This is a genomic window from Actibacterium sp. 188UL27-1, assembly GCF_016901225.1.
In the GTDB taxonomy this organism is placed as follows: domain Bacteria; phylum Pseudomonadota; class Alphaproteobacteria; order Rhodobacterales; family Rhodobacteraceae; genus 188UL27-1.
On the sequence record NZ_JAFEUL010000010.1, the window covers coordinates 1 to 115,074 of the forward strand.

A 115,074-nucleotide genomic window follows, 5' to 3' on the forward strand; every position below is an offset into this window, starting at 1 on the left:
ATCAAGGTGACGCTCGAAGCGATCGCAAATGGTCATCCAAACTCCCACCTCGACGAACTACTGCCCTGGAACTTCAAACCAGCGTAAACCTGAAACGCGCGTGACCCATACGCACCGCTTACTCTGGTGGGCGCGAAACGCGCGGTGAACCCGGGGGCGCATGTCGGTCAAGGCCGGTGGCCGGGTGAAATCGGTTAAATCTTGATCCTCAGCGTTCACGCCCGCGATGAAGGGCACCCGCAGGCTAGCGGCAAGGATGGCCGAAAGGGTCAGGTACAATAACTCGGTGGTCATCTAATTATCCCTCCAGCTTAATGGGTTGGCCAGTTTCCAGCCATGATTTGAGCGACGCGACATGGCGCGCCCAACCTTCCTTTACGCCGCTATGGGCGTTGGGGATGTCGTAGTGCTCGCAAGTCAGTTTGCAGTGGTCGCCTTCGACGTCGATCAGGAACACGACGCGGCTGGGCGTGTTGTCGCCATCGCCAAAATTGGGTTCAAATGTCATCTCGATCCGGGTCTTCGGCTCCAGCGACAGCGTGGTTTGCGTGAGCATCGTCGAGCCGTCCTTGCGGAGCATTTTCATGGGCTTGCCGACCTCGGCATCGCCTTCGGCCGCGTCACACGAGAAGTGATATTGGGCCACTTGATCGGCTTGGGTCAGGGCATCCCACAGGGTGTCTTGGGTCGTGCGAATAACGGTTTGGTGGATGAAATCGGGTTTGGATGTCACGTCGAGCATGTCGGTTCCTTCAAGATGGTGTTTCAGGTCAAGCAGCCCCCGGGCGGTGGGCTTGGCGATTAGGGGCTCGATCCAGCGGTCGATAACCTCCTGTAGGGGCACCGCGTTCAGGTAGTGATACTTGAACCGCCCCTTCTTGGTGGAGACGACGAGGCCGGATTCCTCCAGCACTTTCAAATGCTTCATGACGCCGAACCGGGTCATCTCTAACCGCTCTTCGAGCTGGGTCAGGGATTGGCCGTCCTCGTTGCGCAGGTGATCGAGGATCGCGCGGCGGGTCGGGTCATTCAGGGCTTTGAAGATCGTATCCATGGAAATAACAATAGGTGATTCTTTAGTCACGTGTCAATAAGGTTACGTGACGGAGGGGCCACAAATAAAACCGCCCCCACAATTGTGAGGGCGGCATTTATCACAAAGCGACTTGTTTTCAGATGGATAGGCTATCCGAGTTCAGCGAGGCGCGCGACAGCGTCCTTCATCTTTGCGATCTCTTCGGTCAGTTCAGCCTGGCGAGTGCGGTTTTCCGCGACGACGTCTTCGGGGGCGCTCGAGATGAACTTTGGATTATTCAGGCGGCCGGTGAGGCCGTTCAGTTCCTTTTCCAGTTTGCCCAGGGATTTGGTGAGGCGGGCGGTTTCTTCGCCGGCGTCGATGATGCCTTCGAGGGGCAGGCCGAACGTCGCACCCGCGGATGCGACGGCGGCGCAGCCCTTGGGCATGGTGTCGACCATGGAGAGGCTTTCGATACGGGCGAGGCGTTTGATGAGGGTCTCGTTATTGCCCCACGCCGCTTGCGCTGCGTTGTCCATCTGGGTGGCCACGAGCGGAATATGTGTCCCCGCGGGGACATGCATTTGCTGGCGGGCGGAGCGGATCCCCTCAATCAGGTTGATCACCCAATTCATTTCGCGATCAGAATTTTCATCAAGTAAATCAATGGCTTGGTAGGTAGGCCAGTCGCTGATGGCCAGCATCTTGTCGGCCTTGGCCAGGGTCCCCCACAGCTCTTCGGTGATGAAGGGCATCATGGGATGCAGCAGGATCATGCACTGTTCCAGGACCCAGCGCATGGTCTGTCTGGTCTCCTCCTGGGCGGGGTGATCTTCGAGCAGGATGGGCTTGGAGAATTCGACGTACCAGTCGCAGACCTTGCCCCAAACAAAGGCGTAAAGGGCGTTTGCGGCATCGTTGAAGCGGTAGGTTTCGAGGGCCGCATCGACGGTTTCGCGGACCCGCGCGACCTCCCCAATAATCCATTTGTTCAGGGTGTTTTGGGCATGCACATCCGATGCACAATCTATGCACAAACCATGCGCATCGAAGACACCGTTCATCTCCGCAAAGCGGCAGGCATTCCACAGCTTGGTGGTGAAGTTGCGGTAGCCCTTGATCCGGTCGGTGGAGAGTTTCAGCACCCCACCGATGGAGGCCATGGCGGCATTATTGAACCGCAGCGCGTCGGCGCCGAACTCATCGATGATTTCCAGCGGGTCGACGACGTTGCCCAGGACCTTGGACATCTTCACGCCCTTGGCGTCGCGGACAAGCTGGTGGAGGTAGACGTCGTGGAAGGGTTTTTCACCCACGACGGCGAGTTGCATCATCATCATCCGGGCGACCCAGAAGAACAGAATGTCAGAGCCGGTGATCAGGACGGAGGTCGGGTGGTAGCGGCGTATGTCCTCCCACTCCTTCCCCGGCCAGCCAAGGGTGCCGATGGGCCAGAGGCCGGAGGAGAACCACGTGTCGAGGACGTCGGGGTCGCGTGTAAGCTGTACCCACTTATCAGTGGCGTAAAACTTGTTCTTATCGGGATCGTATAATGGATGGCCGCCTTTTCCGAACCGATAGACTGATTGGCCATCAATCAATTGTTGATCGGGATCGATACCATCAAAGTAAAATCCAACCGCGGTCTCATCGTCATAATACGCTTTCGCCTTCTCCAGCGCCTCGTGCTCGTTAGCTGCGACGAAGTACATTGGGTTTCGGGAAGTGTGAACTGTCCGGCTTTCATTATCGCCAAGGCTGGCAAGCTCTTCTTTCCGGGGACCAGACCAAGCCGGTATGCGGTGACCCCACCAGAGTTGGCGGGAGATGCACCAGGGCTCGATATTGTCGAGCCAGTGGTAGTAGGTTTTCTCGCCTGACTCCGGGATGATCTTGGTCTCGCCATTGCGGACGGCGTCGAGGGCGGGGCCCACGATCTTTTCGGCATCGACGAACCATTGGTCGGTGAGCATGGGTTCGATCACGACCTTGGAGCGATCGCCGAAGGGCTGCATGATTTTCTTATTCTCGACTAGGGGGACCCGGACCTGCGCCTCGCCCCCCTCATCATCTGTGATGGTCTTTTCGACCGTGACGGCGAGGCCTTCGGCGTTGATGTCAGCCACGATCTTGTCGCGGGCGTCGTAGCGGTCGAGGCCGCGATAGTCCTCCGGCACCAGATTGATCTCGGTCGCGTCTTTTGGAGCCTCGATTTCGCCGCGGGTGATTTTGCCCGCTTTGGCGGCGGCCTCGGCATAGGGCAGGCCGTCGGTGCGCATCTGGGCCTTCGTGTCCATGAGCGCGTAGAGCGGGATGCCATTGCGCTGGGCGACGCCGTAATCGTTGAAATCATGGGCTCCTGTGATCTTGACCGCGCCGGAGCCAAAGTCTGGGTCCGGGTAGTCATCGGTGATGATCGGGATCAAGCGGCGGTGTTCCTTGGGCCCGACCGGGATTTCGCAGAGCTTGCCCACGATCGGGGCGTAGCGCTCGTCGGAGGGGTGGACGGCGACCGCGCCGTCGCCCAGCATGGTTTCGGGCCGGGTCGTGGCGATGGAAATGTAGTCGCGCGTTTCGCGCAGGGTGACAGTGCCGTCTTCGTCTTTCTCCACATATTCATAGGTTTCGCCGCCGGCGAGCGGGTATTTGAAGTGCCACATATGACCGTCGACTTCGGTGTTTTCGACTTCGAGGTCGCTGATGGCGGTTTCGAAATGGGGGTCCCAGTTGACCAGGCGCTTGCCGCGGTAGATCAACCCGTCTTCGTACATCTTGCAGAAGACCTTGATGACGGCGTCGTGGAAGTTGGGGCCTGCGCGGTCGGCCTCGGGCTGACCTTCGGCACCGTTCATGGTGAAGGCGAGGCGGGACCAGTCCATGGAGGCGCCCAGGCGCTTGTCCTGTTCTACGATGGTGCCGCCGGACATGGCTTTCCATTCCCAGACCTTGGACAGGAATTTGTCGCGGCCCATTTCACGACGGGATTCGTTGCCTTGCTCAGCCAGTTGGCGTTCGACGACAAGCTGCGTGGCGATGCCCGCATGGTCGAGCCCCGGTTGCCAGAGCGTGTCATAACCCTGCATCCGTTTCCAGCGCGTCAGGATGTCCATCAGCGTGTGGTTGAAGGCGTGGCCCGCATGGAGAAACCCGGTGACATTGGGCGGCGGGAGCATGATCGAGAACGTCTCGTCCCGGCGTTTGTTGGCACCTGCCTTGAAGCAGCCCGCCTGTTCCCAGGCTGCGGTCAGGCGGGGTTCAGCCTCGGCGGCGTTGAAGGTCTTTTCCATGGGCATGGGATGCGCTCCTGTCGATTGGGCGACGGGATAGCGGCTTCGCGCGGGGAGGGGAAGGGTTGGGGGTGTTTGCGTCACGCCATTAGGGGCCAGCCGCCGCGGCGTCTGGCTGCTGCCTTGGGATATCTGGACGCGCTGATCCTGGGGATTTCTGGGTTTGAATGGACCGTGGCGGCGACGGATTTTCTGGCCAATACCTCGGCCACCCATATCAGCCGCGAACTGCCCGGGTTGGAGGAGGGTGATCAGGTCTGGATCGACGGTGATGACCCCAACCGGTTGTGGGTCAATTGAGCCGGATCATCGCCGGGTGACTACATTCGTGTCTTCACCGCGCGCTGTGCTGCGGCAATGATGTAGGATGCGCGATCAGTTGGGCCGCGCGGGGCCTGACGCTGCGGATGTCCGTGGGGCATATCACGTTCGGGCCTTTTCATTTCGGATCGCAAGACTAGTGTCCGCTCGTAACACTTCAGATCCGGGAGCGGCGCGATGCAGAAATTTGGGGAAAGTCAGACGATCAAGCGGGTCGAAGACAGCCGGTTTCTGACCGGGACGGGCGCCTATGTGGATGACCTTGCTCCGGCGCATGCCTTGCATGCTGTCTTCTTTCGCTCTCCGGTCGCCCATGCCGAGATAACGGGGTTGGATGTCTCTGCTGCACGGGACGTGCCGGGTGTCGCCCTGGTCTTGACGGCGGAGGACCTGGAGGCGGCCGGTGTCGTGTCGGACATTCCGGCGGCGATCATGCGCAATTTGGATGGGTCGCGCGGCGTGGCGACCAAACGGCCCTTTTTGGCCAGCGGGCGCGTGCGGTTCGTAGGGCAGCCCATCGCGATGGTCGTGGCCGAGACGGCGAATGCGGCCAAGGAAGCGGCCGAGCTGATCGAGTTCGACTATGAGGAGTTAGACGCGTCTTTGAATGTTGCACCGGGGGGGCCGGCCATCTACGAGGCCGCACCGGATAATGTGGCCTTTGACTGGGGTCTTGGCGATGCGGACGCAACCGATGCCGCGCTGGCGGCGTCAGCCCACCGGGTCAAGCTGGACGTGGCGGATAACAGGATCATCGTGAATTCGATGGAGCCGCGGGGCGCCTTTGCCGAATGGACCGAAGATGGCCGCGTACACCTATGTTACGGCGGGCAGGGCGTTTGGGGCATGAAGGATCGGCTGTCCAAGGCGCTAAAGATCAAGCCAGATCAGGTGCGGGTCACCACGCCTGACGTCGGCGGTGGTTTCGGGATGAAGGGCTTTACCTATCCCGAATACTACATGGTCGCGATTGCGGCGCGGGAGGTTGGCAAACCCGTGCGTTGGTTCGCCGAACGGACCGAGGCGATGCTGAGCGACAATGCCGGGCGTGATCTGACGTCGTTGGCGGAGATTGGTTTCGATGAAAATCTGAAAATCACCGCCTACCGCGTTGATAGCATGTGCAATTTGGGAGCGTATAATTCCGAATTTGCCCAGGCGATCCAGACGGATCTGTTCGCCAAGGTTTATGCGGGCACCTACGATATTCAGACGGCGTATCTGTCTGTTAAAGGCATTTTCACGAACACCACGCAAGTTGATGCCTATCGCGGGGCCGGTCGTCCCGAGGCGATCTATGTGCTGGAGCGGGTGATGGATTATGCGGCGCGGGAGTTGGGGGTGGACCCCTGGGAGTTGCGGCGCCGCAACTTCATCAAACCCGACGCATTCCCATACGAGACTGTCGTGGGCGAGGTGTATGACGTGGGTGAGTTCGACCGCGTGATGACCCGTGCTGCTGATGCCGCCGATGTCGACGGGTTCGCTGCCCGCAAGGCCGACAGTGCGGTGGCAGGCAAATTGCGCGGGCTGGGCGTGTGCTACTACATCGAATCGATCCTGGGTGACCCGACCGAGGGCGCGGCGATTGAGTTCAACGATGATGGCACGGTTAACCTTTATGTCGGCACCCAATCCAACGGGCAGGGGCATGAAACGGTCTATGCCCAGTTCCTGGCCGACCAGAGCGGTCTGCCGATGGACGCCATTCGAATCGTTCAGGGCGACAGTGATCGGATCAAATCTGGTGGGGGGACGGGTGGGTCCCGGTCCGTGACCGTCCAGTCGACGGCAACACTTGCCACGATTGATACGATGATCACCACATTGACGCCATATGTCGCCGCCAAACTGGATGTTCCGGAGGATACGGTGACATTTGACGACGGACATTTTCGCTCGGAACACAGCAATCAGACGCCAGACCTGATGGAGGTCGCGGCTATGGCGCGCAATGACGCACGGCCAGAACTGCTGCGCCATGACGGCAAGGCGACGCTGCCTGGCAGATCCTATCCCAATGGCTGCCACATCGCCGAGATGGAGATTGACCCTGATACCGGCACTGTCGAAGTGGCCAAATACACGGTTACTGACGATTTCGGCAACTTGATTCACCCCATGCTCGCAGAGGGCCAGGTCCATGGCGGGGTCGCCCAGGGGATCGGTCAAGCCTTGACCGAACACGTTGTGTTTGACGAAAGCGGTCAACTTCTCACCGCAACGTTTATGGACTACGGCATGCCGCGTGCGGACAATGTTCCCATGATTGCATTTTACACGGAAACCATTCCTTCGAAGAACAACCCCATGGGCATGAAAGGATGCGGCGAGGCGGGCACCGTTGGTGCGCTCGCAGCTGTTGCGAATGGTGTTCTGGATGCGGTTTGGGAGACCGGGTTGCGCCAGGTCGACATGCCTTTCACCCCTCACAGGATGTGGCAGATGCTGCACCAGACACCCCTTGCGGCCGAGTAGGCGCATAGCCGCCTGGCAGCGGTTGCGGCAACGTAATCGCATGCGGGTCTCTGGCCGTTTGACGGCGCGGCCACAGCGACGTCCTCGCGATTTGATCGTGATTTTGGACGGGACCATGTCAACGCTTGTTCCGGGGCGCGAGACCAATGCGGGCATGACCTATCAACTGCTGACGGAACAGGGGCCGCGGGCAGACCGCGCCGTGTTCTATGAGGCGGGTGTGCAGTGGGAAGATTGGCGCGGCATGGGTGATGTCATGTATGGTCGCGGGATCAATCGCCAGATCGAACGTGCCTATGGCTTTCTCTCTTCCACTTATAAACCAGGCGACCGCATCTATCTGTTCGGCTTCTCGCGCGGCGCCTTTGCGGTGCGATCACTGGCGGGTGTGATCGACAAGGTGGGTTTGATTACCGGCCCCTGCGCCACCCATCGCAAGGTCGCGGAGGCTTATCGCCATTATCGCTGTTCTCCCGATAGCGACGCAGCCCAGGCGTTTCGCCGAAATTACTGCATGACGGATGTCACGATCAAGATGATCGGGGTCTGGGATACGGTGAAATCGCTTGGTATCCGCGCGCCCGTGCTCTGGCGATTCTCCCAGCCTGCCCATGAATTTCACAACCATCACCTGAGCAGCGTGGTCGAACACGGTTACCACGCCCTTGCCCTTGACGAGACCCGCATGGCCTTCAAGCCTGAACTTTGGGATGCGCCCGAAGGGTGGGAAGGCAAGGTGGAGCAGATGTGGTTCGCCGGGACCCATGGCGATGTCGGCGGACAGATCCAAGGGTATCAGCCCGCCCGCAATCTGGCCAATATCCCGTTGGTCTGGATGCTGGACAAAGCGCATGGCTGCGGTCTGACATTGCCTGAAGGCTGGAAAGATCGTTATCCAACCGATCCGCTGGCGCCGTCGGTCGGCCTGAGCCAGGGCTGGGCCAAGCTGTTTCTGGCGCGTGCCCGCCGTATTGTGGGCCGGTACCCTTCGGAGCAGATCCACCCCATGGCCATGTTACGGGACCGTTTGCGTGCCAGGATCCCCGACACCGTTTTGTTGCCATCGGTGACATCCGAGGATGATCTGGATCCCAACGCGGTATCGCCATCCTGACCCGTGATAGATCGGGTCGTTTTCCTTGCGAAATCAAATCGATAAGGCGCGCCATTCTCGCTTGCAGATCTCAGGTGCCCACCCGTATCCTGTCTGAAATATCTTCGTGACGGACCTTAGCCATGAGCACCACGGAACATCTGCGCACGCAATTCTTGACGGATTGGACGGCGGCGACCACCCATGATTTTTGCCGGGATCTGGCCGATGGCACCCTTTCAACCGATGTCATGGCCGCTTATCTGATCCAGGATTACAAATTTCTGGATCAGTTCGTGCGCTTGCTGGCCAGCGCCATCGCCCATGTCCCGACCTTGAAAGATGGTATACCAGCGGCGCAGTTTCTGGCGGTCGTGACGGGTCCGGAAAACACTTACTTCCAGCGGTCATTCGAGGCTTTGGGTGTGCCCAATGATGGCCAAGATGTGCCGGCGCGGCCGGCCACAATTGCCTTTCAGGATCTCATGCAGACGGCGCGTCTGTCGCAAAGCTATCCTCGCATGCTGGCTGTTCTGGTGGTGGCGGAATGGTCTTATCTGTCCTGGGCGGAGCAATTTACCGACTATGATCCCAATTTGCCGTTCTGGTTCGCCGAATGGATCGATCTGCACACGGGGACAGGGTTCGAGCAGGTCGTTGGATATCTTCGCGACCAGCTTGATACGATCTGGACGTGCTTGGATGACGCCGAAAAAGCGGAGGTCACGGAGATATTTGGCAAAGCGGTGCGATGCGAGCGTGACTTCTTTGATGAGGCTTATTCCACAACGGCGATTTGATCGGCCTTGAGACGAAAGTCAGCCCGCCATGATCATGCAGGTTGTTGATCCGGTGGCATAAAGCTTGCCATCATCCGCGCCGCGCAACTCGCCCGTTGCGACGCCGGTGGATCGACCGGCATGGGAGACGACCCCTTCGCACAGGATTTCCGTCCCGATGGGCAAGCCGCGGGTGATGTTCACCTTGTATTCGAGTGTGGTGTAGACCGAGCCCTTGGGCACCGTCGTCATCACGGCACAGGCCATGGCGGAGTCGAGTAACGTGCCATACCAGCCGCCATGGACCGTCCCCATCGGATTGGTATGGTCAAAGCTGGGCGTGCCGCGAAAGATCACGCGACCCGGCTCAACCTGATCCACCCGGTATTCAAGGACCCGACCGATCGGAGGCGCTGGCAAGGTGCCGTCACGAATACCTTCCATGAAGGCGAGGCCGGACATTGACAGTAGCGTGTCGCGGTCGACGAGTTCGGTTGGCGCGGTGGCGTAAAGCGGCTTTGACATGTCGCCGTTTTAGCAGCCCCGCGCGCGGCGTCCATGGGTTAGGCGACGGCGGCCAGAGGTGTATCCGCCCGCAGACCCAGCGCCTGGCAAATATCGCGTGTCAGACTGGGCCGGTTGAGTGTGTAGAAATGAAGGTGTTCAACACCCTCGCTGAGCAGATCCGAGCAAAGTTCCGTCGCCTGGGCTACGGAAAGCAGTTCAACCCGATCATCGCGGATTGCGGTTTGGAAGGCCTGGTCGAGGCTGACTGGGATCTTTGCGCCGCAGCGCTTGGCAAAGGCGCGCGCGCGGGTCCAATTCTCAATCGGCAGGATACCCGGCAAGATCGGTGCGGTGATCCCCGCCTTGACCGCCGCATCGCGAAACCGAAAGAACGTGTCGGCCTCAAAGAAGAATTGAGTGATGGCCTCATGGGCGCCCGCATCGATCTTGGCCTTAAGCCAGTCCAGATCGGCGGTATCGCTGGCTGCTTCGGGGTGGATATCGGGGTAGGCTCCGACCCGAATAGTGAAATCACCCACGTCCCGCAGACCGCGGATCAAATCGCAGCTGTCGGTGAACCCGTCCGGATGGGCTGTGAATGTGTCTTGTCCAGCCGGGGGATCACCGCGTAGGGCCACGATTTGTGTGATGCCTGCTTTTGCATAGTCCGTTGCAACTGCCAGAGTTTCCTCCCGGCTGGCATCGACGCAGGTCAAATGCGCCGCAACGGCCAAGCCCGACGTGCTGTGAATGGCGTGGGCCGCTTCCTGCGTGAGCGTTCGGGTTGTGCCGCCCGCCCCATAGGTGACCGACACAAATTCAGGACCCAGGGGCGCCAAGGTTTGCACTGCATCATGGAGCCGAAAGCTGGCCTCGACCGATTTTGGAGGAAAAAATTCGAACGAGACGCTGGGAGCGGGCATGGCAGAGTCCTTTTTCGGGGTCGATTACATGTATGCCACAGGGTAGGATGTGAAGCAATTTCATAATTCTCAAGATGGTTATGAGGACCACATGCATATCGAGTTTCGACATCTGAAAAGCATCCGCGCGATCCACGAGGCTGGCGGTCTGGCGCGGGCTGCCGATATCTTGAACATTACCCAATCCGCCTTGTCCCACCAGATCAAGGGGCTGGAAGCGCAGACCGGGATCGAACTGTTTGTGCGCCGGTCAAAGCCCCTGAAATTGTCCGAAGCGGGGCTGCGGTTGCTGAAGGCGGCAAATCGGATCCTGCCGGAAGTACAGGCGCTGGAAGAAGAATTCAGCGGACTGCGGCAAGGTAAGTCAGGGCGGTTGCATATCGCGATTGAGTGTCATGCCTGTTTCGAATGGCTTTTTCCTGTGCTGGAGCAGTTTCGCAAAGCCTGGCCCGATGTCGATGTGGATATTCGCCCGGGCCTTGCCTTTGATGCCCTGCCTGCGTTGATGAAAGAAGAGGTCGATCTGGTCGTGTCCTCCGATCCGGAGAATTTGCCCGGTGTCACATTCACACCGCTTTTCGATTATGAGCCCGTCTTCGTGGCGTCCAGCCGCCATCCCTTGGCTGAGAAAGACCACGTGATGGCGGAGGATTTCCGTGGTGAGACCCTGATCACCTATCCGGTCGAGCGCAGCAGGTTGGATGTGTTCAGTCAGCTTCTGATGCCTGCGGGGGTTGAGCCGCGCAGCATTCGTCAGGTTGAACTGACCGCGGTGATCCTGCTGTTGGTCGCGTCGAATCGTGGCGTTTCGGTCCTGCCGGACTGGGTCGTGCGGGAGGTTCGCTACAGTTCGGACTATGTCACGCGGTCCCTGACTGCGGATGGGATTACCCGGCGGCTTTACGCGGCCACCCGGCAGGAGGACGTGGAAAAGCCCTACATGGCCCATGTTCTGGGATTGGCCCGGACCGAACCGGTCAAGCTGCAACGCGGCATGGTCGACGACCTGACGAAATGACCTCCTGTGAGGGTTTTGGGATCGGTTGGCGTGGTCCGTCCGGGCCGCAGGCGGTTGCGCCTGTGAAGTGCGCGGGGTACGCCCCCGCGTGACAAGAGGAGCCCCACCATGGTTGGAAGTGCCAATCTGAATTTGATGATCAAGGCGGCGCGGCGTGCCGGACGCAATTTGGCCAAGGATTTTCGGGAGGTCGAAAACCTGCAGGTCGGTCGCAAGGGGCCGGGCGATTTCGTGAGCCGCGCCGATCTGGCCTCGGAAAAGATCCTGAAGGAAGATTTGCGGGGCACGCGCCCCACCTATGGCTGGCTGGCTGAAGAAGGCGGCGCGGAGGAGGGCGAAGATCCGACCAGACGCTGGATCGTCGATCCGTTGGATGGCACAACCAATTACCTGCACGGAATGCCCCATTGGGCGGTCTCAATCGCCTTGGAGCACAAGAGCGAGGTTGTGGCCGGAGTGATCTTTGACCCCGCCAAGGATGAGTTGTTTTTCGCAGAGAAAGGCCAGGGTGCCTGGGTCAATGAAAGTCGTCTGCGGGTGTCGGGCCGGGTCGATATGATGGAGACGGTCTATGCCACCGGCATGCCGTTTGCGGGGCGGCCTGGCCTGCCACAGAGTCTTCAGGAGCATGCACGCCTTTTGCCCCAATGCGCAGGCGTCCGGCGCTGGGGGGCTGCGGCGCTTGACTTGGCCTATGTGGCGGCCGGTCGGTATGACGGGTTCTGGGAACGCGGGCTGAATGCCTGGGACCTGGCGGCGGGACTGGTGATCATCCGCGAAGCCGGTGGTTTGGTCGAACCGATTTCCCAGGATGGAAACATTCTGGAGGATGGCGCGGTGATTGCTGCATCGGGTGCCATGTTTGCGCCATTTTCTCGGGTCATTCGCACCGGTTGACGCCATTTTCCCGCCGCAATGTGATGGCACGCCACCTTTATGGATCTTGCGAAACACCATAAAGCGGCCTGCCAATTCTTTGAAGATGAGAGCGGCGCCGTGACCGTCGATTGGGTGATGCTGACGGCGGTTGCTATTGCATTGACGATTGCCGTGATGAGCGTGGTCACCGACGGTATCGTGCTGTTTTCGGACAAGCTGGGCGCGGCCCTGTCTGCCCTTGAGGTTGCCACTTACTGATCCCTGCGCTGTGCTGCTACCGACGTCGTCCGGCGCGCGGAATGCGGGTTCGCCGCCGGGGTACGCTGGGAATGCTGGATCGGGCATACTGAGCTTCGGGATGGGGCGGATGGCCTTCCGTGCGGCTCCAGAATGTCGGGCCACCAAGGCGGATCCAGGTGGGCAAAGCAAAGACCATACCAATCGCAAACCCACCGGCATGGGCCCAATAAGCAACGCCTGCGCCACCATCGCTGGACGCGCCGTTGAACAGTTGCAGCCCGAACCAGACGCCCAGCATGACCCATGCCGGCAAGGGGATGATGCGAAAGAAGATGATAAAGATGAACAGGACGTCCACACGCGCCTTTGGAAAAAGCAACAAGTAGCCCCCCATGACCCCGGCAATGGCACCGGATGCCCCGACCGTCGGCACCGTCGATGCGGGATCCGACAGGGTATGGGCGAATCCTGCGGCCACGCCGCTTGCCAGATAGAACAGCAGGAACCCGCCATGGCCCATCTCATCCTCAAGGTTGTCCCCGAAAATCCACAAAAACAGCATGTTGCCGATCAAGTGCATCCAACCGCCATGGAGAAACATGGAACTGACATAGCCGTGCAATTCAAACCGGGCCGGGATCAGCGCCCAGCTGTCATAGAACTGGTAGAGCGCCTGGGCGTTACTGAAGAGCGGCACGTAGCTGAGAAAGATACCCACATTTGCCGCGATCAGCATGTATGTGACATAGGCGGTACGGGTTGACGGGTTGTGATCACGCAACGGGAACATGCCGCAACGCTGCCTCACCGGTTTAGGGTGGTCAAGGCGCGTTGCCTCACCCGTGACTTGACCGGGCCTGCGAATGACGCATGCTGCCGCGATGTTGCGCGTTGTCGTTTTATTGTTGCTTTTGGTGATCAGCCCGGGTGTTGCGCTGGCCCAAGCCTGCCCGCCGGTCGTCGTGGATCAAGATCGCAAGGCCGATCTGATGGCACAATTGCGCATGGCGCCGGATGAGATGACGGCCCGGGCGATCAATGATCAGCTGTGGGAGATCTGGGCCGCGGCCCCCACGCCCCACGCCCAGGATTTGCTGGATGAGGGGCTGCAGCGGCGCAGCACGTTTGATCTGGATGCGGCGATGATCGCGTTCGAGGCGCTTATCGTCGAATGCCCGGGCTATGCCGAAGGATACAACCAGCGCGCTTTCATCTTTTTCATTCGGCAGGATTATGGGCCAGCCCTTGTCGATCTGGAAAAAGCCCTGGATCTGGTGCCGGATCACATCGGCGCCTTATCCGGACGGGCATTGACGCTGATGGGGCTTGGCCGCAATGACGAGGCGCAACAGGTTTTGCGTGATGCACTGGCCCTGAACCCTTGGCTGCCCGAACGCCGGTTCCTGGTCGAACCGGACGGGGACGACATTTAGGGGGACTGGGCCACCGAAATAGCCTATGCCGCAGATGGCAGGGGGCATCTTGGCGCTAGAACCAGTTCTCAGTCAGGCCCTCGTACAGACCAGCGAGCGCACCCGAGAAGCCCGCATTGTAATCCGTCGCAACCTCGTTGGAGATGTAATCGGTTCGGTCGTCGTTATACGTCCCGTTCACATCAAGGGGGCCACCCACCAAGGCACCGTTCAGGATATATTCGTTGGGTGCCGGGTCATTGATATCGGTCGTGCCGGAAGCCGCGCGGTGATGCGGATTTTGCGGGAAAAGGTCGCCAAACCCCACGGCAAAGCTTTGCCCATCCGGGTTGTCACCCATCATGTAATCCAGCTGATCGCTTGCAAAATCTCGCAACTCATCGATCCGCCCTGCATTTCCCTGGGGGTCATCTTCGGCCAGATCCTTGGCATGGACCATCGAAAGGAAGGCGGTATTGGCGGCCAACCGGTTTGAACCCCACTGCATCAGCCAGCCCAGCCCATCATTGGTGTCGGTGCCCGCGGTGCGGTCGATATCGTCAATCCAATGGTCGAAATGAGCCTGGACCTGCTCCACATATTTGGCGTCACCCGTTTCCTGAGCCAGCAAAAGCGTGGTGCCGTTTGTCTTGTTATCCCAGGATTGTGCGCCGGTGGCCCAGGGGTAATCCCAGTAGGTTTCGGCCATATCCAGGTAATCCCGATCGCCCGTCGCTTTGTGCAGCCAGATCGCGGCCCAGGATAACTCGTCCTCAAAGGTTCCGTTGAAGGATTTGTAGAACTGTGCCGCGTCCGGGACCGACGTATTGTAGGTGCCTTGATACGTTTCAGCGAAGTCGAAGAGTTTCTCTGCCTTGGTCAGCAAGGTATCGGCATAGGCCGTTTCGCCGCCCACACGAAAGAACAGGGAGGACGCCGCCAGCGCGGCCGCCGTTTCTGCCGCGACCTCGGTCCCGGGATTTTCGGCATCAATGGAATAGACCGGACGGTCAACATCCATATCCTCGGGCGATCCCCAATAGGCATGATCCGTGTTGCCGTCTCCAACCTGGGCGTGAAAGACATCGTCGGCGATACTTGCTGTGCCTTTGTCATCGTAAGCCTGCAAGAAATAATCCGTGACATGGCGCAGGTGGGTGTCCAGATCAGCGTAAGCGCCAGCCTCCTTATAACCCGTGCCAAATTCCAGACCGCCCCAAGCCAGGGTCGTTGCCGTCGCGGCCATGGGCAGGCCAAACTTCACATGGTCACCCGCATCGAACCATCCGCCGGAGAGATCGCGACCCACGGACGCACCGTCATCCAGTGTTGAATCGCCCCGCCATGGGATCGGATGATCATCCGGCAGGTCGCCCGCATATTGGGCATAATAGAACTGCATGGATTTGTTTAGAACCTCGGCATAATCCGACGTCGCGAACGGCGACCCATCCGATGGGGCCGGATCCGGGTCTGGGCGATCTCCACCAGTACCGTCCGGGGGTGTGATGCCACTACCGGTATCAACCGGTGGCGTCGTACCGTCATCTGCATCCGGCATGTCTGTCGGGTCGCTCCCGGTGCCGGTATTCACCGCGGCACCGTCGAATGTCAGGTCCGCCAGTTGTGTGGGCGGTGTTCCATCCGCGACGAAGCCGAAGGAAACCGTGTCCCCCGGCGCGATATCTGCTGTCCAGCCAGCGCCTTGGATCGTGACCGTCTGGCCATCTGCTGTCATGTCCCCGCCCCAAAGGTCACGGATGATAAACCCAACGGTTTCAAACGCCATGGACCAGTCAGAGATCGCTTGACCGGTCGAATTCGTGATCGACACCTCTCCCTTAAAGCCATTGCCCCAGCGACCGGTCACGTCAAAATCGATCTTGGCAACGGTGCTGGGTGGCGTTGGTGCGGGATCTGTCTTCGGCTGTTCGACATCAACCGGTAGGATCGGAGCCATGGGCGGGCCCGGATCTGTTGGCGTATCAGCACTTCCCGTCGCCGCCATCGCCATCAACCCGGCGCCGTCCCCTTCGGCCTTGATCCGGATCCGGGCTGTCTCACCCGCCTCCAGATCGGCGTTGTAGGACACACCTTTCAGCGTATAGATATCGCCGTTCTGCGCTACGATTTGCGCATTCCAGATGTTTTCGATTTGGCCCGCGCTGCGGATCTGTATGGTCCAGTCCGATGCAGTTGCGGTCGGGGTAAAGGCGACATTTGCCGTGAACCCGCCGGACCATTGCTTATCCACCGCAATGGCAACCGCACCCGCGTCGGGGGCTGGTGCCGGGTCCACGGGCTCAGGATCAACCGGGCCGGGGTCTATCGGATCAGGGCCCACCGGGCGCACCGTCCCACCATCAACGAATGCCACCAATGACCCATGGCCCTCTGCTTTGATGCGGATATTCGAAGTCTCGCCAGCATCCAGGTTTGGCTTCGTTGTGCCACGCAACGTGTAGATGCCATCGTCGTAGCTGACGATTTCTGCGTTCCAGATATCTTCAATTGGCCCCGGTGTGCGGATCTGAATGGTCCAGTTCGACACGGCGGTCTTGGGCGTAAAGAACAGTGTTGCGGTGAACCCGTCCCCCCATTGCTTGTCGTGATAGACCGAACCATCACCATTCGGCAGCTCCTGTTCGGTCGTGCGCGGTTCAAACGCCTTGATCCCGCGCACAACGCCATTGCCGACGGAGCGCTGATCCGGATTTTCATCTGGCGCGCGGATCTGGCCGGCATCCAGACCGACATCCGCGGCATCCGTGCTAATGATGATGTCATCGAAGTAAGCTGACGTGTCTTCGGGGGGCAGCCATCCCGTGCTGCCGCCGCCATAGAAGGTGCTCAGGTAAAAGACGTCGATCAACTGGCCATTATCCGACAGTCGGACGCCATCGATATCCACGACCTGCGCCCCGTCCAGCCAGACATCGATCTCTCCATCCGCCTCGGCCCGGGTATTGGTCTTCACCCGCTGGACGATGTTGTGCCACGACCCTTCTTCAAAAAAGGCGTAATCCCCGTTGTCATACTGGAATTTGACGCTGTCGCCGAAGGTGCCTGCCTTGTCCATGTGGTACAGGTACAATTCGGCCTGACCGTCATAGCGCCACATGTAGCGGGCGGAGAATCCGTTGTCACCGGTGACATCATCACCGCCCGTCGGCACCTCATCGGAGCCCAGGCCGGGTAATTTGCCCCCACTTTTCTCAACACCATTGAAGGAAAACGCGTCAGGGAAGTAGACCCAGTAAGAGGAAAAGTATTCCTGCTCCCCCGGAAGATCGAACCGTGACGCCGTCTTCACCCGTTCTTCGCTGCTGTAATTCACCTTCAGGGATTGGCCGCCCGAGACAGAGTGTTCATCCGATATCTCTGCAATGCGCGCGGTGTTGGAGGCGCCGTTTTGATAATCCCAGTCCTGTTCCTGCTTGCCCCGATCATAGCTTTCACCCACGGCATGATTGTCAAATCCGCGGCGGATAGGCCCGGTCGTCGTGGCACCGGAGGAGCTTGTGTAATCCTGCGTCATGTCTGTCCCTGTCAACGACTGGTATGGTAGGCTGATGCATACGCTATCCGGAATGCGTCACCGCACAAGTAGTTGAGGTATTTTGCGATGATTGAGGCCATGGACGATCTGGTTTTGCGCAATTGTTTGCACAAAGCTGCATGCACGTTCCCCTTTGGGAAACAATCTGTTTTCAAACTGACAGCAATCTCGCCGCTTGGTTGAGGTGCCCGTGAATGGTGCCCAGCTCGCAGGCAATTTCGCGATTTGTGACCCGTGTCAGAACGATGCGGGCTTCGCGGGGAGCCCGACTGGGCCCGACCGTTAGATGCGCTGCTCGGTCATGGCGTCGAACAGGTGGATGCGGTCGGTGTTGATGCGCACATCGACCGACTGACCTGTCGGGGCTGGAACAGCGCGATCCGCCACCACGATCAAATGCTGCTCCCCGGCCTTCAGGTGGAGGTTCTGTTCCGCTCCGGTCTTTTCAGCTAGCATCACCGTGGCCGAAATATCTCCCGTCACCGCGATCTCCAGGTCGGAGGGACGCAAACCACAGATAACGGCCTGCCCCGGTTGCGCCGCGCAGTCCGGCGCAAGGGGGTAGCGGATATCTACCGAGGCAAAGACCGGCGTGCCATTCTCGGCCTCAATCGTCCCATGGATGAAATTGATTGCGGGGGAGCCGATGAAATCCGCCACGTATTTGGTGGCCGGACGGTCATAAAGGTCATCAGGGCTGCCTGATTGTTCGATCTTGCCGTCTTTCATCAGCACGATCTTGTCGGCCATCGTCATCGCCTCGATCTGGTCATGGGTGACGTAAAGCGTGGTGGTCTTGAGCCGGTCATGCAGTTGGCGGATCTCCAGCCGCATATGGGCCCGCAACTTCGCGTCGAGGTTCGACAGTGGCTCATCGAACAAAAAGACCGAAGCCTCCCGGACCATGGCCCGCCCCATGGCGACGCGCTGACGCTGCCCGCCCGATAGCTCCCGCGGATAGCGATCCAGAAAATCGGTAAGGTTCAGAACCGCCGCCGCCTCATTCACCTTCTTTGCGGTCTCTCCCTTGGACATCTTCGCGACTTCCAGGGAAAAGCCGATATTTTCCCGCACGCTCATGGTCGGGTAAAGCGCGTAGTTCTGGAACACCATGGCGATGTCGCGGTCGCGGGGATGGACCTCGTTCATGCGCTGGTTGCCGATGGTCAGCTCGCCGCCAGTGATCGTCTCCAATCCAGCCGTCATGCGCAAAAGCGTGGTCTTGCCGCAACCGGACGTCCCCAAAAGCACAGTGAAATGGCCGTCTTCGACTGCCAGATCCAGGTCGCGGATGACGTTTACCGCACCGTAATCCTTGGTGATCTTGTTGAACTCGATATGGGGCATGGGCGCTTTGCAGACCTTAATACGTTTGGCGGGTGGGCGTGAGGCAGATCTCTTGCACCAGGGCATTTTGGGGCAGGTTATAGGCGTTCAGGATTAGGTCGCCGACAATGTCCGCACCGATCCCACCGCCCATCTTGACCTTGTTCGCCTTGTAGGCAGCAAGGGTTTCGGCATCGGTGACCGCGCTCAACACCTCCGTTTCGATCACACCGGGAGAGACGACAAGCACGCGCACATCGTAAGCCGACAGGTATTCCCGCAGGCTTTCAGAGATCGCATGGACAAAGAATTTGGTGCCGCAATAAACGGTATGGTCGGGGTAGACCTTTCGCCCTGCGATGGAGCTCATCATCACCAGTGTGCCGCGCCGCCGCTCCATCATGCCCGCCATCACGGCATGGGCCGTGTTCATGACGCCTTTGGCATTGATGTCGATCATCTCGTCCCATTCGGCGGGATCCTGGCGGCCGATATCGGCCAGTCGCGCGATCCCGGCATTGGCAAACATCATGTCGGTGGGGCCATACTCGTTTTCCGCATCCGTCACCGCCGCTGCGATAGCGTCGCGGTCGCGCACATCGACCTCCCGGATCATGGTATCTGGCAGGTCCATCGCCACCATCCGGTCGACGCGCCGCGCCATCATCAGCACGGGATGGCCAGCGGCGGAAAAGGCGCGGGCGGTTGCCTCTCCGATGCCGGAACTGGCGCCGGTCACGGCCACCAGGGGTTTATCGGTCATGTCACATCTCTCCTCCGTGGCCGAGGGCGGAAGGCCGCCCCCGACACATCCTTAGCCCTGAACGATCGCGTCCGTGGCTTGGGCGATGTCATCCATCGCTTCTTTGGTCGAGCCATATTCATCGGCAAAGTACCGGCCCAACCGCACCGGGATCGTGTCATTCGCCAGTTCCGCCCATTGCGGCAGATCTGGCTCTGACCCCATGTCGTTGGCAATCGTGTCGCGCACGACCTGCAAATGGCGCGTCGTACCCGCACCCACCCGGTTATTGGCGATGACGCGCGGATCGTCATAGACCGAAAAGCGCGTGGGCCCGGTGCCGCCGCCCAGGGTGGTGATCAGGGTCTGGGTGTCCTTTGACGTGGCCCATTGCATAAAGATCCAGGCCGCATCCGGATTCTTGGCGTTCTTCGACACGGCCAGGGACGATCCGCCCTGGTGGCCGACGCCTGGGATCTCGCCAAAGCCGGTCTCCTCGACCGTGCGAAGGGCCCGGGTGGGGGCAGGGCAGGGCGCGGCTTCGATCAGGCCCGAAACCTTGGTGGCGTCTGGATCGTCGAAATAGGGGAAGAATTCGCCCCAACTCATCATCGTCGCGGCCACGCCCTGGGCCACCGATTGGCCCTGGCCGTCCCAGGTCCAGCCGGTTACACCGGGGGGCATGGTCTCATACAGCTTGCGCCAATAGGCCATCGCTTCCAGGCCCCGCTCGTCATTGCCGGTGAATTTGCCATCGGCGTTGAAGATTGACCCGCCATGGCCCCACAGCCACGCCGTCCAGTCGCATTCCAGTGAATAGTGGCCGGACTTCATCTGACCGGTCGCGCCATACATCTCTGGGCCCTTGGCGTCGGTAATCGCCTTGGCCTGTTCGTAATATTCTTCCAGCGTGGTGGGCGCGGTAAAGCCCATCTCCTCATAAATGTCCTTGCGGTACATCATGATAAAGATCGGGATGTCATAGGGCACACCCACCAGCCGGTCACCATAGCGGGCGATGCCGTCAACCAGCGGCTCCAAGAAGTCGTCCATGTCGTAGCCCGGCATGGCCAGATCTGCATTCTCCATCTGCTCGCGCGGGTCATGGACGTCTTCCGACACGAACGCGGCCCAGGATTGGTCGATGTAATACAGGTCATAGGTGCCCAACTGCGACGCGATATCGAGCGTCATCTTCTGGAGCACCTGCTCCAGCGGCAGGATCTCGATCTCGACCTTGATGCCGGAGGCTTCCTCGAAATACTTCTTCAGCGTGTTGTTCAGCGCATTCGACGGCGGTGTCGCCTCGGTCGCCAACCGGATCGTCTGACCGGCAAAAGGTTTTGAGACTTCCTTGACCCAGGCCAGCATTTCAGCATCCGGCTCCAGCCCCTGCGCCAAGGCCCGGTTGCCGCCGATCAGGCCGCGCGGCCCCATATTCATGCCAGCGCCAAATGCACCCAGGGCCAGGCCAAGCTGCCCGGTGGAGCGCAGGAAGTTGCGCCGCGATATCTTCCCCTTAACGTATTTGTCCACGATGTTGGCGGCGTGGAATTTCTTGTCTGAACTTCGCATTACGTATCCTCCCAGGTTGCGAATTGTCCCTCGTCCGCCCCTTATTGTTTGAGCGATCCAAGCGTGAGGCCGCGGACCAGTTGTTTCTGGACCAGCAGAATAAAGATGAAGGCAGGCACCATAGCGGCTGTCCCAAGGGCGGCCATATTGCCCCAGGCCGTGCCGACCGATGTGACGAATGTGGATGACACGACCGGCACGGTTTTCAGGCTTGTCTGGGTCAGCGTCAGGGCAAACAGGAACTCCGTCCAGCTGAAGACGAAACACAACACCGCCGTCGCCGCGACGCCGCCCTTGGCCATGGGAAAGATGATCCGGCGGAAGATCTTCCAGCGCGAGGCTCCGTCGATCAGGGCGCTTTCATCAATCTCTGTTGGGATATCGTCGAAGAAACTCTTTAGCATCAAAACTGCCAGCGGCAGGTTCATCAGCGCATGGATCAGGATCATGCCCAGATAGGTGTCCAGCAGGCTGAGGTCTTTGTAGATAAAGAACATCGGGATCGCGATCGCCACCGGCGGCATCATCCGTGTGGACAGCACCCAGTTCACGAAATGGTGGCGTCCGCGGAAATAGATCCGGCTCAACGCATAGGAGGCCAGCGTCGCAATCGCCACGGCCAGGATCGTGGAAAACACGGCGATGACAACGCTTGACCACAGGTGCGGCGCCATGAAGAAATCGCCACCGCCCGCCAGAACCTCGTTCCGTGGCAGGCCGAAAGAGACACCAAAGACTTCCTGGAAATTGGCGACCGTCGGACTGAAGTTAAAGACCTTCGGCGGCTGGTTAAAAATGTCTCGCCCGTTTTTGAAGGCCACCGTGATCCAGTAGTATAGCGGAAAGACGAACAGCGCGACCGTGACCCAGGCGATGATCGCCCGGCGCAAGCGGGCCGCTTTGGATTGCACCATCATGCTACCACCTCACCTTCGCCAAATAGATGAAAAGGTTCGCGATGAAGATGATCACCAACAGCGTCACCAGCGAGATCGTGGCACCGTAGCCCCATTTGATGAAGGAGAATGTTTGCTGCCAGGCATAAAGCGACACGGTATAGGTCGCCGTGCCCGGCCCGCCCGATGTCATGACAAAGACGTAGTCGAACATCCGAAACAGGTCGATCCCGCGGATCAGGACAGCGACCGCGATCACTTTTGACAGCAGCGGCAGGGTGATCCGGCGAAAGATCTGCCAGCCCGAAGCGCCGTCGAGCATCGCGGCCTCATAAGGCTCCTGCGGCAGCGACCGCAGCCCGGCGATAAAGATCAAAACCATGAAAGGCGTCCACTGCCAGATATCGGCCAGCATCACCCCCATCAGCGCAGTGGAAGGCGAGGCCAGGATCGGCTGCGTCGATGACAAGATCCCCAACGTTTCCAGCACGTACGTGATGACCCCAAATTCCGGGTCCTCCATCAGCAGGAACATCATGCCGGTGATCGCAGGCGGCACGACAAGCGTCATTGTCAGTAGCCCGCGCAGGAAGCCAAACCCGAAATCCTCGCTATCCAGCAACAGTGCCAGCGCCAGTCCCAGGATCAGCTCGATGGTCAGAACCACGGCAAAATACAGCAGCGTCACACCCATGGAGGCCCAGAACCGGTCATCCCCAATCAGGGTCGACCAGTTGTCCCAGCCCACAAATTCCAACCGGCGTTTGAACGGCGCGTATTCATGGAAGCTCAGCCAGATGTTGTAGATCAGGGGATAGATCGTGAACGTCACCAACATGGCCAGCAGCGGCGCCAGCCAGGGCAGCGGATGGTCTGACGACACAAATCGGCTGAATTTTTTCTCCGTTACGTGCACGCGTTCTCCCCGACGTGGCTTAGTCGTCCTGTAGGCCGTAGCCCTCAAAACTCTTGGCGGTTTCGGCGATTTCCGCGTCGCTCAGCAGCACCGGGCCGCCGATCAGCAGGCTGTGGTAGTATTGTTTGGCGATGGTCTCTAGCTCGACCGCCCGCCACATGGCTTTGTCCAGACTTTCCCCCACCGCGCACATGCCGTGATTGGCCATCAGGCAGGCCTGCCGCCCCTCCATGGCCTTCAGCACGTGTTTGTTCAGGGCCTCGCTGCCGAACAGGGCGTAGTCGGCCAGTTCCACCGTATTGCCGCCAAAGGCCGCGATCATGTAATGGGCCGCCGGAATGGTCTTTCGCGCCATGGCCAGCGTCGTGCAATAGGTCGGGTGGGCGTGAACCACCGCGTTGACGTCATCGCGGGAGGCATGCAGCGCCAGGTGAAACCGCCATTCGGTCGATGGTTTCCGCGGTCCGTCATAAGCGCCCGTGCTGTCCAGCGGCAAGGAGGCCACCATATCCGGCGTGCAGGAATGGTACGGTGTGGCAGAGGGCGAGATCAGCATCGCGCCCTCATACTTGACCGATATGTTACCCGACGTGCCCTGGTTGATTCCCAGCGCATTCATGTCCCTGCAGGCCTCGATCAGTTCCTTGCGGAGGTTTAGTTCGCTCATCTCGGTTCCTCTGAATTAGGTCTCATCGTTCCCCCGCTGCAAAATCATCCAGAATCCCGCTATCGCAAGCCAGATCGGCAAAGGAGTATCGGTTGCGCATCTCATGGCCATGGCGCACCGCCTCCCGGTAAAAGGCGGGGTCCAGCCCTGTTTCCTCGGCCGTGACGGGGCAGCCAGACGCCTTGAGCACCCGCTCCAACTCCTCCACCGGCACCGTGAATGCCGCGCATTCGGTACGCAGATCATCCCAGATTTTGGCCAGCTTGCCATTCATCGCGTCAGCCCCGGCTGCATCCAGCGCCTTTTTCCGGTATTCGGCGGCGCATTCCGCTCCAATCACGGGGCCCATCCGGCGGGCCATGTCAGCTTCATCCATCGGCGTGGGCTTCAACTTGGGGGGCGTATCACTGGCCAGCATCTGGTGCTGCAATCGTGCCATTGTCATGGTGGCATAGCCAACCTGCTCGCCGTGGAACGTGCCGGGATGCCGGTCACCCGCAAAGCAATCGATGTAATGGCTGATCTGATGCTCCCCCATCGAGCCGTGGTTCGACACACCGGTTGCCGCCACGCCCAGCCCCGACAGCAGCAGCGCACGGTGCAGATACCCGATCGCGTCATGCGTGCCCGCGCCGATCTCTGCCGCTTGCTCCATGATGCGGCGCTCATCTTGGGCGGCGATCGTGTAGGGGGTTTCCATGTAAAAACTGCCCAACAACCGGTGCGACATCCACCAATCGATCTGGCAGACGGACCGGCAGACTGAATCGCCGAATCCGGCCCCCCGCAGACGCGCCGGGGCCTTTGCACTGACATCGATGTCGATGAAGATGCCCGACGCCGCATGGGCCGGGACCGACGTTTTCAGCCCCGATGGCAAGGTCATCGATGCGGTGGTCGAGGCATAGCCATCCATCGACGGGGCGGTGGCAAACACGCAATAGCGCCGCTTGTCCGCAGCGGTAACGTATTTGCACAGATCATTTACCGTGCCGCTGCCCACGGCGATCAGGTGATCATATCCGCTGACCTGCCGGGCCAGATCGTCCGCATCTTTCAGGTCGGCATGGGGCGCGTTCAAGACGATCTCATCCACGTTGCCCAGGGATTTAGCCACGCGCGCGCCCATCGCATCATGGGTATTTGTGTCTGAAACGATGACGAGCTTGCCGGAAAAGCCCAAATTCGCAACCAGATCGGCCTCAGCCCCGTCTAGGCTGTTGTCCAGGCGCACATTCTCGAACGGGACATTCGAAAGCCCGACACCCGTCTGGGGATCGGTCCACGCGCCGCTCAGCACATCCTCGATAAATGACATCCAGCCGCCTTTCGGTGGCCGCGCTGCGTGTGTCACGACAGTCCTCCCCAAAGCTCAGGTCGTCATCCGCATCCCGAAGCTTACGCAACGGAAGCTAGAGCCGCGCTCACTTTTTGTCAAAAGGAAATGACAATTGTAAATTTGCTGACCCCAAGCTAGGTTTCGAGCGGGAGCACGGCGATGAAAAAGAGCAAATCCGGGGCGCAGGCCATGCCGCCGCAATTTAGTGGAGACCTCGTCGCCTGGGCGATGTGGCTTTACTACGTCGAGGGCGAGACCCAGGAAGGGACCGCGCGCAAATTGGGCATGTCGCGCGCCTCGGTCGTCAACTATCTGCAAGAGGCGCGCGAGCGTGGTCTGGTCAAGATCAGCGTCGATCCCGAAATCCTGGCCCAGGGACAATTGAGCGCCCGGCTCAAGGCTCGGTTTGGGATCAAGGATGCCTTCATCCTGCCCAAGGTGGAGCATGGGGATGAGACGCCAGAGCAGCTTCGAAAGCGCGCGGGGATCGCGGGCGCCCGGCTGTTGCGCAATTTGCTGGAACCCGGCGATACGTTGGGCGTTGCCTGGGGTCGCACCATGTACGACTTGGCACAGGCCATGGAACGGGCAGCAGTGCCAGACACGACCGTATTGCAGGTATCGGGCTCCATGCTGGATGAACGCCTGTCGTCGCCGGAATTCATCACATCGTTGATTGCCAACCGGATCAGCGGACGGTCCCTGAATTTTCATGCGCCCGCTGTGCTTAGCTCCAAGGCCTTGCGCGATAGCCTGATGAAGGAGCCACCCATTGCGCGCTTTGTGGAAAAACTGCGCCATTGCAAGATCACGGTCTTTGGCATCGGCGCCATGGATGAGGCGCCATATCTTGGTGATGTGAACCTCGCCGATACCGAGACGATTGCCGCCTACCGGGCCCGCGGTGCCGTCGGGATCATCGTCGGCCGCTTTATCGATGCGACCGGGCTTGAGATCCAAGGCCCCCTCACGGATCGCCAGATCGCAATCAGTCTCGATGACTTGAAAGCAGCACCCAAGCGGCTGATGGTGGCCACGGGCCCAAGCAAGACCGAGGCTGTCAAAGCCGCGTTGACAGGGGGGTTGGCGACCCATCTGGTGCTCGATCACACCATGGCCTTGAGCCTTGTGGGCGATGGAGCGGGGGAAGGGGTATGACAAAGGATATCGTCATCGGGATCGACAGTTCGACCCAGTCCACAAAGGCCATCGCCTGGGACATGACCGGGTGCGATCTGGCAGAGGGGCGCGCGCCGATCCCGTTGTCCCAACCGGGGCCTGGCCGGTTTGAGCAAGACCCACAAGACTGGTGGACCTCCTGTTGCACGGCGCTGAATGCCTTGATGACACAGATCGATCCTAACCGCGTCGCCGGACTTGCTATCGCGAACCAGCGCGAGACGCTCGGGCTTTTCGACACCCGGGGCGACGCATCCCATCCGGCGGTTCTGTGGCTCGATGAACGCTGCGTGGAGGAGGTCACAACCTTTGCTGCCGAAATCGGGGCCGACCTCATGCACCAGATTACCGGCCGCCCGCCCGATCTGACACCCGCGGTCTACACCATGGCCTGGTTTCGCAATGCTCTGCCCCAGACCTGGGCGGAGACGGCGCAGTTTCTGGATGTCCACGGCTTTCTGACGCAGCAATTGACGGGCAAGGCCATTGCCAGCACCACCAGCATTGATGCCTACGGGGTGTTCGACATCGCGCGGTTGGAGTTGTCGGATCCGATCCTGGGCGCCCTCGGCCTGACGCCGGACAACTTTGCCCCGATCCAAAAGCCCGGCACCTATGTGGGCGACACCACGCGCCATGCAGCTGATCAAACGAGTGTCCCCGCGGGGACACCGATTTTTGTGGGCGGTGGCGATGGCCAATGCGCGGGGCTTGGTGTGAATGCCACAGCACCCGGCGCGGTCTATCTGAACCTTGGTACGGCGGTGATCACCGGGGCCTCTGCCTCGCAAAAGCTGATCCGTCCGGCCTGGCGCACCATCACCTCCCAGACGGGGGAGGGGTTTTTCATGGAAAGCTGCCTGCGTGCCGGAACCTTCCTGATCGACTGGCTGGTACGCAATATTGGTGGCAAGGAAACGACGCCCCAGACCTTTGCCACTTTGCAATCTGTCGCCCAAGCGATCCCGGTCGGATCAAGTGGCGTGACCGTGTCCCCCTACCTGTCCGGTTGCATGGATCCGTATTGGAACCCTTCGGCCCGCGCCTCGTTCCACGGGTTTGGTGCTGAACATTCCTTTGCCCATCTCTACCGTGCGACGCTGGAAGCCGTGACGCTGCAATCGGCGCGCTTTGTTCACGCGGTCGCGGCCGATGGCCTGGCGCCGGACAGATTGATCGCCGTCGGGGGCGGTTCCAGCAACGCGCTTTGGACGCAGATGTTGACGGATGCGACAGGGTTGCCGTTGGTTCAGTGCCTGTCGCGGGAGGCATCATCCCTGGGGGCCGGTATTTCGGCCGCGGTTGGGGCCGGTTTGTTTGACAGCTTTGATGCCGCGACAAGGGCGATGGTGCAATTCGGCGACCGGATCGACCCTGATCCGACAACCGCTGCGGCATGGTCGGACCTGTCTGCGCGCCAAGAGCGGACGTACCGCCCGGATCAAGCCTAGGTGGTCGGGCAAATGAAGTCAGGCCGGATGCCGGATTCATCGATATAGGCACCGGTATCTGATCCGGCGAAGAGCCCGAAATCGGTGATCAGCACCGTTTTGAACCCCGCCGCGGCCCCACCCAAGACATCGGTATGTAATGTGTCGCCGACCATGGCGATCCGGTGGGGTGGGATGCCGGGCAACTGCTGTTTCACGTCATCATAGGCATTGCCGAACGGTTTACCGAAAAAGATCGGCTCCACCTTGGTATCATCGGCCAGGCGGTGGGCAAAAAAACCGGGCTCCTGGGATAGGCCATCTTCGCGCGGTGCGACGATATCGGGGTTTGCCACCAGGACGGGGCGCGGTGCGGCGCGGATCGCATCGCGCAAGGCCCTGTAGGTCGCTTCATCCAGATGCGCACTGGAGAGCAGCAAGAAGCCATCGACATCGGGTTGGTCCGATACGGTCCAGCGCCTGACTGTGGCGGCCAGATCGTGGAAATCGTCCGTGTCGGTGCTGATCGCGCCCCAGCGACCCTGCGGTAGATGCGCGGCGAGCCGGGCGGCACAGACATCTCGGCTCGCCACCACTTCATGGCTGGCAAAGTCGAAACCCAGCTTGTGGTATTTTTGCAAGGCCGCCTGCCGCGTGTCGCTTGCCGCATTTGTCAAGACGACCAGTTTCTTGCCCGCCGCGCGCAACTGCGCCATCCGCTCCACAGCCCCCGGGATCGGGGTTTGGCCAACGTTCAAAACGCCAAAGGCATCAAGGACGAAGGCATCGACCTCGTCGGCCACGTCCGCCAAGGATGACCGCATGGCCGAGGCGGATGGAAACCGTGCCTTGGGCAGGCGGGTGCGCACCTCCTCGTATCGCTCAAAGGCGGCCTTGGTCGTCATCTTGGCTTTGTAACTGGACACTGGTGGAGGACCTTTGGCAGAGGGAACAGTTGGCGACAAAGCGATGGAATTAACCCCTAAAGTCAAGGGATGCGAGATTGTTGCATGAGATGGATTTGCGGGCAGACTGCCGGGCGATGGGTGCGCGTGGGAATATTTAACCAGCGACATTCGGCATTGGTGCAAACCATTTAGTACTACTTTCCGAATTTCATTTTCGTTCGTTAAGGTCTTAGATTAATGGATCTATCATCTTGTCCTAAATGGAAAAATGAATCTGATATTTTTTATCGGATAAATTATACTTCTTGCATTGCTGCATTGCAGCAAAGTTTTATCGGGCAGATATACCCCCAATACATTCTGACACATTTTCGCCGCACCGTTACTCTAGCGCATGGAATTAACCCGACATTTGGCGTGTGACGCCATACTACCGGGGAGCAGCTTCGCATTTGATGGCGGGTTGTGCCGTAATGAATGAAGAAGAACAGACACGCCGCCATGCAATTGACCGACCTTCAGACCCGCATCCCCGATGCGTTGAATTCAGCACCATCTGCCTATTTTGGACCGTCCAATTTCCATTGGCTGATCCGAGGGCGCCTTGGAGGGATGTCGCAGCCGGGGCTGCTGCGCAGTCTGGAAAATGACCTGATTGGGCTCAAAAACCTGAATGTTACCCATGTCATCACATTGACGTCAGAGTGGGAGGCGCCAGTGGCGGAGTTCCACGAAAGGGGTATTTCGGCGATCCGCGTGCCCATTGATGACATGGATGCCCCGGATCCGCGGGTTGCTTGTGACGTTTGCGCACAGGTCGACGCGCTTTTACAGGATGGCGGTTGCGTCACGTTCCATTGCCGGGCGGGGCGGGGTCGCACGGGAACGATGCTGGCTGCACAACTGATCTATTATAAGTACCGGGATATCAGTGCGATTGAAACGGTGCGCAAGACGTACCGGCATTGGATCGAGTCAGATGTTCAGATCTCATTTTTAGCCGATTTCGCCGCAATGCTCCAAAGGTCGTAGGCCTAAATGAAATTCAATAAAAAACACTGCTTACTTTCGCCATAGTTGTCGCATAGTGTGAACTTGTGCAACGTCAAGTTAACGAAATGTTTTTACGTAAAGCGGGTGCTCTCCAAACACGGAGTAGTCCGCAATGTGGTACCGAAAGGCAAAGGTAAAATGTCACTAGAAAAAGCGCTGCAAACGTCGATGGGAAATATCCCGGAATGTCTGGCATCCGGATATGTCGACATGGATACGGGCATGCTGTTGGGTGTTCACACGGTGGATTCGCACCCCCAGGAGGTGCTGGATACCCTTGCGGCAGCAACCGCTGATATGTTCCAGGGATCCAGCGTCGTTCAAATCGAAAACATGTTCAAAAAGTTTCGCGGCACCGAAGATACCTCGGATCATTATTTCCAGGAAATCTTTGTTTTCAGCGACAACCTGTTGCACGTCTTCATGCGGACCAAGCAGTATCCCAGTCACGTCGTTTGCTTTGTCTGCCGCAAAAGTGCCAATCCAGGCATGGTGTTGACCAAGGCGCGCATGGCCATCGACACTGTCGCCGGGGCGCTCTGATCTCGCGGCCCCCGGACGGCGTATTGTTTGGGGGCACCTTGACACTTGGGTAAGTCGGCCATGGCCGACAGGGCGTGTTATGCCGCTTAGCGAAGCTTTCCTGGATCTCTTTCGACGGCTATATGGGGAGGTGAAGCATCGCGCTTTGCCCGAACGCGACCTGCCTTCCGCAGATCGCAGCACCCGGCACCAGGCCATCGTCGACGAGATCGATACAACCACTCTGCCGCGCACCCTGACCTTTAAAATCGGCGATGAAGCGGCGTTGGCGCTGGACGTGGGCAACCAATGTCTACACCGGGTGCTGAATGTTGATCATCTGGTTTTGAGCGATCAGACATCCGCAATTGTCGGGCCCTCCCTTGATGGTGCTGACAGGGATCTGACATCAGCAGTTGGGGCATTGCTGGCTCAGTTCTGCGATAAGGATGGACCGCTCAGCGTTCTTTCGACCAGCGCATTGGCGGACCACGATCCATCCTGCGCCGGTATCGTGCCGGGTCATCTGGTTATGGATGCACCACCCAAAGCGCTGCCCGCATCGCCGCCCGTCAAAGACCCCGCTGCAAGAGCCGCGGCGCCGAAAACCAAGGCCAAGCCAAAACCAAAACCCAAATCGGCCCCCAAGGCCGCCAAACCAAAAACGGCGCGTGGATCCAAAAAAACGGAGCCACCGGCAGCGATCGTGACTTTATTCGATGCGCTTTCCGAGTTTTGCGTGACCGTACAACTAATTGATGCCAAACTTGCCGTGAATGCGACCGGTGGGACGGACCCGAAAGCCGAAGGATTGTGGCAGATCGATGGACTGTCATTCGACATTCAGACCTGGATTGCCGCCACCCGGCCAGCGCTCGGCGATGGCCAGATGCTGATCGCGCGCAGCAATGACCTGCAAGGGACGGGTTTGTGTGTTGCTGTGGAATGTGACTGGTTGATTGTCGCCTCATTCCCGAACAAGCACCTCGCCCGGCTCTTTTCGGTCGGGAGGGCGCGGTCATGACGCCCCAAGCCGTGTTGCGCATAGATGGCCTGAATTTGAGCGTCGGCGGCAAGTCGTTATTCGAAGGGTTGAGCTTTGCGATCCGACCCACCGGTATGACAGCGGTGATGGGGCCGGTGGGCACTGGAAAATCCTCGTTATTGAAATGGTGCGCCGCACCTATCGATGGCGGCCCCTATGATGCGGCCGTCATGGCGGCGGAATACGCGGGTGCGCCACTCGCGGTCGCGAACGCGCCCGGATTTGTGCCGCAAAACGCGATCAGGACACTGACCGACGGGGTCCATCACTTGGCCAAGATGGAGGAGGCCGATCCTGCGCTGATCTGCGTGGATGAGCCCACTGCCCATCTTGCCCCCGACGAGGCTGCGCACATTTTGCGGCGCCTGGCCGATATGGCCCGGGAGCGTAGTATTGTCCTGGTGTCGCATAATCAGTCGCATGTCGCGTCGTTCGCCGACCGGGTGTTGCTCCTTGCCGGCGGAACCTTGCAGGAAGACAGCCCCGCGCAGCGCTTTTTCGTTTCCCCCAGCAGCGATGCCGGACGACAGTTCATCCAGACGGGCGGTGCGACCTTGGCGCCAGTGGGTGCGCCACGAAACGCGCTGCGTTCGGATTTGCGGCGCACACCTGACGGGCTGCGCATCAATGCTGGCGCGGATGACCAAAGCGGTGGCGTGCGGTGGGCGATTGATGACACCCTTGGCCTGTACCGGGTCGATGACGGCGAATGCCTGAGCAAAGGCGAATTGCAGGATCTGGCAGCGACTGGCGTGTCCGGAGTGATCATGATCGACGCAGAGACGCCCCCGAACCTGGAACACTGCGCAGAGATAGGCATTCTGGGCATCTGGATCCCGATGCAAAAAACCGCCACGCCCTCCACGAACGACAGTACGCTGATTTGCGCAGAATGCCGCCGCCTTCTGGACGCCAAGCAGCGCATCGTTGTGATCGGTGACAGGTCAACGCAACGTGCGGAATGTTTGATCGCGGCACAGATGGTGCATTTCGGTGTGCCGGCGGATCGGGCTGCGGGTTTTGCGCAGACACTTGTGGGGGATGCGCCGCTTCGGATGGAGACTGAGCAGCTGCTTTGGGATCTGGAGCTTGCGCAGGACCTCGCCGAGGAGGGGATCAGTCGGAAACAGCGGCGCGGCAAGCGTCCGACCCGACGACAGGGGACGGCCAAGGGGGCAATCGCGACGTTTTAACCGTTTGGCTGTATAGTGTTAGTATTGGTGTAGATTGATGAAAACGGACACGCGTGACAGCGTGCTGAACCATGGGATCGGCGCGCAGGTAGACGAGATCCACAAAGCGTTGCGAGAGACCGCGCAAACGCTCGATACCCTATCGGATGGTGAGTTTTCGGCTCGGATTACAAAAATCCTCGAGGAGTTGGCCCGGTTCAGCGTGCGCATCGCTGTGGTCGGCCAGATCAAGGCTGGGAAATCGACCTTGGTCAACGCCTTGACCCGGCGGTCGGGGTTGTTGCCATCCGATGTCATTCCCTGGACCTCGGTCGTGACTCAACTGCATTTCGGTGGCCGTGGCGATCAGAAGGCGGGCGCTGTCTTTCGCTTTTTCGACCATGCGCAATGGGATGCGCTGGTCGAGCGCGGGGGACGGCTGGCAGAACTGACCGAGGGGTTCGTCGACCAGCGCGACCGCGATGTTCTAGAGACCGAGATTGCGGAGATGAAATCACGCGCCCAGATGCGGTTGAGCCGAAATTTCGAAAGCCTGCTGGGCAAGGAACACGTCTTTGACACCGTCACGTCGGAAGTGATGGCCAGATATGTCAGCGCAGGCGATGCACCGGATGAACCGTTGCGCAATCCCGCCGCCGGTCGGTTTGCCGATATCACCCGGTCTGCGGATATCTATTTTGACCAGGCGCCATTCGGTTGCCCGGTTTCGATCATCGACACGCCGGGCATCAATGATCCCCTTCTGATCCGGGATGAACTGACCCACCGGGCGCTGGAAGAGGCGGATTATTTCGTCGTTGTACTGTCGGCGCATCAACCGCTGAGCAAGGATGATCTGCGGCTGATCCGGTTGTTGCGGGCGCTGGATCGCGAACGCTTTGTCATCTTTATCAATCGTATCGACGAAGTGCGCGACGCGGCCAGCAAGATCGCGGCGCTTAGGGAGACGATCGGTGGTCAGCTGTCCGAATATCTCAACGGGCAAACCTCTGACATCGTGGTGGGAAGCGCCCATTGGGCGACCTACGCCGTCACGGGCGAGGAAAAGGGTCTGGATCTGGACACCATAACCGAATTTGCGGACCAGCAGGGCCTGGTGGGCGCGGCGCAGATGCTGGATCCCAATGGTGAGATCGGCGATGACCGTGCCCTGGCCTATGTTTCCAGCGGGTTGGACCGTCTGGAACAGGCCGTGTCGCATATGATTGCGCAGGGGGCCACGTGTTATGCCATGGCAGCGGCCACCGATGATCTGGTGTCCCTGACGGGGCAGGCGATGGACCGTCTGACCATCCGGATTGATCTTTTGACCGAGGAAACCGGCAGGCGCCGCGTTCTTTTGACGGATGAGGAGCAGCAGCAGCTCTATGACGATGTGGCAAACACCATCGAAACGGAGATGACCGGGCTGGAGGCATGGATCCTGACGGCTTGCGGAGACCTGGCCGACAGTCTGTGTGAAACCGCCATGAGCTATGCCGACAAGCAGCGCGATTACCTCAAAACCGCCATCGCGACGGATGTACAAGACGATGACGCAGCCATCGTGCTGGATCCCCTGCGCAAATCGCTGACCAAGATCTACAAAGCCCGGTTCGATCAAATCCAGGGCCAGCTTTGGGATGATCTGCGCCGCATCAATGATGATTTTCGCGATGTCGTGCCGGAGGGATTTCGCGAACCGCTGACATCTGTCCGGCTCGCCACGTTGTCTATCATTGGTCTTTTGCCGCGATCCACGCCCTTTAACCAGACCGTCACCTTTGATCTGTCACAAACATGGCTGCGCAGTCTTTTCAAAAGCACCGATGCCCGGATCGAACAGGTGATTGACACGATCCGTGACCAATTTGGGGACATTTCTCGGCAAACCGCAGAGCAGGAGCAGGAATTGTTCATCAAGACCCTGCGCGACACCAAGGTGACGTTTCTGTCTGATCTTCAGGCGCAGTTGGCTGTGATGGCCGGTGCCGTGGATATGGCCGCGATGGCCAAGACCCGGTCCCGTGCGGATCAGCGCGCCAAGCTGCAGGTCGACTTGAAGACTGCAACGACCTTGCTGAAAGCCCTGACTAAACTGCAGCAGGGCCTGTCTCGTGATACAGTCGCGGCGTGACACATATGGGCGACATCTCCCATGATCGGTTGGTTCTTGAGGCATTTCTATCGGCCCAGACCCGCGCGAAACTGCCAGCGACCGAAATCGCGCGTTTTGATCAAGCCGCCGCATTGCAGGCCCGCCTGACCCGGCCGCCCCAGGTTCTGGTGGCGGGGGAGTTCAGCTCTGGCAAGTCAACGCTGGCCAACATCCTAGTCGGGGCGGATTTGATGCCCACGGGCGTCCTGGCCACCCATTTGCCGGTCGTTGAATTTGGCCATGGGACGCAAGATCACATTCAGGCGGCCTGGTGGGACAGCACATCTGATTTGAGCTTTTTGGGCAAGGATATGGAGGTGCTTCTGGCGACCGCGCCCGATTTCGTTCGGATCCAGGCTCCGGCCTCCCTGTTGCGTCAGGTTCGGATCATCGACACGCCTGGAACCGGCGATCCCGCGATCCTCAAGGATGCGGTCCATAACGTGGCAAAGCGGGCGGATGTGCTGGTCTGGTGCACCAACGCCGTTCAATCCTGGAAAGAGAGTGAGCGGCAATCCTGGTCGCAACTGCCCGACCGGATCAGGGCGCGGTCGATCCTGCTGGTTACTCATATGGATCTGATGGCCGTCAAGCAGAACAAAGACCGGATCTTCAACCGGTTGGAAAAACTGGTGGGGGATGGGTTTTTAGCCATTCTCCCCTTCGCCGCCCCCCTCGCGGAGACGGCGATAACTGCCGGAGAGGTGACGGACAAGGTCGCCTGGCGGGAGAGCGGCGGGGAAGCTTTGATTGAGCATATGCTCCGCTTTGCCGATGCGGCCCGTGATGAGGCCGCCCACGAGGCGCGCGTGTTTGTGGCCGATGCCTTGGGCGATCTGGCCCCCGAACCTTTGGATGGTGCAGATGCGGCAGCGGACCCCCCGCTTCTGACGGTCTGGCGGGCGCAAGCCACGTCACTGCTGCATCACCTTGAGGCAGGAACCCTTGAGGCGGAGGATCGGTTGCGGGCCGCCACGTCGGGTGCGATTGCCCTGTTGCGCGCTGCCGTCGGCGATCGATCAGAGGTTGGTGAGGTGCTCGATCAGGTTGAGGCGCATATTGGTGCCTCCTCGTCCGCTGATCTGCCCGACCGTGTGTTGCGCGCGCTGCTGCAGGTCGGACGCGAATTGGCCCATGCACCCCCGGGGGCGACATGATGCCCAGGATGTCACTTCAGGATATAGGCCTTGCGCACGGCCCTATGGTGCAAGCTTTGCAAGGCGCGGGTGGCGACATGGTCGGGATCGCCGGCTGTACCCTTGGCCAGGGCCGCTTCGAAGATCTGCATGATGCGCGGCTCCGCGCGCCAACCATGGGCTGCAAGCGCATCGGTGGCCTCGCGCGCCAGGGACAGGATTTCCAACGGATCCTCCGTCTGCGCCAGCGCGGTGTCGAAGCGCACGGTGATCTCGGCCAGTTGCGCCCGAAAGGCATTTTCCCGGGCTTTGCCCTGCGCCATGTCTTCGGCCCGGGCGTATCCGCCAAACCCATGGGCAATGGCGCGATCCGTCAGGCTTTCATATCCCTCAAAGGCGGGTTCACTTGCCGACATCGTTCCGGCCAGCAGGGGGGCGAGCCCGACCGACCGTTCGAAGGCGCGGTGCCCCAGAACGCGGGCCAGATCGATATCGAGCCCGCCCACGGTTTCCATAAGACGGGCGCGTGTCATCCGGGTGGCTGCCTCCAGGGGCACCTCCCAGGGCTGCGCCGCACCGTCGATCAGATCCGGCGCGCCCGGCACGCTATTGTTATTGGCCCGCAGGCGCAGGCAGGCCCCGTCCTGCAAAACCGACAGGCGATTGCTTTCCCGGTCATGACCTATGATGTGGCTCACGATATCCACCACCCCCAGCCGCGGCGACAGATGAGAGATTGCCGGGCCCAATTCAAGGCAGGCTGGAGCCTCCACCAGGGTCAGATGCGGCGCATCGCTCGGAGCGGCGATGATCGATCCGCACAGCGACGGGACGGTCATCACAAAGTCATGGGCCTCATCGATGGATCGGGCCATCAATTCAAAATGGCGCGCGTCCGACGGGACAGCTGCGATCCGCGCGCCCTCTGTCAGGCAAAGCGGCCCCTGAATGGCCCGCTGCGCCCCGATGATCAGTGGCAATGTCATGTCGAGCGGGGCGCGCAACAGCAACACCTCGATAACCTTGTCAGCATCCGTCATGCCCGTGGGGTGAAAGGCCGTGTGAAGGTGTCGTTCCAGAATAACCTGCTCCTTCAATCGGCGACCCCGCCTATTGCAACGGGCCGCATGCAAACATTCACGCTCCACAAATGGGAGATTTGCCGGTGACGACAAGTCCGCCCGATGCCGTAAACTGGATACGTTTTGAAGGGTCGACCTACATTGTGCAAGCGGGGGAGCGGGCATTGGATGCCATGTTGCGCCGGGGGGCGGATGTGCCATTTTCTTGCCGGAAAGGCACGTGCCGGTCATGCCTGTTACAGGCCGTATCGGGGGATCCGGGCGACGCGGCCTTTGCCGACCTTTCGGCAGAGGAGCGGGGGCAGGGCTTCTTTCTGCCCTGCTGTGCCACATCCGTACACGCGGTGGACGCGACGCGCCCGGATCTGACCCAGTGCCGGCAGGAGGCGATGGTGGCTGACAAAGTTGCGCTGTCGCCCACCATCCTGCGCCTACAGTTGGAACCTGCCCGCCAGATCACGTGGCATCCGGGTCAGACGATCACGCTCTTTCGGTCCGACGGTCTGGGGCGGTCCTATTCCATCGTCAGCGCACCGGATGATTATTACCTGAGCATCGATATTCGGATCTACGCCGACGGCGTGCTCAGCCGGTGGGTCGCTGACACGCTGAAGCCGGGCGATACGGTTTCGTTTTCGGGGCCGTCCGGCAATTTCATCTATGATACCGACCTGCAAAAGACGCCGCTTGTGCTGATCGGTACGGGCAGTGGTGGCGGGGTTTTGGCCGGTCTGGCCTGGGATGCGCGCCGCCATGGTCACGCGGCAGATATCACGCTGTATCACGGCGCGCGCGATGCCGCGGATCTTTACCTGGACCAAAACCGCGAGGATCTCACGGGGCAGGGCATTACCTTGCATAGCGCGGCATCGGGCCCGGCCGGTCAGCGGATGACTGATCGCGCCTTTGCCGATCATCCTGATCTGTCGGCCTCTGCCATTTATCTGTGCGGTCGGCCCGACATGGTCGAAGGCGCCCGGATCACGGCGGTGCGCCAAGGCGTCGCCCTCGGGCGACTGTTCAGTGATCCGTTTGACGTGCCCGGCACATATCAGCCCCAGGATGCGCCCAAGATGGCTGCGATCACGCCGGATCCGGAGTTGTGGGAGGCGCTCGGGCAGGGTGCGCTGCTGACGGATATCCTGACAGACTTCTACAAGGCGGTTTACGCCGACCCTCGCCTTGCCCCGTTTTTTCACCGCGTGACCCAGGCCCGGGCCATCGAAAAGCAATACAGCTTTCTGCGGGATCTGCTCACCGGCGCGCGACAGTATTTTGGGGAAAAGCCGTTCAACGCCCATCATTGGATGGTCATATCGAACGAACTTTTCGATTATCGGGAAGCGATGTTGATGGGTATTGCGCGGCGGCACGGGCTGCCCAAGCGCCTTCTATGGCGTTGGGCTGCGCTGCACGAAATGTTCCGGCGCGAGATCGTCAAGACGATCGCACGGGGGGTGATCCGCGGCCAGGTCGAAGTCGATCTGGAAGGGTTCACCGAAGAGTTGTTGGATGTCGCCACCGTCTGTGATGGCTGCATCGGGGAAATCGCGGCGGGAGACACCGCCAAAATGCACCGGCGGACCGGTGAACTGTTTTGCCTGAACTGCGAAGGTCAGGCGGCCTTGAATGGAGCGACACATGACTGAACAGACTGCAGGAAAATGCCCGTTCGGCTTTTCAAATGATGGCGGTGCCCCCGGTGACGGCGCCGCCTATTCGCACAGCGCCGTGGCCCCCGCCTTGTCCCGGGACAAGCTGCCGACGCTGGTCAATACCTCGATCGCCGAAGGCGCGGATGGTCTGCCGACCGGGCGGTGCCTGTGCGGCGAGGCCAGCTATAAGATCCTTAAACCCGTCAGCCGGATCTTTGCCAATCACGACCCGGCATCGCGTCGCTGGACGGGTGGGATCTCTTTGACCATCATGGTGCGTGCGACCAGTCTGGAATTTCACGGCTGGGGGCGCATGGTGCAGCACGCGGCGTCGGACGAGGCGCTGCACTGCTTTTGCCGGATCTGTGGGACCAGCATGTTCATCCGCCATGTCCAGCCGGAGGCGATGGATGGCATGCTCAGCCTGTCGGCCGGGACGCTCGACAATCTTGACGGGTTCGAACTGGCCGCTGAAACCTGGATTGATGAGAAGCCTGATTTGTACAATTTCGAGGGCGACCGTCGCCGCCTGACCGGGGCCGAGATCGCAGCGACCTATGGCGCGCGCTGATCGGGGCAGACCTGCCGGGGACAGAAATTATTTCTGACGGTTAATTAGGTCTTCGGCGGTCTTTGCGTCCAGTAGTCCAACCACCATCGGATGCAGGTTCAGGTCGCCACCACCGATTTCCTGGCGCAGACCATCCACGACAGAGGTGGCGGTGTTCCGGTCGACGGCGATCACGTCCAGCAACCAGCGCGTGGTGCCGCTGGTCCAATCCTGCGGGCGCAGTTGCACCGGGAAAGCCTTTAAGGCGATCTGGTCGCGAATGGCCGTGTGCACCTCATCCGATACGCTGGCCCAAACGGCAAATCCCACAATCTTGTCGTCCTTGCGCGCGACGGCCACCCGGTTGCGGATCATAGGCTCCAGAAACAGTTTCTGAAGGTCGGCGATGGATTGGAACCGGTAACGCGGCGTCTGGATCACCGCCATGGTCAATTCGCCAAAGCTCTGCGTCAGGCGCACTGTGTTGACCAGGTCCGGGGCCGGAGCCTCCTGTATATCGGTCATCTCATCTTCCCCTTCGTCTGCCTGAAGACCTGCCCAAGCAATCGCCGCCACCCTCTTTATCCTTAGGGCACCAATCAACCCCGGCCAAGCCCAAGCGTTGCGCTGCAGCTTGTTCGGAGATGCGATATCTGCGCGCTGCGCCGTTCTGGCACAGACACGGTCCTGCCCAATGCGCATAGGTCTGTTCGCAAGTCTTCTGCCGAGGTTTCCCAATGTCACCCAATGTTACCTTAAGCCCGCTTCCGCAAAACAGCGCCTTGCACCAGCGCAAAGCGCCTACGGATTTTCTGGATTGCTATGCCGTCCGGTCCGATCTGCCACCGCGGCGCGCAGCCCAGATCATCACGACCTTCCCGGGCTGGGCCAAGGGCCTATTGCAGATCCGTCGCCTGGTCACCGCGCCGTTCGGCCTGTCCAATGATGGACCGGACGCCGCCGACAAGCTGGGCCCGTTCCCGGTGGAAAGCGAGACGGATCATGAGCTGATCGCTGGTTTCAATGACCGTCACCTGAATTTCCGCGTATCGGTCATGTCGCAAGAGGGGCAGGTGTTCCTGGCCACGTGGGTCCATCCCCATAATATCGGTGGTCGCCTTTACCTAAGCGCCATCATGCCCTTCCACATCCTGATCGCCCGCAACGCGCTGTCCCGCGTCGCCGAAGCCTGAAGGCAAAAGAAAAGGGCCGCTCCCAAAGGAACGGCCCAAATCGTGTCAAGCGGGGTGGCTTACATCATGCCGCCCATGCCGCCCATGTCGGGCATTCCGCCACCGGCGGGTGCAGCACCCTTCGGCTCGGGCTTGTCGGCGACCATGGCTTCGGTTGTGATCAGCAGCGACGCGACCGAGGCTGCATCTTCCAGCGCGGTCCGCACAACCTTGGCCGGGTCAATGACGCCGAAGGAGAACAGATCGCCATACTCTTCGGTCTGTGCATTGAAGCCGAACGAAGTGTCGTCGCTTTCGCGGATCTTGCCCGCCACGACGGCACCGTCGACACCGGCATTCTCGGCGATCTGACGCAAGGGTGCTTCCAGTGCCTTGCGCACGATGGCGATACCGGCTGTCTGGTCAGAGTTCTCGCCGGTCAGGTCGGCCAGTGATTTGGCACCCTGCACCAGGGCAACACCGCCACCCACGACAACACCTTCCTGCACAGCAGCACGGGTCGCGTTCAGGGCGTCATCGACGCGGTCCTTGCGCTCTTTCACTTCCACTTCGGTCATGCCACCGACGCGGATCACGGCAACACCACCAGCCAGCTTGGCCACGCGCTCTTGCAATTTTTCGCGGTCATAGTCGCTGGTGGTTTCTTCGATCTGCTGACGGATCTGGCTGACGCGCGCCTGGATCTCGGACTTCTCACCGGCACCATCCACAATAGTGGTTTCGTCCTTGGTGATCGCGACCTTCTTGGACGTACCCAGCATGTCGATGGTCACGTTTTCCAGCTTCATGCCCAGATCTTCGGAAATGACCTGACCACCGGTCAGGATCGCGATGTCCTGCAGCATGGCCTTGCGGCGATCACCGAAACCAGGTGCCTTGACGGCTGCGATCTTCAGACCACCGCGCAGCTTGTTGACGACCAGCGTGGCCAGGGCCTCACCTTCGACGTCTTCGGCGATGATCAGCAGGGGCTTGCCGGACTGGATGACAGTTTCCAGCAGGGGCACCATGGGCTGCAGCGACGACAGCTTCTTTTCGTGCAGCAGGATCAGGCAGTCTTCCAGATCCGCAATCATCTTGTCAGGGTTGGTGACAAAGTAGGGGCTCAGGTAGCCGCGGTCGAACTGCATGCCTTCGACGACCTCGGTCTCGGTCTCCAGTCCCTTGTTCTCTTCGACGGTGATGACACCTTCGTTGCCAACTTTTTGCATCGCGTCGGCGATCTGACGGCCAATCTCGGCTTCGCCATTGGCAGAGATCGTGCCAACCTGCGCAACTTCGTCGCTGTCATTCACGTCGCGAGCCGCACTTTTGATGCCTTCGACAACCTTGGCCACGGCCAGATCGATGCCGCGCTTCAGATCCATCGGGTTCATGCCGGCAGCAACCGACTTCAGGCCTTCGCGAATGATCGCCTGGGCCAGCACAGTGGCGGTCGTGGTGCCGTCGCCGGCCTCGTCATTGGTGCGGCTGGCGACTTCTTTCACCATTTGCGCGCCCATGTTCTCGAACTTGCCTTCCAGTTCGATCTCCTTGGCGACCGTCACACCATCTTTGGTGATGCGCGGCGCGCCAAAGGATTTGTCGATGACAACGTTGCGGCCTTTGGGGCCCAGTGTCACTTTGACGGCATTTGCCAGAACATCGACGCCGTTCAGCATCAGGTTCCGGGCGTCGGTATCAAACTTGACGTCTTTAGCAGCCATTTTCATGTGCTCCTTGAATTCTCGTAATGGGGTAAGGCGGGGGTCTCCCCGCCGCGCGATACAAGGTCGGGCTTAGCCCATGACCCCAAGGATATCGCTTTCCTTCATGATCAGCAGGTCTTCGCCGTCCAGTGACACTTCGGTGCCGGACCATTTGCCGAACAGGATCTTGTCGCCTTCCTTGACGGACATCGCGACCAGCTCGCCGCTGTCCTTGCGGGCGCCTTCGCCTGCTGCGATCACTTCGCCTTCGGCAGGCTTTTCCTTGGCGCTATCGGGGATGATCAGGCCGCCAGCTGTCTTTTCTTCGGATTCGACGCGGCGAACCAGAACGCGGTCATGCAACGGTTTGAAAGCCATCGGAAACGCTCCTTCGTTGGTGTTTCGTGTGATTAGCACTCACCTCCCATGAGTGCTAGTGAGCGCGAGATAGGCGATGGACCCGTGCCTGTCAACAGCATCCCGGCTCAAAACAAGGCATGGAAAATGGCCCGGCATTTCCGCGCGCATCCATGCTGTTCACTAGACGCGTCAGGTGTGTCTGGGCTCGATCCCGGCCCATTCTGCCGTCACCCAGAGACCGGTAAAAAGAATCGATCCGATTGCCACATACCAGCCCAGCACCGATTGCACCTCGCCATGGGGCATCTCCCCCACGTCCGAGGCAGAGAGGTATGCGATGAACAGCGTACCAGGGCGATCTGCATCCCGAACGCCACCAGCAAGATCACCGGCAGCCCGAACCACAGCCGCAATTGCAGCGCCACAAACGACCCCGCGACCCCGGTCACCATCATCACCGCCGACCCCCAGCAGTACAGCCCCCGCAACTCCGAACGCGGCCGACGCGATCAACGTCATCCGGCGCCCCAACCGGTCAGACATGTAGCCCGACGGCACCTCCAACACGGTCGTCGCGACATCATAGATGGCAATAACAGGATCGCTTCTGCCGCCGACAGTTCGGCCTGCAGGTATAAGAACCAGACGGTCAGCCAAAAGATCAGCTCCTGAAGGAACCGAAACCAAGGATAAAGCGCGATGTTTATGCTGGCGGCCGATCCCGGTGCGGCTGTCATCATGAACAGAACTCTCAACAAACCCCCTAGAAGCGCCCGGCAAGGTACCGGTGTCACCCTCACTGCCCGCGGGGGAACCGCTGCGCCTCTTCCAGGATATTCAGGTCCATATGGTTGCGCATATACCGCTCGCTGGCTTTTTGCAGGGGCTGATAATCCCAGGGGTAATAGCCGCCCTGCCGCAGCGCCTCATACACGATCAGCCGCCGCGCCTGGCTTTCGCGCACCGCCGCATCGAACGCTGCCAGATCCCAGCGCGCAGCGACCTCCGCCCCCAGCCGGGCCATCACATCAGCACAATCCGGATCGTCTGCCCGATTCACCAATTCATGGGGATCGTTGTCCAGATTGAACAGCTGATCCGGATCCAGCACACACCGGTTCAACTTCCATGCCCCCGACCGGAGCGAGACCATGGGCGCATAGGACGCCTCTGCCGCGTATTCCATCGCCACCGGTGCCTGTCGCAAGGCACCCTGTCCCAGCGGCACCAGGCTCTCCCCGGTGGTCCAGGGGGCGATTTCCTCCATCGAAACGCCTGCCAAATCGCATAAGGTCGGGCAGACATCGATGTTTGACACCGGCGCGCTCACCAAACCCGGCGCCATATCCGGGGCAGCAATCATCATCGGCACCCGGGCCGAACCCTCAAGGAATGACATCTTAAACCACAGCCCTCGCGCGCCCAACATGTCACCATGGTCCGACACGAACAGGATCACCGTGTTTTCGGTCTGGCGCACACCGTCCAGCGCCGCCAGAACCTCGCCGATCTTGCTGTCCAGGTACGAGATGTTGGCAAAATACGCGCGCCGCGATCGCTGCACGTCGCGGTCGGTCAGATCAAAACTTCGCCAATCATTCGCATCGAAAATCCGCTGCGAATGGGGGTCTTGATCCTCGTAACAGATCGGCCCGACCTCGGGCATCAGGTGATCGCAATCGGCGTACAGATCCCAGAATTGCCGCCGCGCCACGTAAGGATCATGGGGGTGGGTGAAACTGACCGTCAGGCACCAGGGCCGCGCATCCTGTCCGCGCCCTAGATCATAGATCTTGCGTACCGCGTGATAGGCCACCTCATCATCATATTCCAACTGGTTGGTGATCTCCGCCACACCCGCCCCGGTGACCGAACCCATATTGTGGTACCACCAATCGATCCGCTCTCCCGGTTTGCGATAATCCGGCGTCCAGCCGAAATCGGGCGGGTAGACATCAGTCGTCAAGCGTTCCTCAAACCCGTGCAACTGATCCGGCCCAACGAAATGCATCTTGCCCGACAGGCAAGTCTGATACCCCGCCCGCCGCAGATGATGCGCATAGGTTGGTAGGCTGGAGGCAAACTCTGCCGCATTGTCATACACACCCGTCGCACTCGGCAATTGCCCCGTCATGAATGCTGCCCGCCCCGGCGCGCATAACGGCGAGGCGGTGTAGCACTGCGCAAACCGCGTTGACCGCGCGGCCAGGGCCCGCAGATGCGGCACATGCAGCCACGGCGCCGGCCCATCGGGAAACAACGTCCCGTTCAATTGGTCCACCATGAAAATCAGAATGTTCGGTTTGGTCATCCGCGCGGTCCCCCATTGCCCTACGGGTAGCGTGAATGGCTGCTCCACGCCAATCCGTTACCGACACAATCCGGGGCGGCACCGATAACTGACAGGCTGTCGTCAGTTGGCCTCCCTTATGTCCATCCCACATTCAACATCGGAGATCACACCATGTCCCCCCATGTCATTGAAACCGTCCTGTTCAAATTGAAGGACGGCATCACCAAGGACGCCTTCGTCGAAACGCTGGATGCGGCAAACCGGTTCATCACCTCCTGCCCCGGTTTCATCGCCCGCCGCCTGTCCTGCACTGCAGACGGCACCTGGATCGAACATATCGAGTGGGAGAGTATGGACCACGCCAAAGCCGCCGCCGCCCAAATTGGCAGCAACAGCGACGCCAGCGCCATGGTTCAGGCAATCTCTGGCGAAAGTGTCACGCTGATGCATTCGGACCTTGCCGTCTCAATCGGCTAGCCTGCGGCCTAACCTTGGGCGGGCCGATATCGCGCCCACCCAAGGTCCCTCCAAACGATAGGTGGCGCCCAGTCCCCATAGGGCCAACAGCAAGTCAGCCACCGAACCGGTCCTTTGGGGCGCAGAGGTTTCAAGGTCTGGTTTTTCCGCACGACACGCTTAATTGATGATGGCAGAAACATTAACGCGGCCCTGCATCACCGTGCGGAGCGTATGTATGGTTTGTGCATCGTTTCTGTATCTGATGTGCAGGCCGGTTTCGGCTAGGCGCGTTCATCCTTTGGCGAGCCCATGACGACATAGGATGTGATCGCGCTCACCTGCGGCAGGGTCCCCAGAATGTCGGTATGAAACAGCTTGTAAGCGGCCAGATCCGCGACCTCGACCCGCAAAAGATACTCCACCGCGCCGGTGATATTGTGACATTCCCGCACCTGCGGCGCGCGGGAGATTGCGCGTTCAAACGCTTCCTGGCTCGCCTTGGTGTGGCTGGATAAACCCACTGTAATATAAGCTAAAAATCCTGATCCAAGTGCTGTCCGATCCAACGTGGCGCGGTAACCTGTGATGATCCCCCGCCGCTCCAGATCTTGGACCCGCCGCAAACAGGCCGACGCTGACAACCCCACCCGCTCTGCAAGCGCCGTATTGCTCAGCCGTCCGTCTCGGGACAGTTCTTGCAATATTCGATCATTGATCTGGTCAATTTCGGTCATTTCTTGCGAATTTTCCGTATCTGCGCTGAAGAACGCAAGCTAATTGTGCGAAAGATGCGCTCTTCTTGCAGTATGACCTACGAACTCCTTTTGGCCCTGGCCAGCTTCGCCTTCGTCTCCTCCATCACGCCGGGGCCCAACAACCTGATGCTGATGGCGTCAGGTGCCAATTTCGGCTTCCGCCGCACGATCCCCCACATGTTGGGCGTCGGCTTGGGCTTTGTCCTTATGGTGGTTCTGGTGGGCTTGGGCCTCGCTCAAGTCTTTGAAGTATATCCGTTTTCCCATACGGTTCTGATGGTACTGTCCATCACATATTTGCTTTATCTGGCTTGGAAAATTGCGACAGCCGCACCGCCAGCCGACACCGCCGAAACTGCTGAAAAACGTCCCATCACCTTCCTCCAGGCCGCCGCATTCCAGTGGGTCAACCCCAAGGCCTGGACCATGGCTCTGACGGCCGTCACCGTCTACGCGCCGGACAAGACAATGCTCACTATCCTCATGGTCGCGGTGGTCTTCGGTCTGATTAACCTGCCCGCTGTCAGCAGTTGGACGGTGCTGGGGCAAAAGATGCGCCTTGTGCTGACAAATCCCAAAAGGCTGCGCCTTTTCAACTGGTTGATGGCGGGCCTGCTGATCGCGTCCCTGTATTATCCTCTGACGATGGGGTAGGGCGAGCGCCAAAACGCCCCATGACAAGGGTCGTGGCGGCTCCTATAAGGGCGACGATTTCGTATTGCTTTAAGGACTGCCGCGATGACCACTCTCGTTTTTGGCCACAAATCCCCTGATACTGATTCCACCGGATCGCCCCTGATCTGGGCCTGGTATCTATCGCATGTCAAAGACACACCTGCCGAGGCCCGTCTTTTGGGGGAACCCAATACCGAGGCGGCCTTCATGCTGGACCGTTGGAAGCTGGAAAAGCCTGAAATCATTGAAGATGTCGCTGAAGGTCAGGCGGTGGTGATCGTCGATACCAACAACCCGGCAGAGCTGCCTGCCGCCATAAATGCCGCCGATATCCAGGGTATCATCGACCACCATAAGCTGGTCGGTGGTCTGGAAACCAAGGGCCCTATCGACATCACCGTCCGCCCGCTCGCCTGCACCGCGACGATCATGTACGAATTGATCGGCAAACACATGGCCGAAATGCCTGGCAACCTGAAGGGCGCGATGCTGTCCTGCATCTTGTCCGATACGTTGGAATTCCGCTCCCCCACCACGACACAGACCGACAAGGCCGTGGCCCATGCTTTGGCTGAGGAATTGAGCGTTGATCTTGGCACCTATGCGGCCGAGATGTTTGCCGCGAAATCGGATGTTTCCGCGTTTTCGGATGTTGAATTGCTGCGGATGGACAGCAAGGCCTACGAAGTCGCAGGTACCAAATTTCGCGTGAGCGTTCTGGAAACGACGGCTCCCGGCATCCCCTTGGATCGCAAGGATAGCCTGATGGAGGCGATGACCGAGGTAGCCTCCGAAGATGGGGTTGATCAGGTGCTTTTGTTTGTGGTCGATATCCTGAAGGAAGAGGCCACGCTGCTGGTGCCGAACGAACTGGTAAAAACGATCGCCGAGAAAAGCTTTGGTGCGACCGTTTCTGGCAGTACCGTGGTATTGCCAGGGGTGATGAGCCGCAAAAAGCAGATCATTCCAAACCTCGCCATCTGAATCCTGGCCCGGTGGAGGGGCGCCTCACCACCCTTTCAGGGCTGTTCGTTGCCCCTGCGCCTTTCGGCACGCGCGATGGTGCAGGCCTAGGCACTGCTGGTGACGTGGCTATTGCGCGACAAACATGACACAAGGAACGCGACCAGCGTTCCTTTCCTCTTGGTAGGTCTTCCGTGACTGACATTATCCCGAATTTCGCCACGATATCCCGTCGCTACGATGCCGTTTTCGTTGATCTGTGGGGATGCGTTCATAATGGCATCATGGCCTTTCCGGAGGCCATTGCCGCGTTGAGGGCTTTTCGCGCCGAGGGGGGGCGGGTCGTTTTGGTGACCAATGCACCGCGTCCCCGACATTCCGTTGCCGCGCAAATCGCCCGGATGGATGTCCCTGACGATGCATGGGACACGATCGCAACCTCCGGTGACAGTGCGCGCCTCGCCATGTTCCAAGGGGCCGTGGGCGAAAAGGTGTACCATATCGGCGAAGGCCATGACGCGCCCTTTTTTGAGCCGCTCAAGATGTTGAGCGACCCGGTTTCCATCAGCCAAGTGCCATTGGATCAGGCTGAGGGCATCGTCTGCACTGGGCCATTCGATCCCCATGCGGATCCAGAGATCAACCGCCCCGACTTTTTATATGCCAAGGCAAAGGGTCTGAAGTTTCTTTGCGCCAATCCCGACATCGTCGTGGATCGGGGCGAGAGCCGGGAATGGTGCGCCGGGGCCCTCGCGAAATTGTATACCGAGATGGGGGGCGACAGCCTTTATTTTGGAAAGCCCCACCCGCCGATCTATGACCTTGCGCGTCGGCGTCTGATTGAGGTAGGCGGCGCGGATGATGACCGTATCGTCTGCATCGGAGATGGCCCGCTCACGGATGTCGCAGGCGGCATGGGCGAGGGCCTGGATGTGATCTTTATCACGGGCGGGCTCGCTGCGGCAGAAACCCGGACAGAGACCCAGCCTGATCCGCAAGCGCTGCGGGATTATTTGACAGCTGAGCAGATGTCCCCCACCTATGCTTTAGGATTTCTGCGATAACAACACAGTAACAAAGTTACCAGATCATGCGACTTTATGGCATAAAATTGCTTTTTAAATTGCTGCATGGCAGAAAATTCGCTAGGTGGTGCGGTATGTTGTTCGGAGGTTCACATGCTTGATTCTGGTCACACTGATAATTTGCCCCGCGGTACGATTTGCATTGAAGATCTGGAAATTGGCATGGTCCGCGACCTGTCCAAGACGGTGACAGATGCGGATATCGAGATGTTCGCCGCCGTCTCAACTGACCACAACCCCGTGCATCTGGATGACGATTATGCACGCGATACAATTTTTGAAGGTCGGATTGCCCATGGCATGCTGACCGCTGGCTTGATCTCTGCCGTCATCGGGGAGCAGTTGCCTGGCCACGGAACTGTTTACCTCGGTCAATCGCTGAAATTCATGGCACCTGTTCGGCCTGGTGATCGGGTCCGTGCCGTGGTTGAGGTGTTGGATATCGATTACGCCAAGCGGCGCGTGCAACTCGCCACCCATTGCGAGGTAGACGATAAGATCGTGCTGAAGGGGGAGGCCACGGTGCTGGCACCCAGCCGCAAGTTCGACTGACCCACAACCCCGCTTGCGCTTGCCCCGCCGCCCGGCTACCTGAGCGGCCATGCGGATCATCCGACATTTATCAGAGGTAACTGACCAGGATCGCGGCACTGCCGCGGCCATCGGTAACTTTGACGGCGTCCATCTGGGGCATCAAGCTGTCATCGAACGGGCGCGTCGGCCCGAACGCGCCCTGGGTGTTTTGACATTCGAGCCCCATCCCCGCGAGGCTTTTGCGCCCGATGCGCCTCCTTTTCGACTGATGGATGCCCGCGCCCGGGCGCACCGATTGGAAAAGTTGGGCGTTGATCTGTTGTTTGAACTGCCTTTTGACGGGGTGCGCTATCTGAACGATCAGGATTTTTGCGCAGAGGTGCTGGTCCGGGGTCTTGGCGTGTCGAATGTGACCGTCGGCGCGGATTTCAGATTTGGTGCCGGGCGAACCGGATCAGTCGATACATTGATCGCGGCTGGTGCGACACTTGGCTTTGGCGTCACCATTTCCGATCTGGTTCTGGAAGCGGATCATGAAGTGTCGTCGACTGCCATTCGTGCGGCCTTGACCAAGGGTGATCCCGGCGGCGCAGCGGCGATGTTGGGCCATTGGCATCGGATCGAAGGGCCCGTTCAGCACGGTGAAAAGCGTGGGCGCGAACTAGGCTATCCCACGGCCAACATGTCGATGGCGGGGCGACATCTGCCCAAGTTGGGGGTCTATGCGGTCCGTGTTGATGTCCTGTCGGGGCCGCATCAGGGCAGCTATGGGGGAGCGGCCTCCCTTGGAGTCAGGCCGATGTTCGGGGAAAACCAGCCTAATCTTGAGACATTCATCTTTGATTTCAGCGGTGATCTTTACGGTGCCGAACTTTCAGTCGCGCTTGTCGATTTCTTGCGCCCGGAGATAAAGTTCGACGGGCTCGACCCGCTGATCGCGCAAATGGCCAAGGATTGCGAAGAGGCTCGCCAGCGGCTCGCCGCCCTCTAACCATCGGGCGTCATAGGCCCATTTGGCGATGCCTTGGCATACCGCCTGCACGGCAAACCTGCCCACGATCATCGCGCAACAGGGGGTGCCATGGGGGCGACCATGTCGAAAAGGCATGCAATATCGCGGTCAAGTGCTGAGCATCAGCCCGCGAGAACAGCCGCAACAACGGCCTCGGGCGCATCCTCCTGCATCAGGTGTCCTGCCCGGTCGATGACGGTCAATGCGCCGTCTGTCAGCCGGTCGGCAAGGGCATGCCCCCGCGCGACTGGCAGCCAGTTATCATCAGCCCCCCATAACAGTTGGACATCACAGTCCATGGGGCCGTATCGGGGCTCCACCTCATCGGTAAACCGCTAATCCATCTGAGCAATCTGTGCATAGAAAGCAGGCTGCCCGACAGGCCCCTGCCAAGGGGGCATATAGGTGTCAAAGGCCTCTTGCCGCAGCGGTGCGTGGGCCGCGGTCTGCAAATAGGCGCGCAACAGGGCATCATGGGCATAGGCAGGCATCCCGGCAAAGGCCGCTTCATACTGCCGGACATGCTGGACAAAGGGTGATCCCCACGGTGCCATCGCGACCACGTCGAACAGAACCAACCGCCCATAGCGCACCTCGTCAAGGTGATAGGCCCGCAGGGCCGTGGCACCGCCAAAATCATGGGCCAGCACAGTCGGACGGTCCAATGCCCAATGCTGAAAGAGAGCCGCCACAAGACTGTTTTGAACCCCCAAGGAAACGTCGACCCCGGGCCCCATTTCGGATTGGCCATAGCCGATCAGATCGAAAAAATAACACTGGTAGGATCCCGCCAGTGCCGGAACGATCCGTCGCCAGACCTGGGCGGAAAACGGTGTCCCGTGAACCAGAACAAGTGGCGGGCCAGCCCCGGCCGTGCCCCAGGCCACGGATCGGCCCCCATGGTCAAACCGGTTCGGCAGGTCCAGCATCATCTACTCCAATCCCCCCGCGCGCGGATCGCCGAGGAGGAGATATCCACCATCGGAACATTGACAAAGCACCAGGCGGGCGCACGGGACCGCGCCAGGAGCGGTGCGCTTTGGGCTGGCAGTCGGAAGGCGGCATAGCGCTCTGCCGCCTTTGACATCCGGGCCGACAACCGCTGGTCGGGCCGGGCAATCACGCCCAGGGGCACGGTTTGGATGATGCTCTGCCAGCGGTCCCACCGATGGAACTGCGCAAGATTATCAGCCCCCATCAGCCAGACGAAGTGCACACCTGGATAAAGCCGCGTCATTACTTCTAGCGTCTGAGCAGTGTATCTTGTGCCCAACCGCGCCTCCAAATCCGTCACCGTCACGCGCGGATGCTGCATGGCCGAACGTGCCGCCGCCATGCGTTTGCCCAACGGGGCCGGGCCGTGGGGCTTGAGCGGGTTGCCAGGGGAGACCAGCCACCACACCTGATCCAATCCAAAGCGTTTCAAGGCTTCGCGTGTGATATGCGCATGCCCCCTATGGGCCGGATCGAAGGAGCCGCCCAACAGGCCGATGGCCTGGCCACGGGGAGCATGGGGCAAAAGGTATCGCTGCATGTGGCCAAGGCTTAGCGCAACAATTCAGGGGGTGAAACGGTAATTCGGTGGCGTCGATGTCATTGGACGACGACGCTGGTGAAAGCTAGCATTCACCCATGCGCCTGATCCTCTTGCTCATTGCTGCCCTTGCCGCACCTGTCGCCCTGGCGGAGACCATGGAGGATCGTGATACACCGGCCCGCAATGCCGTCGTGAGTGTCGGGCGGTGCACTGGTACGTTAGTGGCGTCTGACATCGTGTTGACTGCAGCCCATTGCCTGTCGCGCAATCTGCGGGCGACCAAGCCCAATTTCCTGAAACCCGCCGCATGCGAAGGCCTGTCGCAGCAAGCCAGCCTGCAAAAGGGCGGATGGGAAGATCCGTTTCACTGGTATCAAATCCGGAACAAGAAACGCCCGCCCATACGTATCGGCCCATCCAGCACCGAACCCCTGGCCGTGCATAGGCCCGGGGCCTACAGCATGGCCCCTTGTGCTGACATGGCATTGCTCCGCCTGACCCGCCCTGTCTTGGCAGCGCATGCCGTGCCGCTTGATGTGGTGACCGGGCTGCCGCAGGATCAGGTCGACGGGTTGCTGACAAAGGCGCAGCTGCGCCATGCTGGTTGGGGCATGCCAACATTCCCACAGGCCCCCAGCGCGAAACGCCAGACCGGTCCGGTTGGCTTTTGGGGGGCCAATGATTGTCATGTCTTTGGGTTGCCACCGCTGCGATATAGCGGCCCCCATCGGATCCTTGCAGGCGATAGTGGTAGCCCCCTGCTCATGCGCACATCAAGCGGAGAGGTCGTGATTGGCGTCCTTTATGGTCGAGGTCTGCTGGACCGGCAGGTCTGCAACGGCATCTCGCCCCCTTTGCCAGAGCATCACGGCAGCTACACCCAGACCTTTCGAACGTTGGGGCCTATTCCCTTGAAAGACTGGTTTGACCGGATGCTCCATAACAATTGATCCCCTAGGTTGTTTGGAGGGTCCGCACTTGTCATTGCAGATGCCCATTCTCTGCCGCGATTTATCCACCTTTTTGCGATTGGCCTCGCCCTTGGCGCATTCAACGATCGGATCATAGTGTGGTTCGGATCCGATCATTCGCCGTATCGTTTACCGCTTACCGATATTGTCTTTATTTTTGCTGCGGTCGGCCTGCTTGGGTCTTTCCCTGGCATGGCTCACAGCCAGGGGTGGGTGCCGATATCACCTTATGAAAGCCTATCTGTTCCGTCGTTCTGTATCACCCTGCCAATCTTTGCTCCGCAGTCGCGGTGTGCCAGCGCATTTCTGACAACACCGCCTATCCGCCACCTGGGCAATATTTCTTACGGGATCTACCTGTTACATGCCGGTTATCTGGACGTTGCTGCCGTCCTTGCAGCCGTTGGGGTAGGCCGTTTCTCTCGTCCGGGTTTTGGTTGTCGTCGTCGCAATTTCGAGCCTTTCGTTCCACCTTTTTGAATAGATGGCACGGCAATCGATCCGAAGGCAGCTTTCTGGGCAGCGTGGCTAATCCTGAAGCTTCAGGATCCGGCTATGCTTTTGCATCTCGGCCCGCACCTGGCCGAATGTGCCGATTCCCCGGGCCTCCAGTACCGGCAAAAGCGCGACCAATGCTTCGGCTGTGGCGGTCGCATCGCCCAAGGCGGTGTGGCGCAGATTGCCGGGCAAGACAATCGAGAGCCTGTCACAAAGCGCATCTAGTGTATGATTGGCAGAGCCGCCGAAGATGACGGCGGATAAATGTACGGTATCGAGGATCGGATTGTCGAATGTCACCCCGCCCTTGCCGGCCTCCCGGTGAAGGAAGGCCATGTCGAAAGGCGCGTTATGGGCCACGATTACGGCGTCGCGTGCAAAATGGTGAAACCTTTGGCATACATCGGTAAAGTCGGGCGCGGTGGCGACCATATCATCCGTGATGCCGTGCACCTTGGTTGAGGTTGCCGGGATGGGCCGACCGGGATTGACCAAGGTATCAAAGACCTCCCCCGGCACCATCCTGCCATTGACGATGCGAACGGCCCCCAACTGCACGACATCGTCCTTGGCCGGGTTCAGTCCCGTCGTTTCCCCGTCAAAGACGACGAATGTCAGGTCTCGCAACGCAGTATCGTCGGGATCGGTGGGCCGTGGTTGATCGAACAGATCGAAATCATAGACGAGGGGGCGTGCAGCGTCGGGTTCCAGCGGATGCAGCATGAGCGTATAGCCGGTCTGACCGTCAAACAGTCGGATATGACCCGAATAGACTGCGCCGGATCGACCGTTTACTGCAATCTCCTGCCGTGGGGTGCCTGCGCCGTGCATTTTCGACAGCACGTCGCGGATGGCACTTTCCTCCAGATAGTCAAAGAGGGAGCCGTTCAGCCGTGCGGGAGCCTCGCGTTCCATCAGATCGGCGGCCTGCCCGTCATAGAGAACGATCTGGTGGTCCTGAGTGGCAACAATTACAGCGACCGGAACGTCAGACAATATCGTCAAAAGCTGACTGCGATGCTGTTCCAGTCGTGCGGTTCGTTGTGCAACGGTTTCGGTGGAGGCTTGGGTGACCTGGCCCAGCTTTCGGTTGACCGCAAATGCAGCCGGGGCCAGATCGCCCAGATATTTTGCCGTCCGTGGGTCGATCTGAACGGGGCTGACGTCGCTGGCGCAGAGACGGAACTGGGCAGCCAAACGCTCAATCGGTTTGCTGACATTTTCGTCGAAGAGGCGCCAGACAAAGGTGGCCAACGCCAGCAAGCCAAACGTCGATCCGATGGCAACGGTGGCGAAGGCTGAAAAGGCCTCGGGATCATCCAACTGGCGAAAACCTAGTTGCACGGCGATAAGGATGATCGCGACGCCGCCCAGACCGATCAGACAAAAGAACAAAAACACCCTGAGCCGCAGGCTGAGATCGGTCATGTCACACCTCCTTGCAGGCCGCCTGCTGGATCGGATCATCGTCCGGCATTGTGACCCAGTCGGCATTCAGCACGGTGCCGTTGTCGCCGAACTCGATCCCGTCAACGATGTCGGCGCGTCTACCGCCCGTGCAATCGAACAGGATGGGCACTTTTGCCGTTTTGGCCCAGCGTCCGAAAAAGAACAGATCGACGATGCGCTGTCCGGGCTGTTCCGGGTGGGTCCGTTTTGCGGCCAGATCAACCGCCGCAAAGCGCGAGATATAGGGTTTGGCATAGGTCCAGGGCCGGTAAAATGCCTGTTCTTCGACCGTGTAGGCCACGGAGCTGCCTGGCGGCAGTGTGGCCACGGTCCGGTTGTACCAACTGTATTCGCTGGAAATCGTCGCGGCCAACATGGCGGTCCCTGCCGCGACAGGCGCCAGCCATTTGGGAAGGCGCTTGCCTATCGTGCGGTTAATGGCCCAGACGATCAGTCCGGCCGCCACGCCCGCAATGATCGTGCCGATTAATTCAAAGAACATGGGCCTCCCCTCCCTGTTGCGTTACCCTATCCCAACACGCCGCGGCCCTGCATCAAAGCAGATTGCATCGTCTTGATGACGACGAATGCATCACGCAGATGGCTCCGTTCAAACGGCGACAGCTGTGCGGGCGCCAGGAAATTGTCCGGCGATTTGCCCAGCTTGATCTGGGTGGCCTGGTGCTCCAACCGGGTTTGCGCGACCAGGTCATAGACGTCCATAAGGTCGCGTCCGCCACTTCGGCTGATGATCTTTTGGCCCATTGCAGCCTCCAGCCGCGCACGCGTGTTGACGACGTCCAACTCGCCTTGCAGCGCGTATATCCGCCCCAGATCGACGACGGGCACCACGCCGTTCAGCTTCATGTCGATGGTATTGCGATGCTCGCCCGAGCGGATCGTGGCCAATCCCTTCAGCAGCCCTAGCGGTGGCGCATGGGCCAGAGCATTCGTCGCCATATGGGCGGTAAAGATCGAATTGGCAGCGGCGGCCTTCAACGTTTCGACTTGGAGCCCGGTAAACAGGGACACATCCCCCCCGATGGCCCGCAGATCGAACATGACCGAGGCCAGCATCTGCGCCTCTTTGCTGGGATTGGCGATCCAGTACTTGAAATAATCCTGCCAGACCGCGACGGGCTGGCGCCAACGCGGGTTGGTCGCCATCATATCGCCGGGGCAGTAGACATAGCCGCACGCATTCAGGCCATCACTCACGAATTGCGCGAAGGGCTCGAAATAGGCCAGTTGTGCTTCGGTCAGGTCATCTTCGAACATCAGGCAATTGTCTTGGTCCGAAACGCCAGTCTGCTCCTGTCGCCCCTGGCTTCCGCAGGCCAGCCAGACATAGCGGGCTGGGGGCGGGCCAAATTGCTGCTCCGCCAACGCCAATAGGCGGCGTGTCACGACGTCGGCAATATCGGTGATCATGCGTGTGACCACGTCATGCCGATGCCCCGCCGCAACAAGTTGCACCAGAAGGTTCGGGATACGGGCGGTGACGTCTGCCAACCCCTGGGCCGTTTCGGCACGGGCCGCATCCGATACGAAACCCGCCGCGTTCGAGGCCTGGAAATGGGTCAGATCGGTCTGAGTGACGATCCCCACAAGGTGCCCGCCCGAGACAATCGGCAAATGGCCCAGGCGATGTTCCATCATCAGATGCAGCACATCTGATCCGATCGCCGTTGGTGGCAAAACGCGGGGGCCCTTGGTCATGATCTGTCCCACTGGCGTGCTGGGAGCGAGACCTTCGGCCAAGGCTTTGCCCGACAGATCGCGCAGGGTCACGATGCCGGCCAGCCTGTCCGCCTCAAGCACGCAGAGGCAAGATATTCGCCTGTCGCGCATGATCCGTGCGGCATCCTGTATGGGCAGGGTCGGCGCACAGGTGACCGGGTCCGCCACCATCAAGGTGTCGACCCGCACATTGGTCAGATCGAAATCCGGTTGGGATTTGACCACCGCCCCGGACCGGTTGCGGTCAAAGAACCGGCGAAACGGTTCATGCTCGGCCCGCAGCTTGTGAAACAGATCGGCAGGGATACAGATCAGGTCACTGTCTGTTACGGCCCGGGCAGAGGTGACGGCCAGACCGTCGCGCAGCAGGCCACGCTCGGCAAAGGAGTTCTCACGCTGCAACAGGGACACTTGATGTCCGGCTTCGTCGCTGACAGCGACTTCTCCGTTTGCGATCACGTAAAGGCCCTTGAGTGTCTCACCAAAGGTATAGATCGGCTCACCCGCTGCTACCCTGGTCCGTTCGATCCGTTTGAGCAGATCATCCAGCGCTTGTTCAGGCAACGCATCATAGGGGGAGAGATGGGGCAGGAGCGAAAGGGCGGCATCTGTCATGGCGATATCCCGCAGATGAAAGGTTGATCCCGACATGGAGGGATCAACCGATGGAGCCAGCGACGACAGGGTCGCTGGCTCCTGTGTGTTTTAGTGGTCGACCGCGCCGCCCGCACCGGCAGGGACACGCACGCTTTCGACCAGGTCCTTGATCTCCTGCGGGGTGTCTTGGGTCGAGACTGAGACCGCGTAGGCCACCCCAAAGTTGATCAACGCACCGACCGCACCGATGGCTGTGGACTGGATCCCAAGGAGCGATCCGTCAACCGTATCGGGGAACGAGTTGGTGCCCGCGATAAAGAGCCACCCCTTGTGCAGGAAGATGTAGACCAGGGTGAAGATCAGACCGGCCAGCATCCCCGAGACCGCGCCAATATTGTTCACGCGCTTGGAGAAGATGCCCATCATCAAGGCCGGGAAGATCGATGCCGCCGCCAGACCAAAGGCCAGAGCCACGGTTTGCGCCGCAAATCCCGGCGGGTTCAGCCCCAGGATCGTGGCCACACCGATGGCGATCGCCATGGCGATGCGGGCCGACATCAACTCCGCCTTTTCCGACATGTTCGGCGTCAGTTGCCCCTTTAACAAGTCATGGGAAACTGCTGACGAGATCGCCAGCAGCAGACCCGCCGCTGTGGAAAGCGCCGCCGCAAGGCCACCCGCGGCTACCAGACCGATCACCCAACCCGGCAGGTTGGCAATCTCGGGGTTGGCCAGCACCAGGATATCGCGGTTGAAGTTGGTCAGCTCATTGCCTTCCCACCCATTGGCCGCGGCCTTCTCGGCCATCGCGTCGGATTGGTCGTTGTAGTACTGGATCTTGCCGTCGCCGTTCTTGTCTTCCCAATCCAGAAGACCGGTTTTCTGCCAGGTCAGCATCCAGTTATAGGTCTCATCCGTCTCGATGGTTTCAACCGACACAGCATCGCCGTTCGTGCCATTGGGCCACATCAGTTCAGTGATGTTGAGCCGTGCCATGGCCCCGACAGCCGGAGCCGTCAGGTAGAGCAAGGCGATAAAGACCAGCGCCCAACCGGCAGACCAGCGCGCGTCAGAGACTTTGGGGACCGTGAAGAACCGCATGATGACATGGGGCAAACCCGCCGTACCGATCATCAGGGACAGGGTGAACAGAACCATGTTCAGATTGTCCTTATGCGCCTCGGTATAGCTGGCAAAACCCAGCTCGGTGACGATCTGGTCCAACTTGCTGAGCAGATAGACGGATCCTTCGCCGGCACTTGCCGTCGTCTCACTGAAAAGACCCAGGGCCGGGATCGGCGTCCCGGTCAGTTGCAAAGAGATGAACACAGCCGGGATTGTATAGGCCATGATCAGCACGACATATTGCGCTACTTGGGTATAGGTCACGCCTTTCATGCCGCCAAAGACTGCGTAAGCAAAGACCACACAGGCACCGATCAGCAGGCCGGCCGTGTTCGAGATCTCAAGGAACCGCCCAAAAGCCACGCCGACGCCTGTCATCTGACCGATCACATAGGTGGTTGAGGCCACGATCAGGCAGATCACGGCGACAAGGCGTGCAGTTGGGGAGTAGAACCGGTCTCCGATGAACTCCGACACGGTGAACTTGCCGAATTTGCGCAAGTAGGGTGCCAGCAGCAGGGCAAGCAGCACATAGCCACCGGTCCAGCCCATCAGGAAGGAGGAGTTGTCATAGCCCGTGAACGCGATCAGGCCTGCCATTGAGATGAAGGAGGCCGCCGACATCCAGTCCGCCGCCGTGGCCATGCCGTTCGTGACGGGGTGAACGCCGCGACCGGCCGCGTAAAATTCAGAGGTTGAGCCCGCCCGGGCCCAGACCGCGATGCCGATGTAGAGCGCGAAAGACGCGCCCACAAACAGCAGGTTCAGAGTAAACTGGTCCATCGATTAATCCTCCTCAACGCCGTATTCGCGGTCGAGCTTGTTCATCCGCCAGGCGTAGAAAAAGATCAGCCCAAGAAAGACCAGGATCGATCCCTGTTGAGCGAACCAAAAGCCCAGATCCGTGCCGCCGACGGGAATGCCCGCCAAGAGCGGTCGCAGCAAAATACCGAAGCCGAATGAAACAAGCGCCCAAATGATTAGGCTGACGGTGATGATCCGAACATTGGCGGACCAATAGGCCGTCCCGTCCTTATCCGCCGCTAACTGAGTTGATTGATCTGCCATTTTGGCACTCCTCCTGTGTTGGCATTTTTTTTGTCCGCAGGGGGGCGGCCCCCGGCGGGATCACGTCTCAGACCGTCAGCTGCCGAGCGATTGTTGAAAGCTCACGCGCGACACTGTCGATCGGTCCCATCGCGTCGATCTTTTGCAGAACGTCTTGCTCGCCATAGTAGCGCAGCAGCGGCGCCGTTTGGGCGTGATACGCATCGAGCCGGGACATGACCGTCTGCGCATTGTCATCGGCGCGCTGCTTCATATCTGTCCCGCCGCACATGTCGCAGATGCCTGCGACCTTGGTCGGCTTGAAGTCCTTGTGATAGCCTTCGCCGCAACTGCCACAGGTGAAACGCCCGGTGATACGCACGACCATTTTGACGTCATCGACCTCAAGGGAAATTGCGGTGGTCACCGCTTGCCCGCGTTCCGACAGCAGCTTGTCCAACGCCTCGGCCTGACCGGTGGTGCGGGGAAAGCCGTCAAGGACAACGCCGGTGGCGCAATCGGGCTCAGCCAGCCGGTCGGTCAGGATCGCCAAGACGATGTCATCGCTGACCAGATCACCGGCTTCCATCACGGCCTTGGCTTTCCGACCCGCTTCGGTGCCTGCCGCAACAGCCGCGCGCAGCAAATCACCGGTGGACAGTTGCACCAGCCCAAACTTTTCTTCCAGCATGCGGGCCTGGGTGCCTTTGCCCGCACCCGGTGGTCCCAAAAGGATCACAACGGGTGCGTTTTGCGGATGAGTGAGGTCTTTCATCACATATCCTTCCGGTTCATGCGGTTTGCGATCAGACCATCCACAACGGCAGGTTCCGCGAGGGTGGAGGTGTCGCCTAACGTCGCGAAATCATCTTCTGCGATCTTGCGCAGGATGCGGCGCATGATCTTGCCCGAACGGGTCTTGGGCAGGCCGGGTGCCCATTGGATCAGGTCGGGTTTGGCGATGGGGCCGATCTCGGTCCGGACCCATTTTTCAAGTTCCTTGCGCAGATCTTCGGACGGGTCTTCGCCGTTCATCAGGGTGACATAGGCGTAGATGCCCTGGCCCTTGATGTCGTGGGGGTAACCGACAACGGCGGCTTCGGCGACCTTGGGATGGGCGACCAGGGCGGATTCCACCTCTGCCGTGCCCATCCTGTGGCCCGAGACGTTAATCACATCGTCCACCCGGCCCGTGATCCAGTAATCGCCATCCGCATCGCGGCGGCAGCCATCCCCGGTGAAGTAATACCCCTTGTAGTCTGAGAAATAGGTCTTCTCGAACCGGTCATGGTCGCCCCACACGGTGCGCATTTGGCCAGGCCAGCTATCGGCCAGCACCAGTACACCCTCGGCCTCTGTTGTCGTGATCTCTTCACCGGTCTGCGGGTCCAGGACCTTGGGTCTGATCCCAAAAAAAGGTTGCTGCGCCGATCCCGGTTTCAGCTTGGTCGCAAAGGGTAGGGGGGTCAGCAGGTGACCGCCTGTCTCCGTCTGCCACCAGGTATCGACGATGGGGCAGTTTCCCTTGCCGATGACGTCATTGTACCAGTTCCATGCCTCGGGGTTGATCGGTTCGCCCACCGTGCCCAGCACCCGCAGATCGGATAGATCGTAGGTGTTCACCGGATCATCCCCGGCCGCCATCAATGCGCGGATCGCAGTCGGGGCCGTGTAGAACTGGTTCACCTTGTGTTTTTCGCAGACAGCCCAGAACCGGCCCGCATCGGGATAGGTGGGCACCCCTTCGAACATGATCGTCGTGGCGCCATTGGCGAGCGGTCCATAGACGATATAGCTGTGCCCGGTGACCCAGCCGACATCGGCGGTACACCAGAAAACCTCGCCTTCGTGGTAGTCAAAGACAATCTCGTGGGTCATCGCGGCATAGGTCAGATAGCCGCCGGATGTGTGCACAACGCCTTTGGGCTGCCCCGTGGATCCAGACGTGTAAAGGATGAACAGCGGATCCTCTGCATTCATGGCCGCTGGCGTAAACTGGTCGCCGGCCGTCTGGGCCAGGGCGTTGTAATCATGGTCACGGTCGGTCCAGGTCGTTTGGCCGCCGGTCCGTTTGACCACCAGGCATTGCACCTTGTCTTTGCAATGCAGCAGCGCGGTATCGGTGTTGGATTTCAGCGCGGTCTTGCGACCCCCGCGCGGGGCCTCATCGGCGGTGATCACGACCTTTGCATCGCAGCCATTGATCCGGGCCCCCAGCGCATCGGGCGAGAAGCCGGCAAAGACGATGGAATGGATCGCCCCGATCCGCGCGCAAGCCAGCATCGCATAGGCCGCTTCCGGGATCATCGGGAGGTAAAGGACAACGCGGTCGCCTTTGACCACGCCCAGATCGGTCAGAATGTTGGCCATCCTGCAGGTGTTGCGATGCAGATCGGCGTAGGTGATGTGCAACGCCTCATCCGCCGGATCGTCGGGCTCCCAGATGATCGCCGTCTGATCGGCGCGAGTGGCCAAATGCCGGTCAATGCAATTGGCCGAAACGTTAAGCTCACCATCTTCAAACCACTTGATCGAGACATTGCCGAGCGTGAAGTCTACATCCTTTACCTTGGTAAAGGGTGTGATCCAGTCCAGCCGTTGCGCCTGCTTGGCCCAAAACGCCTCCGGATCCTGAATCGATGTCTGGTAGAGCGCCGGATATTCTGCAGCATTCACATGCGGGATCTTGCTCCCGGATAGCGGGGCTGCAGCATCCGTGCGGCCCTGATCTTTGGTTTTTTCGATGGTGTCCATTCTGGCCTCCTCAAGCCTTTGGCGACAGGGACACTCAGATCCACCGCGCCAGTTGCTTCCCCAGCGTAATGTAAATTTTGATATCACAGCATATGTCAACTTGGACATATGCATTTGATATTTATAAATTTTACTGTGAAATTATTTTCATTATTTTGAGGCGGCTGTAAAATTGTTGAAGGAGTTGTGGCGAAAATCAAGCGATCCCAAGGCGTTGCATGTTAATCAAAACTGACCACATGTTATGTTAGCGCCCCAAGTTATGCGCCCTTGGTCGGGGTTGATCCTTGGCGCACTATTGCGCCGTTTTGATGTCTGATCTGTCAACTAAACAGAACAGTTGGGTGTTCCATGCGTGAACGAGTCGGTCATCTGGATCGCTGCTCGCCTGGGTGTCTCGGAGCGAAGAGATAGCCCGTTTCGCCGCGATCCTCCAAAACGCAATACGGATCCTTGCTTGGTCCGTGGTCCTCAACGAGGATCTGTTGGGTCGGCTCAATCGTTTTGCGGGCCGCCAGTGTCGCGACATGCTACACAAGGCGGTGCTCAGTGAAACGTTGCAGATGCACGACATCTAATAGGATCTTTCCGGCAATGCAGGCTTAGGGCCGATTGCCCCGGCCTCTCTCCATACGGCCCATAGTCGATGATCGTATCGATCTTCGCGAAACCCCTTTTGGTCAGCCAATCCGGTAGGGTGGATTTCAGAATGTCAGCATCAACCGTTGCGACCCCAATTGCCATCGTTCCTGCGCCATTCCTCCACCCCTGGCCAGCGAAGGCCAGGAACCCATTATCCGATTTAAGCTAAAGGCGAAGGGTATCGGTGGTATCGTCGCCCATGCCAATACCGCTGCTATCGGGCGAATTTCTTATACTTCACCCGCTTGGGTTCCAAGGCGTCGGGACCCAGTCGGCGGGCCTTATCTTCTTCATAGGCTTCGAAATTGCCTTCGAACCATTCCACATGAGCTTCGCCTTCGAAGGCTAGGATATGGGTGCAAAGCCGGTCGAGGAAAAAGCGGTCGTGGCTGATGATCACGGCGCACCCGGCGAAGTCTTCCAACGCATCTTCCAACGCGCGCAGGGTTTCGACATCCAGGTCATTGGTGGGTTCATCGAGCAGCAAGACATTGCCGCCAGACTTTAGCAGTTTGGCCATGTGCACCCGGTTGCGTTCCCCGCCCGAAAGCAGCCCAACCTTTTTCTGCTGGTCGCCGCCCTTGAAGTTAAACGCCCCGCAATAGGCGCGGGAGTTCATCTGCGCATCGCCCAGTTCAATGATTTCGGCACCGCCCGAGATCTCCTCCCAGACTGTGGCATCGGGGCTCAGCGCATCGCGGGACTGGTCGACAAAGGCCAGTTGCACCGTGTCGCCATAGCTCAGATCGCCTTCGTCAGGCTGCTCCACACCGGTCATCATGTTGAACAAGGTGGACTTGCCCGCACCGTTCGGGCCAATCACACCGACGATGCCGCCGGGAGGCAGACTGAAGGTCAGATCTTCGATCAACAACCTGTCTCCAAAGCCTTTTTTCAGACCCTCAACCTCAATCACTTTATTGCCTAGGCGCGGGCCGTTCGGGATGATGATCTGGGCCTTGCCGACCTTTTCGCGCTCGGACTTACCGGCCAGATCCTCATAGGCGTTGATCCGGGCCTTTTGCTTGGCCTGGCGCGCCTTGGCACCGGCCCGGATCCATTCAAGCTCTTTGGAGAGGGTCTTTTGGCGGCTCTTGTCTTCTTTGGCCTCTTGCTCCAGCCGTTTGGCCTTTTGCTCCAGCCATGCGGAATAGTTGCCTTCGTAAGGAATACCGCGGCCCCGGTCGAGTTCGAGGATCCAGCCGGTGATGTCATCCAGAAAGTAGCGGTCATGGGTGACGATCAGAATTGTTCCTTTGTAGTCAATGAGGTGGCGTTGCAGCCAGGCGATGGTTTCAGCATCCAGGTGGTTGGTGGGCTCGTCCAGAAGCAGCATGTCGGGCTGCTCCAGCAGCAACTTGCAAAGAGCGACACGGCGGCGCTCACCGCCCGACAGATTGGCGGGCATGGCATCGTCGGGGGGGCAGCGCAGGGCCTCCATCGAGACGTCGATCTGGGCGTCGAGATCCCAGAGGTTTTGCGCGTCGATCTCGTCCTGGAGCTTGGCCATTTCCTCGGCTGTTTCGTCGGAGTAGTTCATAGCCAACTCATTGTAACGGTTGAGAATATCCTGCTTGGGTTTTACGCCGAGCATGACGTTTTCACGCACCGTCATGTCTTCTTCGAGGTGGGGTTCCTGGGGGAGATAGCCGACATGGGCGCCCTCAGCGGCCCAGGCCTCTCCGGTGAAGTCCTTATCAAGGCCCGCCATGATCCGCATGAGGGTGGATTTACCGGCCCCATTGACGCCCACAACGCCGATCTTGACCCCCGGAAGGAAACTCAACCGGATGTTTTCAAAACATTTTTTGCCACCCGGATAAGTCTTGGACACGCCGTCCATGTGGTAGACGTACTGATAGGCTGCCATTGGGTCCTCCGCCGGGGTGATCTGTGGTTGCAGAGGGGTGTAGCGCGCCCCGCCGGGAGGGGGAAGCGGGAAGGTGGCGGCGGCCGATTTGGCCACTGTATAACGCGTACAGAAACAATATGTATACCGTACATATCCCATACACACGCTGCGCTCGGCAGGTTAACGGATTGGTCAGGTTTGGAGGCGCAGAACCCTGCTTTAATGGCTATGTCAAATGACGTTAGGAGTGATTAATAATCCGCGGTCATTGGCAGCAACGACACTCCCAGTTTCTCGTCCAAGAATGCTTCAATTAAATCGAACACATTAGGCGATGGGGAGAGCGCAGCGTGCGGATTGAGCTGTTTGGTTCGAGGTGTTGGTGTGAATCCCGCCCTACGGTTTTGGGCTAGGGTGCGCGCGTTTGCGACCGTCGCTTAGTAATCGCGTTCGAAGAAGATGCCGACGGAGGTGTTGCCGTCGGATTCGGCGGTTCCGGTGATGGTGACGGTGTCGGTGAGATCGACCTTGAGATTGACCTCGGCCTCGCCGGAACTGCTGGTGGTGACGTCGGTATAGATGTTTTCGCTGACATAGGCCCCGGCGCGGACGGCGGCGTTGCCATCTGCATCTGTGCTGAAATCGAGGTCATCAAGTCCGATCCCCTCGCGCAGCTGGCCCAGCAATCCGCCGCCGCCTTGGCCGGAGAGGGTCGCGACGGCTGACGCAAGCTGGGCAACCTGAAGGGCGGAAAGGCTTTCGATCCCGCGACCGAAGAAGAGGCGGGCCAGCACCTCATCCTCCGGCAGTTCGGGGACCGAGCTGAACGTGATCTCGGGGTCCGTGGCGGCGCCTCCGACCGTGGTGATCGCCGTTACACCGCCGCTGACGGCCGTGGCCTGCAAAAAGAGCGTGGGGGTGAAGCTGCCCGCCATTGTGATACGCCCCTGATCCAAAGTGAGGCGTTTGCCGAGCAGATCGATCCGGCCGCGCAACAATTCGAACCCGCCGATGGGCACGACATTGGCCGTCGTGCCGCTGAGCCGCAGGCTGCCACCCAGTTCGGCATCAAGGCCGCGGCCCCTGATGAAAATCTGGTTGGGCGCATCGATGGTCAGGTCGAGCGGGAAGGCGGGGCCGCCACCGTTTCCGCCCGCGCCACCATTGGCATCGGTTTTGATCAGGCCTGCCCGTTCCCGGGTCACCTGCGCAGCACCCGGGATGCCGATATGGCGGATCTCCGGCACGGCGCCACCAAAGCTGAGGCCGGTTTCGGGCAAGCGCAACTCTGTCGCCCCAAGGGACAGGCCGCCTGCGATCCGGGCGCCCCCCGCCAGCGGCCCGGTGAGGCTGAGCCCACCGGATAACGAGGTTTCGTAAAGCGTTGGATCGACCAACTGGACCGATTGGAGCTGTGCCCGGATGTTGGCGTTCAATGCCCCGCTCAGATCAATGGGACCGGTGAGATTGATCTGGCCACCATCGGAGAAAGCCGCGCCCGCCGTGATGTTGACCCGGCCGCCGGATAGCTGCGCATCGATGTTGATATCGTTCAGTGCCTTTTGCAAGGTCGGCAGGGAGAGACGGGCATTGGCCGTGCTGATCTGACCGCTGACGCTGGACAGGGCCGGGGCCCCGTTGACGGAGAGGTCGAAGTTGGTTGTGCCAACGATGGTGCGGGGCGCGATGATCCGGTTCAGCAATCCCAAAGGGGCGCTGCCATTCACATCAAGTGCCAGTTGCTGCGCATCGGTACTGACGCGGCCATCGATCTGGGCGCGGGCGGCGCCGGGGCCGGTGGTACTGGCCTGCACAAGGTAGCCACGCGGATCTTCCTGCACCGACCCCCGGGCAGAGACGGGACCAGTCAACTGCGGGACAAGGGCGTTGATATTGGCCAGCTGGAGCGACAGATCCAGGTCAGTCGCCCCGCCCAGAACGGTGCCTTGCGCGCTGGCGCGGCTGTTCAAGGGGCCCGTGCCTGTCAGATCCACGGCATAGGAGCCATTGCCGGTGTCGCGCAGATTCGCGCTGGCGTTAACGGGACCGGACAGGCCGGGTGCAAGGGGGCCGATACTTGGGATGGCCAGGGTCACATCGGCCTGTGTTCCGCTGGCGCCAACCTGCCCCTTGGCCGTTGCGCGGCTGTCATAGGGGCCGTTGGCGGTCAGGTCGATGTCAAACAGGGCATTGCCCAGATCCTTGACCGTGGCCTCGGCCCGCAGGGGGCCAGAGATGCCGGGGACCAACGGCTGCACATTGGGCAAGGCGACGGTCAGGTCGGCTTCGCTGCCTGATGCGCCAACTTTGCCCTGGACGGTGGCGGTTGATTGGTAGGGGCCGGTGGCGGCGACATCGACATCCCACAATGCGTCGGCGCGTTCGGCCACGGTGCCGGTGAGGGTGGCGGGGCCTGCGATCTGCGGAACAAAGGCCGCGACATCGTCAAGGCGCGCGTCCAATTCAACGCGGGTCTCTCCGCCGCCCACCAGACCGGAGACATCCGCGGCGATGCCCAGCGGGCCGCGGCCCGTCAGGTCGATGGCGATCTGCGCGGTGTCGGTTGTTGTGACGGACCCGTCGAGGGTCACTGGGCCACTGAGATCGGGGACAATCGGTTGCAGGTCGGGTACGCGAACATCGATGGTGACGTCGGTGTTTTCGGCACTGAGTTGGCCCGCGACCCGGGCCGTGCTGTCATAGGGTGCGGCAACGCCCAGATCGACGGTCCACAGCCCCTCGACCTGGGAGGTGGCCTGGCCCGTGATGCTGACGGCACCGGAATAGCCGGGCACGACCCTGTCTATATCGTCGAGGTCAATTTGCAGGTCGACGTCGCTATTGCCATTGGCCACGCGACCATCGAGGACGGCAGCAAAACCTGTTGCGGTGATGCGCAGGTTATCAAGCTGCAATCCGGCGGGGCCGCGATCTGCGCCGCCTTGGAACTGGACGCCATCATTGATCAGGGCATCGACCTGTTCGATGCCAGAGGCAAGGCCTTGCCCGTCGATAAGTAGATCGCCGGAGAAGACACCACCCAGCGGATCCCCTTGGCCATTCAGCTCTGCCGTGACGGAGCCCTGGAGCGGTTGGCCTGTCAGTTGCTGCAGGCGGGAGAGATCGGTGAATTGCGCTGTTGTGCGACCCGAGACCTGGACCGTCCGGTTTACGACAATCGCCTCCCCCTCGACGCCAAGTGCGTAATCCGTGCCCTGCAGGGTGAGATTATCGAGGCGAAGGGGGCTATCAGCGGTCCACGCAATGGCCGCCGCCCCGCTGATGCGCGATCCGATGGCGGCCTGAAGACCAGGATCCGGCAGGGCGAGCCCGCCCATCTGGAATGTCAGATCGGCTGTGACGGCGGGTGGCGCATCGGGCGGGGCGAGCGTGCCGGTGGCCGACAGCCGGGTGGAGCCGATCTGCGCCTGTCCTTCGACCTCAACATCGGTGGCCTCGATCGCGGCTTCCCAAGCCTCTCCGGTGGCGGCGTCGTATTGCGCTGAAATTGCGGCGGTCGATACGGTGATTTGCTGACCGGGCACGGGCAGCAGCACATCGGCCCCGGTCGGGTCGGCCAATTCCCCGCTAAGATCAAAGGCGGATGGCACACCATTTGGCGCGATCGTGACCTGGCCCCGCAAGGCAACATGGGCGGCGGACAGCGACAGATCCTGCAAAACAAGGGTGCCGTCATCGTTGCGGGCACCAAGCGCGGTCAGCGCGACATCAGGGCCAAAGAAATCCCTGTAGTCCGGCAGGAACAGCGCTGTGATATCGCCGCCGATCCGCGCGTCAAAGGATGCCGGGCCAAGGGTCACCCGCCCGCCCAGACGCTCCACCCCGTTGGTGGCCAAGGCGATATCGGCGGTGAATGCATCAAGCGGCCCTTCGCCTTGGACCGTTGCCTGCACCGATGGCGCGCCCGGCAGATCGGCAAGGCGTGCGACGATCCCGCCTGCGTTTTCTTCAAGTGCCACATCAAGAGACAGGACATTGGTCGTGTTGTCAAAGCTGCCATCGATAGTGAACGCGCCCGCCTTGTCATCCAGGCGGGTCAGGGCCGCCTGCGCCGCGCCCGCACCGCCATCCAGTTGAACGGTGCCATCAAGGTTGAGCACCACCGGTTCTCCGATGATCGACGCGCCGAGGTCGACCCGCCCGATCCCCAGTTCACCAATGACGATGGAGACCGGAAGTTCGGGCAGACGGAAGGGCGTGGCCTCTGCCTCCGGTGCGTCGGTGTCACCTTCGACCTGGGGAACGCGCGGCACGATCAATTCGTCGGCCGTAAGCTCGGCAATCTCGACCCGGCCGGACAGAAGGGCGCGCTGGTTCCAATCCAACACGGCGCCGCGCAGGGTCAGCCAGATGCCCTCATCATCGGCGATGGTCAGTTCGTCAATCTCGGCTTGACCCGATAACGAGCCGCGGAAGCCTTCGATGCGAATGTCGCGCCCGGCCTCTGACAGCTGATCCTCAAGAAAGCCAACGATCAGGCCCCGATCATCGCTCTGAGCCTGGGCGAGGCCCGCCCAGAACAGCATACAAAGGATCAGGAGCCCCCGCATCAGAACGCCTGCCCAATACCGATATACAATTGAACGGCGGGCGCATCATCAGGTGTTCCGTTGACTGGTACGCCCAGATCGACCCGGATCGGGCCCAGGCCGGTATCGTAGCGCAGGCCAATACCTGCACCGCTGATCCATTCACCCGATCCATCGATGAAACTCTCCGACCCGATATAGCCACTATCGACAAATCCCACGAGGCCGATCGTCTCGGTCACCTTGCCGCGCACCTCTCCCTGTAGCCCTAGAAAGCTGCGCCCGCCGACCATCAGGTCATCGGTCAAATCAACGCCGAGGGCCTGGAAAGGCTGGCCGCGGACAGTTCCGCCACCGCCGGCAAAGAACAGAAAATCCTGCGGCGCAGTCTCGACCTCCGGCCCCCAAAGCGCGCCAACCTGAACCCGTCCCGCCAAGGTGACGGGCCCCACAGCCTGATAGCCGCGCCCGTCAAAGGTGAGGCGAATGCCATCCTCGGTGCCGCTGATCGCCGCGAAAGGTTCCAGCCCCAGGCTGAAATATAGGCCGGTCGTCGCATCCAGGGCGTTGTCACGGTTATCCCAAGTTAGTTCGCCCGGGACGGAGAGAAGGTCAAAGCTGCGGGTGCCAAGGTCATCCGTCACCTCCGATGTGCGATAGGACAGGCCCAGCTCCCCCTCCAGCCGTTCGGAAAAGATATGGGTCACGCCGCCGCCGAGGGAGGCGCTGCTGGACAGAAAGCCCGGGTCATCGATCCGCGACAAGGAACCTGTCAAAAACAGATTGGTGTCAGGTGTGAATGTGGCCGGGCGTTCGAAGCGAAACGACAGGCTTGTGTCCAGCCCGCTGCCGCCATCCTGCGTCTCGCCACCGATCTGGGCCAGTTCGAGGTCAAAGCGGAGTTGTTCTGCGCCCCGAAAGAGGTTCCGGTGCAGCCAGAACGTTGAAATCGTGAGCCCCTCTTGTGAGGACAATTCCAGACCAACACCCAGTCTGCGACGCTTGTTCTCAACGATGGCGGCGTCGATGGGAAGGGTGTTGCCCGCCTCGACCACCTTACCTTCGGTCAATGCCACGGATCGGAAAGTGCCGGTGCGGCGCAGGCGTCGGGCTGCTGCGTCAAGTTCGGCCGGATCAAAGGTTTCCCCGGTTGGCAGGCCAGCGATGGCCCGGATGCGTTCGGTCTTGGTGCGCCGGTTGCCGCTGATCCGCAGATCGCCGAACCGCAACCTGGGTCCGGGCGCCAGCCGCAGGTCGGCGGCAATCGTCTTGCGGTTGTGGTTGGCGGTGATGGATTGATCGGCAAGGGTGGCCTTGGCGTGGCCGACATTGCGCCAGCCTTCAACCCCGGCCTTGGCGGCATCCCCCATCACGGGGCTTTCGGCGACCTGCCCCGCGGCGAACGCGTCAGGCAGTTTGGTCCCGGGTGCGAGGGGGGCCACGCGGGCCGTGCCAAACCGGAAGCGCGCGCCGGGATTGACCCGAACGATAATGCGACCCACCCGCCCCGATGCGTTGAGCGGCGACAGGTTTGCCGCCTCCTGCCCATCAACCGTGACATTGACGGTTGGACCATAATATCCCTTGGCATAAAGAGCGCCGACGAGGGCTGCGTATTCCGCGCGGGCTGTCGCGATCAGGTCCTGCGGGGCCGTCCGTTTTTCCCGTACAGCGGTGGATAGGAGCGAGGCGCGTCTGAGCAGCTGTTTGAGGTCATCATCCTGACCGGCGACCGCGAAGGAGAAATCATCAAGCGCTTTGAGCGGCGACGCGAGGCAAAAACCCAGAAGCAGAGCGATCATTCCTTGATAAAACCATCGCATCCGCGTCATCGCTGTTCCACATCCCCTGAACATATCGCGCTCTTGGTTGTGAGCTATAGCGCTTGAACATTCAAGTAACGTCTCAGGTTGTGCGCCGGTTCCCCAACGGACATGATGACGGGGATTTTCTGGCGGAGGCAACATGGCTGGCACCACATTGACGATTGCGCAGCAAAAGGGCGGATCAGGCAAGACCACGCTAGCGGTGAACCTGGCCGTCTACTTCCTGCAAGCGGGACGGTCGGTTGCGGTGCTGGACACTGATCCGCAGGGCAGTCTGGGCCGGTGGTTCATGACCCGGCGTGAACGGCAAGGCGATGCGGGGCTGGAGTTTTCCACGGCTTCCGCATGGGGGGTGTCCTATGAGGTCGAAAAATTGCGCAAGGTTCATGATGTGGTGATCGTGGATACGCCGCCCAAGGCGGATGCGGATCTGCGCCCGGCCCTGCGGGAAGCCGATCTGGTCGTGGTGCCCGTCGCTGCCTCCCATGTGGATTTGTGGGCGACGTCCGGCGTGTTGGAATTGGCGGAGCGCGAAAGCCGCCCCACGCTGCTGGTGTTGAACAGGGCACGGGCCGGAACCAAGCTGGCCGACATGATGACGCAGGAATTGCAGGATCTGGACGTGCCCACAGCGCAAACGGTGATTGGCAACCGCGTGGCTTTTGCCGAAACGTTGGGCGATGGTCTGGGTGTGGTGGAGCGGGCCAAATCAGGGCCCGCTGCTGTGGAGGTTGTGGCGCTTGCCAAAGAGATCGACGAGGCGACCGGCTTATAAGCGCCGCGGCCTGCCCTTAGGCGACGGCGATATTCACCGCGCTTTCGCGACCATCACGACCAGTTTCCAGATCATAAGTCACTTTCTGATTGTCAGCCAGGTCGGTCAGACCCGAGCGTTCCAGTGCGCGGATATGCACGAAAACGTCCTTGCCGCCTTCTTCAGGTGCAATAAAGCCATAGCCTTTGGTGGTGTTGAACCATTTTACGGTGCCGTTGGCCATCCGTAGTCTCCTTCTTTGGTGCTACCCGCGTTTTGCGGCAGCCCGGCGTCTGTCAGTGCGGTATCGATAGAGCTGACGGCCGGTAACGGAGACAGAGATCGAGAGCGGTAACGTTCGCAAGTTGGATATGGGTCAGAGCCGGTCATTTGGCAAGAAAATAAGGTACCAACAGCGTATGTAATGTCGAGGTGAAAACCGTGTGCGCGGTTTGTCGCCTATGGCCCCATCGCTCCAATATACCCCAAAGCGCTGTGAGGCTGATGGACCGGCAATTCGCCGGATAGCCGGGCGGGGTGGAGGATCAGGGGCGGCGGGCTGAGACAGCGATCCGAGCGGCTTTGTTTTCTTCCCTTTGGGTGTGGTTGCCCCTCGTTACGCCGGTCACGACGTCTTCAAAAGCAAATGGCAGCCTGATCCCGATAGATCAGGCTGCCACTTTTTTTTAGCGTATCGCATGCCCGATGCGTTAAAGCACCCGCACGGTGGCCCCGATCGGTACACGCTTATACAGGTCGATGACGTGGGAATTGATCATCCTGATACAGCCATTCGATACGGACCGCCCGATGGATTGGGGCTGTGTTGTGCCGTGGATGCGGAAATACGTGTCGCGGCCGTTTTGGAACAGGTAGAGCGCGCGGGCACCAAGTGGGTTGCCCTTGCCACCGGGCTGAACATAGTCGTTATCCTTGAACCGGGCATAGGTCCGCGGCTCACGCTCGATCATTTCGTTTGTCGGACGCCAGGTTGGCCATTCCTTTTTGACGTCAATCGTGGCGATGCCTTTGAATTCAAGTCCTGCGCGGCCCACACCGACCCCGTACCGGATCGCTTTGCGCTCTTCCGTGATGAAGTACAAAAAGTGCTCACGCGGAACGACGATCAATGAGCCTGGCTTGGGCCCTTTCTTGATGCGAACGAACCGAGGGTTGAACTGTTCGGGCAGAACGAATGGGGTCTTGGCCTGGGCATTCACTATGGCCGGCGCGGCAAGGCTCGCCAGCGCAGTAGCGGTAAACATTCGACGATTTATCATTTTTGGCAGTCTCTATTTTGGCAGATAAGCAACATCTTGCTTAGACATGTTTAAGAATCAACCGTTTCCGAGCGCTAAACCGCGTCAGGCAAATTGATTGAGGCGTAACCGATGCAGGGATGCCCCCACGGTTTCGTGATCAGGTGGGACGGTCAGGGGCCGCTGAAGTCGACCATATCTGCCTTTTCATGGATCAGACGCCCGTCCGGCCAGGGGCGGACCAATGCATGGGCCTGGGCGTCGTGACCATCCAACCAGGTTGCGCGATCTTCGGCCGCGACAATCACACCCATGCGATCATGCAGGTCTTTGACATCGCCGGAGGGGTCACAGGTGACTAGGGCAACCTGGGGGAGTTTGGTGCCGCCGGGCGCTGTCCAGATATCGGTAATCGCTGCGAATGTCAGGGGCGCCCCATCCTTTGGCCAGATCCGCCAGGGCTGTTTGCGACCCTTTTTGCCGGTCCATTCATACCAGCCATCCGCTGGAACCAGCGCACGACCGACCCCGCGAAAGGCCGATTTGCCAAAAACCGTCTCGCCTCTGGCATTGACGATATTCTGCAAGACTGGCCTGCCCCGGGCATTCACGCGGCCCACGGGGATCATGCCCCAGCGCATGCGGGTCATGCCCTTCCGTGTCAGCACCAGAATGTCTTGCCCGGGGGAGATATTAGCACGCGGTGGCTCCTCCGCCGGGATGGGCAATGGGACATTCAATGCAGAGGAAAGCTCTGCCATGGGGCGGGTCAGGAAAAGGCGGCCGGGCATGGGCGCAGCCTAGCCGGTCCGGTGCCGCTGGCAAGCGCGCTAGATGCTCGCCCAATCGCGAAACTGAAACGTATCGGGCCCGTCTGGCCCCGGACGGGGATAGGGATTGGGGGCGGGGTCTGGCTTGCGATCTGTTCGTTCGGTCATGGTCATCTCGGATTGTTGCTGCGATGACATCAAGACTGGTGGCGCCCCACCCAGGTCGGAATTGTGCGGGGGTTTAGATCGGTCTACCGCGTGTTTAGGCGGGCCGGGATAAACCGGTCGGGGCGCACCTATATCCGGGGTTTAGGATGGATTTTAGGCATGAGCCGCAAGGATAGACGCAAGTCGTTGCAGGTTTTGGTCAGTCCGGATGTGGTTGACGATCTGAGGCAGCGCGCCCGCGGCGGATCCCTGGGGGATGCAGCCCGGCATATGGTGCTGGCGGCCTTTGCCAACGGAGTGACGGATGACCCGGTGATCACCATCCAGCCGCATTGGCGCAAACTGGCCGTTCAATTGCCCGCCCCGCTGCTGCGCCGGGTTCAGGAGATCGCGCAGATTTGGGGGCATCCACCGGAATACGTGGTTTCGCAGGCGCTGCATTCCCGTCAGACTGCCCGGATGACTTCGGAGACCTGAATGCGCCTTTTTCTGTTGACGACCCTCGCCATGGTGGCCTTTGCCGCCAATTCCGTTCTGAACCGGTTGGCGCTGGCGGATGGCGCCATCGGTGCGGTGGAATTCGCGACGATCCGTGTGGTTGCAGGTGCGCTGGCCTTGTCCCTGCTGGTCGGCATGCGGGCGGGATGGCCCGCGTTGCGGCTGGGGGACTGGCGGGTACGCGTGGTGCCGGTTCTGGCGCTGACAGTTTACATGTTTGCGTTTTCGCTGGCCTACATTGTGCTGGATGCCGGGGTCGGGGCGTTGATCCTGTTCGGCGGGGTACAGGTGACGATGTTTGCGGGCGCTGTTTTGGGGGATGAAAGCGTGCCGCCTGCGCGTTGGATCGGGTCAGGGTTGGCGCTGGCCGGGTTGGGCTGGGTTCTGTGGCCCACTGGCACCGCTGCGCCGCCCCTCCTGTGGTCGGCCGCCATGACCGCGGCGGCCGTGGGTTGGGGCGTTTATTCTTTGCGGGGACGGAGCGCGGGGCCGCCATTGCCCGCGACGGCTGCGAATTTCGCATATGCTGCGCCGATCAGTCTGATGATCTGCCTTCTGATGGTCAGTCAGGGTGCGCTCGCCACGCCGTGGGGGGTCAGCTTGGCGATACTATCCGGCGTGGTGACTTCCGGCCTGGGCTATGCGTTGTGGTATGCGGTTTTGCCGTCACTCGGGGCGGCGATCGGTGCCTTGACCCAGCTCAGCGTCCCGATCATTGCCATGGCAGGGGGCATGATCGTGCTAGACGAAACGCTGACCTGGCGATTTGTCGGGGCCAGCCTGCTGGTATTGGGCGGGATCGCCCTTGGTATCATCGCGCCTCAGCGCGCGATCACCTCCAAGGGATCGTAACCAAAACCACGCTGCCAGGCGACATGGGCCAGGCTGTCAGGTTTCACACGCAGGGTGGCCATCTCGTCTTGCGTGACCCAGCGGCGATGTTTGACGATGCCTTCGGGATCGCTCCAGCCATCGGGCAGGGTGCCCGACGCGGTTGTGCAGCGAAAAAAGACCTCCACCTGATGATATCCCGTCCGGGGGTCATGGAATTCATTGATCAGGCAGGGCGGGCCGACAACGATATGTAGGCCCGTCTCCTCATGCAATTCACGGATCAAGTTGTCGGGCAGGGAGGACCCGGCCTCTGCCCCGCCCCCGGGGGCGCACCATAGATCGCTGCCCTTGCGCCAGGCATTGACCAAAAGCAGACGGTTTTCATGGATAAGGACCGCACGCACGGCGAGCCGCGGTATCGTCATAGGCCCAGTTCAGACAAGCGCGTGCGATAGACGACCGAGAGGCAGTTCAGATCATTGCCACACCGGTTGCGCCGGTTGAGCCAGTTGCGTTGGCTCGATTGAAGCGCCTGGGCTGCATTTCGGTCCATGGAGGCGCGCAAGCTGCGGTAGCGTTGCGCCATGATCCGATCCATTCGGGCAATGTCAGGGCTGCCACAGATGGCAAATTCGGTCCCGGTGGCGGCTTTGCGGCAATCAAAGCTTGGATTGATCGGCGCGGCGGGGGCGGGCGCGATGGCGACCTCGGGCTCTTGCTCTTGGGGCGCGGGGGGAGGCGCCGGTTGTGCCGGTTCGGTGGCCACCGGTCTGGTCAATGCGGGGATGCCCGCCACCTGCTCCAGCTCCGTTGGGAATGTGCTCAGCGTTTCGATCCCGTGTTCCCGCAGTTCGTCGACCGGGAACCAATACATGCTGTTGGGCGGCGTCTCTAGCATGCGGACCAGGAATTGCGCCGGCACATCATATTCCTTGAGATAGTCGATGATCTCTGCCGTCACCTGTTGCGTGGTTTGTTCTGCGGCTCTCCCGCTGAGGTCCCCGTTCGAGCTGAACTGATGCACACCCAGCCGCCCATAGGCGCGCCGTTTTTCACCTGCCACGAACAAAAAGGAACAGGCCGACGCGCATTCACCGCCTGGCGGGATCACGGTGGACATGCCGCGATCCCCGATGATCGCCGAAAGCTCCAGGCCGGATTGAACATTTCCGCCGGGCGACAGCAGAAACAGGATTTCGGGGCGATGGGTGCGCAGGGCCTTGCGGAAATTCGGCACGCTGTTTGGCCCGATAGGCCCGGCCAGGACCAGAACGCCCGGCGCATCGCTGCTGTATTTGAACGCGCCATAGGTTGATATGTCGGCGAGAGCGGGAAAGCCTGCGACAAGGCAGAGGATGGAGGAAAGGAAACGCAACATCGGCGGGCTCGAATATGACTAGGGGCTGTTCCGGGGTTTCGGCGCCAGCCGGTACACGCCTTCGGGCAGATTGAGCGCGGCTGTCAGGTCGGATACCTGCCGGAGCGACAGAGTGATCTTTTGCATCGTGTCCGTGCGCGGATCGAATTGTTCGACTGTGACGCAATCCTCGAACGTGTGGATGGCAACATCTTCCTGTAGATGCGTGGTGCCCTCATCTACGAGGGTGACAACAGAGGCGTCGAATTCGTGTTCAATCGTAAACATGACCGAACTCTAGCGGGGAAAGGTCGACCTGTCAGCCGCGCTTCGCCATCCGGCGGCGATGCATTGCGTAGATTATCGGTGCCGTGACATGGTCATAAAGCACACAAGCGATGGGGCGTATGACAGGCAGATCGATAATTCGCGCCAACCAGCGATAGCGCGGCATTTCGCGCCAAAGGCAGATGAAGGCGGGGATACCGCTTAGCAATTCTTCACCATGCTGCACATACAAGCGCCGGGCGGCCTGATCCCGGGTCAGACCATAGGCCGCCATATCGGCCTGGTTCAGATCCTTGAATTCCATCGGCAGATCGCGCCCTGCCGCATATCGGCGGTAGGCGTTGATCTCGAATGCGCAAACGGGACATTCGGCGTTGTAAATTATCTCGGCTTTAACGGTCATGGTGCAAACATATAGGCGGGACGAACCAGGAAAACTGCGACATGATCGACTTGTGTGATGACAGCACCGTGAGTTGGGCTGGCTCAGATCGGACGCCCTGCTATTGTACGCTGAGATGAACGGGAGATCGCCATGCGTTGGATGGTAATAAGTTGTCTGTTGATGCTGGTTGCGGCGTGTGATGCGCCAACTACTGGTGGCGGTGCCACGGCGCGCCCGGGGTTCAATCCCGATGCGGCAGCGCGCAATTTTGTCCAGGTGATCCAGCGGGTGGAGCCTGTGGCGGAGCGGGAATGCCGTGCGCGCACGCGCCGAAACTGCGACTTCAAGATTGTTGTGGATGACCGCCCCGGGCAGCAGCCCAATGCGTTTCAGACCGAGGATCGGTCGGGCCGGCCTGTCATCGCGTTCACAATCTCCCTGATCGCCGATGCGCGCAGTCAGGATGAACTGGCCTTTATCCTGGGCCATGAAGCCGCGCATCACATCGCAGGGCATCTAAGATCCAGCCGCCAAAATGCCAGCATCGGCGCCCAAATCCTGGGCAGTGCCGTACAGGCCAGCGGTGGAAGCAACGCCCAGGTTGAGGCTGCCGCGCGCGTCGGCGCGCAGGTCGGTGTCTTGCGGTACAGTCAGCGGTTCGAGTTGGAGGCGGATAGTCTGGGTGCCGTGATCACCCGGCGGGCGGGGTTTGATCCTGTCAAAGGTGCAAAATTCTTTGACCGTATTCCTGACCCAGGCAACAGCTTCCTCAACACCCACCCGCCGACCGCACAGCGCCAGGCAACGGTGCGAAAAGTCGATGCTCAGTTGCGTGGCGCACAATAGGATGCACCAGTGTATCGATGTGCGCATAGGCGTTGTGCATCAGCGAATATGTTTACAAAGGCTGCGTGGCCTGGCGCCCAAACGCTTGGTTTGCGCCGCCGCGCATAAATTTGGTCCCTAAGACCCGGTTGGCTTGCCCCAAAGATCGTATTCGCTCGCCTCGTCCACATGCACCGTCAGGATGTCGCCGGGTTTCAGGTTCTCAAAGCCGTCATCGATGAAGAGGTTGCCGTCGATCTCGGGCGCGTCGGCCATGGTTCGGCATGTTGCGGCCTCGCCGTCGACCTCGTCAACAATGACGCGCAGCGTTTGCCCAATCTTGGCCGCAAGTTTCGCGCCGGAGATCGCCTGCGCCTTGGCCATGAATCGCTCCCACCGATCCTGTTTGACATCCGCTGTCACGTGATCGGGCAGGGCGTTTGCGCGCGCGCCTTCGACATTTTCGTATTGAAAGCATCCCACCCGATCGAGCTGTGCGGCCTCCAGCCAGTCAAGGAGGGTCCGAAACTCCGCTTCGGTCTCACCTGGATAGCCCACGATAAAAGTGGAGCGGAGCGTGATTTCGGGGCAGATATCGCGCCACGAAGCAATCTGATCCAGCGTTTTTGCAGCTGCGGCGGGGCGGGCCATGCGTTTGAGCGTATCGGTGTGGGCGTGCTGAAATGGAATGTCGAGGTAAGGCAGGATCAGACCATCCGCCATGAGCGGAATCAAATCGCGCACATGGGGATATGGATAAACATAGTGCAGCCGGATCCACGCATCCAGGCTGCCAAGGTCCCGCGCCAGATCCGTTATATGGGCGCGATGTCCGTTTGCTTCGGCGTGGCGCAGGTCAAGGCCATAGGCGGATGTATCCTGGCTGATGACCAGCAATTCGCGCACGCCGTTTTCCACGAGCCGTTCTGCCTCTCGCAGGATGGCATGGGCTGGCCGGCTTGCCAGCTTGCCGCGCATATCCGGGATGATGCAGAATTTACAGGCGTGATTGCAGCCTTCCGAGATTTTCAAATAGCTGTAATGGCGTGGCGTGAGGCTGACCTGTGTGCCCGGCAGCAGGTCGATGAAGGGATCCGGCGCAGGCGGGACCACGGCATGGACGGCATCCAGCACCTGTTCATATTGATGTGGCCCGGTGACTGCCAGCACGGTGGGATGCGCCCCTGCGATATAGTCGGGCTCGGCACCCAGGCAGCCGGTGACGATGACCCGCCCGTTCTGCGCGAGCGCCTCTCCAATGGCATCTAGGCTTTCGGCCTTGGCGGTGTCGAGGAAGCCGCATGTATTGACGATGACAGCCTCGGCTCCGGCATAATCCGGGGAGATCGCATAGCCTTCGGCCCTGAGACGGGTGAGGATGCGTTCGCTGTCAACAAGCGCCTTGGGGCAGCCAAGTGATACCATACCGATCGTGGGTTGACCGGAGCGCGCGGTCGCAATCTGTGGTCGGGGCGCGAGGTCGGGGCGAAGGTTTGGGGGATTCTGAGCCATATCGGTGGCTATACGCGGGTTCGACTGCGACGGATAGATGGATCAGGCCGCTGTTCAGAGGGTCCATTCCAGCGGTGCTGGGAGCGGTGAAGGGGCATAATCTATGCGCAGGACCCGTCTTGCACCGGACCCTCGGGACGGTCGGGAGCGGTGCAGCGTGAGCATGGCCAGGACCAGCACATCACCAGGCTGTGCGACTGTGATTTCCGTCTGATGGCGTTCGGCAATCTGCGCGGCTTCATCCGCGGAGACCTTGCCTGCGCGATGGCTGCCCAGCGCGATATCCATGGCCCCGTTACAGGCGGTGTTTTCATCGAGATGCACGCGGACGAAGAGCATGTTTTGCAACACCGAGATCGGTGGCGCGCAATGCCATATCCCGGACTTGCAGGACCAATTGCTGTAACCCGCCACATGGGCCCGGCCCTTGACCGCGATGACGCGATCTTGGTGCCAGGGAAGGGCCCAATTCGTATCGGCAGTCTTGTCGAATGAGACGAGGCGTACGGGACGCATGCCAGGCCAGAGGCCAGCCAATTGACGGCTGAATCCAGCTCGGACAACCAAGCGCGCCAAGTCATGGGAGGCGGATATGCGGGTACCTGGTGTGCCGTCGGCGGCTGCCAGGGCCCTGAATTCTTGTAACTCATCCCGTGACACCGCGTTTCGCAGCCAGATGCGCCCCGCGCGATCAAAATAATGTCGAAGCTGTGCGGTGGTCATATGTCGCGCGATCTATCAAATGGAAAAGCCCGGCGCGGCCGGTGTATTTCACCGGCGGCGGTCGCGGCGCGAACTCATCGGTTGGAACGCCACACCGACATGGGCCTCACAATAGGGTTTGCCGGCCTGGACAGGGAGACCACAAAACCAAAAGTCGTCGGTGGCGGGATCACCGATGGGCCATTTGCAAGTACGCTCTGTCAATTCCATCAGGCCCAGCCTTTTGGCTTTCTTTTCAACCTCGCGGACGCTGGCCAGCGCTTCGGGGCTGATTTCGTTTGCGGATGGCTGGGGGGGCAGAGGTTGGCCTGCCGGGATGATCTGCTTGCGCGCCGGGATCACCGCGGGGCTGCGTTCGGGTTCCGGCGCAGGCTCGGCTGCCACTTCCTTAGGCGCCGGCTTTGCCTTTATCGCCTCGGGCTTGGCGGCCGGTTTTTCCTTGACCGCGGGTTTTTGTGGAGCGGCCCCACCGGTCGTTCGGTTTGACAGCCCAAGGCGATGGACCTTACCAATCACGGCATTGCGGGTCACACCCCCTAATTCCTTGGCGATCTGGCTGGCGCTCTGGCCATCGCCCCACATCTTTTTGAGTACTTCGACGCGTTCATCGGTCCAGGACATAGCGGCTCCTTCGGGTGCCTGGCAGACCAGACCCGATCCCCGGGGCCCACCTTGGCATAATCAACAGACACTCTATCCTATGGATGCTTCCGGGGGGTTACAAGCATCCCACTGCAAGAAAGGACAGCGTATGGAGATCAACGCCGCCATGGGCCAGCGCCGATTTGGTCGGGTGAATTGGCTGGGTATGTATACCCTGGCCGAGCGGGAGGCACGCCGTTTCCTGGCGGTTTGGACCCAAACCTTGCTGGGGCCATTGGTGACTGCGGGTCTATTCCTGGCCGTGTTTTCGCTGGCCATCGGTCCGGGACGTGGCGACGTGATGGGCGTGCCGTTCATGACCTTCCTTGCGCCGGGCTTGCTGATGATGACGGTCATTCAGAACGCGTTTGCCAATACGTCATCCTCGATCGTGATCGCCAAGGTGCAAGGCAACATTGTCGATACGCTCATGCCGCCGTTGTCGGCAGGTGAGTTGGTGACAGGATATCTTGCCGGCGGGCTGGCGCGTGGCATGATCGTGGCGCTTGCCATCGCCGTTGTGATGATCACGGTCCTGGGCATCGGCATGGCCCATCCGGTTTGGGCGCTGGTTTTTGTTGTGCTGGGCGCGACATTCATGGGGGCGCTGGGTATTATCGCCGCCATTTTTGCCAACAAATTCGACCAGATGGCTGCGATAACCAACTTTATCGTGGTGCCGTTATCATTTTTATCGGGCACGTTTTATTCGATTGAGGCATTGCCGCCCAGTTTGCAAGCGATCACCCATTGGAACCCGGTCTTCTACCTGATTGATGGGGTGCGGTACGGTGTGATCGGCGTTTCGGACAGCTCTCCATGGCTGGGCCTTGGCGTTTGTCTCGCGGCGACAGGGGTTGTGGTCAGCCTGTGCTGGTACTGGTTCCGCACCGGCTATCGGATGAAACCCTAGACACCAACCTCAGGGCCGAGGCACAGCATTTCGTCATCGGTGTTACCGGCTTCGTACAGTTCCGTCGCGTTGGGATCATCCTCAAACAGGGCGCGTAAACTGTTGCCTTGCTTGAAAAACGTCCAGCATTGCGGATCTTCACGGTCTTCATAGACGAAACAGATGAACTCCCCACTTTGATACCACGTGCCGTCCTTGCATTCGCCATCCAGGAATGACCATCGCACGCGGTTGTTCGGAAGGTACTGTTCAACCCCATAGGCCTGACCGTCATTGTAAAAATACAGCGTTTTGCCTTGGGTATAGGCATCGAACTCCGCCGCCGACATCGGGGTTTCCGCAAGAACGGGCGTGACAGTGGCGATGAGGAACGCGAAATAAACCGCAAAACGCATGTAAGGCTCCTGACAACAAGGGTGCTGGATCAGAGATAGGGGTCGCATGCGGGTGACGCCAGTCCCATCGCCGAGAACACGCGGTTCGCTGCCCCTTTTCACCGGCCCGGCAGTGGCATAGATCAGGGTGATCGCAGGAGATCCAAATATATGGCGTTTTTCAAAAAGCTGAAGGATCGGATGTTCAGGTCATCCTCCAGGCTCGAAGAGGGGTTGGACGCGATTGTCGAAGATGGCGGAACTGTCGAACGCACGGAGGCGCCCGCAGCGCTGGACACCCCATCGGCCGCGCCTGACGCTGCGCTGCCGGTACCCGATGTTGCCTCTGCGGATTTGCCTGAGCTGCCAGCCGCTGGGGAACAATCGGTCTTACCACCTGACCCTACGCCGCAGGACCCGCCCGTCCCAGCGGCGCATCCAGATCCGGCACCCGCCCTGTCTGACGTCCCGCCCGAGCCTCCCGATGATGTTGGGGCGTCACAACCTGACAGACCGGGGCTGCTGGGTCGTTTGATGGGGCGCGGCGCAGCACCCGTCATGCGGCGCGTGTTGGACGACGATATGCTAGAGCAACTCGAAGAACTGTTGATCGCCTCGGATATGGGCGTCGATACGGCCCTGCGCGTGACCGCCAACATGGCCGAAGGACGGTTCGGCAAACGCATGTCCACCGAAGAGATCAAGGCCGTCCTGTCCCAAGAAATCGCCAGGGTTATGGAACCGGTCGCCCGCCCGTTGCCACTTTATCCCTCACGCCCGCAGGTCGTCCTGGTCGTGGGCGTCAATGGCTCGGGCAAAACCACCACAATCGGAAAGTTGTCCAGCCAATTCCGCGCGGCGGGTAAAAACGTCGTGATCGCGGCGGGCGATACCTTTCGCGCCGCTGCCGTCGAACAGCTTCAGGTCTGGGGAGATCGCGCCGGTGTGCCGGTTCTGACGGCGCCGGAAGGGTCAGACCCCGCCTCCCTCGCCTTTGATGCGCTCACAAAGGCACAGGAAGAGGGGGCTGACCTTTTGATGATCGACACGGCGGGCCGGCTGCAAAACCGCGCCGATCTGATGGAAGAGCTGTCAAAAATCGTGCGCGTCATTCGCAAGAAAGACCCCGACGCCCCCCACAATACCCTGCTCGTGCTCGACGCCACGACCGGCCAGAACGCGTTGAACCAGGTCGAAACCTTCCAAAAGCTCGCCGATGTCTCGGGCCTCGTGATGACCAAACTGGATGGCACGGCCAAAGGCGGTGTCCTGGTTGCGCTGGCCGACAAGTTTGGCCTGCCGATCCATGCCATTGGTGTGGGCGAGCAAATTGATGACCTGGCCCCCTTCGACCCGGAGGAATTTGCCCAGGCCCTCACGGGCACCTAATCCCTTCTTATTGTTAAAAATATTCCGGGGGAGCAGCCAACGGCTGCGGGGGCTGGCCCCCGATCCGCCCGATGGAGCCTGTGATCGCCGACTGGATCATCTCACTGGAAGGCACGTCTGCCGGTCACCGCGTCGCTTTGATCCTGGCGCTGATCGCAGCATTGCTGCACGCCATATTCGGTGCGCTGCAAAAGGGGCGGCACGATCCGTTCCTGGTGCGCGGCATAATCGATGTCTGGTTGATCATCCTGGCGCTGCCCATGGCAGTGTTCCTGGTTCCCTGGCCGCAAGGCAACCAATGGTTGATCCTGCTGGGCGCCATGGGCATCCACTTTGTCTACAAACTCGGGCAAGCCATGGCCTATACCCGCGGGGACTACACGGTGGTCTACCCGGTCGTACGCGGCACCGGGCCCCTTTTCACGGTGATCGGTGCCTATCTGATCTTCGGGGAGACTTTCAACCTGACCCAATGGTTGGGTGTTGCGGTTCTGCTGAGCGGGATCTTCGGCCTCGCCGCCTACAACCTGCGCCATATCGAGGTCGGGCGGGAGACGCTGGTCCCCGCCCTGTGGTTCGCCGTCGGCACCGGCGCCATGGTTGCGGTCTACACGACCTATGACGCATATGGCATCCGCGCCACGCCCAACCCGTTCACCTTTCTGGCCTGGTTCTTCGTCGTCACGTCCCTCGATTTTCCGCTGATCGCCCTGTGGCGCTATCGCCATATGCCCGACCCGCCGCCAATCACCGGCCTGATCACCAAGGGTTTTTTTGGCGCGCTGGTCGCATTCGGCAGCTTTGGCTCGGTCATGCTGGCCACCCGGCTGGACAAGGTGGGGGAGGCGGCGGTGCTGCGCGAGACCTCCACCGTCTTTGCCGCCGCCATCGGCGTCCTATTTCTTAAGGAAACCGTGGGCCCGCGCAGGCTGTTCCTGATGGGGTTGATCGCGGCGGGTGCCGTGATAGTGGAAGCGGCAGGCAGCTAGAGGCAGGCAATGACCAATACATCCGGGCAAGAGACGCCTGAACCCAAACCGATCAGTCCCGCGTTAAAGCAGTCCTTGGAGCTTGGGCCGCCGCTGCTGTTCTTTGTTGTGTATCTGTGGATCAAGGACCGAACCTACACCTTTGGGGGAGTCGATTACGACGGTTTCATCGTGGCTGCCGCCGGGTTCGTCCCCATATTGCTGGTTTCAATCGCTGTGCTTTGGTGGCTGACTGGCAAGCTCAGCCGCATCCAGGTGCTCACGGCTTTCATGGTCATCGTCTTTGGCGGACTGACCGTTTGGTTCAATGACGGCAATTTCTTCAAGATGAAGACGACTATTGTCTATGCCATCTTCGCCGCCGTGTTGGGGGTCGGTCTGTTGCGCGGGCAAAGTTATCTGGCCTGGGTCATGGACGAAATGATGCCGATGGAACATGAGGGCTGGATGATCCTGACCCGTAGCCTGACCCTGGCATTTGCTGTGCTGGCCATTGCGAATGAGATCATCTGGCGCATGATGTCCGAAACCACTTGGGTCGTGATCGAGACGTTCGGCTTTCCCATCGCGCTTTTTGCCTTTTTATCTTTCCAGATCATCCGCTTGCAGGATTACCTGATTGAGGATGATAGCGAAGATGAGGCGTGATCAGGCCTGTCCCATCGGGAAAAAGATCGGCGCGATGGGCATTTTTGCCAGCCGTCACAAGCGCCGGCTTGGTGCATCCGGCAAGGCTGCTCGCAGATCTGGCAGCGATAGGATCGCCCGACAGAACAAAAAAGACCGGGCGGGCATGAGCCAACCAATGGCAAATACATCGGTCACGATGGGCAACGGGGCGGCTTGACCCGGCTTGGGCAGAGGCGTATTTCGAAGACCGTGGTGATTTGTATACCGGATTGCGGGCCACGTTAAACACTCCGCTAAAGAGGTCAGAGACGGGCGACCCGATCACTGGCTTTGTGGCAAGGGACCGTTTCGAAAGGATTTTTACCGATGAGCGATCACAAGACCCGGACCAAGCTGGTCCATGGTGGCACGCGGCGCAGCCAATATGGTGAGGTCAGCGAAGCGATTTTTCTGACCCAGGGCTTTGTCTATGACACGGCGGAGGCAGCGGAGGCGCGGTTCCTGAAAGCAGGCGAGGATGAGTTCATCTACGCCCGTTACGGCAACCCCACGGTGCGGATGTTCGAAGAGCGTATTGCCGGATTGGAAGGTGCCGAAGACGCGTTTGCCACAGCATCTGGTATGGCCGCGGTCTCGGGCGCGCTTATGTCGATGCTGAAAGCCGGGGACCATGTTGTCTCCGGGCGCGCGCTGTTCGGGTCATGCCTTTATGTGTTGGAGGAGGTTTTGACCCGTTTCGGGGTCGAGGTGACATTCGTTGATGGGACCGATCTGGCGGCGTGGAAGGGGGCGATCCGGCCTGACACGACGGCAGTATTCCTTGAAAGCATCTCGAACCCGGTTCTGGAGGTGATCGATATCGCGGCTGTGGCCAGGTTGGCCCATGCAGTGGGCGCCAAGGTCTTGGTAGATAACGTTTTTGCGACGCCGGTCTTTTCCCGCGTAATGGAGCAGGGCGCCGATGTCGTGATCTATTCGGCGACCAAGCACATGGACGGACAGGGCCGTGTTCTGGGTGGAGTTATCCTTGGAGATCACGAGTTTATCCGAAAGACCGTGGAGCCTTATCTAAAACATACCGGTGGCGCGATGAGCCCGTTCACGGCGTGGATCCTGCTGAAAGGGTTGGAAACCATGGACTTGCGCTGCCGCGCGCAGGCTGGGTCAGCCCAGATCCTGGCCGAGGCATTGAGCGGGCATAAGCTGTTGAAAAGAGTGATTTATCCCGGCCTGCCGAGCCACCCGCAGCATGTCGTTGCCCAAAGCCAGATGGAAGGCGGCGGCACCGTCCTGGCGATTGATATCGAGGGCGGGCAAGATGCGGCATTCCGGTTCCTCAACGCATTGAAAATATTTACGATTTCCAATAATTTGGGGGATGCGAAAAGTATCGTGACCCATCCCGCGACGACGACCCATCAGCGGCTGTCCGATGACCAGAAAGTGCTGTTGGGGATCTCTCCGGGTGTTGTGCGGATCAGCGTCGGGTTGGAGGATAGCGGTGATCTGGTGGCTGACATCATGGCAGCGTTGGAGGCTGTCTGACCCGCTGCAGGTCCGATGCACAATCGGTACACAAAGCATACATATCCCATACATACGCGGCGAACGGGCCAGTTACCGGACATTCATGTCTGACACGGCGTAAAAAGCTCACCTTTAGCGCAAAGTGTCGTCACTTTTGGCAGCTATGTCTCGCAAGGTGGGGTAACTATGCCTCGTTCCCAATGTGCTTCAATTGCGATTGGCCCCGGATGTATTGGTAAAAAGGACGTAAACTTATCATGTCCAGATTTGGCTCACCGACTTTGACCGCTGTCTTTGCCGCCTGCGCCGCGCTGATCTCGGCACCGGCGTTGGCCGTGACGTTTGGCTACCAGATGTCTATCAATGACCCGATCTTCAATTCGACCAATGGCAATGCGAATGTGCCTGACTTCCAATTGGAGAATATCTCGGATCTGGGCAGTGGTATCGGGATCACGGATTTTTCCTTGACGATCGGCAATACCGGGTTCAATTACGATTTCGTGCGGATCCAGTCGGTCTTTACCGATCCGATGGGGGACCTGAAAGCGACCTTGAATACGGTGGGCACCGTCAACGACGGTGTGGGCGACGACCTACTGGATTATGACTTTACCGGCTTTGACGCGGGTGACGCGTTCCGGTTTGAAGTGGATGTTGACCCTGACAGCGGGTCGCCAACGCAGGATTTCCGGCAGGTTCTGTTCCCGACGGCCTTGCTTTCGGTTACATTCTCGAACGGTAGCACGCTGTCCCAGAACTTGGCTCCGGCGAATACAGGCGTGACGGGTTACCGGTTTGCACAGACCGAGACGATCCCGGCACCTGTACCGCTGCCGGGCAGTCTTGCGCTGTATCTGAGTGCTGGTCTTGTTGGCGGTGGCCTGATGTTGCGGCGCCGCAAGATGCGGGCCTGACCTCCACGCGCTGGCTGTCTCTGCGAAAGATCTGCAAATTCTGACGCGAACACTCATCTGAACGCGGTGTTCCCGCGTATGTGATATGTAGGAATTTGTAATCTCCTGTGATGGCACACATCTAGGATGCGCAGCTTCAGGGACCTGAAAGGGGGGCACCCATGAATATTCATTCAAAAGATATGGACCGAGAGCCGAGCCGCGACGAGGCGGAAGCTGCCCTATCCCTGCTCAGGCACTGGGCTGGCCGGGTCAGCGACGTTGAGGTTGCGGATCTGGACCCGTTGATCTCAAGGCTGGTACCGGGGCGTGAAGTGTCCAATTATCCGGCTTTGGCGCGCGCTTATCCTGAGGATTTTGAGGTCGACGAGGCCTATAAGGCGTCGATGCCCGATCTGCAGAACGGGCCCAGCAGCCTGATTCGCGGGGCCAAGCAGCAGATCCAACATGTGGGGATTTCCAACTTTCGGCTGCCGATCCGGTTTCATACCCGCGATAACGGCGATCTGACGCTGGAAACCAGCGTGACGGGCACGGTGAGCCTGGAGGCCGAGAAGAAGGGCATCAACATGTCCCGGATCATGCGGACCTTTTACAAGCATGCCGGAGCGACGTTCAGCTTTGAGGTGATCGAGCGAGCGTTGGATGCCTACAAGCAGGATCTGGAGAGCTTTGACGCGCGGATCCAGATGCGGTTTTCCTTTCCGATGAAGGTTCAGTCACTGCGGTCAGGGCTAGAGGGATTTCAATATTACGACATCGCGCTGGAACTGGTTGAGCGCGACGGGGTGCGCAAGAAGATCATCCATCTGGATTACGTGTATTCATCGACCTGCCCCTGTTCCCTGGAGCTATCGGAGCATGCACGTCAGTTTCGCGGGCAGTTGGCAACGCCGCATTCCCAGCGATCGGTCGCGCGCGTTTCGGTCGAGGTGGATTGCGATGCGGATTGCCTGTGGTTTGAGGATCTGATCGATCTGTGCCGGGAGGCCGTACCGACGGAGACCCAGGTGATGGTCAAGCGCGAGGATGAACAGGCCTTTGCCGAACTTAATGCGGCCAATCCGATCTTTGTGGAAGATGCGGCGCGGTCATTCTGCGCGCAGTTGCAGACGGATGTTCGCATTGGCGATTTCCGGGTGGTGGCCAGCCACCAGGAAAGCCTGCACAGCCATGATGCGGTCAGTGTGTTGACTGAAGGCGAGACCTTTGCCGCCGACAGTCTGGACCCGAAGTTGTTTAACACGCTTTTCCATATCGGCTGATGGATCGGTGGGACGGACGCTGTTCCCAACCCGGCCTGTGCCGGGATGGGAAGGCGCCCCGCCCACCGTCCCTTGACCGTCAGCTTGCGCGGCCACCGAAAGCGCGCATGTCGACCCAACCGGTTTCTCCCAATCTGCCGAACGAGATCTCGCACCAGTCGAGTGTTGCGTTGCAATTGCGGATAAACCCGCCATCATTTGCGGTGACGGTGCCCACGACACCCCCCTGGGCGCTGGGCGAGCCATAGGCGGCGACCGCTGCTCCGGTGACATTGTAGTAGGGCACATCCGGAGAATAGGTATTTTGCCAGACGGTGTTGGGCTCTGCATCCGGGTCGTCGGACAGGTCGACACAGCCAGCCAAGCCGGCCAATGCTGCAATCGCGATCAAAACTCTGAGTATCATGGACAATCTCCGCTCGTCTTATGCGTCAGTCCCAGCGATTTCAGGATGTAGCGAGGCTACGAGCATGGGGCCAGATGGCAGTGGACAGGTCGGATGGATCCCGCCAGTGCTAACGGATCTTTGCCGATGCGCCGTGATTGGGCTGTGTAGACCATCACGGTGATGCAGCGGAAATGGGCAAATGACGAGTTTCTCAGCAGTTCTTGGTCAAATATGTATCCAATGCTTCAAATTTATGAAACTTTATTGATGTCTAATAGGCCGATCCGGTGTGTTTGCTGCTGATGTGGGTGCGTGACTGGGTGGGATCGGTCGCATGGCGCTGCAAACAGATCGGAATGTCATGTCTTCAAAGATTGTTGTCGGATTGGACGGGAGCGCGTCGGGAGAGCGCGCCTTGTCCTATGCCAAGTCGCTCGCTGACAAAATAGAGGTATGCGAGTTGATTGTGGCCTTTGTGATTGAATGGTCGCCTTACGCGTTCCAGTCGGCCGAGGAAAACGCCCAGCGGCATAAAAGGCGGGAGGAAGAGATCGAAGCGGCGCAAAGCCGGATCGTGATCCCGGCGGTGACGTCGTTGACGACCGATGGGTTTGTGGCACGGGGCATCGTCAGACATGGCGATGTGGCGGATCTGCTGGACAAGATCGCGGTGGATAATGGGGCCGACCAGATTGTGGTGGCCCGTTCGTCGGAGGGCGGTTTTGTAAAGCGGGTCTTTGGGACCGCCACGCAAAGCCTGGTGATGCACGCGCATGTGCCTGTCACGGTCGTTGGATGAGGAGAAAATCCATGAAATCAGTATTCGCGGCCCTTGTTGGGCTGATCCTGACGGCTTCCGCTGCGCTGGCGCAGGACGAGGCGAAGGGCCTTGACCAGGTGGTGAATGAATGGTTCGCCGCGTTGACCGGCCCGTTTGTGACCTTCATTTTTGCGCCGCTCCCCTTCACGTCGTTTCCGTGGATTGTGTTGTGGCTGGTGATCGCGGCGTCGATTTTCACGGTCTATTTCGGGTTTATCCAGGTCCGCGGCTTCATTCATTCGATCCGGTTGGTGAAGGGGGACTATTCGGACCCCGATGATGCAGGTGAGGTCAGCCACTTTCAGGCCCTGGCGACGGCTTTGTCGGGCACAGTGGGTTTGGGCAATATTGCCGGTGTGGCTGTTGCTGTTGGGATCGGCGGGCCGGGGGCCACGTTCTGGATGATCCTGGCCGGTTTGCTAGGCATGGCATCCAAATTCACCGAATGCACGTTGGGTGTGAAATACCGCAATGAATATCCCGATGGTTCGGTTTCAGGTGGTCCGATGTATTATCTGCAGAAAGGTTTTGCCGAACGGGGGATGCCGGGTGGCAAGTTCCTGGCAGTTCTGTTCGCAATCTTCTGCATTCTGGGTGCTTTGGGCGGGGGCAATATGTTCCAGGCCAATCAGGCCCATGCGCAGATCTCGGGTATAACAGGTGAATTTCCGGGTTGGATCACGGGGCTGATCTTTGCCGCTGTCGTCTTTGCGGTGATCGTTGGCGGGATCAAATCCATCGCCAAGGTCACCGAGAAGGTCGTGCCGATCATGGGGGTCCTTTATGTCGGTGTGGCGTTGATCATCCTGATGGTCAACTATGATCAGATTGGCTGGGCCTTTGGTCAGATCTTTACGGGTGCCTTCACCGGGCTTGGCGTGGCGGGTGGCATTGTCGGCGCGTTGATCCAGGGCTTCAAGCGGGCCGCATTTTCGAACGAGGCCGGTGTTGGTTCAGCTGCCATCGCCCATTCGGCGGTGCGCACGAAAGAGCCAATTACCGAGGGCTATGTGTCACTATTGGAGCCGTTCATCGATACGGTCGTGATCTGCACGATGACGGCGTTGGTGATCGTGATCTCGGGCCAGTTGGTGACGGATCCTGAGACCGGGCTTTACGTCCTGAACGAGGCGGGCACCGCCATTCAGACCGTGGGTGACACATCGGGAGTTGCCCTGACCTCTGCCGCATTTGCCACGGGGCTGAGTTGGTTCCCGTATTTGTTGGCGGTCGCGGTGATCCTGTTTGCGTTCTCTACCATGATCTCCTGGTCGTATTACGGGTTGAAAGCGTGGACGTATCTGTTTGGCGAAGGGAAGGTCAGCGAGTTGATCTTTAAACTGATCTTCTGCGTCTTTGTCGTGATCGGTGCGGCAGCAAGCCTTGGACCGGTGATCGACTTCTCTGACGCGGCGATCTTTGCCATGGCAGTGGTCAATATCGCGGGGCTTTATGTGCTGATGCCGATCGTGAAGGACGAGCTTGCCTCTTACCTCGGGCGGTTGAAGTCGGGCGAGATCCGCAAGTTCGCACACTAGCGGTTCGGATGGGGCGCGCGGGATTGACAGTCTTGCGCGCCCCGGCCAAGGGTTTGACCCATGTTCGACCTGCGCCCCGTGGGCTATGTTATCGGTCTGTTGGTCGCCTTTCTGGGCGTAGCGATGCTGTTGCCCATGGTGGTCGACTTGCTGGAAGGGAATGGGCATTGGTCCGTCTTTGCCGAAAGTGCCGTGATCTCGATCCTGACCGGTGGGTTGATGGCCCTGGCATGCGCCAACGCGGTGGGCGAGGGGCTGACGATCCGCCAGACATTTCTGGTGACAACGGGTGTTTGGTTGATGCTGCCCGTCTTTGGCGCCTTGCCGTTCATCCTTGGGGCCACGGGCGCACGACCGGTTGACGGTTTTTTTGAGGCCATGTCGGGCCTGACCACAACGGGATCAACCGTATTTTCGGATCTTGAGACTCTGCCTTCCGGGTTATTGCTGTGGCGGGGCCTGCTGCAATGGATTGGCGGGATCGGGATCATCGTGGTTGCGATGGTGTTCTTGCCGGAATTGCGGGTGGGCGGGATGCAGATCTTCCGCTCTGAAGGGTTTGATACATTCGGAAAGATCCTGCCGCGGGCGACCGAGATTGCCAGCCGGATTTCGGTCATTTATCTGGCGCTGACGGGGGCGTGCGGCATGGCCTATTTCGCCATGGGCATGTCGAGCTTTGATGCGATGGTCCATGCCATGACCACCATCGCGACGGGCGGTTTCGCGAATTACGACAGCTCATTCGGAGCATTTGGCCCGGGTGTGCAATATGTGGCGGTGGTCTTCATGATCTTGGCCGCGCTGCCTTTTGTCCGCTACGTGCAGTTGATCGGCGGCAGTTTCTGGGCGCCGGTCATGGATGCGCAGGTGCGAGGGTTTGCGCTCATTCTGGTGGTGGTCTGGGCCGTTCTGGTCCTGTGGCAGGTGGCCGATGCGGGGGAGGCCGTGGAACAGACGATGCGGGCCTCTTTGTTCAACGCGACCTCCATCCTGACCGGGACGGGCTATGCCAGCGCCAATTACATGGCGTGGGGATCGTTTCCCGTGGCGGTGTTCTTTTTTTTGGGGCTGATCGGAGGATGCGCAGGGTCGACTGCCTGTTCGATCAAGGTCTTCCGGTACCAGCTTTTGTTCTCGTCCGTATGGGCGCAGATCCGGTCGATCCACAGCCCCCATGGGATTTTCGTGCCGCGTTATGAAGGGCGGGCCGTGGGCGAAGATGTCTTGAACTCGGTTATGTCGTTCTTTGTGCTGTTCCTCGTGTCGCTGGGGCTGTTGTCGATCGCGCTGGGCATGACGGGGCTGGATTTCATCACCTCGCTGAGCGGGGCGGCGGCGGCGATTGCCAATATCGGACCGGGTCTGGGTGATGTGATTGGACCAGCAGGGAATTTTGGCAGCCTGAATGACACGGCCAAATGGCTGTTGGCGGGCGCGATGTGGGTAGGACGGCTGGAATTGCTGGCGGTCTATGCGATCCTGACGGTGAATTTCTGGAGAGGCTGAGAGAGCGCCGATGGGCCGCGCAGATGTCGCCCCTGGACGTCCATTTGAACAATCCCGACCTTCTTGCTGCAGTGCGGACTTATGCGACAGACGTTTGGACGGCGCGAAATCAGGTCAGGCCGACGCGATCCGAATGACCTTGGCCCTGTCTGGCAGGCGGTGATCCGATTGAGCGCTTGCGCGCATTCCATTCTCCATGGGTGCCCGTGGTGGACGACGCGCCCTTGAACGGGGATGCGGTTGTTTGGGAAGGTCTTTGCACTTTTTCTGCTGCCCCAAGCGACAATTGCGGGCTGGCAGGTGCCTTAGTTCCAGCAGCTGACGCGGACGGTGAAGTCGCTGGCCTTGGTCGTGAGGTCTTCAGGCGCCAGGGGTTGCGTGGTGTCTGACGCGGCGGGCTGGATGCCCTCGTTGATCAGGAAGCTGGCAATGGCCGACACGTTGACCGAGAATTGGACATCTTTTGGTAAGGCGCGCTGGCTGTTATCTGGTGCGGCGCGCAGCATGCCGATCACCGATCCGGTTTGGTCCAAAACTGGCCCCCCGGCATCGGCTGGCAAGGTCGCGACATCAAGACGTTTCAGCGTATCCTCGCCATTTAGGCCGCGGATATCGGCAACGGTGCCGAAGGTGATTGTCGGCAGATCCAGCACGTCTTCGTAGGAGAAACCGGATACCGCAACCTCGGACCGCAGCCGGGGTACAGCGCTTTGAAAGCTGGCAAAGGCCGGCGGGGCTAGGGCTGCCACTGGCGTGAGGACTGCCACGCCGAGCGCGTTGTCACGGGCCGTGACGGTGGCCCGGGTTTCACCGCCAAGGGTGATGTAGTCGCATTGGCCAAGGACATCGGTGGTGGTCAGAACGGTGCCGTCCGTATCGATGTAGAACCCCGAGCGCGAGCGGTCGGGACGGCGGATATTCAGGCCGGAAACGAGATCGATTTGCTGGGCCGCGCCGTCCCCCGCTGCATCGGGCAGGACCGCGCCGGATATGGGGGAAAAGCTTTCCTTCATCTGTTCGACAACGCGGTTCATGAGGCGCGCATCCTCCGGCTTCCAGGCGACCGTGAAGCCTTTGACCGTATCTTCGGCCAGGCGTGCAAAAGTGTAGCTGTGGACCTGGCTGCCTTGCCCTGTCAGGGTAAAGCTGGTCGGGCTGCGGTTTCGTTCGCCATCTTGTGGAACGATTTCAAGTGTTTGCATGATGTCGTAGAGGCCGAACAGCGTGCGTTGGTCACCCTGCTGGCTGATCAGCAGGACGCGGACACCATCATCGGTGGTGCTGTCATAATGTACAAACGGAGTTTCGACCCGGGCGCGGGAGATCATGCCGGCGGGCAGGGTCATCTCGATCCCGGCCTCGGTGTCACGCACCGTTCTGAGGCCCAAGGCGGCGAAGACGGCGCGGTACTCCGTCAGCAGGGTTTCGCGTTGTTTGGTGGTCAAAACACCTGTCGGTTCAAAGCCTTTCTCCAGTTGCCAGGCTTCCATCGCGGCCCGGGTGCCGCGGCCAAATGCGCCGTCGAGCCCGCCGGTGTAAAAGCCGCCCCATTGCAGTGCTTCCTGTAGGGCCAACCGCTCTTCTCGCGTCAACAGGCGCTCACTATTGCGGGCCTCGCGCGGGGTCTCATCTGGGATGATCAGCGGTTGCGGGTCCGGTTGAGCGGTATCCAGAGGTTGGCTTGTCACCGCAGGCGGTGTCGGACGCCCTCCGACGGGCCAAAACTGCTGCCGATACTGGTTGGAGAATGCGATGAAGCTGTCCCGAGGGATCAGCCTATTGCGGCGCAGGCTCGCCAGTTCCTGTTCGGCAGCCGGGCGCGTGTAGGGCCCCAGGGCGATTGCATACCAGCCCGACGGCATCCGAAAGCCGCTGACATTGGGAAAGGAGCGTGTGTAGGCTTGCGCCCTGGATTGCGCCTGGGCGAGGGTCGGCTGGGCCTCGACCTGCAGCCAGGCCTGCTGTGCCTGAGCCGACGCCATCGGAAACCAGACCAGACCGGCCAAAAGAGCGACAAATACACGTATCACGATGGTTTTCCTCAACATAAGCCCGCCGCGTGAGCCAGTTCCAACGACCGATGTCATCAATAGCGGAAAATAGCCATAGACCCCCAGGGTTGCACGGGTCTTTTTGACGCTTTCGAGGGGGCGTTTCCCAAATGGCACGGGGGTGGCCACTGATTTGTGGAACGTGGGGCTTGATTGACCCCGTTTGCGGGCTTGCCTAAACGGGCATCCAGACATGTATCGGAAGGCAGGACCATGGCAGAGCGGCCCCGCAGTTTTCAAGAGATCCTTCTGACCCTTCAGACCTATTGGGCGGGCCAGGGTTGCGCGGTTTTGCAGCCCTATGACATGGAGGTTGGGGCAGGAACGTTCCATCCCAGCACCACGTTGCGGTCGCTGGGGTTGCGTGATTGGGCGGTGGCTTATGTGCAGCCCTCGCGCCGCCCCACCGATGGGCGCTACGGCGAGAACCCCAACAGATTGCAGCATTACTACCAGTTCCAGGTGCTGATGAAGCCGTCGCCACCGGATTTTCAGCACCTGTATCTGGGATCGTTGCAGGCAATTGGCATCGACATGGACCTGCATGACATTCGTTTTGTCGAGGATGACTGGGAGAGCCCAACCCTGGGTGCCTGGGGCCTGGGCTGGGAGGTGTGGTGTGACGGGATGGAGGTCAGCCAGTTCACCTATTTCCAGCAGGTCGGCGGGCATGACTGCAAACCGGTCTCAGGTGAACTGACCTATGGGTTAGAGCGGCTGGCGATGTATGTTCTGGGCGTCGATCACGTGATGGACATGCCCTTCAACAACCCGCAAAGCCCCCGCGCGTTGAGCTATGGGGATGTGTTCCGGCAGACCGAACAGGAATATTCGCGCTGGAACTTCGATTTGGCAGATACCGACATTCTGCTGCAGCATTTTGTGGATGCGGAGACCGAATGCGCTCGCATACTGGACGCTCCGGCCGATGACCCGAAAACCGGCAAACGCATCATCATGGTCCATCCGGCCTATGACCAATGCATCAAGGCGAGTCATGTTTTTAATTTGTTGGATGCGCGTGGCGTGATCTCTGTCACCGAGAGGCAGGCCTATATCGGGCGGGTGCGGGCACTGGCCAAGATGTGTGCTGATGCGTTCGTGCAAACCGAGGCCGGCGGGGCGGGGGCCGCGGCATGAGCCAAGGGGCCTCTCCCTTGCAACGGCTGAAATACCGGGTGTTGTCGCATCTGCCCGGACAACGCGGCGTGCACTATCTGCACAAGGCGACGCGGGCGCGATGGCCCGAGGTTCAGGCGGAGTTTGCTAAGGCTTTGGAGGCGGCCAAAAGTGGCATCTGCATTGATCTGGGGGCAAATCTGGGTGTGATGACCTGCAAGATGGCAGCTGTGGCCGAGACGGTTTATGCCTTTGAGCCGGACCCTTGGACCGTCGCGCAGTTGCGCGACGCAGTGCGGGATCTGCCCAATGTGGAGGTGATCGAGGCGGCAGCGGGGACAGAGGCGGGCATGTTGCCGCTTTATCGGTCAGCCAAGTTTGATCATGATCCGGAAAAGGGCTCACTTTCCGCGACGCTGATCGCCGAAAAGACCAACGTGACCGAGACGCCTGCGGCGGAGGTGCAGCAAGTAGATTTTCCGGCTTTCATACGCGATTTGGACCGTGACGTGGCGATCATCAAGATTGATATCGAAGGCGGCGAGGTCGCGTTGCTGGAGGCCTTGCTGGAGGATCCGGTTCTGACGCGGATCGGGCATATCTTCGTAGAGACGCATGAGACCCGGGTGCCTGCGCTGGCGGCCCGGTCAATTACATTACGACGGCGCGTGCGGGGCATGACGCGCCCGCGCATTTGCATGGATTGGGACTGACGTGATGGCGGGACGATTGTTGGCAGGCGGCATTGTGGTGATCGCGTTACTGATGGGTGGTGGGATCTACTATGCGCAGGTGTACGGTTATTATGCCGAGGTCGCTGGGGCCGAGGTGGAGATGATCTCGCTTGTGACAGGCGAGGCAGAGGTGATTGCCGCCGATAACGTGCGTGCGATTGATGCGGACAGCTCTCCGATCCGGTACCGGGCCTGTTTCACGACCGAGATGAGCCAGGCATTGTTGACTGAAACCTATGAGGCCTATGAGAGTGCGGAGCCGCTGATCGCACCGGGATGGTTTGAGTGTTTCGACGCCGTCGCCTTGGGCGAGGCGTTGGAAGAGGGGCGGGCGCTGGCCTTTCTGGGGCAGTCCAACGTGACGTTTGGGATCGACCGTGTGGTGGCCGTGGACGGTGATGGGCGCGGCTATGTCTGGCATCAGATCAACGAATGCGGGCGTGAAGTGTTCGATGGCCGGGCTTTGCCCGAAGGCTGCCCGTCACGGGAAGGAAATTGACGATGCCGGATCTGCTGATTGAGCTGTTCTCTGAAGAGATCCCGGCGCGGATGCAGGCCAAGGCATCCGACGATCTGCGCCGGTTGGTGACGGACGGGTTGGTGGAGGCGGGATTGACCTATGCCTCTGCCGCCGCCTTTGCGACGCCGCGGCGCTTGGCGCTGACGGTTGAGGGGCTGTTGGCGCAGTCCCCTGCGGTGCAGGAAGAGCGCAAGGGGCCGCGGACCGATGCGCCGGAGAAAGCGGTCGAGGGGTTCTTGCGCTCAGCCGGCCTGACCGCCGATCAGTTGGAGCGGCGCGCGGATAAGAAGGGCGAAGTGTTCTTTGCCGTGATCAACCGCCCCGGGCGGGACGCGGCAGAGATTGTGGCTGAGGTTCTGGCGGAGGTGATCCGGAAATTTCCGTGGCCCAAATCCATGCGCTGGGGGACCGGGTCCCTGCGGTGGGTGCGGCCTTTGCAATCGGTCTTGTGCATCCTGTCGGATGACGGCGGGCACGCGGTTGTGCCGATGGAGGTGGAGGGTTTTGTCGCGGGTGACACGACCGAAGGGCACCGGTTCATGGTGCCGGGTCGGTTCGCGGTCACCGGGTTCGAAGACTACGCTGCGAAGCTGAAACGCGCCTTTGTTGTTCTGGATCCAGCGGAGAGGGCCGAGGCGATTTGGCACGATGCGACCCAGCTCGCCTTTGCCCAGGGGCTTGAGTTGGTTAAAGACAAGGGTCTTTTGCACGAAGTCGCGGGGCTGGTCGAATGGCCTGTAGTTTTGATGGGAGAGATCAATAAGGATTTCTTGGGGTTACCGGCGGAAGTTTTGCAAACCTCCATGAAGGAACACCAGAAGTTCTTTTCCGTGCGCGATCCGAAATCGGGGCAGATTGTTCGATTTGTGACAGTTGCAAACCGGGAAACGGCGGATAATGGGGCGACCATTCTGGCCGGGAACCAAAAGGTACTGTCTGCACGATTGGCAGATGCAAAGTTCTTTTGGCAGAATGACTTGCGGGTCGCCGCTGAGGCAAAGATGGAGCCTTGGCTGGACAGCTTGGCCAATGTGACCTTCCATAACAAACTGGGATCAGAAAAAGAGCGGATCGATCGGATCACGGCCTTGTCCCGCGAGATTGCCCCGATCGTGGGTGCGGATGCAGATCTGGCAGAGCAGGCCGCGCGTGTCGCCAAGGCTGATCTAGCCTCTGAAATGGTCTATGAATTTCCAGAGTTACAAGGGGTTATGGGGCGATATTATAGTGATGCTGCAGGTTTGCCATCCGAGGTCGCATTGGCCTGCGCCGAACACCGCTCCCCCCTGGGCCCGTCCGATGAGGTCCCCACGGCGCCAACCTCGGTGGCTGTGGCCTTGGCCGACAAGATCGACACCCTCACCGGATTCTGGACCATTGGTGAAAAGCCCACCGGCAGCAAGGATCCATTCGCCCTGCGCCGCGCTGCTTTGGGGGTCATCCGGTTGGTGCTGTCGAATGATCAGCGGCTCTCTCTTTTGGATCTGGTTGCGAAGGGTCTTGCCGGTGATGACGACCTCGGTATCTCGCGCGATCTGTTGTCGTTTTTCCATGATCGCCTGAAAGTCTATCTGCGAGATGACGGCATCCGACACGACGTGATTGATGCGTGTTTGGCGATGCCGGGGAGCGATGATCTGACGTTGTTGGCGATGCGGGCGCGGGCTGTGGCTTCGTTCTTGCAGACCGATGATGGGAAGAATTTGGTTCAGGGGTTTAAGCGGGCCAACAACATTTTGCGCCAAGCGGAAGAGGCGGATGGAGTGGCTTATGAGTATGGGCCGGACCGGAAATTTGCCGAGGACCCCGCCGAGATCGCGTTGTTCGACGCGTTGGATCTGGCGGATGGGGCGATCTCCTCGGCCATCGAGGCCGAGGATTTCGCGTCGGCCATGGGGATCATGGCCTCCCTGCGCCAGCCCATAGATGCATTCTTTGAAGCGGTGCAGGTGAATGCTGAAAATGCAGTTGTTCGCCGCAATCGATTGAACCTTTTGCACCGGATCCGCACGGTTTGTACGCAGGTCGCCGATATCGGGCAGTTGGAAGGTTAGTCTGCCGGGATTACGCGCAAAGCGCCCTGATCCCAATGTCGCGCTTGGCGTATATGGTGTTCAGGCGTATGCTGCAGCTGAATATAGGATGCTGCAATGCAGAAAATCAGTAATTTCAAGGAATTCACCGAAGTAACACCCGACGCTGTTATGGCAGCAGACACCCATGGCGGGCGGGCAAAGTGCCTGCAACGGCTGGTTCGGCTTGATCTGCCGGTGCCGCTGACCGTTTCGCTACCATTTGATACGGTGGGCCGGATCGCGGCCGGTCACTCCCCCGACACGGCGGCATTGTTGGCAGTGTTCGGGGCATTGCCGCTTGTCTCGGTCCGGCCGTCCAGCCAGGATCAGCAATGGGGCGGGCCGGGTGCATTGTTAAATGTCGGGATGAATGCCCGCCAGCACGCCCATCTGCGCAATACCCATGGGGATCAGGCGGCCGATGCGCTGTATCTGCGGTTCATTCAGGCCTATGCAGTCGATGTAGCCCGTCTGGACCCTGATATCTTTGATGATCCGGAGATCTCATCCGCCGCCGTTGCCCGCGCGCTGGTTTTGTTTGAGGAGGAGGCTGAGACGCCGTTCCCTCAGGATCCCGCGGTCCAACTGGCCGAGGTCCTGCGATCGATGGCGCGGGCGTGGGACAGCACCTCTGCCCGGTTGTTGCGGCAGGCGCGGGGTGCGCCGAATGGGGCCGGGCTTGGCCTGGTGGTTCAGCGAATGGCCCTGGGCTTTGGCCCAGGCGAAAGCGGGTCAGGTGTGATGCAGTTCATCAATCCCGTCACCGGTGCCCCCCGGATCCACGGGCGATACCTGCGGCAATCCATGTTCCGCGATGCGCTGCTGGCGCCGGAGGACGCGCTGTTTCTGCGCAGTGATCCGCGCGGACCTGCGCTGGAAGATGTGGCAAACGCCGCCTTTGCGGAACTGACGCAGGCCGGGGCGATCTGCCGCCAGAGGCTGCGTGAGGAGATGGAGATCGAGTTCACGCTGGAAAACGGTCAACTCCATGTGCTGGATGCCGTGCGGGCGGCCCGGTCGACCCGGGCGGGGCTGAGTGCAGCGGTTGCCTTGGCCAAGGATCGCGTGATTTCAGAGCAAGAAGCCGTGTTGCGGGTGGCCCCCCAAGCACTGGCCGAGATGCTGCATCCCCAGGTTGACCACGCAGCCTCGCGCGATGTGATTGCCCGCGGGATCGCTGGCAGCCCCGGCGGTGCCACAGGCCGATTGGTGTTTTCCGCAGCCGCTGCCCAAACCAGCGCGGCCCAGGGAGAGCCTTGCATCCTGATCCGGCGGGAGACGATGCCGGAAGATATTCGCGGCATGCATGTGGCCCAAGGTATTTTGACGGAACGCGGGGGGATGACCAGCCATGCCGCAGTGATCGCCCGCGGCCTGGGACTGCCATGCGTGGTGGGGGCCACCGGTCTGCGCCTGAGCACGCGAAAGAAAACACTGGGGACCGCCGATGGGCGGGTACTGCGTGAAGGTGATCTGGTAACGCTCGACGGAACGTCTGGAGAGCTGCTTGCCGGCGAGGCGCCGATGATGGAACCGGCCTTGGATGACAGCTTTCATGCCTTGATGGGCTGGGCCGATGAGGCTCGCGATATCGGGGTGCGGGCCAATGCCGACACCCTGGCCGAGGCGCAGACCGCCCGCGCCTTTGCGGCTGAAGGTATTGGGCTGTGCCGAACGGAACACATGTTTTTCGATGATGTGCGCATGGGGGTCATGCGCGAGATGATCTTTGCCGATAAATCAGGGGACCGTCAGCGCGCCCTGGACCGATTGCTGCCGATGCAGCGGAACGATTTCGTGGACATGTTCCGCGCCATGGAGGGTCTGCCGGTCACCATCCGGCTGTTTGACCCACCTTTACACGAATTCCTGCCCTCCGACCGGGAAGGCCTGCGCGAGATGGCCGAACGGCTGGATCTGCCTTTGTCGGAGGTGACGCGTCGGGTTGAGGCCATGACCGAGTTCAACCCGATGCTGGGTCTGCGCGGTGTGAGGCTGGGGGTGACCCTGCCCGAGATATATAACATGCAGGCGCGCGCGATCTTTGAGGCGACGGTCGAAGTGGGCAAGGCCGCTCCGAAGGTCGTGCCCGAGATTATGATCCCCTTGGTGACGGCGCGGCGCGAGGTCGAACTGGTCAAGACGCGGATCGAGGCAGTGGCAGCCGCTGTCCAGAACGAGACCGGTGCGGAACTGGACTTTCGCGTCGGCGTAATGGTGGAAACGCCCCGTGCCGCCTTACGTGCCGGTGAGATTGCGGGGCATTCTGCCTTTTTGAGCTTTGGCACCAATGATCTGACGCAGATGACCTATGGCCTGTCGCGCGACGATGCAGGGCGTTTCATGGGCACCTATGTGTCCGAGGGCGTTTATCCTGAGGATCCGTTCCACCGCCTGGATCAAGACGGTGTGGGTGAATTGCTGCTGCTGGGCGCGGAACGGGGCCGCCGGGCACGGCCCGAACTTACTCTATCGATCTGTGGCGAGCATGCGGGCGATCCATCGGCCATCGCATTCTGCCGGGCAGCCGGGTTCGACTACGTCTCCTGTTCGCCGTTCCGCGTCCCCATTGCGCGCTTGGCTGCCGCGCATCTGGCGCTGGATGCTCGCGAACTGCCGCGGGAGACGTTTGAGTCGGATGTGCCGTGAAGCGATAATCTGCCTGTTGCGGCGAAATGATCACTCTGTTGCCGATGCGCTGCAGTCAGGGTGGACAGGCTCACCTGCAGACCTTATCTCCTGCGCCGGTCGCCCAGTTCTGGCGGCCGCTGCCCTGGGGTTTTAAAATGCGTTTGATCGGAATGGTGGCCCTGGTGGGCTGTATCATGGTGTCGGGTATGTCTGTGGCCGAGCCAGCAACGATTTCCACATCGAACAACCCGGCCGGGGCGATCGGCCAACAACTCAGCACGATGCTGGGCCAGGAGCATAAGGTGTTCCGGTCCATGAATCAGAAACGCTTGGACCGGTTACGCGGCGCGCGCGTTGTCCGGGCAACCGCCAAGGCCGAGGGCACTGCCAGACGCCCGACCTATTCCGCCGCTTGGCTGCGCAGTGTTCCAGCCGCGCGCGGTGGCGCGGAATGGCGTTGTTTGGCTGAGGCGCTGTACTTTGAGGCGCGGGGCGAAAGCATCAAGGGGCAGTTTGCTGTGGCGGAAGTGATCCTGAACCGGGTCAATTCCGGTCTGTACCCCAACACGGTCTGCGGGGTTGTGCATCAGGGAACCGGCGGGCGCTACCAGTGCCAGTTCACCTATACTTGCGATGGACATGCCGAACGGATTTCGGAACCAGCGGCATTTGACCGGGTAGGCAAGATTGCCCAGTTGATGCTGGACGGATCGCCCCGCGTGCTGACGGATGGGGCAACGCATTACCACACCACAGCCGTGAAGCCGCGCTGGTCACGCAAATTCCCGCGAACAACCAAGATCGGTGTGCACTACTTTTACCGTCACCCCCGTTCATAGCCGGGATTACAGCAGGACCTACGCGCCCTGGTCGCGTTCAAAGGCAGGCGCGAACCTTACCTCACCCCGTGGCGCCGGACCAGACAGGATCCGTCGCAGAACGTTCTCGGTCGGCGTGGTTCGGTAGGTGAGCGCCGGGTCGCTTTCAAAGCCCGAACTGCCATAGACCTTTGGATTTCCGGTTAGGACGCATCCTTTTGCGCCGTGATCCGTCAACCAGGTCAGACCAGCGGCAATCAACGCCGTGCCGATGCCACGGCGCTGCTGATCTGGCGTAACGGCAATGGGCCCGAGGCCGAACCATCCATCATGCCGGTTTGCGATGGTGACGGGTGAAAAGGCGATGTGCCCCAGCACGGTGTCATCCTCCTCTGCCACCAGCGACAGGATCAGGTCGCCTTCTTTTCGCAGATCGTGGATCAGGTCAGCCTCGGTCCCGTCGCTAAAGGCCATGGGGGCGAACGCGTCAGCCGTGATCCTGCGGATGATGGCGTGGTCTTTGGGGCTTTCAGGGCGAATGTTCATGTCAGCCTCACTCGGCATTTGCAGTGCTGGGTTGGGCCAATCCGGCAGGGCGACCGTGGGCATAGGGCTCCCCCGCCACGGGGGTCACCAGGGTGCCGCAGACCAAGGCGCTGAGGATACGCGGAACTGGCGGGATACGCGAGACCGGCATCATGATATTGTCGCGGATCCAAGGCAGGGTGCGACTGTCTGACTGGTATTGCGGGGTGAAAGCCCAGCTCATGGCCTGATAGATGCGCACATGCCAACGGCGGGTCCGGACATAAAGCGCCAGTGCATTGGTCAAATCATTGCTCTGCCGGAGCGACCAGGCCAGTGCATAAGCATCCAGCAACGCCATATTGGCCCCCTGGCCCAGTTGCGGGCTGGCGCGGTGGGCGGCATCGCCCAGATAGACCAAACGCTCGGCCACCGGGGTATTCAATGTGCCATGGGTGTAGCGCGCCATTGTCATGTCATCGTGGCGTTGCACTGTTTCAAGAAAGGGCGCCATGGCGGGCCAGAGGGTCATGGCTTCGGCCTTCCACTGATCCAGCGGAGCTGCGCGCCATGTGTCATGGTCGCCTTCGGGCATGGACCAAAAGATCGCGGCCATGGGCGTGTCGGCACCGGGCAGCGCGCCGATGGGCAATACCCCGATCATATGTTCGGCATAGCGGTAGCGCTGGCTCAGCTGGGTCGGGGGCAGATCGGTGCCATCGGGCCAGGGCACCGTACCCCAGATCGCGCCATAGGGCAGGGTCTTGCCCCGGAGCGGCGACAGGGCAGAGGTTGCCCCGCTGGCATCGATCACCAGGTCGAACGCCTGGCTTTGCGTGCCGTCTGCGTGCTCCAACCGGCGCCCCTCGCTGCCCAAATGCGTTGCGATGATGCGCGATGATGGCTGCAGGTCGGTCTCGGCCACCGATACTGCGTCAAGCAACGCGTCGAACAGGCTGGCGCGATGGATGGCCAGGCCGTGGTGACCCTGTCCCGCGGGGTCATAGGTGACATCGAGAACAGGTTTTTGATGAATGACCTCCAGGCCCAGCATCTGGTGGATCTGGGCCCCCTTGGCCCGTGCGGCGTCCCCAGCCCCTGCGATGTCCAGCACATGTTGGCCAACCGGTTGGATCACCAGGCCGGAGCCGACGGGGCGGGGCTGGTCGAACTGATCGAAAATGGTCACCTGGTGCCCGTCACGGGCCAGCAATGCGGCGGCGGCCAATCCGCCGATCCCGGCCCCTGCTATGCCAATCTTCATGAAATACCCTTTCGTTAACCAAGCCTGTATGTGGCGTGTTTGGGGTCAAAAGCGAAAGGGCGGATTGGCGCAATACGACGGACAGCCCGGTCTTTACCTTACAAAGTGCCATGCGTATAACGCCCGACATGTACTTGGGCATCGCAAACATACCGCGAATTACGGGCCCGGCGCTCTGATCCAGAGCTGCCGGGACATGGCTGTTGCCGATCTGCAGCCCGCGACCGTCGCGATCCTTTCCCAAAATCTCAAGGACACCCACGCCCATGTGCGCCGAGACGCCGGACTATAAAGACACCCTTCGCCTGCCCAAAACCGATTTCCCAATGCGCGCCGGTCTACCCAAACGGGAGCCGGACTGGTTGGCGCGGTGGGAGAGGATCGGGATCTATGAGCGCCTGCGGGAGAAAGAGGGGCGCGCGCCCTTCACTCTCCATGACGGGCCGCCCTATGCCAATGGGCACCTCCATATCGGGCATGCGCTGAATAAGATCCTGAAGGATATGGTGGTACGCTCCCAACAGATGATGGGCCGCGATGCGCGCTACATCCCCGGTTGGGACTGCCACGGCCTGCCCATCGAGTGGAAGATCGAAGAGAAGTACCGCCAGAAGGGCCAGAACAAGGATGATGTGCCGGTGGTGGAATTCCGGCGCGAATGCCGCGAATTTGCCGAAGGCTGGATCGATATTCAGCGCGATGAGTTCAAGCGGCTGGGCGTGACCGGCACGTGGGGCGCGCCCTACATCACCATGGACTACCATGCCGAGGCGACCATCGCCGCGGAGTTCCAGAAATTCCTCATGAACGGTGCGCTCTATCAGGGATCGAAACCCGTCATGTGGTCGCCGGTGGAAAAGACGGCCCTGGCCGAGGCGGAGGTCGAGTATCACGACCACCAAAGCCATATGATCTGGGTGCGCTTCCCGATCCTAAAACTTGAGGGCAATGATGCTTTCCTGGCCGAGCTGAAGGCCGAAGGCGGCGATAGCGAAGCCGGTGTGATGGAGTTGTACCAGGCGATCAGCACGATGCTGGGCGGTGCATCGGTCGTGATCTGGACGACGACACCGTGGACGATCCCCCAGAACCGGGCGATCTGTTATAACCCCGATGTCAGCTATGGCCTGTATCAGATCACCGGGCGGCCGGAAGAGTGCTGGGCCCGGATCGGGGAGCGGGTGATCCTGGCCGACAACCTGGCCGAAGAGGTGCTGCGCGCTGCGCGGCTGGAGCCGGACATGTATCGCCGCCTGCGGGATATCGGCCCGGGTCTACTGAGCGGCATCACCAGCGCGCACCCCCTCCACAAGGTCGAGGGCGCGGCGGGCGAGTGGGACTATGACGTACCACTGCTGCCCGGCGACCATGTGACCGACGATGCGGGCACGGGCTTCGTTCATACGGCGCCGAGCCACGGCGATGATGACTATAAGATCGGCCAGCAGCATGGCCTGCCGATGACTTATAACGTGCTGGAAGACGGCTCTTACCGGGCGGATCTGCCGTTCTTTGGGGGTGAAGTGATCATCAACCCTAAGGGGAAGGAAGGCGGTGCCAATAAGGCGGTCATCGACAAGCTGGTCGAGGCCGGGCGATTGCTGGCGCGTGGCCGGTTGAAACATAGCTATCCGCATTCCTGGCGGTCGAAGGCCCCGGTGATCTATCGCAACACGCCGCAATGGTTTGCCGCGATCGATAAACCGCTGGGCGATGGGCAGGACGCCTATGGGACGACCATTCGGGAACGGGCCCTGACCAGCATCGACCAGCTTGTCACCTGGACCCCGCAGACCGGACGCAACCGCCTGTATTCGATGATCGAGGCGCGGCCTGATTGGGTGCTGAGCCGCCAGCGCGCCTGGGGCGTGCCCTTGACCTGTTTCGTCAAGAAAGGCGCACGTCCCGATGCGCCGGATTTTCTGCTGCGTGATGAGGCGGTCAATGCCCGGATCGTCGCCGCGTTTGAGGAAGAAGGCGCCGACGCCTGGTACGAAGACGGCGCCAAGGAGCGGTTCCTGGGCAATGAACACAACGCCGAAGACTATGAGCAAGTCTTTGACATCTTGGATGTGTGGTTTGATAGCGGGTCGACCCATGCCTTTGTCCTGCGCGACCGGGCGGATGGGTCCGAGGATGGTCTGGCCGATCTGTACTTGGAGGGCACCGATCAGCACCGCGGCTGGTTCCATTCCTCCATGCTGCAAAGCTGTGGCACCCAAGGCCGCGCGCCCTATCGCGGGGTGCTGACCCACGGCTTCACGCTGGACGAGAAGGGCAACAAGATGTCCAAATCGCTTGGCAATACCATCGTACCAGACACCGTGGTCAAGCAATATGGCGCCGATATCCTGCGTCTTTGGGTCGCCCAGACCGACTACACTAACGATCAGCGCATCGGGCCAGAGATCCTGAAAGGCGTGGCCGACAGCTATCGCCGGTTGCGCAACACGATGCGGTTTATGCTCGGCTCGCTATCCGATTATGACGGGCAGGCCGTGGATGCGGCCGAGATGCCGGAGCTTGAACGCTGGGTCCTGCACCGGTTGGCCGAACTGGATCAGAAGGTGCGCGAAGGTTACGCCGCCTATGACTTCCAGGGTGTGTTCCAGGCGATCTTCACCTTCGCCACGGTGGACCTCTCCTCGTTCTACTTCGACATCCGCAAGGACGCATTGTATTGCGACGGGCCGGACAGCCTGACCCGCCGGTCGGCGCAAACGGTGCTGGACATCCTGTTTCACCGGCTGACGACCTGGCTGGCCCCCGTCCTGGTCTTCACGATGGAAGAGGTCTGGCTGGAGCGGTTCCCGGGTGACGATAGCTCGGTCCACTTGCAGGACATGCCTGAAACGCCCGCCAATTGGCGTGATGATGCCCTGGCCGCGAAATGGGCCAGCATCCGCGGTGCCCGGCGGGTGGTAACGGCGGCGTTAGAGGTGCAACGCACCGACAAGGTCATTGGTGCCTCGTTGGAAGCCGCGCCGATGGTCCATGTCGCCGATGACGGGTTGCGCAGCGCCTTGGCGTCGGTCGATCTGGCGGATCTGTGCATCACCTCCGACATCGGGCTGACGGGCGATCCAGCCCCGGACGGTGCCTTTACCCTTCCCGAAACCGAAGGCGTGGCCGTCGTCTTTGCCAAGGCGGAGGGCCAGAAATGCCAGCGCTGCTGGAAGATCCTGCCCGATGTTGGCAGCCACCGGCATCCGGGCGTCTGCGCCCGCTGCAACGTTGCGTTGGGGTGATCGATGGACCGCTCTCAAATTGTGCGCGACAGCTTTGCGCAGCAGATCATCATGCAAACACTCGGCATCTCCCTCGCGAATGTGGAACCGGGCAAAGTGGTGCTGGAGATGCCGTTCAATGACCTTTTGGTCCAGCAGCATGGGTTCATCCATGCAGGCATCGTGACCACCGCGTTAGACAGTGCCTGCGGTTATGCCGCCTATACCCAGATGCCGGACGGGGCTGAAGTTCTGACGGTGGAGTTCAAGACCAACTTCCTGCGCCCCGCACAGGGAGAGACATTCCGGTTTGAGGGCATTGTCGTGAAAGCGGGCCGGTCGATTACCGTCGCTGACGGACAGGCCCTGGGCATCACGGCCGGTTCCGAAAAGCTGATCGCCACCATGAGTTGCACGTTGATGGCCGTGATGCCGCGAAACTAGGGCGTTTTGCACTGCCTTGGATCAGGTATCGCTGCCTGAAACCAGCGATTTCAACGCGGTAGCGTTAAGTGATGCCTGATGCGGGAACCCTTGCGCGCACCACTTCAGGGCGCGGGGGGCGAGGTAGGATGGAGACCTGCCCCCCGCTCACACCGCCAGAAAAGGGCCGCCCATGCGGGTGCCGCAGACGATGTTTCGGTCAGCCCCGACATGCAAACATACAGCGATAACCGGGGCGAATACGCGCAAGGTACCATGTGCCAGGATGCCCTTCTGGGCCCGTGTCGTGATCCGTGCGGGATCAGGATTTGCGCGCCGCCAACCGCCCGTTTCAAAACCCGACCCGTATGGAATATGTGGCATTTTCCACCCGTCGAGCCAAAACACGGCCTCTCACGAAGCTGTTAGACTGGGGGGCGGCCCCGGCTGCCTATTCAAAACGATAGCCGATGTTGCGCAGGGTTACGATCCGGTCCGCCTCATCCCCCAGTTTGCGGCGCAGCCGCCCGACATAGACATCCACCACATTCGTCATGGGATCGGCATTCATACCCCAGACGGTGTTCAGGATCCGCTCCCGCGACAGAACCCGACCGGGATTTGACAGAAACAGCAGCAACAGATCGCGTTCCTTGCTGGACAGATCCAGATTTTTGTCACCAACCGTGACGATCAGGGATGTCTTGTCAAACGTGATGGTGCCATGGGACAGGACCTGCCGATCCTCGGTCTCGGTATATTTGCCAGCGCGGCGGTGCAGCGCTTCGATCCGGGCCACCAGCTCATCAAAGTCAAAGGGTTTGGGCAGATAATCATCGGCCCCCACCCTCAATCCATCCACACGTTCTTCGGTTGCATCCAGCGCGCTAAGCATCAGGATCGGCGTTATGTTCTTGCGCGCCCGGACCTTGCGACACACGTCATGGCCGCTGACCCCGGGCAGCATCAGGTCCAGCAGAACCACATCAAAGCTGTATTGCTCCAGGAACTCGATACCCGTCTCGCCATCCGGCGCATGTTGTACCGACCAACCCTCCGCCGACAATCCGCGCCTGACAAAATCGGCCACCCGCATTTCATCTTCGATCAGCAATATGTTCATCATCCGCCTCCAACTTTGCTTGTTGGAGGAAAAAAGCTTTATTGGCCAGCACACCATACGGGTCGGGTTTAGAAGCCTTGCGTTTTACGCAGGGTTTATGGGCTTAAACTGCCGGTATAGGGCTGGTTTACGCCGTTGATTTTTGGGGTTTGGGCAGTGTCCGTCGAAATCAGGCTGACCGGCTTTCGTTTTGGCAATCTCAGGTTGACCTGCAGACCGCTTTCCGGTCCGTTTTGCAACTCGACCGTGCCGCCATGGGCCTCCATGATCGAGCGGACAATGGGCAGGCCCAGACCCGTACCTTCATCATCACCGCGCGAGGCATTGTTGCCACGAAAAAAACGGTCAAAGGCCTGGGCACGATCCGCGTCGCTCATGCCGGGGCCGTTATCCTCGACGATGATGTGCAGATGATCGGAAGTCTCGTTCAGGCGGGCCACGATATCGGGTCCGCCATAGCGGCGCGCATTCTGAAAAACCGCCAGCAGGCATTGCCGCATCCGAACGGCATCGACACGCACCCGGGGTTCCGTTTCCAACTCATCGATCAAATCGACCTTGCCAGGAAAGATATCGATCGCCTCCTTCAGGATCACGCGCATGTTGATGTTTTGCAGCTCAAGGCGCAGTTGATCGGCCTCCTGCCGGGCCACCAGCAACATGTCATTGACGATCCGAACGGTGTGACGGGCCGATTCCTTGATCCGCGACAGAGCGTCGGCATAAACCGCAATCGGCTGATCGCCGTGGCGCAGCGTGACCTCGGCTTCCCCCTGGATGATCGTCAGGGGCGTGCGCAATTCATGGCTGATATCGGCCATCAGTTGACGGCGGTTCTTCTCGTTCTGCTCAATGCGCCTCAACAGGGTTTCCAACTCGTTGGTACGGGCGCTCACCATGCTTTCCAATCGGTCCCTGTGCTCTTTGCGGCTGACCTCTTTCACCATCAGCCCCGCAGCCATGTCATTCAAAACAGCACCCAGTTCCTGAAACTCCTTGCCGCCGCCGACCCGCACGTCGCGCGAAAACTGCCCGGCTTCAAACTGCCGGACAACAGAGACCAAACGGTCCAGGGGCTGCCGGATCAACCACCGAAACGACATGGTGGAGATCACAAGAAAAGCCAGCGCCAGGATCACGCTGGTGATCACCGCCTGTCGGCTGGCAGCCCGAAACGCAGCGGCCTCCGCCGTCGTCTCTTCAACTTCTTCCCGTTCTTCGGCCAGCGCCTCATTGATCATGCTGGACAGGGAGATGTCGATCTGCCGATCCAGAATATCGACCAACCGCTCGGTGCGCGCCTCGGTGCCCAGCGGTTGTTTCGTGCTTGATAGGCTGGACAGGGCCGAGGTCAGGCGGGTCACCTCCGTCTCGATCCGCGCGAGCTGGGCAAGCTCTTCGATTTCCTCCTCGCCCACAAGCTCGATCTCCCGCCCGATGGCCGCGCGAATGACGGAAATGTCATTGGCGATCAGGCGGCCCAGTTCCTCTTCCAGCTTGCCCCGGTCCCGGTCGCCGATCAGCAACGCATCGGCATGCTGCTTGAGCAACTGATAGGTATGCGACTGCAAGGACAGATGCGCGTGATAGGAGGTCTGCGCCAGGTCGATCCGCGCATCCCAGAACCGGGTGCGTTCCAGGTTCCACAGCGTGATTGTGGACAGCAGCAGGATGATCGCCACATAGAAGGCGCCATACAGGCGAAACAGATGAGTGATACGCATGTCGGTGATCCGTTCAGCGTGTTTTCGTAGGGGCGGCTGGCGCAACAGGCACCAACGCCGTCCAGGTGTCTAGGTCAAATGTCGCGTTTGACCCTTCATCCTCCCCAGGGGGGCCGGTAAAGACCAGTGTCGCATTGGTGCGGCTGCGCAGCAGGTCCAACATCTCACCCCCCTCCGGATCAGCCCAAAGCCGATTGGTATCGACGACGATCAGATCGGGTTGGGACAGGGCCGCGCGGGTCAGATCCACGCGCAGGCCTTCGCCATCGGACATGTTGCGGGCCGCTTCGCTGATGCGGCCTTGAATGCCGCCAAGACGTTCGATCAGGGCACCAAGCCCAAACAGGATGGCCATCGTATGAACCTCACGACTATGGGGACGGGGGGACAGCCCCAGGGACAGGACGCGGCGCAGGCTGCCCTGCAGCGCGACAGGTGTGTTGCCGATAAAGGCGATGCGGGGCAGGGGGGCGGTTTGCCCATCATAAGACACGCGCAGATCGTCACCTTGATCCAGCCCCGCAAGGGCGGTGGCCAGGATAGACTTGCCCGATCCACCCCGCCCGGCGATCTTAACCCTGTGGCGGGCCGGGATGCTCAACGCGATGGGACGGTTGTTCACGACCCCTTCGACACGCACGGCGACGGGGCGGCCCCGGCGTTCTATCGTGCGCCGTTGGCTGGGTCCGTTCAGCAGCACCAGCGCTTTTTCCCGGGCAATCCGCCAGGCGCAAAGCTGATCCCAGGCATCCGACAATTGCTGCAGCGGAAGGGTCAGCAATGCCAGAAATGCCAAACACGCAGCGGCTGTCCCGGGGGCGATGCCCGCCGTGCCCGTCGTCCACAGGATGGCAGCCCCACCCAGCGCCGCCCCGATCTGCGGAAACAGGCGCAAGGTGCCGGCAAGGCCGGTCCGGGCCAGGGCGTTGTCGCGTAGTTTCACGCCATTCTCCGCCAGATCCGACAGTTCCCGGTCTGTCCGGTCCAGCAGGTCCAGTTCGGGGGAAATCGCGATCCGCTCCATCATCTGGATCGAGATGCCGGCCCGCCGGGACCGCAGCTTGCGATGGCGGCGCTGCAAACCGACGGCGGCGATCAGCATGAGCAAAAGCGACAGGCCCAGCGGCAGGATCCCAGCAACCGCCAATCGCGGATCCATCAACCACAAGACAATGGCCGCACCGGGCAGGATGCAGATCGCGGCGATCGTGCGCGGTAGGCCCTTGCCAAACCAGTTGCGCGCAGCCGACAGATCACCGACGAAACGCAGCGATAGCGCGCCCACCCGTCGTTCTGCGACGGCGCGCCGCGACATGCCTGCAAGATGGGCATAAAGCCTCAGCCGCAAACCATTGGCATAGCTTTGCCCCAGGGCCTCCGCCCGCCAGCGCGCGATGAATTCCAGCAATGCAGCGGCCAAGCCGGCACCGATGAGCCGGATCAGAATGTCCGGCGTGGGGGCATGGCCGTCATGCAGGCTGATGAATGCGGCCCGGGTGGCAAACGCGCCGATACCCAAGGCAACAGCCTGACCCATGCCAAACAGCGGAAGGAGGACCGCATCGATCATGCGATCCTCCGCAATCACCCGGGGAAGGAGGGTCATGCCGCGGCAAAGCCCTTGGCCCGCCGCATCAACGGCTCCACATGGCCCGCAATCGCGTGACCATCCCACAGCTCCTCGCGGGACAGGATCGGCAAACCGGTCACATCCGCAGCCTCCGCCGTGGCAAGGGGGGATAGAGTGAGCATGCCCGAGATCGCGAACGGGCTGAACCCATGGCGCTCGAGCACGGTGACACCGCCCAGCGCGCTCAGCGCGTCGGGGGCCGCAAACAGAATACCGTCCAGCCGGTTGCGGATGCGTGACTGGTTCAGGATCGCCCGCGTTTCCTGCTGAAAGACGCCATCGGCAATCTCGACCACCACGATCTGGGCGCCGTCCTGCGCCGCCGTGGCCACAAGCGTATCAAAGCCCTGCTCCACCTTTTCCAGCGGCATCCTATAGGTCGTCGCCATGCCGACATCGGTGAAGTCGGTCACGGGCACGCCGGCATCTTCAAAGGCGTTGTAATCGCCAAAGGCGCCGGTCCCTGTCGCCTTGACTCCCGCCACGGTATAACCCGCCTGCTTTAGCCCATGGGCCAGGCTTGCGGCGGCAGTGGTCTTGCCCGAATTCATTGATGCACCAAACACACCCAGAACAGTCACATCATCATTGGCGGCAATCGGGGGCAAGGCATAGTCGGCGACATTGATCACGTTGCCCATGGCCGTCTTCAAAAGGCCAAGCGGCAACAGGCTGGTGGGCTCCTCCATTCGGGCATGGGCCGCTTCGATCGTTCCTGCGACACCGCCACCGGCCGCCAGTTGCAGGATGCCGTTGCTGACCTCTGCCTTGGCCATGAACTGATCCGGTGCATACCGGTCGCCCAGGCACACCACCACCAGATCACCGGGATAGCTCAGAGAGGCGCGGCGCTCCGCCAGTTGCAGCTTCTTGTGCTGGCCCACTTCCAGGATCTGGCACAGCACCAGATCACCGGCCCGGGCCTGCTCGTATTGCGTACTCAGCGCCGCCACATCCGCGCGATCCACGCGCCGCGTCGTGAACGCCCATTTTGCATTTTCACAAAGGGCGTGGTCGAAACTCTGCATCAATGTCATGGGTCTGCTCCACCTGTTCAGTTGTTCAATGCAACCCTTATGGACCCGGCGACTGAAGCGGTTTGGAACGGGTGATGAATGTCAGGTCTCGGCCTAAATGAACGCCACATGAACGCAGGATCGGCCTGTGGTCAGACGCAAAACGACCGGCGGATTTGCTCCGACCGGTCGTCAAAATCGCGCCAGATCCCTTGACCCGTTCTAGTTGCTTTGGGCCTGCTCTGTCGTGTCGCTGACGGCTTCTTCGGTTGGCAGGTCGCGCACCCATTGATACAACCAGATCTCGGTCAGCTTGCGCCCGTATCCGGCGACATGGGCGCTCAGTTCGATCAGCTCTTCGTCCCCGCCATCGATGTCGATCACCAGTCGCCAGATGCCTGTCCCGACCTCGGCCAGGTTTTCGCTTTCCGGCACCTTGAACAGCACGACATTGTCGATCTTCCCGGCAGAGGCAGAGATAACGGGCTCAAATTCCGTATCCTCGGGAGAGGCACCCAGCAGGCCACCACGGAAATCCACGACGAACTTGCGCAGGTTGGGGTTGGTGATCGGCACGCCAGCGGGGCCGCCATGCCCGGCGCGGGTGCTGCTGATCCACGCCATCTCGTCTTCTGGATTGGGGCTCAGTGCGCCCCAATGCATCCGGTATCGGAATGTCTTGGCCTCGCCGGCCACCGGCGCCTGATCGGGCACCCAGAACAAGACGATATTGTCGTCAATTTCCAACTCCGCCGGGATCTCCACCAGGCGAACGGCGCCCGGGCCCCAATCCTCCAGTGGCTCGACCATGACCGAGGGGCGATCATGATAACGCGCCCCGGCATCCTGATAGTCCTCGTAGGCGCGGTCCCGCTGGATCAAGCCAAAGGCGCGCAGATCGCTTTCGGCGAAATAGGACCCAGCCACGCGCGATGGGTTGTTCAGTGGCCGCAACAGCACATCGCCATCGCCCCGGACGATCCGCAATGCATCACTGTCATGCACCTGCGGGCGATAGTCGTCAAAGTCGCGCTCGCTGTGTTCGGAATAAAAGAACATCGATGTCAGCGGTGCCAATCCCAACTGCTTGATATCCTCGCGAAAGAAAATCTCAGCCTCGACATCAACCACCGTATCGGCCCCGGGATGGATCTCGAACCGGTAGGCGCCCGTCAGCGACGGGCTGTCCATCGCGGCATAGACCACCAGGTGTTGCTGGCCATGGGCGGGCCGCTCTACCCAAAATTCGGAAAAGCGCGGAAATTCCTCTGGCCCTTCCAGCCAGGTGTTCAATGCCAGCCCCCGTGCTGACAGGCCATAGCTGTTGGCCCGGCCAAGGGCACGGAAATAACTTGCCCCCTGAAAGACGACCAACTCATCCATCAGATCGGCGCGGTTCAGCGGGTGATTCACACGCAGCCCCGCAATGCCCGGCAGCACCTCATGTTCCGGG

104 protein-coding genes and 1 riboswitch (1 of these 105 only partly in view) are annotated in these 115,074 nt (G+C 60.2%); of the genes, 49 read left to right on the forward strand and 55 right to left on the reverse strand.

The genetic code is table 11. From position 1 onward, the window contains the following. Positions 1–57 precede the first annotated feature (57 nt). The 3 genes from IU397_RS13825 to IU397_RS13835 all read right to left on the reverse strand — a co-directional run bounded on the left by IU397_RS13825 (position 58) and on the right by IU397_RS13835 (position 4,308). The gene (locus tag IU397_RS13825; protein WP_204414632.1) at positions 58–294 is read right to left on the reverse strand and encodes a hypothetical protein; all 237 of its coding nucleotides are present in this window, start codon (positions 292–294) and stop codon (positions 58–60) included. Between the two features lie 4 nt (positions 295–298). Further along, positions 299–1,054: a metalloregulator ArsR/SmtB family transcription factor gene (locus IU397_RS13830; protein ID WP_204414639.1), complete on the reverse strand. Its 756-nt coding sequence runs from the start codon at positions 1,052–1,054 to the stop codon at positions 299–301. Positions 1,055–1,185: 131 nt separating this feature from the next. After that, positions 1,186–4,308, reverse strand: coding sequence for a valine--tRNA ligase (locus IU397_RS13835; RefSeq protein WP_204414649.1), 3,123 nt, complete (start codon positions 4,306–4,308; stop codon positions 1,186–1,188). A 117-nt stretch (positions 4,309–4,425) separates the two neighbouring features. Between IU397_RS13835 and IU397_RS13840 the strand changes: the two genes are divergently transcribed. The 4 genes from IU397_RS13840 to IU397_RS13855 all read left to right on the forward strand — a co-directional run bounded on the left by IU397_RS13840 (position 4,426) and on the right by IU397_RS13855 (position 8,994). Beyond that, positions 4,426–4,602 carry a hypothetical protein gene (locus IU397_RS13840; RefSeq protein ID WP_204414650.1) on the forward strand — a complete coding sequence of 59 codons (177 nt, stop codon included), beginning with the start codon at positions 4,426–4,428 and terminating at the stop codon, positions 4,600–4,602. A gap of 198 nt (positions 4,603–4,800) precedes the next feature. Further along, complete coding sequence (locus IU397_RS13845; RefSeq protein ID WP_204414651.1) at positions 4,801–7,101, forward strand: xanthine dehydrogenase family protein molybdopterin-binding subunit; 2,301 nt, start codon at positions 4,801–4,803, stop codon at positions 7,099–7,101. A 40-nt stretch (positions 7,102–7,141) separates the two neighbouring features. After that, positions 7,142–8,215, forward strand: coding sequence for a DUF2235 domain-containing protein (locus IU397_RS13850; RefSeq protein WP_204414652.1), 1,074 nt, complete (start codon positions 7,142–7,144; stop codon positions 8,213–8,215). Positions 8,216–8,337: 122 nt separating this feature from the next. Beyond that, on the forward strand, positions 8,338–8,994 hold the full coding sequence (locus IU397_RS13855; protein WP_204414653.1) for a TenA family protein: 657 nt from the start codon (positions 8,338–8,340) through the stop codon (positions 8,992–8,994). Between the two features lie 18 nt (positions 8,995–9,012). Here IU397_RS13855 and IU397_RS13860 read toward each other — a convergent pair whose 3' ends face one another. Continuing rightward, entirely contained in the window at positions 9,013–9,498 is a 486-nt protein-coding gene (locus IU397_RS13860) for a PaaI family thioesterase (RefSeq protein ID WP_204414654.1), read from the reverse strand. 38 nt (positions 9,499–9,536) lie between these two features. After that, positions 9,537–10,403, reverse strand: a complete 867-nt coding sequence (metF, locus tag IU397_RS13865) for a methylenetetrahydrofolate reductase [NAD(P)H] (RefSeq protein ID WP_204414655.1) — start codon at positions 10,401–10,403, stop codon at positions 9,537–9,539. A gap of 91 nt (positions 10,404–10,494) precedes the next feature. Here metF and IU397_RS13870 point away from each other — a divergent pair, with 91 nt between their 5' ends. The 3 genes from IU397_RS13870 to IU397_RS13880 all read left to right on the forward strand — a co-directional run bounded on the left by IU397_RS13870 (position 10,495) and on the right by IU397_RS13880 (position 12,558). After that, positions 10,495–11,421, forward strand: a complete 927-nt coding sequence (locus IU397_RS13870) for a LysR family transcriptional regulator (RefSeq protein WP_204414657.1) — start codon at positions 10,495–10,497, stop codon at positions 11,419–11,421. A 108-nt stretch (positions 11,422–11,529) separates the two neighbouring features. Beyond that, entirely contained in the window at positions 11,530–12,318 is a 789-nt protein-coding gene (locus IU397_RS13875) for an inositol monophosphatase family protein (RefSeq protein WP_204414659.1), read from the forward strand. Between the two features lie 39 nt (positions 12,319–12,357). Further along, the gene (locus IU397_RS13880) at positions 12,358–12,558 is read left to right on the forward strand and encodes a hypothetical protein (RefSeq protein WP_204414661.1); all 201 of its coding nucleotides are present in this window, start codon (positions 12,358–12,360) and stop codon (positions 12,556–12,558) included. Between the two features lie 16 nt (positions 12,559–12,574). Here the strand turns inward: IU397_RS13880 and IU397_RS13885 are convergent, their stop codons facing one another. Next, a complete protein-coding gene (locus IU397_RS13885) occupies positions 12,575–13,330 on the reverse strand; it encodes a rhomboid family intramembrane serine protease (protein WP_204414663.1) in 756 nt (251 codons plus the stop codon). Between the two features lie 73 nt (positions 13,331–13,403). Here IU397_RS13885 and IU397_RS13890 point away from each other — a divergent pair, with 73 nt between their 5' ends. Continuing rightward, a complete protein-coding gene (locus IU397_RS13890) occupies positions 13,404–13,973 on the forward strand; it encodes a tetratricopeptide repeat protein (protein WP_239479808.1) in 570 nt (189 codons plus the stop codon). A gap of 55 nt (positions 13,974–14,028) precedes the next feature. Here the strand turns inward: IU397_RS13890 and IU397_RS13895 are convergent, their stop codons facing one another. From IU397_RS13895 to IU397_RS13930, 8 genes are all read right to left on the reverse strand, one after another. Further along, on the reverse strand, positions 14,029–17,490 hold the full coding sequence (locus IU397_RS13895) for a glycoside hydrolase family 9 protein (protein ID WP_204414665.1): 3,462 nt from the start codon (positions 17,488–17,490) through the stop codon (positions 14,029–14,031). A gap of 303 nt (positions 17,491–17,793) precedes the next feature. Continuing rightward, positions 17,794–18,858, reverse strand: a complete 1,065-nt coding sequence (locus IU397_RS13900; protein ID WP_204414667.1) for an ABC transporter ATP-binding protein — start codon at positions 18,856–18,858, stop codon at positions 17,794–17,796. 16 nt (positions 18,859–18,874) lie between these two features. After that, the gene (locus IU397_RS13905; RefSeq protein WP_204414669.1) at positions 18,875–19,600 is read right to left on the reverse strand and encodes an SDR family oxidoreductase; all 726 of its coding nucleotides are present in this window, start codon (positions 19,598–19,600) and stop codon (positions 18,875–18,877) included. Positions 19,601–19,651: 51 nt separating this feature from the next. Continuing rightward, positions 19,652–21,154 carry an ABC transporter substrate-binding protein gene (locus IU397_RS13910; RefSeq protein WP_204414682.1) on the reverse strand — a complete coding sequence of 501 codons (1,503 nt, stop codon included), beginning with the start codon at positions 21,152–21,154 and terminating at the stop codon, positions 19,652–19,654. Between the two features lie 41 nt (positions 21,155–21,195). Next, positions 21,196–22,071: a carbohydrate ABC transporter permease gene (locus IU397_RS13915; protein WP_204414684.1), complete on the reverse strand. Its 876-nt coding sequence runs from the start codon at positions 22,069–22,071 to the stop codon at positions 21,196–21,198. Position 22,072: 1 nt separating this feature from the next. After that, positions 22,073–22,966 (reverse strand): carbohydrate ABC transporter permease, encoded by an 894-nt coding sequence (locus tag IU397_RS13920; protein ID WP_370541695.1) that lies wholly within the window; start codon positions 22,964–22,966, stop codon positions 22,073–22,075. Between the two features lie 19 nt (positions 22,967–22,985). After that, positions 22,986–23,633, reverse strand: coding sequence for a class II aldolase/adducin family protein (locus tag IU397_RS13925; protein ID WP_204414693.1), 648 nt, complete (start codon positions 23,631–23,633; stop codon positions 22,986–22,988). A gap of 22 nt (positions 23,634–23,655) precedes the next feature. After that, positions 23,656–24,987: a sn-glycerol-1-phosphate dehydrogenase gene (locus IU397_RS13930; protein WP_370541696.1), complete on the reverse strand. Its 1,332-nt coding sequence runs from the start codon at positions 24,985–24,987 to the stop codon at positions 23,656–23,658. Positions 24,988–25,131: 144 nt separating this feature from the next. Here IU397_RS13930 and IU397_RS13935 point away from each other — a divergent pair, with 144 nt between their 5' ends. Both IU397_RS13935 and IU397_RS13940 read left to right on the forward strand, forming a co-directional pair. Next, positions 25,132–26,130, forward strand: a complete 999-nt coding sequence (locus IU397_RS13935; protein WP_204414695.1) for a sugar-binding transcriptional regulator — start codon at positions 25,132–25,134, stop codon at positions 26,128–26,130. Then, positions 26,127–27,602, forward strand: coding sequence for an FGGY-family carbohydrate kinase (locus IU397_RS13940; protein WP_204414696.1), 1,476 nt, complete (start codon positions 26,127–26,129; stop codon positions 27,600–27,602). The genes IU397_RS13935 and IU397_RS13940 overlap by 4 nt, the downstream gene beginning before the upstream one ends. Here IU397_RS13940 and IU397_RS13945 read toward each other — a convergent pair. Then, entirely contained in the window at positions 27,599–28,507 is a 909-nt protein-coding gene (locus IU397_RS13945; protein WP_370541697.1) for an HAD-IIA family hydrolase, read from the reverse strand. The two genes, IU397_RS13940 and IU397_RS13945, sit on opposite strands and share 4 nt — an antisense overlap. Before the next feature lie 459 nt (positions 28,508–28,966). Here IU397_RS13945 and IU397_RS13950 point away from each other — a divergent pair, with 459 nt between their 5' ends. The 6 genes from IU397_RS13950 to IU397_RS13975 all read left to right on the forward strand — a co-directional run bounded on the left by IU397_RS13950 (position 28,967) and on the right by IU397_RS13975 (position 35,596). Then, positions 28,967–29,521: a dual specificity protein phosphatase family protein gene (locus IU397_RS13950; protein ID WP_204414710.1), complete on the forward strand. Its 555-nt coding sequence runs from the start codon at positions 28,967–28,969 to the stop codon at positions 29,519–29,521. A gap of 63 nt (positions 29,522–29,584) precedes the next feature. Next, positions 29,585–30,085, forward strand: a complete 501-nt coding sequence (locus tag IU397_RS13955; protein WP_204414712.1) for a hypothetical protein — start codon at positions 29,585–29,587, stop codon at positions 30,083–30,085. 79 nt (positions 30,086–30,164) lie between these two features. Beyond that, positions 30,165–31,088, forward strand: coding sequence for a hypothetical protein (locus IU397_RS13960; protein WP_204414714.1), 924 nt, complete (start codon positions 30,165–30,167; stop codon positions 31,086–31,088). Continuing rightward, a complete protein-coding gene (locus tag IU397_RS13965) occupies positions 31,085–32,302 on the forward strand; it encodes a hypothetical protein (protein ID WP_204414716.1) in 1,218 nt (405 codons plus the stop codon). The genes IU397_RS13960 and IU397_RS13965 overlap by 4 nt, the downstream gene beginning before the upstream one ends. Positions 32,303–32,339: 37 nt before the next feature. Continuing rightward, positions 32,340–34,418, forward strand: coding sequence for a dynamin family protein (locus IU397_RS13970; RefSeq protein ID WP_204414728.1), 2,079 nt, complete (start codon positions 32,340–32,342; stop codon positions 34,416–34,418). Positions 34,419–34,423: 5 nt separating this feature from the next. Then, a complete protein-coding gene (locus tag IU397_RS13975) occupies positions 34,424–35,596 on the forward strand; it encodes a dynamin family protein (protein WP_204414737.1) in 1,173 nt (390 codons plus the stop codon). 11 nt (positions 35,597–35,607) lie between these two features. Here the strand turns inward: IU397_RS13975 and IU397_RS13980 are convergent, their stop codons facing one another. Beyond that, positions 35,608–36,672, reverse strand: coding sequence for a hypothetical protein (locus IU397_RS13980; RefSeq protein ID WP_204414739.1), 1,065 nt, complete (start codon positions 36,670–36,672; stop codon positions 35,608–35,610). 68 nt (positions 36,673–36,740) lie between these two features. On the opposite strand from IU397_RS13980, the gene IU397_RS13985 reads away from it, so the two are divergent. Both IU397_RS13985 and IU397_RS13990 read left to right on the forward strand, forming a co-directional pair. Further along, entirely contained in the window at positions 36,741–38,306 is a 1,566-nt protein-coding gene (locus IU397_RS13985; RefSeq protein ID WP_204414747.1) for a 2Fe-2S iron-sulfur cluster-binding protein, read from the forward strand. Next, entirely contained in the window at positions 38,299–38,883 is a 585-nt protein-coding gene (locus IU397_RS13990; RefSeq protein WP_204414749.1) for a GFA family protein, read from the forward strand. The genes IU397_RS13985 and IU397_RS13990 overlap by 8 nt, the downstream gene beginning before the upstream one ends. 27 nt (positions 38,884–38,910) lie before the next feature. On the opposite strand, the gene IU397_RS13995 is transcribed toward IU397_RS13990, so the two are convergent. Continuing rightward, positions 38,911–39,387: a toxin-activating lysine-acyltransferase gene (locus IU397_RS13995; protein ID WP_204414751.1), complete on the reverse strand. Its 477-nt coding sequence runs from the start codon at positions 39,385–39,387 to the stop codon at positions 38,911–38,913. Positions 39,388–39,599: 212 nt separating this feature from the next. On the opposite strand from IU397_RS13995, the gene IU397_RS14000 reads away from it, so the two are divergent. Then, positions 39,600–40,055 (forward strand): DUF2867 domain-containing protein, encoded by a 456-nt coding sequence (locus tag IU397_RS14000; protein ID WP_204414753.1) that lies wholly within the window; start codon positions 39,600–39,602, stop codon positions 40,053–40,055. 59 nt (positions 40,056–40,114) lie between these two features. On the opposite strand, the gene groL is transcribed toward IU397_RS14000, so the two are convergent. From groL to betC, 4 genes are all read right to left on the reverse strand, one after another. Then, the gene (gene groL / locus IU397_RS14005) at positions 40,115–41,761 is read right to left on the reverse strand and encodes a chaperonin GroEL (RefSeq protein ID WP_204414755.1); all 1,647 of its coding nucleotides are present in this window, start codon (positions 41,759–41,761) and stop codon (positions 40,115–40,117) included. Between the two features lie 72 nt (positions 41,762–41,833). Then, positions 41,834–42,121: a co-chaperone GroES gene (gene groES, locus IU397_RS14010; protein ID WP_204414757.1), complete on the reverse strand. Its 288-nt coding sequence runs from the start codon at positions 42,119–42,121 to the stop codon at positions 41,834–41,836. 171 nt (positions 42,122–42,292) lie between these two features. Beyond that, positions 42,293–42,760 carry a hypothetical protein gene (locus IU397_RS14015; protein ID WP_204414759.1) on the reverse strand — a complete coding sequence of 156 codons (468 nt, stop codon included), beginning with the start codon at positions 42,758–42,760 and terminating at the stop codon, positions 42,293–42,295. 139 nt (positions 42,761–42,899) lie between these two features. Beyond that, positions 42,900–44,414 (reverse strand): choline-sulfatase, encoded by a 1,515-nt coding sequence (gene betC, locus IU397_RS14020; RefSeq protein WP_204414761.1) that lies wholly within the window; start codon positions 44,412–44,414, stop codon positions 42,900–42,902. A gap of 153 nt (positions 44,415–44,567) precedes the next feature. Between betC and IU397_RS14025 the strand changes: the two genes are divergently transcribed. After that, positions 44,568–44,873, forward strand: a complete 306-nt coding sequence (locus tag IU397_RS14025; protein WP_204414763.1) for an antibiotic biosynthesis monooxygenase — start codon at positions 44,568–44,570, stop codon at positions 44,871–44,873. Positions 44,874–45,136: 263 nt separating this feature from the next. On the opposite strand, the gene IU397_RS14030 is transcribed toward IU397_RS14025, so the two are convergent. Further along, positions 45,137–45,589 carry an Lrp/AsnC family transcriptional regulator gene (locus IU397_RS14030; protein ID WP_204414764.1) on the reverse strand — a complete coding sequence of 151 codons (453 nt, stop codon included), beginning with the start codon at positions 45,587–45,589 and terminating at the stop codon, positions 45,137–45,139. Positions 45,590–45,661: 72 nt separating this feature from the next. On the opposite strand from IU397_RS14030, the gene IU397_RS14035 reads away from it, so the two are divergent. The 5 genes from IU397_RS14035 (at position 45,662) to IU397_RS14055 (ending at position 49,858) form a co-directional block, all read left to right on the forward strand. Next, positions 45,662–46,264, forward strand: a complete 603-nt coding sequence (locus tag IU397_RS14035; protein WP_204414766.1) for a LysE family translocator — start codon at positions 45,662–45,664, stop codon at positions 46,262–46,264. A gap of 84 nt (positions 46,265–46,348) precedes the next feature. Next, the gene (locus IU397_RS14040; protein WP_204414768.1) at positions 46,349–47,269 is read left to right on the forward strand and encodes a manganese-dependent inorganic pyrophosphatase; all 921 of its coding nucleotides are present in this window, start codon (positions 46,349–46,351) and stop codon (positions 47,267–47,269) included. Positions 47,270–47,442: 173 nt separating this feature from the next. Next, a complete protein-coding gene (locus IU397_RS14045; protein WP_204414770.1) occupies positions 47,443–48,312 on the forward strand; it encodes a TIGR01459 family HAD-type hydrolase in 870 nt (289 codons plus the stop codon). 114 nt (positions 48,313–48,426) lie between these two features. Next, on the forward strand, positions 48,427–48,885 hold the full coding sequence (locus tag IU397_RS14050) for a MaoC family dehydratase (protein ID WP_204414772.1): 459 nt from the start codon (positions 48,427–48,429) through the stop codon (positions 48,883–48,885). Between the two features lie 49 nt (positions 48,886–48,934). Next, positions 48,935–49,858: a bifunctional riboflavin kinase/FAD synthetase gene (locus IU397_RS14055; protein ID WP_204414774.1), complete on the forward strand. Its 924-nt coding sequence runs from the start codon at positions 48,935–48,937 to the stop codon at positions 49,856–49,858. Positions 49,859–50,001: 143 nt separating this feature from the next. Here the strand turns inward: IU397_RS14055 and IU397_RS23320 are convergent, their stop codons facing one another. From IU397_RS23320 to IU397_RS14065, 3 genes are read right to left on the reverse strand one after another with little or no spacing between them, the layout of a single operon-like run. Then, on the reverse strand, positions 50,002–50,178 hold the full coding sequence (locus IU397_RS23320; RefSeq protein ID WP_239479809.1) for an alpha/beta fold hydrolase: 177 nt from the start codon (positions 50,176–50,178) through the stop codon (positions 50,002–50,004). Positions 50,179–50,214: 36 nt separating this feature from the next. After that, positions 50,215–50,808, reverse strand: coding sequence for an alpha/beta fold hydrolase (locus tag IU397_RS14060; RefSeq protein WP_239479810.1), 594 nt, complete (start codon positions 50,806–50,808; stop codon positions 50,215–50,217). Then, a complete protein-coding gene (locus IU397_RS14065; protein WP_204414776.1) occupies positions 50,808–51,413 on the reverse strand; it encodes a nicotinate-nucleotide adenylyltransferase in 606 nt (201 codons plus the stop codon). Before IU397_RS14065 ends, IU397_RS14060 begins: the two co-directional genes overlap by 1 nt. Positions 51,414–51,511: 98 nt before the next feature. Between IU397_RS14065 and IU397_RS14070 the strand changes: the two genes are divergently transcribed. Continuing rightward, a complete protein-coding gene (locus tag IU397_RS14070; RefSeq protein WP_204414785.1) occupies positions 51,512–52,366 on the forward strand; it encodes a serine protease in 855 nt (284 codons plus the stop codon). Positions 52,367–52,375: 9 nt separating this feature from the next. Further along, entirely contained in the window at positions 52,376–52,867 is a 492-nt protein-coding gene (locus IU397_RS14075) for a hypothetical protein (protein ID WP_204414787.1), read from the forward strand. A gap of 48 nt (positions 52,868–52,915) precedes the next feature. On the opposite strand, the gene IU397_RS14080 is transcribed toward IU397_RS14075, so the two are convergent. The 10 genes from IU397_RS14080 to IU397_RS14125 all read right to left on the reverse strand — a co-directional run bounded on the left by IU397_RS14080 (position 52,916) and on the right by IU397_RS14125 (position 70,443). After that, the gene (locus IU397_RS14080) at positions 52,916–54,313 is read right to left on the reverse strand and encodes a 3'-5' exonuclease (RefSeq protein WP_204414789.1); all 1,398 of its coding nucleotides are present in this window, start codon (positions 54,311–54,313) and stop codon (positions 52,916–52,918) included. 1 nt (position 54,314) lies between these two features. Beyond that, positions 54,315–54,836, reverse strand: a complete 522-nt coding sequence (locus IU397_RS14085; protein WP_204414791.1) for a hypothetical protein — start codon at positions 54,834–54,836, stop codon at positions 54,315–54,317. A gap of 26 nt (positions 54,837–54,862) precedes the next feature. Further along, on the reverse strand, positions 54,863–56,689 hold the full coding sequence (locus IU397_RS14090; RefSeq protein ID WP_204414798.1) for a DUF294 nucleotidyltransferase-like domain-containing protein: 1,827 nt from the start codon (positions 56,687–56,689) through the stop codon (positions 54,863–54,865). A 90-nt stretch (positions 56,690–56,779) separates the two neighbouring features. After that, the gene (locus tag IU397_RS14095) at positions 56,780–58,579 is read right to left on the reverse strand and encodes a sodium:solute symporter family protein (RefSeq protein ID WP_204414800.1); all 1,800 of its coding nucleotides are present in this window, start codon (positions 58,577–58,579) and stop codon (positions 56,780–56,782) included. 3 nt (positions 58,580–58,582) lie between these two features. After that, positions 58,583–58,864, reverse strand: coding sequence for a DUF4212 domain-containing protein (locus tag IU397_RS14100; protein WP_204414802.1), 282 nt, complete (start codon positions 58,862–58,864; stop codon positions 58,583–58,585). 67 nt (positions 58,865–58,931) lie between these two features. Further along, positions 58,932–59,618, reverse strand: coding sequence for an adenylate kinase (locus IU397_RS14105; RefSeq protein WP_204414804.1), 687 nt, complete (start codon positions 59,616–59,618; stop codon positions 58,932–58,934). After that, positions 59,618–61,597 (reverse strand): acetate--CoA ligase, encoded by a 1,980-nt coding sequence (gene acs / locus IU397_RS14110; protein WP_204414806.1) that lies wholly within the window; start codon positions 61,595–61,597, stop codon positions 59,618–59,620. Before acs ends, IU397_RS14105 begins: the two co-directional genes overlap by 1 nt. An 856-nt stretch (positions 61,598–62,453) precedes the next feature. After that, positions 62,454–64,109 (reverse strand): energy-dependent translational throttle protein EttA, encoded by a 1,656-nt coding sequence (gene ettA, locus IU397_RS14115; RefSeq protein ID WP_204414808.1) that lies wholly within the window; start codon positions 64,107–64,109, stop codon positions 62,454–62,456. A 419-nt stretch (positions 64,110–64,528) separates the two neighbouring features. Continuing rightward, positions 64,529–68,662: a translocation/assembly module TamB domain-containing protein gene (locus IU397_RS14120; protein ID WP_204414816.1), complete on the reverse strand. Its 4,134-nt coding sequence runs from the start codon at positions 68,660–68,662 to the stop codon at positions 64,529–64,531. Then, positions 68,662–70,443: an autotransporter assembly complex family protein gene (locus IU397_RS14125; protein WP_204414824.1), complete on the reverse strand. Its 1,782-nt coding sequence runs from the start codon at positions 70,441–70,443 to the stop codon at positions 68,662–68,664. Before IU397_RS14125 ends, IU397_RS14120 begins: the two co-directional genes overlap by 1 nt. A 163-nt stretch (positions 70,444–70,606) precedes the next feature. Here IU397_RS14125 and parA point away from each other — a divergent pair, with 163 nt between their 5' ends. After that, a complete protein-coding gene (parA, locus tag IU397_RS14130; RefSeq protein WP_204414826.1) occupies positions 70,607–71,242 on the forward strand; it encodes a ParA family partition ATPase in 636 nt (211 codons plus the stop codon). A gap of 16 nt (positions 71,243–71,258) precedes the next feature. On the opposite strand, the gene IU397_RS14135 is transcribed toward parA, so the two are convergent. The 3 genes from IU397_RS14135 to IU397_RS14145 form a co-directional block, all read right to left on the reverse strand. Next, positions 71,259–71,465 carry a cold-shock protein gene (locus tag IU397_RS14135; RefSeq protein WP_204414828.1) on the reverse strand — a complete coding sequence of 69 codons (207 nt, stop codon included), beginning with the start codon at positions 71,463–71,465 and terminating at the stop codon, positions 71,259–71,261. A 466-nt stretch (positions 71,466–71,931) separates the two neighbouring features. Next, a complete protein-coding gene (locus tag IU397_RS14140; protein ID WP_204414830.1) occupies positions 71,932–72,501 on the reverse strand; it encodes a L,D-transpeptidase in 570 nt (189 codons plus the stop codon). Positions 72,502–72,653: 152 nt separating this feature from the next. After that, positions 72,654–73,271 carry an SOS response-associated peptidase gene (locus IU397_RS14145; RefSeq protein WP_204414832.1) on the reverse strand — a complete coding sequence of 206 codons (618 nt, stop codon included), beginning with the start codon at positions 73,269–73,271 and terminating at the stop codon, positions 72,654–72,656. 306 nt (positions 73,272–73,577) lie between these two features. Between IU397_RS14145 and IU397_RS14150 the strand changes: the two genes are divergently transcribed. Both IU397_RS14150 and IU397_RS14155 read left to right on the forward strand, forming a co-directional pair. Beyond that, a complete protein-coding gene (locus tag IU397_RS14150; protein WP_204414834.1) occupies positions 73,578–73,895 on the forward strand; it encodes a hypothetical protein in 318 nt (105 codons plus the stop codon). Continuing rightward, complete coding sequence (locus IU397_RS14155) at positions 73,896–74,768, forward strand: DMT family transporter (RefSeq protein WP_204414836.1); 873 nt, start codon at positions 73,896–73,898, stop codon at positions 74,766–74,768. It abuts the gene before it with no gap. On the opposite strand, the gene IU397_RS14160 is transcribed toward IU397_RS14155, so the two are convergent. From IU397_RS14160 to IU397_RS14175, 4 genes are read right to left on the reverse strand one after another with little or no spacing between them, the layout of a single operon-like run. Further along, positions 74,738–75,175: an NUDIX hydrolase gene (locus IU397_RS14160; protein ID WP_204414838.1), complete on the reverse strand. Its 438-nt coding sequence runs from the start codon at positions 75,173–75,175 to the stop codon at positions 74,738–74,740. The two genes, IU397_RS14155 and IU397_RS14160, sit on opposite strands and share 31 nt — an antisense overlap. After that, entirely contained in the window at positions 75,172–76,128 is a 957-nt protein-coding gene (locus IU397_RS14165) for a lysozyme inhibitor LprI family protein (RefSeq protein ID WP_204414840.1), read from the reverse strand. The genes IU397_RS14160 and IU397_RS14165 overlap by 4 nt, the downstream gene beginning before the upstream one ends. Positions 76,129–76,146: 18 nt before the next feature. After that, positions 76,147–76,395 (reverse strand): hypothetical protein, encoded by a 249-nt coding sequence (locus tag IU397_RS14170; RefSeq protein WP_204414842.1) that lies wholly within the window; start codon positions 76,393–76,395, stop codon positions 76,147–76,149. 31 nt (positions 76,396–76,426) lie between these two features. Further along, positions 76,427–76,798 carry a thiol-disulfide oxidoreductase DCC family protein gene (locus IU397_RS14175; protein WP_204414844.1) on the reverse strand — a complete coding sequence of 124 codons (372 nt, stop codon included), beginning with the start codon at positions 76,796–76,798 and terminating at the stop codon, positions 76,427–76,429. Positions 76,799–76,930: 132 nt separating this feature from the next. Between IU397_RS14175 and IU397_RS14180 the strand changes: the two genes are divergently transcribed. Then, complete coding sequence (locus IU397_RS14180) at positions 76,931–77,626, forward strand: M48 family metallopeptidase (protein ID WP_204414846.1); 696 nt, start codon at positions 76,931–76,933, stop codon at positions 77,624–77,626. Positions 77,627–77,743: 117 nt separating this feature from the next. Here IU397_RS14180 and rimO read toward each other — a convergent pair whose 3' ends face one another. The 3 genes from rimO to IU397_RS14195 are packed head-to-tail and all read right to left on the reverse strand — an operon-like array spanning position 77,744 to position 80,461. Then, positions 77,744–79,117: a 30S ribosomal protein S12 methylthiotransferase RimO gene (rimO, locus tag IU397_RS14185; protein WP_204414848.1), complete on the reverse strand. Its 1,374-nt coding sequence runs from the start codon at positions 79,115–79,117 to the stop codon at positions 77,744–77,746. Positions 79,118–79,171: 54 nt separating this feature from the next. Continuing rightward, the gene (locus IU397_RS14190; RefSeq protein ID WP_204414856.1) at positions 79,172–79,840 is read right to left on the reverse strand and encodes a phytanoyl-CoA dioxygenase family protein; all 669 of its coding nucleotides are present in this window, start codon (positions 79,838–79,840) and stop codon (positions 79,172–79,174) included. A gap of 48 nt (positions 79,841–79,888) precedes the next feature. Further along, positions 79,889–80,461, reverse strand: a complete 573-nt coding sequence (locus tag IU397_RS14195; RefSeq protein WP_204414858.1) for a GcrA family cell cycle regulator — start codon at positions 80,459–80,461, stop codon at positions 79,889–79,891. A gap of 130 nt (positions 80,462–80,591) precedes the next feature. On the opposite strand from IU397_RS14195, the gene IU397_RS14200 reads away from it, so the two are divergent. Further along, positions 80,592–81,395 (forward strand): ABC transporter permease, encoded by an 804-nt coding sequence (locus tag IU397_RS14200; RefSeq protein WP_239479811.1) that lies wholly within the window; start codon positions 80,592–80,594, stop codon positions 81,393–81,395. Here IU397_RS14200 and IU397_RS14205 read toward each other — a convergent pair. Beyond that, positions 81,392–81,790 (reverse strand): hypothetical protein, encoded by a 399-nt coding sequence (locus IU397_RS14205; RefSeq protein ID WP_204414860.1) that lies wholly within the window; start codon positions 81,788–81,790, stop codon positions 81,392–81,394. The genes IU397_RS14200 and IU397_RS14205 overlap by 4 nt on opposite strands. Positions 81,791–81,940: 150 nt before the next feature. On the opposite strand from IU397_RS14205, the gene ftsY reads away from it, so the two are divergent. The 6 genes from ftsY (at position 81,941) to folE2 (ending at position 88,486) form a co-directional block, all read left to right on the forward strand. After that, entirely contained in the window at positions 81,941–83,158 is a 1,218-nt protein-coding gene (gene ftsY / locus IU397_RS14210) for a signal recognition particle-docking protein FtsY (protein WP_204414868.1), read from the forward strand. A gap of 83 nt (positions 83,159–83,241) precedes the next feature. Continuing rightward, a complete protein-coding gene (locus tag IU397_RS14215) occupies positions 83,242–84,147 on the forward strand; it encodes a DMT family transporter (RefSeq protein ID WP_204414998.1) in 906 nt (301 codons plus the stop codon). A 9-nt stretch (positions 84,148–84,156) separates the two neighbouring features. Beyond that, positions 84,157–84,795: an inner membrane-spanning protein YciB gene (locus IU397_RS14220; protein ID WP_204414870.1), complete on the forward strand. Its 639-nt coding sequence runs from the start codon at positions 84,157–84,159 to the stop codon at positions 84,793–84,795. 221 nt (positions 84,796–85,016) lie between these two features. After that, positions 85,017–85,095, forward strand: a riboswitch (SAM riboswitch). A 48-nt stretch (positions 85,096–85,143) separates the two neighbouring features. Continuing rightward, a complete protein-coding gene (metZ, locus tag IU397_RS14225; RefSeq protein ID WP_204414872.1) occupies positions 85,144–86,322 on the forward strand; it encodes an O-succinylhomoserine sulfhydrylase in 1,179 nt (392 codons plus the stop codon). Between the two features lie 239 nt (positions 86,323–86,561). Further along, positions 86,562–87,221, forward strand: coding sequence for a hypothetical protein (locus tag IU397_RS14230; protein ID WP_204414874.1), 660 nt, complete (start codon positions 86,562–86,564; stop codon positions 87,219–87,221). A gap of 161 nt (positions 87,222–87,382) precedes the next feature. Further along, positions 87,383–88,486 carry a GTP cyclohydrolase FolE2 gene (gene folE2, locus IU397_RS14235; protein WP_204414881.1) on the forward strand — a complete coding sequence of 368 codons (1,104 nt, stop codon included), beginning with the start codon at positions 87,383–87,385 and terminating at the stop codon, positions 88,484–88,486. A gap of 79 nt (positions 88,487–88,565) precedes the next feature. Here the strand turns inward: folE2 and IU397_RS14240 are convergent, their stop codons facing one another. Next, positions 88,566–88,892, reverse strand: coding sequence for a hypothetical protein (locus IU397_RS14240; RefSeq protein ID WP_204414883.1), 327 nt, complete (start codon positions 88,890–88,892; stop codon positions 88,566–88,568). A 343-nt stretch (positions 88,893–89,235) separates the two neighbouring features. Here IU397_RS14240 and IU397_RS14245 point away from each other — a divergent pair, with 343 nt between their 5' ends. From IU397_RS14245 to IU397_RS14255, 3 genes are read left to right on the forward strand one after another with little or no spacing between them, the layout of a single operon-like run. Next, a complete protein-coding gene (locus IU397_RS14245) occupies positions 89,236–89,673 on the forward strand; it encodes a universal stress protein (protein WP_204415000.1) in 438 nt (145 codons plus the stop codon). Positions 89,674–89,684: 11 nt separating this feature from the next. Continuing rightward, entirely contained in the window at positions 89,685–91,232 is a 1,548-nt protein-coding gene (locus IU397_RS14250; RefSeq protein ID WP_204414885.1) for a sodium:alanine symporter family protein, read from the forward strand. A gap of 60 nt (positions 91,233–91,292) precedes the next feature. After that, the gene (locus IU397_RS14255; RefSeq protein ID WP_204414886.1) at positions 91,293–92,741 is read left to right on the forward strand and encodes a TrkH family potassium uptake protein; all 1,449 of its coding nucleotides are present in this window, start codon (positions 91,293–91,295) and stop codon (positions 92,739–92,741) included. A gap of 305 nt (positions 92,742–93,046) precedes the next feature. Here IU397_RS14255 and IU397_RS14260 read toward each other — a convergent pair whose 3' ends face one another. Beyond that, positions 93,047–94,771, reverse strand: coding sequence for a trypsin-like peptidase domain-containing protein (locus IU397_RS14260; protein ID WP_370541698.1), 1,725 nt, complete (start codon positions 94,769–94,771; stop codon positions 93,047–93,049). A 234-nt stretch (positions 94,772–95,005) separates the two neighbouring features. Between IU397_RS14260 and IU397_RS14265 the strand changes: the two genes are divergently transcribed. The 6 genes from IU397_RS14265 (at position 95,006) to IU397_RS14290 (ending at position 102,710) form a co-directional block, all read left to right on the forward strand. After that, positions 95,006–95,932, forward strand: a complete 927-nt coding sequence (locus tag IU397_RS14265) for a glycine--tRNA ligase subunit alpha (protein ID WP_204414888.1) — start codon at positions 95,006–95,008, stop codon at positions 95,930–95,932. Further along, complete coding sequence (locus IU397_RS14270; protein ID WP_204414890.1) at positions 95,929–96,624, forward strand: FkbM family methyltransferase; 696 nt, start codon at positions 95,929–95,931, stop codon at positions 96,622–96,624. The genes IU397_RS14265 and IU397_RS14270 overlap by 4 nt, the downstream gene beginning before the upstream one ends. A gap of 4 nt (positions 96,625–96,628) precedes the next feature. Next, positions 96,629–97,144 carry a DUF6446 family protein gene (locus IU397_RS14275; RefSeq protein ID WP_204414892.1) on the forward strand — a complete coding sequence of 172 codons (516 nt, stop codon included), beginning with the start codon at positions 96,629–96,631 and terminating at the stop codon, positions 97,142–97,144. Between the two features lie 2 nt (positions 97,145–97,146). Then, positions 97,147–99,219 carry a glycine--tRNA ligase subunit beta gene (glyS, locus tag IU397_RS14280; RefSeq protein ID WP_204414894.1) on the forward strand — a complete coding sequence of 691 codons (2,073 nt, stop codon included), beginning with the start codon at positions 97,147–97,149 and terminating at the stop codon, positions 99,217–99,219. Between the two features lie 96 nt (positions 99,220–99,315). Next, positions 99,316–101,889 (forward strand): putative PEP-binding protein, encoded by a 2,574-nt coding sequence (locus IU397_RS14285; RefSeq protein WP_204414896.1) that lies wholly within the window; start codon positions 99,316–99,318, stop codon positions 101,887–101,889. Between the two features lie 137 nt (positions 101,890–102,026). Next, complete coding sequence (locus IU397_RS14290; RefSeq protein ID WP_204414898.1) at positions 102,027–102,710, forward strand: cell wall hydrolase; 684 nt, start codon at positions 102,027–102,029, stop codon at positions 102,708–102,710. 18 nt (positions 102,711–102,728) lie between these two features. On the opposite strand, the gene IU397_RS14295 is transcribed toward IU397_RS14290, so the two are convergent. Together IU397_RS14295 and IU397_RS14300 are read right to left on the reverse strand one after the other, a co-directional pair. Then, positions 102,729–103,298 (reverse strand): GNAT family N-acetyltransferase, encoded by a 570-nt coding sequence (locus tag IU397_RS14295; RefSeq protein WP_239479813.1) that lies wholly within the window; start codon positions 103,296–103,298, stop codon positions 102,729–102,731. Further along, positions 103,243–104,478, reverse strand: coding sequence for an NAD(P)/FAD-dependent oxidoreductase (locus IU397_RS14300; protein ID WP_204414902.1), 1,236 nt, complete (start codon positions 104,476–104,478; stop codon positions 103,243–103,245). The genes IU397_RS14295 and IU397_RS14300 overlap by 56 nt, the downstream gene beginning before the upstream one ends. A gap of 266 nt (positions 104,479–104,744) precedes the next feature. Between IU397_RS14300 and ileS the strand changes: the two genes are divergently transcribed. Next, positions 104,745–107,726, forward strand: coding sequence for an isoleucine--tRNA ligase (ileS, locus tag IU397_RS14305; protein ID WP_204414904.1), 2,982 nt, complete (start codon positions 104,745–104,747; stop codon positions 107,724–107,726). A 3-nt stretch (positions 107,727–107,729) separates the two neighbouring features. Next, positions 107,730–108,149 (forward strand): PaaI family thioesterase, encoded by a 420-nt coding sequence (locus IU397_RS14310; RefSeq protein WP_204414906.1) that lies wholly within the window; start codon positions 107,730–107,732, stop codon positions 108,147–108,149. Between the two features lie 430 nt (positions 108,150–108,579). Here IU397_RS14310 and IU397_RS14315 read toward each other — a convergent pair whose 3' ends face one another. The 5 genes from IU397_RS14315 to IU397_RS14335 all read right to left on the reverse strand — a co-directional run. Continuing rightward, positions 108,580–109,251 carry a response regulator transcription factor gene (locus tag IU397_RS14315; RefSeq protein WP_204414908.1) on the reverse strand — a complete coding sequence of 224 codons (672 nt, stop codon included), beginning with the start codon at positions 109,249–109,251 and terminating at the stop codon, positions 108,580–108,582. Positions 109,252–109,346: 95 nt separating this feature from the next. Next, entirely contained in the window at positions 109,347–110,975 is a 1,629-nt protein-coding gene (locus IU397_RS14320; protein WP_204414910.1) for a HAMP domain-containing sensor histidine kinase, read from the reverse strand. Between the two features lie 13 nt (positions 110,976–110,988). After that, the gene (locus IU397_RS14325; RefSeq protein ID WP_204414912.1) at positions 110,989–112,581 is read right to left on the reverse strand and encodes an ABC transporter ATP-binding protein; all 1,593 of its coding nucleotides are present in this window, start codon (positions 112,579–112,581) and stop codon (positions 110,989–110,991) included. Then, positions 112,578–113,642, reverse strand: a complete 1,065-nt coding sequence (locus IU397_RS14330; RefSeq protein ID WP_204414919.1) for a hypothetical protein — start codon at positions 113,640–113,642, stop codon at positions 112,578–112,580. Before IU397_RS14330 ends, IU397_RS14325 begins: the two co-directional genes overlap by 4 nt. Before the next feature lie 201 nt (positions 113,643–113,843). Next, positions 113,844–115,074 carry the 3' portion of a glucan biosynthesis protein gene (locus tag IU397_RS14335; protein ID WP_204414921.1) on the reverse strand. Its footprint extends 458 nt past the window's final position, so the window shows 1,231 of its 1,689 coding nt (coding positions 459–1,689); its start codon lies beyond the right edge, outside the window; it ends in the stop codon at positions 113,844–113,846.

Excerpts from the sequence above, each read along its gene's own strand:
- IU397_RS13825 (WP_204414632.1), bottom strand. The coding sequence starts at position 294 with ATGACCACCGAGTTATTGTACCTGACCCTTTCGGCCATCCTTGCCGCT.
- IU397_RS13830 (WP_204414639.1), bottom strand. The coding sequence starts at position 1,054 with ATGGATACGATCTTCAAAGCCCTGAATGACCCGACCCGCCGCGCGATC.
- IU397_RS13835 (WP_204414649.1), bottom strand. The coding sequence starts at position 4,308 with ATGCCCATGGAAAAGACCTTCAACGCCGCCGAGGCTGAACCCCGCCTG.
- IU397_RS13845 (WP_204414651.1), top strand. The coding sequence starts at position 4,801 with ATGCAGAAATTTGGGGAAAGTCAGACGATCAAGCGGGTCGAAGACAGC.
- IU397_RS13850 (WP_204414652.1), top strand. The coding sequence starts at position 7,142 with ATGCGGGTCTCTGGCCGTTTGACGGCGCGGCCACAGCGACGTCCTCGC.
- IU397_RS13855 (WP_204414653.1), top strand. The coding sequence starts at position 8,338 with ATGAGCACCACGGAACATCTGCGCACGCAATTCTTGACGGATTGGACG.
- IU397_RS13860 (WP_204414654.1), bottom strand. The coding sequence starts at position 9,498 with ATGTCAAAGCCGCTTTACGCCACCGCGCCAACCGAACTCGTCGACCGC.
- metF (WP_204414655.1), bottom strand. The coding sequence starts at position 10,403 with ATGCCCGCTCCCAGCGTCTCGTTCGAATTTTTTCCTCCAAAATCGGTC.
- IU397_RS13870 (WP_204414657.1), top strand. The coding sequence starts at position 10,495 with ATGCATATCGAGTTTCGACATCTGAAAAGCATCCGCGCGATCCACGAG.
- IU397_RS13875 (WP_204414659.1), top strand. The coding sequence starts at position 11,530 with ATGGTTGGAAGTGCCAATCTGAATTTGATGATCAAGGCGGCGCGGCGT.
- IU397_RS13880 (WP_204414661.1), top strand. The coding sequence starts at position 12,358 with ATGGATCTTGCGAAACACCATAAAGCGGCCTGCCAATTCTTTGAAGAT.
- IU397_RS13885 (WP_204414663.1), bottom strand. The coding sequence starts at position 13,330 with ATGTTCCCGTTGCGTGATCACAACCCGTCAACCCGTACCGCCTATGTC.
- IU397_RS13890 (WP_239479808.1), top strand. The coding sequence starts at position 13,404 with ATGACGCATGCTGCCGCGATGTTGCGCGTTGTCGTTTTATTGTTGCTT.
- IU397_RS13895 (WP_204414665.1), bottom strand. The coding sequence starts at position 17,490 with ATGACGCAGGATTACACAAGCTCCTCCGGTGCCACGACGACCGGGCCT.
- IU397_RS13900 (WP_204414667.1), bottom strand. The coding sequence starts at position 18,858 with ATGCCCCATATCGAGTTCAACAAGATCACCAAGGATTACGGTGCGGTA.
- IU397_RS13905 (WP_204414669.1), bottom strand. The coding sequence starts at position 19,600 with ATGACCGATAAACCCCTGGTGGCCGTGACCGGCGCCAGTTCCGGCATC.
- IU397_RS13910 (WP_204414682.1), bottom strand. The coding sequence starts at position 21,154 with ATGCGAAGTTCAGACAAGAAATTCCACGCCGCCAACATCGTGGACAAA.
- IU397_RS13915 (WP_204414684.1), bottom strand. The coding sequence starts at position 22,071 with ATGATGGTGCAATCCAAAGCGGCCCGCTTGCGCCGGGCGATCATCGCC.
- IU397_RS13925 (WP_204414693.1), bottom strand. The coding sequence starts at position 23,633 with ATGAGCGAACTAAACCTCCGCAAGGAACTGATCGAGGCCTGCAGGGAC.
- IU397_RS13935 (WP_204414695.1), top strand. The coding sequence starts at position 25,132 with ATGAAAAAGAGCAAATCCGGGGCGCAGGCCATGCCGCCGCAATTTAGT.
- IU397_RS13940 (WP_204414696.1), top strand. The coding sequence starts at position 26,127 with ATGACAAAGGATATCGTCATCGGGATCGACAGTTCGACCCAGTCCACA.
- IU397_RS13950 (WP_204414710.1), top strand. The coding sequence starts at position 28,967 with ATGAAGAAGAACAGACACGCCGCCATGCAATTGACCGACCTTCAGACC.
- IU397_RS13960 (WP_204414714.1), top strand. The coding sequence starts at position 30,165 with ATGCCGCTTAGCGAAGCTTTCCTGGATCTCTTTCGACGGCTATATGGG.
- IU397_RS13965 (WP_204414716.1), top strand. The coding sequence starts at position 31,085 with ATGACGCCCCAAGCCGTGTTGCGCATAGATGGCCTGAATTTGAGCGTC.
- IU397_RS13970 (WP_204414728.1), top strand. The coding sequence starts at position 32,340 with ATGAAAACGGACACGCGTGACAGCGTGCTGAACCATGGGATCGGCGCG.
- IU397_RS13975 (WP_204414737.1), top strand. The coding sequence starts at position 34,424 with ATGGGCGACATCTCCCATGATCGGTTGGTTCTTGAGGCATTTCTATCG.
- IU397_RS13990 (WP_204414749.1), top strand. The coding sequence starts at position 38,299 with ATGACTGAACAGACTGCAGGAAAATGCCCGTTCGGCTTTTCAAATGAT.
- IU397_RS13995 (WP_204414751.1), bottom strand. The coding sequence starts at position 39,387 with ATGACCGATATACAGGAGGCTCCGGCCCCGGACCTGGTCAACACAGTG.
- IU397_RS14000 (WP_204414753.1), top strand. The coding sequence starts at position 39,600 with ATGTCACCCAATGTTACCTTAAGCCCGCTTCCGCAAAACAGCGCCTTG.
- groL (WP_204414755.1), bottom strand. The coding sequence starts at position 41,761 with ATGGCTGCTAAAGACGTCAAGTTTGATACCGACGCCCGGAACCTGATG.
- groES (WP_204414757.1), bottom strand. The coding sequence starts at position 42,121 with ATGGCTTTCAAACCGTTGCATGACCGCGTTCTGGTTCGCCGCGTCGAA.
- betC (WP_204414761.1), bottom strand. The coding sequence starts at position 44,414 with ATGACCAAACCGAACATTCTGATTTTCATGGTGGACCAATTGAACGGG.
- IU397_RS14025 (WP_204414763.1), top strand. The coding sequence starts at position 44,568 with ATGTCCCCCCATGTCATTGAAACCGTCCTGTTCAAATTGAAGGACGGC.
- IU397_RS14030 (WP_204414764.1), bottom strand. The coding sequence starts at position 45,589 with ATGACCGAAATTGACCAGATCAATGATCGAATATTGCAAGAACTGTCC.
- IU397_RS14035 (WP_204414766.1), top strand. The coding sequence starts at position 45,662 with ATGACCTACGAACTCCTTTTGGCCCTGGCCAGCTTCGCCTTCGTCTCC.
- IU397_RS14040 (WP_204414768.1), top strand. The coding sequence starts at position 46,349 with ATGACCACTCTCGTTTTTGGCCACAAATCCCCTGATACTGATTCCACC.
- IU397_RS14050 (WP_204414772.1), top strand. The coding sequence starts at position 48,427 with ATGCTTGATTCTGGTCACACTGATAATTTGCCCCGCGGTACGATTTGC.
- IU397_RS14055 (WP_204414774.1), top strand. The coding sequence starts at position 48,935 with ATGCGGATCATCCGACATTTATCAGAGGTAACTGACCAGGATCGCGGC.
- IU397_RS23320 (WP_239479809.1), bottom strand. The coding sequence starts at position 50,178 with ATGGACTGTGATGTCCAACTGTTATGGGGGGCTGATGATAACTGGCTG.
- IU397_RS14060 (WP_239479810.1), bottom strand. The coding sequence starts at position 50,808 with ATGCTGGACCTGCCGAACCGGTTTGACCATGGGGGCCGATCCGTGGCC.
- IU397_RS14065 (WP_204414776.1), bottom strand. The coding sequence starts at position 51,413 with ATGCAGCGATACCTTTTGCCCCATGCTCCCCGTGGCCAGGCCATCGGC.
- IU397_RS14070 (WP_204414785.1), top strand. The coding sequence starts at position 51,512 with ATGCGCCTGATCCTCTTGCTCATTGCTGCCCTTGCCGCACCTGTCGCC.
- IU397_RS14080 (WP_204414789.1), bottom strand. The coding sequence starts at position 54,313 with ATGACCGATCTCAGCCTGCGGCTCAGGGTGTTTTTGTTCTTTTGTCTG.
- IU397_RS14085 (WP_204414791.1), bottom strand. The coding sequence starts at position 54,836 with ATGTTCTTTGAATTAATCGGCACGATCATTGCGGGCGTGGCGGCCGGA.
- IU397_RS14090 (WP_204414798.1), bottom strand. The coding sequence starts at position 56,689 with ATGACAGATGCCGCCCTTTCGCTCCTGCCCCATCTCTCCCCCTATGAT.
- IU397_RS14095 (WP_204414800.1), bottom strand. The coding sequence starts at position 58,579 with ATGGACCAGTTTACTCTGAACCTGCTGTTTGTGGGCGCGTCTTTCGCG.
- IU397_RS14100 (WP_204414802.1), bottom strand. The coding sequence starts at position 58,864 with ATGGCAGATCAATCAACTCAGTTAGCGGCGGATAAGGACGGGACGGCC.
- IU397_RS14105 (WP_204414804.1), bottom strand. The coding sequence starts at position 59,618 with ATGAAAGACCTCACTCATCCGCAAAACGCACCCGTTGTGATCCTTTTG.
- acs (WP_204414806.1), bottom strand. The coding sequence starts at position 61,597 with ATGGACACCATCGAAAAAACCAAAGATCAGGGCCGCACGGATGCTGCA.
- ettA (WP_204414808.1), bottom strand. The coding sequence starts at position 64,109 with ATGGCAGCCTATCAGTACGTCTACCACATGGACGGCGTGTCCAAGACT.
- IU397_RS14120 (WP_204414816.1), bottom strand. The coding sequence starts at position 68,662 with ATGCGGGGGCTCCTGATCCTTTGTATGCTGTTCTGGGCGGGCCTCGCC.
- IU397_RS14125 (WP_204414824.1), bottom strand. The coding sequence starts at position 70,443 with ATGATCGCTCTGCTTCTGGGTTTTTGCCTCGCGTCGCCGCTCAAAGCG.
- parA (WP_204414826.1), top strand. The coding sequence starts at position 70,607 with ATGGCTGGCACCACATTGACGATTGCGCAGCAAAAGGGCGGATCAGGC.
- IU397_RS14135 (WP_204414828.1), bottom strand. The coding sequence starts at position 71,465 with ATGGCCAACGGCACCGTAAAATGGTTCAACACCACCAAAGGCTATGGC.
- IU397_RS14140 (WP_204414830.1), bottom strand. The coding sequence starts at position 72,501 with ATGATAAATCGTCGAATGTTTACCGCTACTGCGCTGGCGAGCCTTGCC.
- IU397_RS14145 (WP_204414832.1), bottom strand. The coding sequence starts at position 73,271 with ATGCCCGGCCGCCTTTTCCTGACCCGCCCCATGGCAGAGCTTTCCTCT.
- IU397_RS14150 (WP_204414834.1), top strand. The coding sequence starts at position 73,578 with ATGAGCCGCAAGGATAGACGCAAGTCGTTGCAGGTTTTGGTCAGTCCG.
- IU397_RS14155 (WP_204414836.1), top strand. The coding sequence starts at position 73,896 with ATGCGCCTTTTTCTGTTGACGACCCTCGCCATGGTGGCCTTTGCCGCC.
- IU397_RS14160 (WP_204414838.1), bottom strand. The coding sequence starts at position 75,175 with ATGACGATACCGCGGCTCGCCGTGCGTGCGGTCCTTATCCATGAAAAC.
- IU397_RS14165 (WP_204414840.1), bottom strand. The coding sequence starts at position 76,128 with ATGTTGCGTTTCCTTTCCTCCATCCTCTGCCTTGTCGCAGGCTTTCCC.
- IU397_RS14170 (WP_204414842.1), bottom strand. The coding sequence starts at position 76,395 with ATGTTTACGATTGAACACGAATTCGACGCCTCTGTTGTCACCCTCGTA.
- IU397_RS14175 (WP_204414844.1), bottom strand. The coding sequence starts at position 76,798 with ATGACCGTTAAAGCCGAGATAATTTACAACGCCGAATGTCCCGTTTGC.
- IU397_RS14180 (WP_204414846.1), top strand. The coding sequence starts at position 76,931 with ATGCGTTGGATGGTAATAAGTTGTCTGTTGATGCTGGTTGCGGCGTGT.
- rimO (WP_204414848.1), bottom strand. The coding sequence starts at position 79,117 with ATGGCTCAGAATCCCCCAAACCTTCGCCCCGACCTCGCGCCCCGACCA.
- IU397_RS14190 (WP_204414856.1), bottom strand. The coding sequence starts at position 79,840 with ATGACCACCGCACAGCTTCGACATTATTTTGATCGCGCGGGGCGCATC.
- IU397_RS14195 (WP_204414858.1), bottom strand. The coding sequence starts at position 80,461 with ATGTCCTGGACCGATGAACGCGTCGAAGTACTCAAAAAGATGTGGGGC.
- IU397_RS14200 (WP_239479811.1), top strand. The coding sequence starts at position 80,592 with ATGGAGATCAACGCCGCCATGGGCCAGCGCCGATTTGGTCGGGTGAAT.
- IU397_RS14205 (WP_204414860.1), bottom strand. The coding sequence starts at position 81,790 with ATGCGTTTTGCGGTTTATTTCGCGTTCCTCATCGCCACTGTCACGCCC.
- ftsY (WP_204414868.1), top strand. The coding sequence starts at position 81,941 with ATGGCGTTTTTCAAAAAGCTGAAGGATCGGATGTTCAGGTCATCCTCC.
- IU397_RS14220 (WP_204414870.1), top strand. The coding sequence starts at position 84,157 with ATGACCAATACATCCGGGCAAGAGACGCCTGAACCCAAACCGATCAGT.
- metZ (WP_204414872.1), top strand. The coding sequence starts at position 85,144 with ATGAGCGATCACAAGACCCGGACCAAGCTGGTCCATGGTGGCACGCGG.
- IU397_RS14230 (WP_204414874.1), top strand. The coding sequence starts at position 86,562 with ATGTCCAGATTTGGCTCACCGACTTTGACCGCTGTCTTTGCCGCCTGC.
- folE2 (WP_204414881.1), top strand. The coding sequence starts at position 87,383 with ATGAATATTCATTCAAAAGATATGGACCGAGAGCCGAGCCGCGACGAG.
- IU397_RS14240 (WP_204414883.1), bottom strand. The coding sequence starts at position 88,892 with ATGATACTCAGAGTTTTGATCGCGATTGCAGCATTGGCCGGCTTGGCT.
- IU397_RS14245 (WP_204415000.1), top strand. The coding sequence starts at position 89,236 with ATGTCTTCAAAGATTGTTGTCGGATTGGACGGGAGCGCGTCGGGAGAG.
- IU397_RS14250 (WP_204414885.1), top strand. The coding sequence starts at position 89,685 with ATGAAATCAGTATTCGCGGCCCTTGTTGGGCTGATCCTGACGGCTTCC.
- IU397_RS14255 (WP_204414886.1), top strand. The coding sequence starts at position 91,293 with ATGTTCGACCTGCGCCCCGTGGGCTATGTTATCGGTCTGTTGGTCGCC.
- IU397_RS14265 (WP_204414888.1), top strand. The coding sequence starts at position 95,006 with ATGGCAGAGCGGCCCCGCAGTTTTCAAGAGATCCTTCTGACCCTTCAG.
- IU397_RS14270 (WP_204414890.1), top strand. The coding sequence starts at position 95,929 with ATGAGCCAAGGGGCCTCTCCCTTGCAACGGCTGAAATACCGGGTGTTG.
- IU397_RS14275 (WP_204414892.1), top strand. The coding sequence starts at position 96,629 with ATGGCGGGACGATTGTTGGCAGGCGGCATTGTGGTGATCGCGTTACTG.
- glyS (WP_204414894.1), top strand. The coding sequence starts at position 97,147 with ATGCCGGATCTGCTGATTGAGCTGTTCTCTGAAGAGATCCCGGCGCGG.
- IU397_RS14285 (WP_204414896.1), top strand. The coding sequence starts at position 99,316 with ATGCAGAAAATCAGTAATTTCAAGGAATTCACCGAAGTAACACCCGAC.
- IU397_RS14290 (WP_204414898.1), top strand. The coding sequence starts at position 102,027 with ATGCGTTTGATCGGAATGGTGGCCCTGGTGGGCTGTATCATGGTGTCG.
- IU397_RS14295 (WP_239479813.1), bottom strand. The coding sequence starts at position 103,298 with ATGCCCACGGTCGCCCTGCCGGATTGGCCCAACCCAGCACTGCAAATG.
- IU397_RS14300 (WP_204414902.1), bottom strand. The coding sequence starts at position 104,478 with ATGAAGATTGGCATAGCAGGGGCCGGGATCGGCGGATTGGCCGCCGCC.
- ileS (WP_204414904.1), top strand. The coding sequence starts at position 104,745 with ATGTGCGCCGAGACGCCGGACTATAAAGACACCCTTCGCCTGCCCAAA.
- IU397_RS14310 (WP_204414906.1), top strand. The coding sequence starts at position 107,730 with ATGGACCGCTCTCAAATTGTGCGCGACAGCTTTGCGCAGCAGATCATC.
- IU397_RS14315 (WP_204414908.1), bottom strand. The coding sequence starts at position 109,251 with ATGAACATATTGCTGATCGAAGATGAAATGCGGGTGGCCGATTTTGTC.
- IU397_RS14320 (WP_204414910.1), bottom strand. The coding sequence starts at position 110,975 with ATGCGTATCACTCATCTGTTTCGCCTGTATGGCGCCTTCTATGTGGCG.
- IU397_RS14325 (WP_204414912.1), bottom strand. The coding sequence starts at position 112,581 with ATGACCCTCCTTCCCCGGGTGATTGCGGAGGATCGCATGATCGATGCG.
- IU397_RS14330 (WP_204414919.1), bottom strand. The coding sequence starts at position 113,642 with ATGACATTGATGCAGAGTTTCGACCACGCCCTTTGTGAAAATGCAAAA.